97 protein-coding genes and 2 riboswitches (1 of these 99 cut by a window edge) are annotated in these 115,021 nt (G+C 60.7%); of the genes, 55 read left to right on the forward strand and 42 right to left on the reverse strand.

Going from position 1 to position 115,021, the window contains the following annotated elements; all coding sequences use genetic code 11:
- Positions 1 to 402 precede the first annotated feature (402 nt).
- Both moaB and moaA read right to left on the reverse strand, forming a co-directional pair.
- Positions 403 to 924 (reverse strand): molybdenum cofactor biosynthesis protein B, encoded by a 522-nt coding sequence (gene moaB / locus AAE484_RS06045; protein ID WP_341937456.1) that lies wholly within the window; start codon positions 922 to 924, stop codon positions 403 to 405.
- A 48-nt stretch (positions 925 to 972) separates the two neighbouring features.
- On the reverse strand, positions 973 to 1,950 hold the full coding sequence (gene moaA / locus AAE484_RS06050; RefSeq protein WP_341937457.1) for a GTP 3',8-cyclase MoaA: 978 nt from the start codon (positions 1,948 to 1,950) through the stop codon (positions 973 to 975).
- Positions 1,939 to 2,092: riboswitch (molybdenum cofactor riboswitch) on the reverse strand. It overlaps the preceding gene by 12 nt.
- Positions 2,093 to 2,284: 192 nt before the next feature.
- On the opposite strand from moaA, the gene trhP reads away from it, so the two are divergent.
- Positions 2,285 to 3,556 (forward strand): prephenate-dependent tRNA uridine(34) hydroxylase TrhP, encoded by a 1,272-nt coding sequence (gene trhP / locus AAE484_RS06055; protein WP_341937458.1) that lies wholly within the window; start codon positions 2,285 to 2,287, stop codon positions 3,554 to 3,556.
- Positions 3,557 to 3,755: 199 nt separating this feature from the next.
- On the opposite strand, the gene moeA is transcribed toward trhP, so the two are convergent.
- Both moeA and narL read right to left on the reverse strand, forming a co-directional pair.
- Positions 3,756 to 4,979, reverse strand: coding sequence for a molybdopterin molybdotransferase MoeA (gene moeA, locus AAE484_RS06060; RefSeq protein WP_341937459.1), 1,224 nt, complete (start codon positions 4,977 to 4,979; stop codon positions 3,756 to 3,758).
- Complete coding sequence (gene narL / locus AAE484_RS06065; RefSeq protein WP_341937460.1) at positions 4,979 to 5,629, reverse strand: two-component system response regulator NarL; 651 nt, start codon at positions 5,627 to 5,629, stop codon at positions 4,979 to 4,981. The genes moeA and narL overlap by 1 nt, the downstream gene beginning before the upstream one ends.
- A gap of 226 nt (positions 5,630 to 5,855) precedes the next feature.
- Here narL and AAE484_RS06070 point away from each other — a divergent pair, with 226 nt between their 5' ends.
- Both AAE484_RS06070 and AAE484_RS06075 read left to right on the forward strand, forming a co-directional pair.
- Complete coding sequence (locus AAE484_RS06070; RefSeq protein ID WP_341937461.1) at positions 5,856 to 7,397, forward strand: hypothetical protein; 1,542 nt, start codon at positions 5,856 to 5,858, stop codon at positions 7,395 to 7,397.
- A gap of 138 nt (positions 7,398 to 7,535) precedes the next feature.
- Entirely contained in the window at positions 7,536 to 10,196 is a 2,661-nt protein-coding gene (locus AAE484_RS06075) for a nitrate/nitrite transporter (protein WP_341937462.1), read from the forward strand.
- Between the two features lie 65 nt (positions 10,197 to 10,261).
- On the opposite strand, the gene AAE484_RS06080 is transcribed toward AAE484_RS06075, so the two are convergent.
- The 6 genes from AAE484_RS06080 to AAE484_RS06105 form a co-directional block, all read right to left on the reverse strand.
- Positions 10,262 to 12,463 carry a molybdopterin cofactor-binding domain-containing protein gene (locus tag AAE484_RS06080; RefSeq protein ID WP_341937463.1) on the reverse strand — a complete coding sequence of 734 codons (2,202 nt, stop codon included), beginning with the start codon at positions 12,461 to 12,463 and terminating at the stop codon, positions 10,262 to 10,264.
- Positions 12,450 to 12,938 carry a (2Fe-2S)-binding protein gene (locus tag AAE484_RS06085; protein WP_341937464.1) on the reverse strand — a complete coding sequence of 163 codons (489 nt, stop codon included), beginning with the start codon at positions 12,936 to 12,938 and terminating at the stop codon, positions 12,450 to 12,452. Before AAE484_RS06085 ends, AAE484_RS06080 begins: the two co-directional genes overlap by 14 nt.
- Positions 12,939 to 12,984: 46 nt before the next feature.
- Positions 12,985 to 13,509: a lactoylglutathione lyase gene (gloA, locus tag AAE484_RS06090; protein WP_341937465.1), complete on the reverse strand. Its 525-nt coding sequence runs from the start codon at positions 13,507 to 13,509 to the stop codon at positions 12,985 to 12,987.
- A gap of 77 nt (positions 13,510 to 13,586) precedes the next feature.
- Complete coding sequence (locus AAE484_RS06095) at positions 13,587 to 15,407, reverse strand: ATP-binding protein (RefSeq protein ID WP_341937466.1); 1,821 nt, start codon at positions 15,405 to 15,407, stop codon at positions 13,587 to 13,589.
- Between the two features lie 129 nt (positions 15,408 to 15,536).
- Positions 15,537 to 16,376, reverse strand: coding sequence for a sterol desaturase family protein (locus tag AAE484_RS06100; protein ID WP_341937467.1), 840 nt, complete (start codon positions 16,374 to 16,376; stop codon positions 15,537 to 15,539).
- 33 nt (positions 16,377 to 16,409) lie between these two features.
- Complete coding sequence (locus AAE484_RS06105; protein WP_341937468.1) at positions 16,410 to 17,687, reverse strand: O-acetylhomoserine aminocarboxypropyltransferase/cysteine synthase family protein; 1,278 nt, start codon at positions 17,685 to 17,687, stop codon at positions 16,410 to 16,412.
- Positions 17,688 to 18,049: 362 nt separating this feature from the next.
- On the opposite strand from AAE484_RS06105, the gene AAE484_RS06110 reads away from it, so the two are divergent.
- The 5 genes from AAE484_RS06110 (at position 18,050) to AAE484_RS06130 (ending at position 25,727) form a co-directional block, all read left to right on the forward strand.
- On the forward strand, positions 18,050 to 21,787 hold the full coding sequence (locus AAE484_RS06110; RefSeq protein WP_341937469.1) for a nitrate reductase subunit alpha: 3,738 nt from the start codon (positions 18,050 to 18,052) through the stop codon (positions 21,785 to 21,787).
- Positions 21,788 to 21,796: 9 nt separating this feature from the next.
- A complete protein-coding gene (gene narH / locus AAE484_RS06115; RefSeq protein ID WP_341937470.1) occupies positions 21,797 to 23,329 on the forward strand; it encodes a nitrate reductase subunit beta in 1,533 nt (510 codons plus the stop codon).
- A gap of 11 nt (positions 23,330 to 23,340) precedes the next feature.
- Entirely contained in the window at positions 23,341 to 24,069 is a 729-nt protein-coding gene (gene narJ, locus AAE484_RS06120; RefSeq protein WP_341937471.1) for a nitrate reductase molybdenum cofactor assembly chaperone, read from the forward strand.
- A gap of 8 nt (positions 24,070 to 24,077) precedes the next feature.
- Complete coding sequence (narI, locus tag AAE484_RS06125; RefSeq protein WP_341937472.1) at positions 24,078 to 24,773, forward strand: respiratory nitrate reductase subunit gamma; 696 nt, start codon at positions 24,078 to 24,080, stop codon at positions 24,771 to 24,773.
- 186 nt (positions 24,774 to 24,959) lie between these two features.
- The gene (locus tag AAE484_RS06130) at positions 24,960 to 25,727 is read left to right on the forward strand and encodes a peptidylprolyl isomerase (protein ID WP_341937473.1); all 768 of its coding nucleotides are present in this window, start codon (positions 24,960 to 24,962) and stop codon (positions 25,725 to 25,727) included.
- A gap of 136 nt (positions 25,728 to 25,863) precedes the next feature.
- On the opposite strand, the gene AAE484_RS06135 is transcribed toward AAE484_RS06130, so the two are convergent.
- Genes AAE484_RS06135 through senA form a run of 4 tightly spaced genes read right to left on the reverse strand, consistent with a single transcriptional unit; the run spans position 25,864 to position 30,250 of the window.
- Entirely contained in the window at positions 25,864 to 27,336 is a 1,473-nt protein-coding gene (locus tag AAE484_RS06135) for a PhnE/PtxC family ABC transporter permease (RefSeq protein ID WP_341937474.1), read from the reverse strand.
- A gap of 19 nt (positions 27,337 to 27,355) precedes the next feature.
- Positions 27,356 to 28,009: an ATP-binding cassette domain-containing protein gene (locus AAE484_RS06140; protein ID WP_341937475.1), complete on the reverse strand. Its 654-nt coding sequence runs from the start codon at positions 28,007 to 28,009 to the stop codon at positions 27,356 to 27,358.
- The gene (locus AAE484_RS06145; protein ID WP_341937476.1) at positions 28,009 to 28,863 is read right to left on the reverse strand and encodes a putative selenate ABC transporter substrate-binding protein; all 855 of its coding nucleotides are present in this window, start codon (positions 28,861 to 28,863) and stop codon (positions 28,009 to 28,011) included. Before AAE484_RS06145 ends, AAE484_RS06140 begins: the two co-directional genes overlap by 1 nt.
- Before the next feature lie 43 nt (positions 28,864 to 28,906).
- A complete protein-coding gene (senA, locus tag AAE484_RS06150) occupies positions 28,907 to 30,250 on the reverse strand; it encodes a selenoneine synthase SenA (protein ID WP_341937477.1) in 1,344 nt (447 codons plus the stop codon).
- A 42-nt stretch (positions 30,251 to 30,292) separates the two neighbouring features.
- On the opposite strand from senA, the gene senB reads away from it, so the two are divergent.
- On the forward strand, positions 30,293 to 31,282 hold the full coding sequence (gene senB, locus AAE484_RS06155) for a selenoneine biosynthesis selenosugar synthase SenB (RefSeq protein ID WP_341937478.1): 990 nt from the start codon (positions 30,293 to 30,295) through the stop codon (positions 31,280 to 31,282).
- 115 nt (positions 31,283 to 31,397) lie between these two features.
- Here senB and AAE484_RS06160 read toward each other — a convergent pair whose 3' ends face one another.
- Together AAE484_RS06160 and AAE484_RS06165 are read right to left on the reverse strand one after the other, a co-directional pair.
- Entirely contained in the window at positions 31,398 to 33,539 is a 2,142-nt protein-coding gene (locus AAE484_RS06160; protein ID WP_341937479.1) for a cellulase family glycosylhydrolase, read from the reverse strand.
- A 721-nt stretch (positions 33,540 to 34,260) separates the two neighbouring features.
- Entirely contained in the window at positions 34,261 to 34,584 is a 324-nt protein-coding gene (locus tag AAE484_RS06165) for a formate/nitrite transporter family protein (RefSeq protein ID WP_445928832.1), read from the reverse strand.
- Positions 34,585 to 35,055: 471 nt separating this feature from the next.
- Here AAE484_RS06165 and AAE484_RS06170 point away from each other — a divergent pair, with 471 nt between their 5' ends.
- From AAE484_RS06170 to AAE484_RS06185, 4 genes are read left to right on the forward strand one after another with little or no spacing between them, the layout of a single operon-like run.
- Entirely contained in the window at positions 35,056 to 36,030 is a 975-nt protein-coding gene (locus AAE484_RS06170) for a metal ABC transporter solute-binding protein, Zn/Mn family (RefSeq protein ID WP_341937480.1), read from the forward strand.
- Positions 36,027 to 36,830: a metal ABC transporter ATP-binding protein gene (locus AAE484_RS06175; protein ID WP_341937481.1), complete on the forward strand. Its 804-nt coding sequence runs from the start codon at positions 36,027 to 36,029 to the stop codon at positions 36,828 to 36,830. Before AAE484_RS06170 ends, AAE484_RS06175 begins: the two co-directional genes overlap by 4 nt.
- Positions 36,830 to 38,038: a metal ABC transporter permease gene (locus AAE484_RS06180; RefSeq protein ID WP_341937482.1), complete on the forward strand. Its 1,209-nt coding sequence runs from the start codon at positions 36,830 to 36,832 to the stop codon at positions 38,036 to 38,038. The genes AAE484_RS06175 and AAE484_RS06180 overlap by 1 nt, the downstream gene beginning before the upstream one ends.
- The gene (locus tag AAE484_RS06185) at positions 38,035 to 38,958 is read left to right on the forward strand and encodes a metal ABC transporter permease (RefSeq protein ID WP_341937483.1); all 924 of its coding nucleotides are present in this window, start codon (positions 38,035 to 38,037) and stop codon (positions 38,956 to 38,958) included. The genes AAE484_RS06180 and AAE484_RS06185 overlap by 4 nt, the downstream gene beginning before the upstream one ends.
- Positions 38,959 to 38,972: 14 nt before the next feature.
- Here AAE484_RS06185 and AAE484_RS06190 read toward each other — a convergent pair whose 3' ends face one another.
- Both AAE484_RS06190 and AAE484_RS06195 read right to left on the reverse strand, forming a co-directional pair.
- Positions 38,973 to 39,938, reverse strand: coding sequence for a pectinesterase family protein (locus tag AAE484_RS06190; RefSeq protein ID WP_341937484.1), 966 nt, complete (start codon positions 39,936 to 39,938; stop codon positions 38,973 to 38,975).
- 93 nt (positions 39,939 to 40,031) lie between these two features.
- Entirely contained in the window at positions 40,032 to 40,943 is a 912-nt protein-coding gene (locus AAE484_RS06195; RefSeq protein ID WP_341937485.1) for a histone deacetylase family protein, read from the reverse strand.
- A gap of 112 nt (positions 40,944 to 41,055) precedes the next feature.
- On the opposite strand from AAE484_RS06195, the gene AAE484_RS06200 reads away from it, so the two are divergent.
- The gene (locus AAE484_RS06200; RefSeq protein ID WP_341937486.1) at positions 41,056 to 42,024 is read left to right on the forward strand and encodes an XdhC family protein; all 969 of its coding nucleotides are present in this window, start codon (positions 41,056 to 41,058) and stop codon (positions 42,022 to 42,024) included.
- Complete coding sequence (locus AAE484_RS06205) at positions 42,014 to 42,595, forward strand: nucleotidyltransferase family protein (RefSeq protein WP_341937487.1); 582 nt, start codon at positions 42,014 to 42,016, stop codon at positions 42,593 to 42,595. Before AAE484_RS06200 ends, AAE484_RS06205 begins: the two co-directional genes overlap by 11 nt.
- A 240-nt stretch (positions 42,596 to 42,835) precedes the next feature.
- Here AAE484_RS06205 and AAE484_RS06210 read toward each other — a convergent pair whose 3' ends face one another.
- The 5 genes from AAE484_RS06210 to selD all read right to left on the reverse strand — a co-directional run bounded on the left by AAE484_RS06210 (position 42,836) and on the right by selD (position 50,317).
- Positions 42,836 to 45,142, reverse strand: coding sequence for a xanthine dehydrogenase family protein molybdopterin-binding subunit (locus AAE484_RS06210; RefSeq protein ID WP_341937488.1), 2,307 nt, complete (start codon positions 45,140 to 45,142; stop codon positions 42,836 to 42,838).
- Positions 45,135 to 45,629: a (2Fe-2S)-binding protein gene (locus tag AAE484_RS06215; RefSeq protein WP_341937489.1), complete on the reverse strand. Its 495-nt coding sequence runs from the start codon at positions 45,627 to 45,629 to the stop codon at positions 45,135 to 45,137. Before AAE484_RS06215 ends, AAE484_RS06210 begins: the two co-directional genes overlap by 8 nt.
- Positions 45,630 to 45,635: 6 nt before the next feature.
- Entirely contained in the window at positions 45,636 to 46,916 is a 1,281-nt protein-coding gene (locus AAE484_RS06220) for a cytochrome c (protein ID WP_341937490.1), read from the reverse strand.
- 200 nt (positions 46,917 to 47,116) lie between these two features.
- Positions 47,117 to 47,911 (reverse strand): 3-keto-disaccharide hydrolase, encoded by a 795-nt coding sequence (locus tag AAE484_RS06225; protein ID WP_341937491.1) that lies wholly within the window; start codon positions 47,909 to 47,911, stop codon positions 47,117 to 47,119.
- 126 nt (positions 47,912 to 48,037) lie between these two features.
- On the reverse strand, positions 48,038 to 50,317 hold the full coding sequence (gene selD / locus AAE484_RS06230) for a selenide, water dikinase SelD (protein WP_341937492.1): 2,280 nt from the start codon (positions 50,315 to 50,317) through the stop codon (positions 48,038 to 48,040).
- An 83-nt stretch (positions 50,318 to 50,400) separates the two neighbouring features.
- Here selD and egtD point away from each other — a divergent pair, with 83 nt between their 5' ends.
- Complete coding sequence (egtD, locus tag AAE484_RS06235) at positions 50,401 to 51,363, forward strand: L-histidine N(alpha)-methyltransferase (protein ID WP_341937493.1); 963 nt, start codon at positions 50,401 to 50,403, stop codon at positions 51,361 to 51,363.
- Between the two features lie 101 nt (positions 51,364 to 51,464).
- Entirely contained in the window at positions 51,465 to 52,865 is a 1,401-nt protein-coding gene (hemN, locus tag AAE484_RS06240; RefSeq protein ID WP_341937494.1) for an oxygen-independent coproporphyrinogen III oxidase, read from the forward strand.
- Here the strand turns inward: hemN and AAE484_RS06245 are convergent.
- Entirely contained in the window at positions 52,858 to 53,934 is a 1,077-nt protein-coding gene (locus AAE484_RS06245) for a mechanosensitive ion channel family protein (RefSeq protein ID WP_341937495.1), read from the reverse strand. The two genes, hemN and AAE484_RS06245, sit on opposite strands and share 8 nt — an antisense overlap.
- Positions 53,935 to 54,072: 138 nt before the next feature.
- Between AAE484_RS06245 and AAE484_RS06250 the strand changes: the two genes are divergently transcribed.
- The 6 genes from AAE484_RS06250 to AAE484_RS06275 all read left to right on the forward strand — a co-directional run bounded on the left by AAE484_RS06250 (position 54,073) and on the right by AAE484_RS06275 (position 62,087).
- On the forward strand, positions 54,073 to 54,900 hold the full coding sequence (locus AAE484_RS06250) for a M90 family metallopeptidase (protein ID WP_341937496.1): 828 nt from the start codon (positions 54,073 to 54,075) through the stop codon (positions 54,898 to 54,900).
- 140 nt (positions 54,901 to 55,040) lie between these two features.
- Positions 55,041 to 56,726 carry a putative bifunctional diguanylate cyclase/phosphodiesterase gene (locus AAE484_RS06255; RefSeq protein WP_341937497.1) on the forward strand — a complete coding sequence of 562 codons (1,686 nt, stop codon included), beginning with the start codon at positions 55,041 to 55,043 and terminating at the stop codon, positions 56,724 to 56,726.
- A gap of 219 nt (positions 56,727 to 56,945) precedes the next feature.
- Positions 56,946 to 57,200: a helix-turn-helix domain-containing protein gene (locus AAE484_RS06260; protein ID WP_341937498.1), complete on the forward strand. Its 255-nt coding sequence runs from the start codon at positions 56,946 to 56,948 to the stop codon at positions 57,198 to 57,200.
- Between the two features lie 157 nt (positions 57,201 to 57,357).
- Positions 57,358 to 59,019 (forward strand): putative bifunctional diguanylate cyclase/phosphodiesterase, encoded by a 1,662-nt coding sequence (locus tag AAE484_RS06265; RefSeq protein ID WP_341937499.1) that lies wholly within the window; start codon positions 57,358 to 57,360, stop codon positions 59,017 to 59,019.
- Positions 59,020 to 59,088: 69 nt separating this feature from the next.
- On the forward strand, positions 59,089 to 60,426 hold the full coding sequence (locus AAE484_RS06270; RefSeq protein ID WP_341937500.1) for an MFS transporter: 1,338 nt from the start codon (positions 59,089 to 59,091) through the stop codon (positions 60,424 to 60,426).
- A gap of 71 nt (positions 60,427 to 60,497) precedes the next feature.
- Positions 60,498 to 62,087, forward strand: coding sequence for a carbon-nitrogen hydrolase family protein (locus AAE484_RS06275; RefSeq protein ID WP_341937501.1), 1,590 nt, complete (start codon positions 60,498 to 60,500; stop codon positions 62,085 to 62,087).
- 36 nt (positions 62,088 to 62,123) lie between these two features.
- On the opposite strand, the gene AAE484_RS06280 is transcribed toward AAE484_RS06275, so the two are convergent.
- The gene (locus AAE484_RS06280; RefSeq protein WP_341937502.1) at positions 62,124 to 63,746 is read right to left on the reverse strand and encodes an L-lactate permease; all 1,623 of its coding nucleotides are present in this window, start codon (positions 63,744 to 63,746) and stop codon (positions 62,124 to 62,126) included.
- A 176-nt stretch (positions 63,747 to 63,922) separates the two neighbouring features.
- Between AAE484_RS06280 and AAE484_RS06285 the strand changes: the two genes are divergently transcribed.
- Positions 63,923 to 64,312 carry a DUF3859 domain-containing protein gene (locus tag AAE484_RS06285; RefSeq protein ID WP_341937503.1) on the forward strand — a complete coding sequence of 130 codons (390 nt, stop codon included), beginning with the start codon at positions 63,923 to 63,925 and terminating at the stop codon, positions 64,310 to 64,312.
- 12 nt (positions 64,313 to 64,324) lie between these two features.
- Here the strand turns inward: AAE484_RS06285 and AAE484_RS06290 are convergent, their stop codons facing one another.
- A complete protein-coding gene (locus AAE484_RS06290; protein WP_341937504.1) occupies positions 64,325 to 64,828 on the reverse strand; it encodes an MgtC/SapB family protein in 504 nt (167 codons plus the stop codon).
- A gap of 106 nt (positions 64,829 to 64,934) precedes the next feature.
- Positions 64,935 to 65,099 carry a DUF1328 domain-containing protein gene (locus AAE484_RS06295; protein WP_341937505.1) on the reverse strand — a complete coding sequence of 55 codons (165 nt, stop codon included), beginning with the start codon at positions 65,097 to 65,099 and terminating at the stop codon, positions 64,935 to 64,937.
- Positions 65,100 to 65,441: 342 nt separating this feature from the next.
- Between AAE484_RS06295 and AAE484_RS06300 the strand changes: the two genes are divergently transcribed.
- The 7 genes from AAE484_RS06300 to uca all read left to right on the forward strand — a co-directional run bounded on the left by AAE484_RS06300 (position 65,442) and on the right by uca (position 74,121).
- Positions 65,442 to 65,645 (forward strand): hypothetical protein, encoded by a 204-nt coding sequence (locus AAE484_RS06300; RefSeq protein WP_341937506.1) that lies wholly within the window; start codon positions 65,442 to 65,444, stop codon positions 65,643 to 65,645.
- A 325-nt stretch (positions 65,646 to 65,970) separates the two neighbouring features.
- A riboswitch (guanidine-I (ykkC/yxkD leader) is annotated at positions 65,971 to 66,101 on the forward strand.
- A 63-nt stretch (positions 66,102 to 66,164) separates the two neighbouring features.
- Positions 66,165 to 67,271, forward strand: a complete 1,107-nt coding sequence (locus tag AAE484_RS06305; protein ID WP_341937507.1) for a putative urea ABC transporter substrate-binding protein — start codon at positions 66,165 to 66,167, stop codon at positions 67,269 to 67,271.
- A gap of 35 nt (positions 67,272 to 67,306) precedes the next feature.
- A complete protein-coding gene (locus tag AAE484_RS06310) occupies positions 67,307 to 68,125 on the forward strand; it encodes an ABC transporter permease (RefSeq protein ID WP_341937508.1) in 819 nt (272 codons plus the stop codon).
- A 6-nt stretch (positions 68,126 to 68,131) separates the two neighbouring features.
- On the forward strand, positions 68,132 to 68,929 hold the full coding sequence (locus AAE484_RS06315; RefSeq protein ID WP_341937509.1) for an ABC transporter ATP-binding protein: 798 nt from the start codon (positions 68,132 to 68,134) through the stop codon (positions 68,927 to 68,929).
- 1 nt (position 68,930) lies between these two features.
- Positions 68,931 to 69,665: an urea amidolyase associated protein UAAP1 gene (locus AAE484_RS06320; protein ID WP_445928837.1), complete on the forward strand. Its 735-nt coding sequence runs from the start codon at positions 68,931 to 68,933 to the stop codon at positions 69,663 to 69,665.
- A 14-nt stretch (positions 69,666 to 69,679) separates the two neighbouring features.
- Positions 69,680 to 70,318 (forward strand): urea amidolyase associated protein UAAP2, encoded by a 639-nt coding sequence (locus tag AAE484_RS06325; protein ID WP_341937511.1) that lies wholly within the window; start codon positions 69,680 to 69,682, stop codon positions 70,316 to 70,318.
- Positions 70,319 to 70,506: 188 nt separating this feature from the next.
- A complete protein-coding gene (gene uca / locus AAE484_RS06330) occupies positions 70,507 to 74,121 on the forward strand; it encodes an urea carboxylase (RefSeq protein WP_341937512.1) in 3,615 nt (1,204 codons plus the stop codon).
- A 64-nt stretch (positions 74,122 to 74,185) separates the two neighbouring features.
- Here the strand turns inward: uca and AAE484_RS06335 are convergent, their stop codons facing one another.
- From AAE484_RS06335 to rsgA, 7 genes are all read right to left on the reverse strand, one after another.
- On the reverse strand, positions 74,186 to 74,872 hold the full coding sequence (locus AAE484_RS06335) for a DUF799 domain-containing protein (RefSeq protein WP_341937513.1): 687 nt from the start codon (positions 74,870 to 74,872) through the stop codon (positions 74,186 to 74,188).
- Positions 74,869 to 75,228, reverse strand: coding sequence for a DUF4810 domain-containing protein (locus AAE484_RS06340; protein ID WP_341937514.1), 360 nt, complete (start codon positions 75,226 to 75,228; stop codon positions 74,869 to 74,871). The genes AAE484_RS06335 and AAE484_RS06340 overlap by 4 nt, the downstream gene beginning before the upstream one ends.
- 1 nt (position 75,229) lies before the next feature.
- Positions 75,230 to 75,556: a hypothetical protein gene (locus tag AAE484_RS06345; protein WP_341937515.1), complete on the reverse strand. Its 327-nt coding sequence runs from the start codon at positions 75,554 to 75,556 to the stop codon at positions 75,230 to 75,232.
- Positions 75,553 to 76,518, reverse strand: a complete 966-nt coding sequence (locus tag AAE484_RS06350; protein ID WP_341937516.1) for a CsgG/HfaB family protein — start codon at positions 76,516 to 76,518, stop codon at positions 75,553 to 75,555. The genes AAE484_RS06345 and AAE484_RS06350 overlap by 4 nt, the downstream gene beginning before the upstream one ends.
- A 62-nt stretch (positions 76,519 to 76,580) precedes the next feature.
- Positions 76,581 to 78,065 (reverse strand): RimK family protein, encoded by a 1,485-nt coding sequence (locus AAE484_RS06355; protein ID WP_341937517.1) that lies wholly within the window; start codon positions 78,063 to 78,065, stop codon positions 76,581 to 76,583.
- Between the two features lie 3 nt (positions 78,066 to 78,068).
- On the reverse strand, positions 78,069 to 78,893 hold the full coding sequence (locus AAE484_RS06360) for a sulfurtransferase (protein WP_341937518.1): 825 nt from the start codon (positions 78,891 to 78,893) through the stop codon (positions 78,069 to 78,071).
- A gap of 81 nt (positions 78,894 to 78,974) precedes the next feature.
- Positions 78,975 to 79,982: a small ribosomal subunit biogenesis GTPase RsgA gene (gene rsgA / locus AAE484_RS06365; RefSeq protein WP_341937519.1), complete on the reverse strand. Its 1,008-nt coding sequence runs from the start codon at positions 79,980 to 79,982 to the stop codon at positions 78,975 to 78,977.
- A 112-nt stretch (positions 79,983 to 80,094) separates the two neighbouring features.
- On the opposite strand from rsgA, the gene orn reads away from it, so the two are divergent.
- Positions 80,095 to 80,640, forward strand: a complete 546-nt coding sequence (orn, locus tag AAE484_RS06370; protein ID WP_341937520.1) for an oligoribonuclease — start codon at positions 80,095 to 80,097, stop codon at positions 80,638 to 80,640.
- A 188-nt stretch (positions 80,641 to 80,828) separates the two neighbouring features.
- On the opposite strand, the gene gnd is transcribed toward orn, so the two are convergent.
- Together gnd and queG are read right to left on the reverse strand one after the other, a co-directional pair.
- Positions 80,829 to 82,280, reverse strand: coding sequence for a decarboxylating NADP(+)-dependent phosphogluconate dehydrogenase (gene gnd / locus AAE484_RS06375; RefSeq protein ID WP_341937521.1), 1,452 nt, complete (start codon positions 82,278 to 82,280; stop codon positions 80,829 to 80,831).
- A gap of 178 nt (positions 82,281 to 82,458) precedes the next feature.
- Complete coding sequence (gene queG / locus AAE484_RS06380; protein WP_341937522.1) at positions 82,459 to 83,568, reverse strand: tRNA epoxyqueuosine(34) reductase QueG; 1,110 nt, start codon at positions 83,566 to 83,568, stop codon at positions 82,459 to 82,461.
- Between the two features lie 103 nt (positions 83,569 to 83,671).
- Between queG and AAE484_RS06385 the strand changes: the two genes are divergently transcribed.
- From AAE484_RS06385 to AAE484_RS06440, 12 genes are all read left to right on the forward strand, one after another.
- A complete protein-coding gene (locus tag AAE484_RS06385; RefSeq protein WP_341937523.1) occupies positions 83,672 to 85,198 on the forward strand; it encodes an NAD(P)H-hydrate dehydratase in 1,527 nt (508 codons plus the stop codon).
- Positions 85,195 to 85,689 carry a tRNA (adenosine(37)-N6)-threonylcarbamoyltransferase complex ATPase subunit type 1 TsaE gene (gene tsaE, locus AAE484_RS06390; protein WP_341937524.1) on the forward strand — a complete coding sequence of 165 codons (495 nt, stop codon included), beginning with the start codon at positions 85,195 to 85,197 and terminating at the stop codon, positions 85,687 to 85,689. Before AAE484_RS06385 ends, tsaE begins: the two co-directional genes overlap by 4 nt.
- 25 nt (positions 85,690 to 85,714) lie before the next feature.
- Positions 85,715 to 87,079 carry an N-acetylmuramoyl-L-alanine amidase gene (locus tag AAE484_RS06395; protein WP_445928833.1) on the forward strand — a complete coding sequence of 455 codons (1,365 nt, stop codon included), beginning with the start codon at positions 85,715 to 85,717 and terminating at the stop codon, positions 87,077 to 87,079.
- A gap of 49 nt (positions 87,080 to 87,128) precedes the next feature.
- A complete protein-coding gene (mutL, locus tag AAE484_RS06400) occupies positions 87,129 to 89,018 on the forward strand; it encodes a DNA mismatch repair endonuclease MutL (protein ID WP_341937526.1) in 1,890 nt (629 codons plus the stop codon).
- Between the two features lie 4 nt (positions 89,019 to 89,022).
- Positions 89,023 to 90,015 (forward strand): tRNA (adenosine(37)-N6)-dimethylallyltransferase MiaA, encoded by a 993-nt coding sequence (miaA, locus tag AAE484_RS06405; RefSeq protein ID WP_341937527.1) that lies wholly within the window; start codon positions 89,023 to 89,025, stop codon positions 90,013 to 90,015.
- A 114-nt stretch (positions 90,016 to 90,129) separates the two neighbouring features.
- A complete protein-coding gene (gene hfq, locus AAE484_RS06410; RefSeq protein ID WP_341937528.1) occupies positions 90,130 to 90,393 on the forward strand; it encodes an RNA chaperone Hfq in 264 nt (87 codons plus the stop codon).
- Positions 90,394 to 90,413: 20 nt separating this feature from the next.
- A complete protein-coding gene (gene hflX, locus AAE484_RS06415; protein WP_341937529.1) occupies positions 90,414 to 91,730 on the forward strand; it encodes a ribosome rescue GTPase HflX in 1,317 nt (438 codons plus the stop codon).
- A 108-nt stretch (positions 91,731 to 91,838) separates the two neighbouring features.
- Positions 91,839 to 93,011: an FtsH protease activity modulator HflK gene (hflK, locus tag AAE484_RS06420; protein ID WP_341937530.1), complete on the forward strand. Its 1,173-nt coding sequence runs from the start codon at positions 91,839 to 91,841 to the stop codon at positions 93,009 to 93,011.
- Entirely contained in the window at positions 93,011 to 93,895 is an 885-nt protein-coding gene (gene hflC, locus AAE484_RS06425) for a protease modulator HflC (protein WP_341937531.1), read from the forward strand. Before hflK ends, hflC begins: the two co-directional genes overlap by 1 nt.
- Positions 93,896 to 94,062: 167 nt before the next feature.
- Entirely contained in the window at positions 94,063 to 94,248 is a 186-nt protein-coding gene (locus AAE484_RS06430) for a DUF2065 domain-containing protein (protein ID WP_341937532.1), read from the forward strand.
- Between the two features lie 41 nt (positions 94,249 to 94,289).
- Positions 94,290 to 95,468, forward strand: coding sequence for an ATP phosphoribosyltransferase regulatory subunit (locus AAE484_RS06435; RefSeq protein WP_341937533.1), 1,179 nt, complete (start codon positions 94,290 to 94,292; stop codon positions 95,466 to 95,468).
- Between the two features lie 47 nt (positions 95,469 to 95,515).
- Complete coding sequence (locus tag AAE484_RS06440; protein ID WP_341937680.1) at positions 95,516 to 96,811, forward strand: adenylosuccinate synthase; 1,296 nt, start codon at positions 95,516 to 95,518, stop codon at positions 96,809 to 96,811.
- Between the two features lie 428 nt (positions 96,812 to 97,239).
- Here AAE484_RS06440 and smpB read toward each other — a convergent pair whose 3' ends face one another.
- Positions 97,240 to 97,722, reverse strand: coding sequence for an SsrA-binding protein SmpB (gene smpB, locus AAE484_RS06445; protein WP_341937534.1), 483 nt, complete (start codon positions 97,720 to 97,722; stop codon positions 97,240 to 97,242).
- A gap of 176 nt (positions 97,723 to 97,898) precedes the next feature.
- On the opposite strand from smpB, the gene AAE484_RS06450 reads away from it, so the two are divergent.
- The 3 genes from AAE484_RS06450 to AAE484_RS06460 are packed head-to-tail and all read left to right on the forward strand — an operon-like array spanning position 97,899 to position 100,120.
- Complete coding sequence (locus tag AAE484_RS06450; protein WP_341937535.1) at positions 97,899 to 99,269, forward strand: sodium-dependent transporter; 1,371 nt, start codon at positions 97,899 to 97,901, stop codon at positions 99,267 to 99,269.
- 19 nt (positions 99,270 to 99,288) lie between these two features.
- Positions 99,289 to 99,726, forward strand: a complete 438-nt coding sequence (locus tag AAE484_RS06455) for a type II toxin-antitoxin system RatA family toxin (RefSeq protein ID WP_341937536.1) — start codon at positions 99,289 to 99,291, stop codon at positions 99,724 to 99,726.
- 55 nt (positions 99,727 to 99,781) lie between these two features.
- The gene (locus AAE484_RS06460; protein ID WP_341937538.1) at positions 99,782 to 100,120 is read left to right on the forward strand and encodes an RnfH family protein; all 339 of its coding nucleotides are present in this window, start codon (positions 99,782 to 99,784) and stop codon (positions 100,118 to 100,120) included.
- A 45-nt stretch (positions 100,121 to 100,165) separates the two neighbouring features.
- On the opposite strand, the gene AAE484_RS06465 is transcribed toward AAE484_RS06460, so the two are convergent.
- Positions 100,166 to 100,690, reverse strand: a complete 525-nt coding sequence (locus tag AAE484_RS06465) for an outer membrane protein assembly factor BamE (protein ID WP_341937539.1) — start codon at positions 100,688 to 100,690, stop codon at positions 100,166 to 100,168.
- Positions 100,691 to 100,767: 77 nt separating this feature from the next.
- Here AAE484_RS06465 and fur point away from each other — a divergent pair, with 77 nt between their 5' ends.
- Positions 100,768 to 101,178, forward strand: a complete 411-nt coding sequence (fur, locus tag AAE484_RS06470; RefSeq protein WP_341937540.1) for a ferric iron uptake transcriptional regulator — start codon at positions 100,768 to 100,770, stop codon at positions 101,176 to 101,178.
- Between the two features lie 50 nt (positions 101,179 to 101,228).
- On the opposite strand, the gene recN is transcribed toward fur, so the two are convergent.
- Positions 101,229 to 102,905 carry a DNA repair protein RecN gene (recN, locus tag AAE484_RS06475; RefSeq protein ID WP_341937541.1) on the reverse strand — a complete coding sequence of 559 codons (1,677 nt, stop codon included), beginning with the start codon at positions 102,903 to 102,905 and terminating at the stop codon, positions 101,229 to 101,231.
- 198 nt (positions 102,906 to 103,103) lie between these two features.
- Here recN and grpE point away from each other — a divergent pair, with 198 nt between their 5' ends.
- From grpE to AAE484_RS06505, 6 genes are all read left to right on the forward strand, one after another.
- Positions 103,104 to 103,721 carry a nucleotide exchange factor GrpE gene (gene grpE / locus AAE484_RS06480; protein ID WP_341937542.1) on the forward strand — a complete coding sequence of 206 codons (618 nt, stop codon included), beginning with the start codon at positions 103,104 to 103,106 and terminating at the stop codon, positions 103,719 to 103,721.
- Between the two features lie 157 nt (positions 103,722 to 103,878).
- Complete coding sequence (gene dnaK / locus AAE484_RS06485; protein ID WP_341937543.1) at positions 103,879 to 105,801, forward strand: molecular chaperone DnaK; 1,923 nt, start codon at positions 103,879 to 103,881, stop codon at positions 105,799 to 105,801.
- A gap of 100 nt (positions 105,802 to 105,901) precedes the next feature.
- Positions 105,902 to 107,035, forward strand: coding sequence for a molecular chaperone DnaJ (gene dnaJ / locus AAE484_RS06490; protein ID WP_341937544.1), 1,134 nt, complete (start codon positions 105,902 to 105,904; stop codon positions 107,033 to 107,035).
- A 418-nt stretch (positions 107,036 to 107,453) separates the two neighbouring features.
- Positions 107,454 to 108,515, forward strand: a complete 1,062-nt coding sequence (locus tag AAE484_RS06495) for a sugar phosphate isomerase/epimerase family protein (RefSeq protein ID WP_341937545.1) — start codon at positions 107,454 to 107,456, stop codon at positions 108,513 to 108,515.
- Positions 108,512 to 109,666: a Gfo/Idh/MocA family protein gene (locus tag AAE484_RS06500; RefSeq protein ID WP_341937546.1), complete on the forward strand. Its 1,155-nt coding sequence runs from the start codon at positions 108,512 to 108,514 to the stop codon at positions 109,664 to 109,666. Before AAE484_RS06495 ends, AAE484_RS06500 begins: the two co-directional genes overlap by 4 nt.
- Before the next feature lie 96 nt (positions 109,667 to 109,762).
- A complete protein-coding gene (locus AAE484_RS06505; protein ID WP_341937547.1) occupies positions 109,763 to 111,352 on the forward strand; it encodes an MFS transporter in 1,590 nt (529 codons plus the stop codon).
- Between the two features lie 148 nt (positions 111,353 to 111,500).
- Here AAE484_RS06505 and dxs read toward each other — a convergent pair whose 3' ends face one another.
- The 3 genes from dxs to AAE484_RS06520 form a co-directional block, all read right to left on the reverse strand.
- Positions 111,501 to 113,375, reverse strand: a complete 1,875-nt coding sequence (gene dxs / locus AAE484_RS06510; protein ID WP_341937548.1) for a 1-deoxy-D-xylulose-5-phosphate synthase — start codon at positions 113,373 to 113,375, stop codon at positions 111,501 to 111,503.
- A 74-nt stretch (positions 113,376 to 113,449) separates the two neighbouring features.
- Positions 113,450 to 114,340, reverse strand: coding sequence for a (2E,6E)-farnesyl diphosphate synthase (gene ispA / locus AAE484_RS06515; protein WP_341937549.1), 891 nt, complete (start codon positions 114,338 to 114,340; stop codon positions 113,450 to 113,452).
- A complete protein-coding gene (locus AAE484_RS06520) occupies positions 114,337 to 114,585 on the reverse strand; it encodes an exodeoxyribonuclease VII small subunit (protein ID WP_341937550.1) in 249 nt (82 codons plus the stop codon). The genes ispA and AAE484_RS06520 overlap by 4 nt, the downstream gene beginning before the upstream one ends.
- Positions 114,586 to 114,796: 211 nt before the next feature.
- Here AAE484_RS06520 and pomA point away from each other — a divergent pair, with 211 nt between their 5' ends.
- Positions 114,797 to 115,021, forward strand: the start of a protein-coding gene (gene pomA / locus AAE484_RS06525; protein WP_341937551.1) for a flagellar motor protein PomA. Its footprint extends 543 nt past the window's final position; the window shows 225 of its 768 coding nt (coding positions 1-225); the start codon lies at positions 114,797 to 114,799; the stop codon falls past the right edge of the window.

Here is a 115,021-nt window from a genome sequence, read left to right on the forward strand (position 1 = left end):
CGTCAGCCAACCTGTCCCTGACATCGACACTGAGACCTTGCAAACGGGGAGGAGACCATATACTGGTAAGCGACAGCGCACCTGCCACAGAGGTTGTCAATTCCCAACGGTATTTCTGGAGAGATTGTATCTACAGAGCTCGGAGGGCCGATTTGGGGTGGACTGTTCCAAGACCGTCAACCGCGGGACTAGTGTTGACGAGTTACAGGGATGTAGTTCACTCGCCACATCCATGTGGCTCGCCCTTCGGGCAGCCTTCGGCTGTGCTAATCGGCTATCCTGCCGATTAGTGCCACGTGTCTTGGAACAGTCCACCCCGAAGCGGACCGGGCGTGAAGCCAGTTCCCAAGTCTTCTACTTAAGCTATAACCCGTATCCGCCGTAACCTAACGTCGAATGATCTTAATTCTGACGCCTCAAATGCCCCACAAAATTACACGGCCCCTGCCGTGCATCCAACTGCGGCTGCAACAACTTCGTCCACCCCGTCCGGCAGGCGCCGGTCGATCCCGGCAGACAGGCGATCAGGGTATTGTTCGCCAAACCGGCCAGCGCGCGGGACTGAATGGTGGAGGTCCCGATCTCATCCCAGGAAATCTGCCGGAACATCTCCCCAAACCCTTCCACCTCCTTGTCGAACAGCGGCTTAACCGCCTCCGGTGTGGAATCCCGGTCGGTAAACCCGGTGCCGCCGGTGATCAGTATGACCTGGATATCCTCGTCCGCAATCCACTCCGATATTTGAGCACGAAGCTGATAAATATCATCTTTCAACAATGCCCGGGCCCAGAGCTGGTGGCCCTCCTCCTGAAGGGAATCCACCAGGTACTGACCCGAGGTGTCATTCTCGTAGGTGCGGGTATCCGAGACGGTCAATACGGCGATGTTCAGCGGTTCTTTTTCCGTGGGGAGTGCGTGAGCCATTCAAGTCTGCTCCGAGATCGATAAGCGTCAAAATCAAAAGGCGGCGGTTCAGCCGCCAATCATGGCCAGGTGCTTGGTGGCACCGGCGTTCTGTTCGTGAAGGTGGTGGCTGTAATCCTTGCCTTTGATGGCCTCCTGCAGAAACGCCATTACGGGTTCGGGGTCATCGGACTGAAGCAGATGGCGCAGGCTCTGGTGTTCGTCGACAAACAGACACAGAAACAATTGCCCCTGGCTCGAGACCCGAAGGCGGTTGCAGGTGGCGCAGAAGTCTTTGCTGTAGGGCATGATCATGCCGATGCCGCCGGCGTAGTCCGGGTGCCAGAACTCCCGGGCCGGGCCGGAATCCCGGCCGCGCAACCGCTCCTGCCAGCCCTGGGTGCGCATGCGCTCGATCACCTTGTCGCCGCTCAAATGATGGCGGTCAAAAAACTCGGCATTGTCGCCAGTCTGCATCAGCTCGATCATGCGCAGGGTGATGGGCCGTTTTTTCACAAAGTCCAGAAAGTCATCGAGCGCATCGTCGTTGTAGTGCTTCATCAACACACTGTTGACCTTGATGCTGGGCAGCCCCAGCTCGGCGGCCCGGTCCAGACCCTGCAGGATTTTCTGCAGCTTGTTGTGGCCGGTGATCATCTCGAATTTGGCGTGGTTCAGGCTGTCGATGCTGACGTTCACCGCATCCAGGCCGGCGGCCATCCAGTCGTCGATGTCCTTGGCCATGCGATAACCGTTTGTGGTCAGCGCCACTGTTTCGATGCCCGGGGTCTGCTTGCACACGGCAATGATGTCGGTCAGGTCCTTGCGCAGGGAGGGTTCGCCGCCGGTAATGCGCACCTTGCGCATCCCCAGACGGGCGAACGCTGTCACGAGGCGGCGAATTTCGTCGAGGGTCAGATCCTGCGCACGGGCCTCGGGGCCGCAATCGGTCCCCTCGGGCAGGCAGTAGTCGCACCGGAAGTTACACACTTCGGTGACAGACAGGCGCAAGTAACTGAAGCGCCGATCAAAAGAGTCAGTCAGCATAGAAACACCTTTCCAAGCACGGGAGGCGGCCCGGTTTCCCGAACAACCCTGGTTACCACCACCCGGCCGGGTGGACGAGGGGGTAACGGCCCGGTGACCCTAGCAATGCCTTAGGTCAACGGGCTCGGTGTGAGTTTTTGAGTTCCCAGCAAGTGTAGCGCAATTTGACCCGGTTGTTTATGGCCCCGAGGTATAACCCGTCTACCCAAACCTGGGTAGTTTGAGCGCTGATTGCACGGGTTTTGAGCCAAATCAAGCACTTGGCCGAACCCCGGGGTTAGTATGCCGCGTTTTTGACCCGGCCTTGCGCCCGCTACCGGAGGATCCTCACTCAATGCCTCAGCCTGTTGCCGCCCCTGAACTCCTGTCCCCCGCCGGCAGCCTGCGCGCCATGCGCCTGGCCTTTGCCTATGGCGCCGATGCCGTCTACGCGGGCCTGCCGCGGATGAGCCTGCGGGTGCGCAACAACAGCTTTGACCCGGAGGCCATGGAACAGGGCATTCGGGAGGCTCACGCCCTGGGCAAGCGATTTTATGCGGTGACCAATGTGGCGCCTCACAACAACAAGGTGCGCACCCTGATTAAACACCTGGCGCCACTGGTGGAGATGGGACCGGATGCGCTGATCGTGTCCGACCCCGGGGTCATCTGGCTGGTACGGCAGAATTTCCCCGACATACCCATGCATCTTTCGGTGCAGGCCAATACCGTGAACTGGGCAGCGGTCAAGTTCTGGCAGGAGCAGGGCATAGAGCGGATCATCCTGTCCCGGGAACTGGGTATTGAAGAGATCGGAGAGATTCGCGCACAGGTGCCGGACATGGAGTTGGAAGTCTTCGTTCACGGCGCTCTGTGCATGGCCTATTCCGGGCGCTGCATGCTCTCGGGCTACTTCAATCACCGCGACCCGAATCAGGGCGCCTGCACCAACGCCTGCCGCTGGAAGTACGAGGCCAAACCGGCCCGGGAAAACGAAGTAGGGCAGTGGGAGCCGGTGGTGATCGAGGACAAAACCCGCCCGGGCGAGCTGATGCCCCTGGATGAAGACGAGCATGGCAGCTACATTCTTAACTCCAAAGACCTGCGCGCGGTGGAATACGTCGAGCAGCTCACCCGCCTGGGCGTGCACTCGCTCAAAATCGAGGGCCGCACCAAGTCGCCATACTATGTAGCGCGCACCGCTCAGGTTTACCGTCGGGCAATCGATGATTCCGTAGCGGGCCGTTCATTTGATCCCAGTCTGCTCTTCGAGCTCGAAGGCCTGGCCAATCGGGGCTATACGGCCGGTCTGCTGGACCGCCACGCCCGGCCGGAAACCCTGCAGAACCTGGAGCGCGCGCACCACAGCGGCGCCCAGCAGTGGGTCGGCGAGCCCAAGACGAGGGTGGGGGACTGGTATGAAGTTGAAGCCAAAAATGGCTTCCATGTGGGCGAACGTCTTTATTTGTTAACCCCGGATGGCAACCATCCGTTTGAGTTAACAGCATTGCAGGACAAAACCGGAGCCTTGATAGATCGCGCCCCGGGTTCAGGGCATCTAGTCCGCCTTCAACTGCCAGTCGACTGCGACCCCACAACGGCCCTCTTGGTTAAAAACCTCGTGTAGGGCGGATAAGCCTAAGGCGCATCCGCCGTAACCAAACGTCACGCTCTATCCGCGCTTCACGTCTGGAAACGGCGGATGCGCCTTAGGCTTATCCGCCCTACGCGTGATTTGGTAGTGGCTTAGCGGACGAGGGAGCAGGCACATTGAAGCGAGTTATTCACCAATTTCCGTGTTTCCCGTGGGCACCAGTGTGGCACCGTCAGGTAATAAACCGATCAAACGGAATCACGGTCACCTCATCACCCACTTCAACCCGTCCCCGTTCGGCTTCCAGCACCGCGTAAGCATTCGCCCCGAGGAACGAAGTCAACACGCCCGAGCCCTGGGCGCCGTTACTGCCAACCTGATTCTCGCCATCAATGCAGCGCAGGGTCGCGCGCTGAAAATCCTGTCGGCCGGGGCGCTTTTTGTAGCCGCTGGTGGCTTTGGCGGTCAGCTGTAGTGTCGGTTCCGGTGCCTCCCCGGCCATAGCGCGCAGGATGGGTAGTGCGAGTTGATGCAGGGTGACCATGGAGGAAACCGGGTTGCCGGGCAGGCCGAAAAAGACCGCTTGACCCAGGTGCCCGAAGGCGAAAGGCTTGCCGGGTTTGATCGCCACTTTCCAGAAACCGATCTCCCCCAGCTCGCCCAGGATGTCTTTCACATAGTCCGCATCGCCCACTGAGACACCGCCGCTGGAAACAATCGCGTCCGCTTCGGAGCCGGCGCGTTCGAGCGCCGCCCGGATAGCGTCGGGCTGATCGGGAATCAGGCCCAGGTCGAGTACCTCGACGTCCAGTCGCTGCAGGATTGCGATCAGGCCGTAGCGGTTGCTGTCGTAAATATGGCCGTCTTTCAGTGGCTGACCCGGTGGCGTGAGTTCATCGCCGGTGGACAGCACTGCGACTTTGATCCGGCGTCTGACGCTTGCTTCCACCAGGCCCAGCGAGGCCAGCAAGGCGAGGTCGATCGGACCGAAGCGGTAGCCGGAGGGGAACACTTCCTGGCCCCGGCTGATGTCTTCCCCGGCGCGGCGGATGTTTTCTCCGGAAGACGGTGTTTTCAGAATCTTGACGGTGTCGCCACTCACTTCGGTATTTTCCTGCATCACCACCGCATCGGCGCCTGCAGGAATGGTGGCGCCGGTCATAATGCGCACGCACTGGCCCGGTTGCAGCTCGCCCTCGAACCGGTGTCCGGCCAGGGACTGCCCGATCAATGCCAGCGGCTGCCCGGCATCTTCCGCGCGCAGGGCGTAGCCGTCCATCGCGGAGTTGTCGTAGCCGGGCACATTGAAGCCGGCGTGCACCGGCTCGGCCGTGACCCGGTCGAGCAGGTCGGGGAGGGGGACGGTCTCGGTTTCGGACACGGATTGTACCGCCACCTGCATGCGGGCGATGGCATCCTGTACCGGAATCAGCTGGGGTTCATCGCAACAGGCCATCAGTCACTCTTTTCCTGGTTGATCATCCAGACAGCGGCTTCCACACGCGAGCGCAGGCCGAGTTTCTTCAGCAGGTGTTTGACGTGCACTTTGACCGTGCCGTCGGAGATGTCCAGCTCCCGGGCGATGAGTTTGTTGCTCAGTCCCTTGGCGATCAGCTTGAGAATTTCCAGCTCGCGCCCGGTCAGGCTGTCGAGCTTGGCTTCGTTGTTGGGTTGCGGCCGGCGGATGGCGGTGGCCAGGGCCTGGGTGACCGCTTCGCTCATCACCATCCGGCCTTCCAGTGCCCGGCCGATCTGATTGAGCAGCTCCTCCGGCTCGGTGTCCTTGAGCAGGTAGCCGTCAGCGCCGCGCGAGATGGCAGCAATCACGTCGTCGTCGGCGTCGGAGACGGTGAGCATCACGATCCGGGAGGTCACGCCTTCGGCGCGCAGTTTCTCGAGCGTTTCCAGCCCATCCATGCCCTGCATGTTCAGGTCGAGCAGGATCAGGTCCGGGTCCAGTTCAACCCCCAGCTTCAACGCCTCGGCACCACTGCCGGCCTGGGCGACCAGCTCCAGGTCGTCGGTCAGCTCTATCAGTTGTTGCAACCCCTTGCGCAACAGGGGGTGATCGTCCACCAGCATGATGCTGGCCGCGTCGTGACTCATTGCGGTGTCTCCCTAAATGTTGTCTCCGGAGCATTGTCGGTGGCGAGCGCGGCTTTGGCAAGCATCGCCAGGCGGCTAGCGCAGGCAGGGCCAGTACACAAGCTGTCCGTTGGGGGTACCCACAAAGAGGGGCGGGTGGCTGGGCTTCTATCGCCAAAGGAGCATTGAGCGCTGCGGCGGTGAACCGCATAGTAAAGGCAGTCACGTTTGTCAGCCTCGGTGCTCTATGCCCAACCCACTATCGCAGACTCAGGCAAACTCCGCTTCGCCGGGTACCGCCTCCGCTCTGGAGTCGCCGCGTCTGCCCTTTGGTTGGCTGACGGGGGCACTGCTGTGCGCATTCGGCATCTGGATGCTGCCCTCGGTGCTGATGGTGTTTCTTGCCCAGACCCGCCCGGACCTCAGTGTGGCGGACCTGTTGACGTTGTTGGCGCTGACCGGTGTGTCGGCCACGGTATTGCGGCTCACCATCGGATTCTGGCTGCAGACGGGGTTCGGCCGGGCATTGGTGTTCTGGGCGCTGCTGGTGTTGTTGATGGTGAGCCTGGCGGTCGCCGGTCTTATGGCGTTCGGAGGTGCCTCCGGGTGGAACCTGGCCGGGTTGAGCGTACTGGCGGGGCTGGGCGGTGGTGGCCTGGCGGCGCTGAGTGGCCCGAGTGCACTGCCTGACGAAGAAACCCAGTACGAGCTGGAAGCCGCTTCGCTGGTGGGACACCTGGGTATGGTGCTGACGCTGCTGCTGGTGCCCTATGCCTTGCTCTGGCCGCTTCCCGCCTTGTCCGGGGCGCCGCTGATCTCCGGCGCGAGTCATTTCCTGGGGCGGGTTCCTGCGGGAGCGCCGGTATGGCTCGGCTGGTCTGGTGTGCTCTGGGCGCTTGCCTGTGCCGGGCTGCTGGGCGTCTGGTATTTTCTCGGGCGCAACGGTGTCCCGCTTTGGGTGCCACAGTGGCGCCGTGCGCTGTTGGCTGTCGTGCTGGGCCTTCTGGCATCGGCGCTGGTAGCCCGGGTGATATTGCCGGTCTCGCTCGGAGGCTTGGCGCTGGCCGCGCCCGCCGAACTGGTGCTGTCGGTACTGTTGGCCCTGTGTATTCTGATCATTCTGGTCCTGACGCCGGCTGCGCCACGTCGGCGAACCACCCAGTTGTTGGCACACCGGCATCTGTGGGTGATGAGCGCGCTCTGGGTGGCCAGCCTGGGTACCTTCCTCGGGTTAACGCTGGTATTCCCTCTGCTGACCTCGGTATTGTTTCGCCTCCCGGGCGATGGTGGGGCAGGCTACCCCGGAGTATTCCTGTATGCCTGGATGCTGCCCATGGCGGCGATCCTGATGCGTCCACTGGGCAGTTGGGCCGCACGTCGCTGGGGCGGTATGCGGGTGGTAGTGACCAGTCTGTTGTCGTCGATGCTTGGAGCCGGTTGGCTGTTTGGGGTGCTGGTACGCATTGGTCGGTCGGATTATCCACCGGATGAATTGACGGGCTATCTGCTGGGCATGGGCGGGTTGTTCATGGCGTCGGGGTTGGGGCATGCAGCACTGGTGCAGACCCTGCCCAGGGTGTTTCCCCCGTCGTTGCGTCCCGGCGCCAGTGTCTGGCTGATGTCGGTGGCGACCCTGGGCATGGCCTATATTCCGCTGGCGTTGGTGCGCGCTCTGAATCAGGAGGCCGTTCATCAGGCGTTTCTGGGCTTTGCCGTGTACTTTTTTCTCTGCGCATTGCTGGCATGCATTGTCTACCTGCGACGGCATGCCTCTGTCTATAACCCCTGAGTCTACCCCTTCATGGGTAAAGGGTGGTGCCTAAACGGCTCAATAGGCAAGGGCGCCAATCATTTCTAGTATGAGCCAGTACCCCCATACATTGTCGGGTTTTTGATTCCCGGGTCAATCATTCTCTGGAGACGCCTCATGCTAGATGCCAGCGCCATTGCCCCCCGCGATCAGCGGCGCGCGCTTTTTCTTTCCACCTTTGCGTTCACGCTGTGTTTTGCCGTCTGGACCATTTTTTCCATTCTGGGCATTCAGATCAAACAGGAACTCGGGCTGAGCGATACCCAACTCGGCCTGCTGATGGCCACGCCGATTTTATCCGGCTCCATCAGTCGCCTGTTTCTGGGTGTGCTCACCGACCGGTTCGACGGGCGCTGGGTGTTTGGTCTGCTGATGATCGCCACGGGTGTGGCGGTGCTGCTGGTCAGCATGGCGCAAAGTTATTATCTGCTGTTGCTGGCCGCTCTGGGCGTGGGCCTGGCCGGTGGCTCCTTCATTGTGGGGGTGGCCTATACCTCGACCTGGTATCCGCCCGGAAAGCAGGGTACCGCGCTGGGTATTTTCGGTGCCGGTAATGTCGGCTCGGCCATCACCAACTTTGGCGCCCCCTTTTTGCTCCTGGCACTCGGGTGGCAGGTGACCGCCCAGGTGTACGCCGTGGTGATCGCCCTGATGGGGGTTGGCTTCATTCTGTTTGCCAAACCTGATCCGGCGCTGGCGGAACGCCGGGCCAAAATCACCACCCTGGGTGAGCAGCTGGCGCCTCTGGGAGACCTTCGGGTCTGGCGGTTCGCGCTCTATTACTTTTTTGTTTTCGGGGCCTTCGTTGCTCTCGCTTTGTGGCTGCCTCATTATCTGATGGAGGTCTACGGTGTGGGCATTGCCGCGGCGGGCATGCTCACCGCGCTCTATACCATTCCGGCCTCACTGTTCCGGGTGCTCGGCGGCTGGATGTCCGACCGCTACGGCGCGCGCCGGGTCATGTACTGGACCCTGATTGCGTCCGTGATCAGTTGTTTTCTGCTCAGCTATCCGCCCACCGAGTACCGTGTGCTCGGGGTGGATCGCACGCTGGAATTCAGCTTTGAGCTGACTCTGCCCGCTTTTGTGATGCTGACTTTTATTCTCGGGTTTTTCATGTCTCTCGGGAAAGCGGCGGTGTTCAAGCACATCCCCGTCTACTACCCCACGCACGTCGGCGTGGTCGGTGGTATCGTCGGTATGATCGGTGGCCTGGGCGGCTTTTTCCTGCCTCTGACTTTCGGCATGCTCAACGATGTGATTGGCATCTGGCAAAGCGCCTTCATGTTGTTGTTTGTCATTGCCGGGGCGGCGCTGGTCTGGATGCACTACGCCATTCGTCTGGCGGAGCGACACGAGTGGCGTTCCGGTAAGGATGTGACCGATCTGCCGGAGTTCTCCACCCCCGATGCGTTTGTACTGGAGGACTGGCGTCCGGAAGATGAAACCTTCTGGGAAGAGAAGGGCAAAAAAATTGCGCGGCGCAATCTGTGGATTTCCATTCCCAACCTGTTTCTCGCGTTTGCGGTCTGGTCCATCTGGTCCATTCTGGTGGTGAAAATGCCGCAGCTCGGCTTTCCCTACACCTCGAACCAGTTGTTCTGGTTGGCGGCCCTGCCGGCATTGTCCGGCGCCACACTGCGAATCTTTTACAGCTTCATGGTGCCGATTTTTGGCGGCCGCCGCTGGACGGCAATTTCCACTGCCTCGCTGTTGTTGCCCTGTCTGTGGCTGGGCTTTGCCCTGCAAAATACGGATACGTCTTACCTGGTGATGTTGATTCTGGCTCTGCTGTGTGGCTTTGGTGGCGGTAACTTTGCCTCCAGTATGGCCAATATCAGTTTTTTCTTCCCGAAGGCCGAGAAGGGTGGGGCCCTGGGTCTCAACGCCGGGTTGGGTAACCTGGGTGTATCCGGGATGCAGTTGATCGCACCACTGGCCATTGCGGCCAGCGTGCTTGGACCTTTGGGGGGAGATCCGCTCGTAGTGCAGGAGGGTGCGAAGGCCGGTCAACAACTGTGGATTCAGAACGCGGCCCTGATCTGGGTACCGTTCATCATCATTGGAGCGGTGGCGGCCTGGTTCGGAATGAACGATATTGCCTCGGCGAAATCCTCCTTCCGCGACCAGGCGATCATTTTCAAGCGCAAACACACCTGGCTGATGTGCTGGTTGTATCTGGGCGCGTTCGGCAGTTTCATCGGTTTCGCCGCCGGCTTCCCGCTGCTGTCGGGCATGCTGTTCAAAGATGTGGATCCCACCCAGTACGCGTTCATTGGACCCTTGCTGGGCGCCTTGGCGCGCCCGGCCGGTGGCGTCATCGCCGATAAGCTGGGTGGTGCGCGCGTGACCCTGTGGATGTTCGGGGTGATGATTGCCGGTGTGTTTGGTGTGCTGCACTTCCTGCCCAGCGAAGAGAGTGCCGGCAGTTTCTGGGGCTTCTTTGGCATGTTCCTGGTGCTGTTCATCGCCTCCGGTGTGCTCAACGGCTCCACCTTCCGCATGGTGCCGGTCATGTTCCTCACTCTGCGCCAGCGCGCTTTGGGTGATACCGATCAAGCAGAGGTGGAAGGTAATCGCGAAGCGGCCGCGGTGGTGGGCTTCATTTCGGCCATTGCCGCTTATGGCGGCTTCTTCATTCCCAAATCCTACGGCACCTCCTTTGATATGACCGGAGGCGTCGGCGCGGCGCTGATCGGGTTTGTGGTGTTCTACGTCAGTTGCCTGTTGGTCACCTGGTGGTACTACGCCCGCCGCAATGCCGAGGTGCCTTGCTGATGGTATGAGTGAATCGAAAGAGACCAAAAAATGCCTCCCCTTGCGGACCAGGGGGAGGCGATTTTTCAGCTGACCGTCAGGTCCGTGTTTTTGAGGGGAATGTTGCGGATACGCTTTCCGGTTGCGGCGAAAATGGCGTTGAGCACCGCCGGTGCGGCCACCGCGATGGTGGGCTCTCCCACCCCGCCCCAGAAGCCGCCGGAGGGCATGGTGATCACTTCCACCTTGGGCATGTCCTTGAGCGTCATCACCTTGTAGGTGTTGAAGTTCTCTTGCTCAATGCGCCCGTCTTTCACGGTCGCTTCGCTGTAAAGCATGGGCGACAAGCCGTACACAAAAGACCCGGCAACTTGCGCTTCCACCTGCTGCGGGTTGATGACATGGCCCGGATCGGTGGCGGCGACGATGCGATGCATTTTTACCTTGCCGTCGGTGACCGACACCTCCGCAGCGGCGGCCACGTAGCTGCCAAAGCCCTTCACCTGGGCGATGCCCCGATAGATGCCTTCCGGCGGTTTGCTATCCCAACCGATCCCCTCGGCGGCGGCTTCGAGCACCGCCAGGTGTTTGGGGTGCTTGGCCATCAGCTTGCGCCGAAACGCCAGTGGGTCCTGCCCGGCGGCGTGAGCCAGCTCGTCGATAAAGCTCTCCAGATACAGGGTGTTCTGGTTCAGGTTGACGCCTCGCCAGAAGCCCGGACGAATGTGCGGGTTGTGCATGGCGTGGTCCACCAGCAGGTTGGGCACCGAATACCCCAGGGCCATGTCGCCCTCGGGCTCCAGGCCCTGATACGCCACCGGATCACCATTGTCGCCCATGGCCTGGGGCATGGCGTAGGCCATGATCGACTGGCCGGAAAGGCGCATATGCAGGGCCTGGACATGGCCCTCATCGTCCATGGCCGCGCGCAGACGACACTGGGTCACCGGGTGGAAACGGCCCTGCCGCATGTCCTCTTCCCGTGTCCACATCAGTTTTATTGGCGTGTCGGGAATCTGCCTGGCGATCAGGGTGGCCTGTCGTATGTAGTCTGTGGCCGCGCGGCGCCCGAAGCTGCCGCCAATGCGCATGGTGTGGATTTCGCACACTTCCTGGGGCAGCTCGGCCGCTTCGGCCAGGGCTGCCAGGGCCGCTCCCGGCACCTGGGTCGGCCCCCACATCTCGCAGCCGTTCTTACGCCAGCGCACGGTGGCGGCGAGCGTCTCCATCTGGGCGTGGTTCTGGTAGGGGTAACTGTAATCGGCTTCGATGACCCGCTCGGCCTTGGCCAGCGCGTCTTTGGCATCCCCCGCCTGATTGCCGACAAACGATGTGTCCGCAGTCAGCCCCTCGCGCAGCTTTTCGGCGATGCTGTCGCTGGAGACCTTGGCGTTCTCGCCTTCATCCCACTCGATCGGCAGGGCCTTCAGGGCTTTCTGGGCGCGCCAGAAGGTATCGGCTACCACCGCCACGGTTTCATCGTCGACGCGCAGTACCTGCTTGACGCCGGGCATGTCCTTGACGGCTTTGGCATCAAAACTTTTCAGTTTGCCGCCGTGCACCGGGCAGGCCTTGGGCACGGCCACCAGCATACCGGGCATGGAATAGTCGGCGCCGTACACCAGGGAGCCGTCGAGTTTGTCCAGGGTGTCCAGGCGGGCCTTGTCCTTACCGGCAATGCGCCAGTCTTTGGGGTCCTTGAGCGTGATGGATTCGGTCTTGGGCGGCTCGATGTCACTGGCCGCCCCGACGACGGCGCCATAGGTGGTGGTGCGTCCGCTGGGCTCGTGGGTGATCACGCCTTCGGAGACGTTGCACTCACCGGCCGGAACCTGCCACTGCCGGGCGGCGGCCTCGGTCAGCATCATACGTGCGGCGGCGCCACCCTGGCGCAGGTACTCGTGGGAGCCACGAATCGCCGTCGAGCCGGCCGTGAATTGACTCCCCCAGACATTGTCGCGCTCGCGGTTCTGGCCCGGTTTGACCAGGTCGAAGTCGACGTTTTCCCAGTCACACTCCAGCTCCTCGGCCACCAGCTGCGCCAGGCCGGTCAGGGAGCCCTGGCCCATCTCCTGGCGGGCGATACGGATCAGCACCGTCTCATCGGGCTGAACCACCACCCAGGCATTCACTTCCGGTGAGTCGGACTGTGCCAGTGCGGACTGGCTGAAGGGCACCGAAAAACCGAACACGAAGGCACCGGCGGCCGCGCCGCTGCCTTTGAGAAACCCCCGGCGGGACAGATTGACGCCGCCGTTAGCGTGGGTTTGAGCTTCAGGCTTGTTCATTGGAACCTCCCGCCTTCTCGTTGGACGCCATGCGCTGGGCGGCGAGCTTCACGCCCTCCAGCACTCTCGGGTAAGTCCCGCAGCGGCAGATGTTGGTGATTTCACTCTGGATTTCTTCATCCGTCGGGTCCGGATTCTCCGCGAGCAGCGACGAGACCGCCATGATCATACCGGGCTGGCAGAAACCGCACTGGGCCACATCAATCTCGGCCCAGGCCTCCTGGACCGGGTGAAACTGCTGCACCCCAAGGCCCTCGATGGTGGTGATTTTCTGGCTCTCGTTTACGGCGTTGATTGGCAGCACACAGGAGCGCTGCGCCACGCCGTCAATGTGCACGGTGCATGCCCCGCACAGGGCAATACCGCAGCCGTATTTGGTGCCGGTCAGGCCGAGCTGCTCGCGCAGTACCCACAGCAGGGGGGTGTCGTCCTCGACGTCGACCTCGGTGACCTGGCCGTTGATGGTGAGTTTCATGGGCGGCTCCTGGTTGTCTGTTTAAGTGGTTAACGCTGGATGGCGCTCAGGACATCCGGTTGGCCTGAACAATCTCGATCCAGTAGCCATCCGGGTCCTTGATGAAGGCGATGTGCTTCATTTTGCCATCTTCCGGGCGCTTCACATAGGCCACGTCATTGGCATCGAACCAGGCGATGGCGCTGGTCAGGTCAGGCACAGAAAAGCAGATATGGCCAAAGCCCTGGGGTTCGGCGTTGCCGTCGTGGTATTCAAAGTCCGGATCTTTCTCGGTGCCCCAGTTGTGGGTCAGCTCCAGAATGCCCCGCTGGCTGAACGTCCATTGAGTGCGGTCGGAGACTTCTTCGGGGATGCTTTCATCCTCATCCGGCCTGGCCAGAAAGTAGAGCGAGAACGCCATCTCTTCAAAGTCCAGGCGCCGCAGCACCCGCATGCCCAGCACGTGGGAGTAAAACCGGAGAGAGCGCTCGGGATCTTTTACCCGCAGCATGGTGTGGTTGAGGCGAAAGCCCTGGGTTTCTTTCGGGACCTGTTCTTCTACACCGGGGTAGTTTTCGGTATTAAAGCTCATGGACGGCGCCTCCTGTCTGAGGTTCGATAAAAAATTAGAACGCAGCGGTTGTACGTTGCCACTTGCTCAATGGTTGATTACGCTTCGCGCGCAAACACGCTGGCCTGGCGCAGGCAATCCGGTGCGAAGGAAAACTCCACCCGGGTGCCGCCCTCGGGGCGGTTGGTGATGCTCAGCCGGCCGCCGAGGTTTTTGCTGCGCTCCTGCATGATCGCCATACCGTAGTGGTTCAACTTTTCCGGGCTTTCGGGAATGCCCACCCCGTCATCGTCAATAGTGACGGACACTTTATTGTCTCGACGCTCGATGTGAACGTCGACGCGCTGCCCCTGGCTATGATGCAGAGCGTTCTGGGTGGCTTCGCGCACAATCTGCAAGAGGTGGATCTCTTCATTGGGTGTAAGGGGGAGGCTCTCCAACTGGTAGTCCAGATGGATGCTCATGTCGGTCTGGGCGCTGAGCTGTTTTACGCTCATCTGCAGTGCGCCGAGTAGTCCCGGGCCATCGACTTTGAGCCGGAAGGTTGTCAGCAGTTCGCGCAATTGACGGTAGGCCGCGCTGAGGCCCTCCTGCAGCTCGTGGGACACGTCTTCCAGGGTTTTCTTGTCGTCTTTGGCCAGTGCCCGGTTCAGGCGGGTGACCTGAATTTTCAGATACGACAGTGCCTGCGCCAGGGAGTCGTGCAGCTCACGGGCAATGACGGTGCGCTCGTGGGCCAGTGACAGGCGCCGGGCGTTGTCCTCGTCCGCCTGCAGGCTGAGCGCCATGGCAATCTGATCGGCAACGGACTGCAGCAGTTGTTGTTGCCAGGCGGTCAGGGTACCGCTTTCCCCCATCCGGCAGACCAGGACACCGTAGTGGTTCTGCTCCCGGTTCATGGGGAAGCTGTAGCGATAGACCGGATCGGGTAGCCCCGTGCCCTGCGCATTGGCCAGCAGTTCACCACTCAGACAGTCTCCACAAGCGCGGGTCATGCACAGGCCGTAGTCGCTGTCTTCCGGTTTGATCTGCCGGTAGGGATGGTCGCCCGTATCGGTAATCAGGCACAACTCCAGGTCATCCACCTGCGCAACCTGGACGGCGCGATTGATAATGGGCTGAAAATCAATACCCTGCGGTTCCTGCTCAATGATCGCCTGGGCGGTTTCGTACAGAAATTCCAGGGTGGTATTGCTGCGCTGCAGTTCCCGGGTCTGCTGCTCAATCCGGGACTCCATCTGCCCGTGGGCGTGTGCGATGGCCCGGCTCATCTGGTTGAAGGATTCGGCCACCGCGCCCAGCTCATCCATGAACCGCGGTTGCAGGCGGTACTCATAGTCGCCCTGGCTGATGCGCCGGGTGACCTGTTGCAGTTCGTTCAGTGGGTGCTCGAGCCGGCGGTGGAGCCAGTAGGCCACGATGGCCGCCAGCGCCAGAATGGCGAACAGGGCGAGCACCTGCACCAGACGCAACAAGGCGGCGTTGTGCTCGGCGTGTTGCTGCAGCTGGTCGACAAAGGCGTAGAGTTGCTCGACCAGGCGATCGGTGGCGGCGATGCGTTCGGCGGGAGGCATATTGGCGAATTCCCGCTCCAGTGCGCGCCACTGTGCCTCGGCGCTGTCGAGCTCGGTTGCCAGCTCGTCGCTGCGGTGGCGCAGCGACTCGAACAGGGGGTGAGACCAGGTCTGTTGCAGCTGTGTTCGGGCCCGCTCGCGCTGCTGCTCAGTGGCCGCCGGGTTGTCCTCCAGTGCCAGTACCCGGTAGGTGTGCATCCGCAGGGAGCCGGCAAGGTTGATCGCGTGGGCATCACTGTCCGCCCGGTCGGACAGCCAATAGGAGGCGGCCATGGTCATGGCGGCCAGGGCGACAATGCCCGCGAGGGCGAGCTTGATGCTGAGAACCAGGGATGTGGAGCGCATAGGTGGTGCCGATTGAGCGTCGTGTCCGACGACCGAAATGAACGGTACAGAGTGGGGATTCATCCCGCCCCGAGAGAGCCCCATGATAGCACCAATCGGGTTGATGCCAATGGCTCGCCCGGCGCCGGCTCAACTCTCCTGCTGTGAGCCTGAATGCCGCTCGTTCCGGGGAGTGAGAAAAGGCTGAATCAGCATCCGATCCAGCCGCAGGTCCCGTTCGGTGCGGAAGTCTTCGATGCCAATGGTCATGCCCAGATGCCCTTTTTCCGGCTGGTCCCGGTAGGTGCGAAACAGCCGGTCCCACCAGGGCAGGTTGAAACCAAAGTTGCTGTCGGTTTCCCGGCGGATGATGGAGTGGTGCACCCGATGCATTTCGGGCGTCACCACAAAAAGCCGCAGCTTGCGGTCGAGCCAGCGGGGGAGGCGAACATTGCCGTGGTTGAACAGGGAGGTGGCGTTGAGCAACACCTCGAAGATCACCACCGCGAGCGCCGGGGCCCCCAAAGCGAACACCACCGACACCTTGATCGCCATGGACAGCACAATTTCCAGTGGATGAAAGCGCAGCCCGGTGGTGACGTCGAACTCCAGGTCCGCATGATGCATCCGGTGAAGGCGCCAAAACCAGGGCACCTTGTGAAAGAGCCGATGCTGGAAATAGATGGCCATATCCAGCACCAGGACCGCCAGGAGTATCGAAAGCCAGGCGGGCAGGGTGATCAGGTTCAGCAGCCCCCAGCCCTGTTCTGAGGCGATCAGCGCGGCGCCCACAGCGGCGAAGGGGAACACCAACCGAACCGCCAGTGTGTCCAGCACCACGATCATCAGGTTGCTCGGCCAGCGCCCCAGGCGGTGAATCCGCTGGGGCCGCCGGGCGGCCAGAATCTCCCAGAGGGCCATGGCCATCAGCACGGTGAGAAAAACCCCCAGGCGGATGATCGGCTCATTGGGCAGCAGCGAATCGTTCATTCTTACCTCGCATTGCCAGTGAGCCGGAGGGAATCAGGCGGTGACTTTTTCCAGCGCCTGATCGATGTCCGCAATGATATCGTCGATATGTTCAATACCGATGGACAGACGCACCAGGTCCGCCGATACACCCGCGGATTTCAGTTCGTCTTCGTTCAGCTGACGGTGGGTGGTTGTGGCCGGATGACAGGCGAGTGATTTGGCATCGCCGATGTTGACCAGGCGCAGGATCATCTGCAGCGCGTCGATAAACTGCGCGCCCGAGTCCTTTCCGCCCTTGATGCCAAAACTCAGAATGCCGGACGCTTTGCCGCCGCTGATTTTCTGGCACAGGGCGTTGTAAGGGCTGTCCGGCAGCGCGGCGTAGTTCACCCAGTTGATCTTCGGGTGCTGCTTCAGGTGTTGCGCTACTTTCAGGGCGTTCTCGCAGTGGCGCTCCATACGAAGCCCCAGTGTTTCCAGCCCCTGCATGATCAGGAAGGCACTGTGCGGCGCGAGCGCTGAGCCGGTGTTGCGCAGCGGCACCACCCGGCAGCGTCCAATGTAGGCCGCTTCGCCCAGCGCTTCGGTGTAAATCACATTATGGTAGGAGGGGTCCGGCTCATTGAGCATGGGGAAGCGCTTCCTGTTGGCCACCCAGTCAAACTTGCCCGAGTCCACAATAACGCCCCCCACGGTGGTGCCGTGGCCACCGATGTATTTGGTGAGGGAGTGGACCACGATGTCTGCCCCGAACTCAAAGGGCTTGCACAGAAAAGGCGTCGCCACCGTGTTGTCCACAATCAACGGAATACCGTGGCGGTGGGCGATATCCGCCAGCGCCTGAATATCCACAATATTACCGGCGGGGTTGCCGATGGACTCACAGAACATCGCCTTGGTCTTGTCGTCAATCAGGCTTTCCATCTTTTCCAGATCGTCGAAGGAGGCCATGCGCACGTCGATCCCCTGGCGAGGAAAGCTGTGGGCGAACAGGTTGTAGCTGCCGCCATACAATTGACTGGTGCTGACGATGTTATCGCCGGCATCGGTGATGCACTGGATGGCGTAGGTGATCGCCGCCATGCCCGAGGCCAGCGCCAGGGCTCCGATACCGCCTTCCATCGCGGCCATGCGCTCTTCCAGTACCGCATTGGTCGGATTCATGATCCGAGTGTAAATATTGCCTTTGACCTTCAGGTCGAACAGATCGGCCCCGTGTTGAGTGTCATCAAAGGTGTATGAGGTGGTCTGGTAAATCGGCGTCGTCGCCGCGTGGGTCGTGGGCTCGGCCTCATAGCCACAGTGCAATGCCAGTGATTCCAGTTTCATCGGTTGTACTCCTGATCAGCGGTGCCTGGGCACCGGATATTTTGAAGTCTTGGGAGCAGTGACTGTACCACATCTGTGAATGAAAATGACTCGCAAAAACCCCACATCTATTACGGGATACCACCGATGAATCGGGTGGCCTGAAAGTGTATTCGCGGTAAAAGGATAAAACTATAGAGAACAATAAAATCAGAGGGTTACGTGAATATTGATGTACCACAAAGGGAGTAGAAGGAGGCATTTTCAGGGCTCGGCGTCCGGTGGCGGACCCGCGGATTTTTACGCACTATGAGCGGGTGAAATGATTACCGAGCAATGACCCGATCCGGGCATTGCCCCAGCCTTTGTTCAGGAGTCCGCGAATGAGTCACCTTCTCGACAAGTTGCGCTATTTTCAGGCGCAGCGAGAACCTTTTGCCGAAGGCCACGGCGTTACCACCGATGAAGATCGCCAATGGGAGCGCGGTTACCGCCAGCGCTGGCAGCACGACAAAGTGGTGCGTTCCACCCACGGCGTGAACTGCACCGGCTCCTGCAGCTGGAAAATCTATGTGAAGAACGGCCTGGTCACCTGGGAAACCCAGCAGACCGACTACCCGCGCACGCGCCCCGACCTGCCCAATCACGAGCCCCGGGGCTGTCCACGCGGCGCCAGCTACTCCTGGTATATCTACAGCGCCAACCGTCTGAAATACCCCAAGGTGCGGCAGTCGTTGATGAAGCTTTGGCGTCAGGCGCGGCAGGAATACACCGACCCGGTGGCTGCCTGGGCCTCCATTGTGGAAGATCCGGCCAAGGCGAAGAGCTATAAATCGCGGCGCGGCCTGGGCGGATTCATCCGCGCTCACTGGGATGAAGTGAATGAAATCATTGCCGCCTCCAATGTTTACACCGCCAAGACCTATGGTCCGGACCGCATCACCGGATTCTCACCCATTCCGGCGATGTCCATGGTGTCCTATGCGGCGGGCGCCCGCTATCTGTCCCTGATCGGCGGCAATTGTCTGAGTTTTTATGACTGGTACTGTGACCTGCCTCCCGCGTCGCCACAGGTGTGGGGCGAGCAGACCGATGTGCCCGAGTCGGCGGACTGGTACAACTCCTCCTACATCATCTGCTGGGGCTCCAACGTGCCCCAGACCCGCACGCCGGACGCCCACTTTCTGACGGAAGTCCGCTACAAGGGCACCAAGGTGATCAGCATCACCCCGGACTATTCCGAAGTGGCCAAGCTTACCGACCAGTGGTTGGCCCCCCGCCAGGGCACCGATGCCGCTCTGGCCATGGCCTTCGGTCACGTTATCCTCAAGGAGTTCTATGTCGACTCCCAGAGCGAGTACTTCACGAATTACGTGAAGCGCTACACCGATATGCCCAACCTGGTCATCCTTGATGACGAAGGCGGCCGCCTGCAGCAGGGCCGTTTTCTGCGCGCCGCCGACCTGGTGGATAACCTGGGCGAGGAGACCAACCCGGATTGGAAAACCATTGCCATTCACAGTGACGATCAGCGCCTGGTCAGCCCCAATGGCTCTATCGGCTATCGCTGGGGTCGTCCGGAGGGGCAAGCCGGGCGGTGGAACCTGGAGAATCGCGACGGGAAGACCGGCGAAGAAGTCGATCTGCAGTTGTCCCTGAAAGGCAACAGTGATGACATCGCCGATGTGGCCTTCCCTTATTTTGGTTGCAAAGAACACGATTACGGTTACTTCCAGCACACCGAGCACACCGAAGTGCAGATGCGCAAAGTGCCCGCCAAGCGGGTCACTCTCGCCGATGGCCGGGAAGTGCTGGTGGCCACCGTATTTGATCTCACGCTGGCCAACTACGGTGTCGACAATGGTCTGGATGATCCCAACTGCGCCCAGAGCTTTGATGATGACAAGCCCTACACGCCCAAGTGGCAGGAGCGCATTACCGGCGTCAAGCCCGAGCATGTAACGACTGTTGCCCGGGAGTTTGCCCGCACCGCTGACAAAACCCATGGCCGCTCCATGATCATTGTCGGCGCCGGTATGAACCACTGGTTCAACATGGACATGAACTACCGCGGGCTGATCAACATGCTGATGATGTGTGGCTGCGTCGGCCAGAGCGGCGGCGGTTGGGCCCATTATGTGGGTCAGGAAAAACTGCGGCCGCAGACCGGCTGGCAGCCGCTGGCCTTTGGTCTGGATTGGCAGCGCCCGCCACGGCAGATGAACGGCACTTCCTTCTTCTACGCTCACTCTGACCAGTGGCGTTACGAAAAACTGAACATGAGCGACCTGGTCTCCCCCCTGGCAAACAAGGACAAGTGGCAGTCCAGCATTCTGGATTACAACACCCGCGCCGAGCGTATGGGCTGGTTGCCCTCCGCACCGCAGCTGGCCACCAATCCGCTCAAACTGGCCGAGGCCGCCAGGGCGGCAGGCAAGGATGTCAAAGACTATGTGCGCGATCAGTTGGTGGGCGGCGAGCTGAAGTTTGCCTGCGAAGATCCGGACAGCCCGGAGAACTACCCGCGCAATATGTTCATCTGGCGCTCGAACCTGCTGGGTTCCAGCGGCAAGGGCCACGAGTACATGTTGCGTCACCTGCTGGGTACCAAGCACGGTCTGATGAACAAGGACCTGGGGGAAACCGGTGAAGTCAAACCCGAAGACGTCACCTGGCGCGATGAGGCGCCCGAGGGAAAAGTGGATCTGTGGGTGACCCTGGACTTCCGTATGTCCACCACCTGTCTCTACTCCGATATCGTTCTGCCGACCGCCACCTGGTACGAAAAGGACGATATGAACACTTCGGACATGCACCCCTTTATTCACCCACTGACCGAAGCGATTGACCCGGTGTGGGAGTCGCGCAGCGACTGGGATATTTTCAAAGGTATTGCCAAGAAGTTTTCGGAGCTCACCAACGGGCACCTCGGCGTCGAGCAGGATGTGGTGACCACACCCATCATGCACGACTCCCCGGGAGAAATGGCCCAGCCTTACGGCGTGAAAGCCTGGTGGAAAGGCGAATGTGAGGCCGTGCCCGGTGTGACCATGCCCAACATCAATGTGGTGGAGCGGGATTACCCCAACACCTACCATCGCTTCACCTCTCTCGGACCCTTGATGGACAAGCTGGGCAACGGCGGTAAGGGCATCAACTGGGATACCAAAGAAGAGGTGGCATTCCTCGGTAAGCTCAATCGCGTACATCATGAAGAAGGGGTGAACAAAGGTCGTCCACGGATTGAGTCTGCCATTGATGCCTGTGAAGTGATCCTGTCGCTCGCGCCGGAAACCAACGGTCATGTCGCGGTAAAAGCCTGGGACGCTCTGGGCAAAATTACCGGTCGGGATCACAAGCACCTGGCACTACCCAAAGAAGAGGAGAAAATCCGCTTCCGCGATATCGTCGCCCAGCCGAGGAAGATCATCTCTTCACCCACCTGGTCGGGGCTGGAAGACGAGCATGTGTCCTACAACGCGGGTTATACCAACGTGCATGAACTGATTCCCTGGCGCACTATTACCGGACGTCAGCAGTTCTATCAGGATCACGAGTGGATGCTGGATTTCGGTGAGCAACACTGCCTGTACAAGCCGCCGGTGAACCTGAAAACCGTTGAGCCGATTCTCAACCAGAGAAGCAACGGCAACAAAGAGTTGGTGCTCAACTTCATTACCCCGCATCAGAAGTGGGGCATTCACAGCACCTACTCGGACAACCTGCTGATGCAGACCCTCTCACGCGGCGGCCCGATTGTGTGGTTAAGCGAAAAAGACGCGAAGGAAGCGGGCATTGAGGACAATGACTGGATCGACGTGTTCAATGTCAACGGCGCCATCGCCTGTCGAGCGGTCGTGTCCCAACGGGTGCCTGAGGGGATGAGCATGATGTATCACGCCCAGGAGCGGATCATGAACACGCCCGGATCAAACCTGACCAAAACCCGCGGCGGAATTCACAACTCCGTGACCCGCGCGGTAATGAAACCCACCCATATGATCGGTGGCTACGCCCAACAGGCTTACGGCTTCAACTATTACGGCACCGTAGGCTGTAACCGCGACGAGTTCGTCATTGTCCGCAAGATGGACAAGGTCGACTGGCTGGACACTGAGTGAGGTAGTGTAATGAAAGTAAGAGCGCAAATCGGCATGGTGCTGAATCTGGACAAGTGCATTGGTTGCCACACCTGTTCCGTCACCTGCAAAAACGTCTGGACCTCGCGCGAAGGTGTCGAGTACGCCTGGTTTAACAACGTGGAGACCAAGCCCGGGGTCGGCTACCCGCAAGAGTGGGAAAACCAGAACAAGTGGAACGGCGGCTGGAAGCGCGACAAGAAGGGCAAGATCAAGCCGCGCATCGGTGGCAAGCTGCGAGTGCTGGCCAACCTGTTCGCCAACCCGGATCTTCCGGAAATCGACGACTACTACGAGCCGTTCGATTTCGACTACCAGAACCTGCACAAGGCCGGAGACACAAAGCATCAGCCCACGGCGCGGCCCTACTCGCTCATTTCCGGTCAGCGCATGGAGAAGATCCACTGGGGGCCGAACTGGGAGGAGCTGCTTGGCACCGAGTTTGAAAAGCGTCGCAAGGACGTCAACTTCGAACAGGTGCAGGCTGACATCTACGGGCAGTTTGAAAACACCTTCATGATGTACCTGCCCCGGTTGTGCGAGCACTGCCTGAACCCGGCCTGCGTCTCCTCCTGTCCGTCGGGCGCGATCTACAAGCGCGAGGAAGACGGCATTGTCCTGATCGATCAGGACAAGTGTCGTGGCTGGCGCATGTGCGTGTCCGCCTGTCCGTACAAGAAGATCTACTACAACTGGAAGAGCGGTAAATCCGAGAAGTGTACTTTCTGTTATCCGCGCATCGAAGTGGGTCAGCCCACTGTCTGCTCGGAAACCTGTGTGGGCCGCATCCGCTACCTGGGCGTGCTGTTGTACGACGCCGACCGCATTGAAGAGGCCGCCAGCGTCGCCAACGAGGCGGACCTGTATCAGGCGCAGCTCGACATATTCCTGGACCCGAACGACCCGGCGGTGATTGCCGCGGCTCAGGCCGAGGGTATCCCCCAGGGCTGGATCGACGCGGCCCAGAATTCGCCCACTTACAAAATGGCGGTTGAGTGGAAGGTGGCGCTGCCGCTGCACCCGGAATACCGCACGCTGCCCATGGTCTGGTATGTGCCGCCGCTGTCACCGATCCAGAGCGCGGCCGAGGCCGGCCATGTAGGCATGAACGGCGAAATTCCCGACCTGAAATCCCTGCGGATTCCGATTCGCTACCTGGCCAACCTTCTGACCGCGGGTGAAGAGCAACCGGTAGTGGAGGCACTGGAGCGGATGATCGCCATGCGCGCCTACAAACGCTCCCAGCATGTGGACGGTGTGGAAGATCTGGAGGTGCTCAAGCAGGTCGGTCTGAGTGTGGCGCAGGTGGAAGATATGTACCGCTACATGGCCATCGCCAACTATGAAGACCGCTTTGTGATTCCCGCCAGCCACCGGGCCTACGCCGAGGACGCCTACGACATGAAAGGTGACTGCGGCTTCAGCTTCGGTAACGGCTGTGCTGACGGCACAAGTGAGACCAGCCTGTTCGGCGGCAATCGCGCCGGCGTCCGCCAGATCATTCCCGCCGTGTTGCAGGATTAGGAGAAAGACTGATGAAAAGTTTACGTGTTATTTCGTTGCTGATGGAATACCCCACAGCGGAGTTGATGGACGCTCAAGACGAGCTGAAAGCGCTGGTGGCCAGCATGAACCTCAAGGGCAAACAGCGCGATGCGCTGCTGGCTTTTGTCGCCCAGCGCACCGGCGGTGATCTGATGGACTGGCAATCCGAATACGACGCCTTGTTCGAGCGCGGTCGCTCCCTGTCATTGCTGTTGTTTGAGCATGTGCACGGCGAGTCCCGCGACCGCGGCCAGGCGATGGTGGATCTGATGAATCAGTACCAGCAGGCGGGGCTGGCCATCGACGCCAATGAGCTGCCGGATTATCTACCGCTGTATCTCGAGTTCCTCTCCACCCAGGGGCCGGACAATGCCCGCGCGGGTCTGCAGGAAGTGGAGCATATTCTCGGGCTGCTCGCCGCTCGCCTGAAAGAGCGTGAGTCCAACTACGCGGCCCTGTTCGAAGCGCTGCTGCACTGGTGCGGCGATCGCGTCAACATCGAGCAGATGCGCGAACAGGTCGCCGGTGAAGCCCGCGATGATACCCCCGAAGCTCTGGACAAGGTCTGGGAAGAAGAGGCGGTCACCTTTGGCCCGGACGCCCAGGCCGACGGTTGCAACGTTCAATACCGGCCGGAATCCGGCCAGCGTCGGGATCAGGAGCAGATACTGAACCTGATGGAACCCCAAGGCGCTCAACAGCGCGTACAACAGCACTAGGAGGCACGATGTCCAGTTTTCACTTATTCGCCTTTGGCATCTACCCCTATATCGCCCTGGCGATCATGTTTATCGGAACCTGGGTCCGGTACGACCGTGAGCAGTACACCTGGAAGGCCAGCTCGAGTCAGCTGCTGGAAAAGAAATGGCTGCGCATCGGCAGTATCCCGTTTCATATCGGCATTCTCGGTATCTTCTTCGGCCACCTGATCGGCCTGCTGACGCCGGCACAGGTGTGGTACTTCCTGGGAGTCAGCGCCAGCGCCAAACAGATCCTGGCCGTGGTCGCCGGCGGCCTCTTTGGTGTGCTCTGCCTGTTCGGCCTGGTGGTGCTCATCTTGCGGCGACTGCTGCATCCGCGCATTCGGCCCAACAGTCAGCCGATGGATATCGTCGTGTTGCTTTTACTGCTGGCGCAACTGCTGCTCGGTCTGGCGTCCATCTTCATTTCAGTCAGTCACCTGGATGGAGCGGTGATGATACAGCTGATGAACTGGGCCCAGGGTATTTTCCTGCTGCGCGGCTTTAGCGCGGCCGAGTACATTGTGGATGTGCACTGGATCTTCAAGGCGCATCTGGTGTTGGGGCTGACTATCTTCCTGTTGTTCCCCTTTACCCGCCTGGTGCATCTGTTGAGTGTGCCGGTGAAGTATCTTGGGCGCAATTATCAGGTAGTCCGCCGCCGCGCCCGAGCGTCGATGTAGTTCACTATGGGTTGTGGCGGATGCGCTTACAGCTCCGAAGCGTCGGACCGATCCGCCCTACGCGTACCTCGTGCCATCCGTAGGGAGGATCGGTCCGACGTTTCGGAGCCTAAGGCGCATCCGCCATAACCAAGCCCCGATGACGCATCCGCCATTCCCAGAAACAACCACCAAACGGCCCTTACCATGATCACCGTCAACCAAACCGAAATCCCCGAAGACAAAATCCTCGCGGAGATGCAATACCACCCGGCCGACTCCCGGCGGGAGGCCATGTTCAGCGCGGCCGAAGCCCTGATCATTGGTGAGCTGTTTCGCCAGCGCGCCAAGAGCCTGGGCATTCCGGTGAGCGACGACACCGTGGAAAGCTCCGATGAGGATTTTATCGAAGCGCTGATCGAGCAGGAGGTCGCCATCCCGGAGGCGACGGATCAGGACTGCCGACAGTACTACGAAGCCAACCCTTCGAAGTTTGAAACCTCGCCTCTGCTGGAGCTGAAACATATCCTGTTAACCGTGCCCAAAGAAGACGATGCCGGCCGGGCCGAGGCGAAAGTTCGCGCCGATGCTCTTCTGGACATCCTCAAAGGCGGCGCCGATTTCTCCAAGCTCGCGCGGCGCGAGTCCAACTGCCCATCAAAAGAAACCGGCGGCAGCCTGGGCCAGATCAGCAAGGGGCAGACGGTTGCGGAGTTCGAGCGCCAGGTATTCGCCGCCGAGCCGGGCCTGATGCCCCGCCCGGTGGAAAGCCGCTATGGTTTTCATCTGGTCTTTATCGAACGCAAGATTCCCGGGCGCAGCTTACCCTACGAGGAAGTCTCCGGTCAGATTGCCGACTACCTGAATGATAAAGTCCGACGCAAAGCCATCGCCCAGTATATCCAGGTGCTGATCTCAGAGGCCGAGATTGAAGGGTACGATTTTCAGGTGGATGGGTCGCCGTTGATGCAGTAAAGCGTCAGCGGAATGCCGTTTCGGATTGCGTGGCGTACAGTAACGGCGGATGCGCTTACAGCTTATCCGCCCTACACAAACCTTGATGCCATCCGTAGGGCGGATAAGCGTCAAGCGCATCCGCCTTTTTCATCGTTCATGGCTCGCTTTTCGCCGTGTGCCTAAGGTGCAACCGGCGGCGCAGATAACGGGCCAGAATATCCACCCCGATATTGAGCAGGGCGGTGATCAATATCAACACCATTGCCCGGTCGAAGCGGATCTCCTGAATCGCGCTGTCCACATAGAAACCCAGTGTCGCGATACCGAGAATCCCCAGAATCGCCGTCTCGCGCATGATGATTTCCCAGCGGTAGAACAGAAACGCCAGAAACGGGCCGTACAGCCGGGGGGTGAGTTCGTAGGCGTAGCGTTCGATCCCGTTGGGTGCATCCGGGCGCAGGGTGATTTCGTTACTGCGCCGACCGATCAGGTGGCCGATGATACCGCTGTTGTGCACGGCCAGTGCGACCACGGCCGGCAACATGGACGGCCCCCAGAGTTGCAGCAGAATGAAGGCGAGCAGGTACTCGGGCGTGGAGCGCAGCACCACCAGCACAATATGCCCCAGGGGGCCGGTGAGCCGGTTGGTGAAGTGACGGGAGCCGAGTGGGTAGAGCAGCAGCGTCAGCACCCCGGTGATCACCAGGGCGATCTGGGTCAACACCAGCGTATTCCATATGCCCGGCAGCGCCTCGGTGCTGAGCAGTTCCAGGAGCCACACCCACAACTCACCCAGCCCTTCGCCATTGCGCAGGGGAGCGGGCACAATGTCTTCGGTAAAAAAGCGGGTGACGTTATCCCAGCGGATGGGCAGGCCGCTGCCCAACAAAAAGGGCGCGGCCAACAGGTACAGGGGCACCAGTCGGGGCCGCACCCAGAAACGGAGGGTGGTGATCATGCCATAAAACAACAGCAGCAATGCTCCCACTTCCCCGTAGTGTCCCTGGGAAAAGGATGACTCCAGATAGAACCCCAGAGTGGGCATGCCCACAAACCCGAGTACCGCACTGGAGCGCAGGCCGCATTCCAGTCGGTAATAGGTGTAGCTGGTCAGGTGAGGCCAGGCCTGGCTGATGCGGGTATAGATCAATGCGGTCACTGTGCCGACGCCGAAGGGCAGGATCTGCGCGGGCTGAGGGTCGGACTCATCCAGAATCTCGGCGTAGACTTTGCCGAACACTCCGGCGTAGGGAATGGCAATGGCGAGCACGCCGGTCAGGGGGTGCAGCCCAAAAAACTGCAGGAAAATCAGGGCCCAGAACAGCTCGTGAATGGCCCGGATAAACGCGCAGAAGGTGCGGACGATGCGCGAGCCGAACATCAGCGCCAGCAGCAGACCCGCGCCCGCCCCCAGACCCACACCCACGAAAGCGAAGGCCAGTGTTCTCACCAGCGCTTCGCCCAGATAATCCAGGTTGGCGAAGCTCGGCTGGATGAGGCCGAAGAACAGACGGTTCAACTCGCCCCAGGGATCGTGGCCACTGATGTCGAGATCGGCAAAAAACACACAGGCAGCGGCCACCAGGACAAAGCCCAGGCTGGTTCTTACCGTTGCCGATTGCCACATAAACAGCCCGCTACCCGTGTCAGTAAAGCGCCAGCAAGTCTTGGGTTTTCACCCGCTCGCTGGGCTGGTCGAGAGCGATCTGACCGTCGGCGATGCCCACCACCCGGTCGGCAAAGCGCAGGGCCAGTTCCACATCGTGCAGGGCCAATACGGCGGTGGGATGCGCCTCGGTGAGTGCGGCCATGACCTTGACGGCCATGGGGCCGTCGAGCGCCGAGGCGGGCTCGTCGGCCAGCAGTAGATCGCTCTGCTGATGAATGGCGCGGGCCGCCGCGACCCGCTGCCTCTGTCCACCGGATAATTCACCGGCGGCGGTCCAGCATTTCTCGGCGATGTCGAGCTGCTCGAGCAGCGGCAGGATGCTGTCGATGTCGCGTCTGAACGGGCGCATCAGACTGACCAGGTTATACCAGGTGGCGCGGCGGGCGAGCCCGCCCATGAATACATTGTGAAAGACGCTCAGTGAGGGCACCAGTCCCAGCTCCTGGGGCATCAGCGCCGCGCCAGTGTGGCGCCAGCGCTGGTGCATCAGGTTCAGGAGCGTGGATTTCCCGGCCCCGCTTTTGCCCACCAGGGCGATCTTCTGACCAGGCTCGATCGCCAGGTCCAGAGGGCCTAATACACGCTGCTCGCCGTAATCGGCGACCAGGTTGGTGAGCGTCAGTGTCTGCATCAATCGATCAGGCCGATTTCTTGGGCAACATCGCGGATCACGGCGTAGTCGTCATTGCTGGCCGGTATGAATTTCGAGCGGGGAAAGCTCTCCAGCATCGCGGAATCATCCATATTGAGCAGCGCCTGGCGTACTTTGTCAGTAAATCCTTCGCCGAAGCGCTCGTCGACATCGCCGCGAATGCTCCACTGATAGTTGGGGTAGCGCGGCGTTTTATAGACCACATAGGCATCGTCGGGATCGATGTTGCCCGTCTCCAGTTCAGTCTCCCAGACGGTATAGTTCAGGGCGCCGAGCTGGTAGGCACCCGAAGCGACCAGTGACGCGGTGCGGCTGTGGTTGCCGCTGTAACCCACCCGGGAAAACACCTCGTCCGGCGCTTCACCGAACTGTTCGCGCAGGTAGTATTCGGGCACCAGGCGGCCGGAGGTGGAACCTTTGGAGCCGAAGGTGAAGGTCATATCGCGCATGGCGTCGGTGAGCCCGGAGTCGGGTTCCAGGCCGGTGCTTTTGTGGGCAATGATGTAAGTGAAGAACTCCTCGTCTTCCGCCCCCTGCGCGAGGGCCTGTGAACCCTCTACCCGCTCGCGCGCCTGAACGCCGGACAGGGCACCAAACCAGGCCAGCTGTACCTGGTCATTGCGAAAGGCGCTCACCGCCGCCGCGTAAGACTTGACCGGCACAAAGCGTACGTCCACTTCGAGCTCTTCGGCCAGATAATCGGCCACCGCCTGAAAGCGTTTCTGCAGCCGGGTTTCATCTTCATCGGGAATGGCAGTGAAGACAAAGGTCTCGGCGCTGGCGACCGAGGCGATCAGCCAGAAAGTTAACAATAGTGAAAGGCGTCCCAACATTTGGTGTACTCCTGATGAGGTAGAGAATCTTATGGTACCGGAATTATCGGGCGCAGGTGCGAAAGCCGGCGATAATGTCCCGGCGCTCCGGGGTGAAAAAATTGCGGTAGCCGTTGTGAATCAGACGGGTTCGAGTGGCCCAGGCGCCGCCCCGCAGGACGTGCCGGCCCTCGGCGAACCAGGGCTCGGAGTAATCCCGGTACAGATCCGCCGCAAAGCCCGGAAAGGGACCGAATACGCTCGAGGTCCACTCCCAGACGTTGCCGAGCATCTGCCGGCAACCAAAGGCGCTGTCACCATCGGGCAGGGCGGCGACATCCACCCGACTCAATTGCCAACCATCCAGGTTGGCGTGGCGGTGGTCCGGTGAGGTATCCCCCCAGGGGTAGCGGCGCTTGCCCGGCGCCAGGGCCTGGCCGTCGCTTGTCGGCGCCCGGCTGGCGGCCAGCTCCCACTCGGCCTCGGTGGGCAGGCGTCGTCCGGCCCACTGGCACCAGGCCTCGGCTTCGTAGAGATTGACATGGACCACCGGCTGGTAAGGCGCCAACGGCTGCCAGCGATCGAAAATACGCTCCTCCCACTGGCCGGAGGCGCCGCGGCGCCAGTAGACAGGGTGTTCGGCCTGTGCCTGTTGGCACCAGCGCCAGCCTGCCTCACTCCAGAGTTCGCGCCGGTCGTAGCCGTTGTCGTTGACGAACTCGGCAAATTCAGTATTGGTCACCGGCGCCCGGGCCATGGCAAAGGGCGGCACTTCCACTTCCATTGGTGGCTTTTCATTATCAAACCGGAAGGGAACAGACTCGTCTGAACCCAGTGTGTGGCGGCCGCCCGGAATGTTCACATCGCCCTCCAGCGTACCCATGTCCGATACCGGCGGGCGGGTGCTGTGGGTCAGGGGCAATCCCAGTGCCGGTGGCGGATCGCCGAGCGTCTGGCGGGTATAGGTGAAGGCCTCGCCGTGCATGTCTTCGTGGAAGCCGGTGAGCTGGTACACGTAGCTTTGGGCCTCACTGGCCAGGCCGCTGTCGGGCAGGCGGCTCAGCATGGCGTGCTGCACCCGCTCCAGGTAGTCGTACACGTCGGCCCGCTCGGGCAGCGGCAGTTCCCAGCGGTCGTCGTGAGCGATGGTGCTGGAATCGTACAGCTGCGCGGCACCGGGAATCTGGTAGTCGGGCAGGTCATAGAGCTGACGCAGCGCAAAGTAGTCATGAAAAAAGCCCACATGCCCCAGCTCCCAGAGCGGTGGATTGACGATGGTGAGCGACGGCCCGAGCGGGCGCTCTTCCAGTAAATCCTCGAGCAACGCGAGGCTTCTCTGGCGCGCATCGCGCAGCTGTTCGGCCAGCCTGTCGGCCTCGATTCGGTGTGTCGACGGTGGCGTGATCATGCTAACCTCATCGTTGTGAAAGCTTCATTAGGGGTAGACCTGGTGGCCAACTCTCCACTCATTACTCTGATAACACCCGCCGTGCCCGGCTCCCGCGCAGGCAATCGGGCGACGGCGACCCGCTGGGCTGGATTGCTTCGCGCCAGTGGCTATCGAGTCTCCATCCGCCTGTCGGACGAGTCGCCCTCCGGGCCGAGGCCCGATCTTCTGGTGGCGCTGCATGCCTGGCGCAGTCACGGTGCCATCAACGCCTGGAAACAGCGCTACCCCCGGTGTCCGTTGATTCTTGTACTGACCGGGACCGATGTCTACCGCTTTCAGTATAGCGACCCGGCAATGGTATACGAAAGTATGGACGCCGCCGATGCCTTGGTCGGTCTGCACGACTGTCTGCCCGAGAATCTGCCCGAACGCTATCTTGATCGCCTCCATGTGGTGCATCAGTCGGCCGAGCCGCTGCCGGACAAAGCCCCGGGCCCCTCCGCCCGGACCTTTGATGTCCTGGTGGCCGGCCATCTGCGCGAGGAAAAGGACTCCCTCAGGGCCGCCTATGCCGTGCGTGACCTGCCCCGGGATTCCAGGCTGCGTGTGATTCAGCTCGGCGGCGCCCATACCGAAGACTGGGCCGAGGCGGCCCGGGAGGAGATGACCCACAACAGGCGTTACCGCTGGCTGGGCGATCAGCCCCGCTGGCGTGTGCGTCAGTGGATGGCCCGGGCCCGGGTCATGGTGATCAGCTCCCGAATGGAAGGCGGGGCCAATGTGGTGAGTGAGGCCTGCGTGGCCGGTCTGCCGGTGATCGCCTCGGATATTGCCGGTAACCGGGGACTGCTGGGAGAAGACTACGTCGGCTATTACCCGGTCACCCACACCACGGCGCTGAGGGAATGTCTGCTGCGTGCCGAGCGGGATTCAGTCTGGTTGGAGCGACTCAGAGAACAGGTCAGTCGGCGTGCGCCGATGTTCCGGCCGGAAGCGGAGCGGCAGGCTCTGGCTCAGGTTGTCGGTCAGGTATTGGATCAATCGAGGTAGGATGTTGCATTCTGGTGGGGATGAGCGTCCCTGCTCATGTTTTCGCTGTTTGTGATCAGCCCCGAGGCTGAGGGGTTGCCAGCCTCGGGGCTTCTCACCGGGTCAATGAGTCAACTCAGTTGTCCCACAGTTCAAACAGAAGGTTCCACTTCTCCTCTTCGAAGCCTTCCCAGGTGCCCCAGGCATCGGTATTGCTGACCGGGTCATAGGCGTGCTTATACAGACCACCGGTGTCCTCGGACTCGGGGTTGGTGGACCAGTAGCAGCCTTCGATGTTTTTCTCGACCATGTAGTCGACCAGAGCGTTCTGCCACTCCATATCGATACCGGCGTCGATGTGATCCCAAAGGGTACGATGACGTGGGGGCGCATCGGCGGGCCAGTTAACGTGGCCACCGAACTCACCGATGATCATGGCGTAGCCCTGGTCGGCCAGATAGCCGAAGTGCTCATCCCAGCCGGCGCGAATGCGCTCGGGGTCGATCACGATATTACAGTCGGCTTCGCCGGCGGCATCGCCTTCCAGGCCCTCACACTCGGGCTGTGCCGGGTCCATGAACTGCTTCTGAACGAACACAGAGGGACCATAGGTGTGCGGTGACAGGATCAGACGCTCTTTGGGAATATCCAGCGGCGCGTCGGCAAACGGATAGAGGTTCTCGCCCCAGTTGGGGTTGGTCTCTTCCGAACCGTGAGGCACTTCTTCACCGGCGGAAGTGCCGCCAGCAATACCTTCCACCATGATCAGGACATCCGAGTTGACTTCGTCGATTGCCTGATAGGCTGTCTCGGAGAGTTCCTTCCACTCGGCCCAGGTGTAATCCCAGGGTTCGTTGAAGATGTCGATGGCCATGATGTTGTCAACGCCCAGCTGCTCGGACAGACCGGCGATTTCACGCAGGTCGTCCAGCCACAGCTCTTCGTTGTACAGGTCAACCTGAACATCGGGATCGTCTACCGCACCACAGGAATAACCTTCGCGCTTGAAGTCATAGTTCTCGCGCTCGGCATCCGCGTAGGGAGGAGTGGCATCCAGACGACCGGCACGCCAGCCCACGTAGTTGGAGCAGGAGTGGATGTCGATGATCACGTTGATGCCGTTCTCATCAGCCTGGACGATGAAGTCTTCCATGGCCTGACGGGCATTGTCCTGCTGAACCGATTCGTGGTTCTTCAGCACACCGCCTTCACGGACATCGCCAGTACCCTGGGGGTCGTTCGGGTCCAGCGTCTGTGGCGCAATGGGCAGACGGATGGTGTTGATACCCTGAGCGGTAATTTCATCCATGGTCTGCTGAATGGTGCGACCGGAATCGACCCACCACATATTGCCGACATACAACTCCATGGGCGCGCCATCGGGGTTGTTCTCGGCGTCCACGGGTTCATGCTGACCTTCCAGACCGAACCAGGCGGAACACTGGACCGGATACTCTTCCCCGTTCTGGGTGATGTTGCCGCTGTCGTCAACGCGGAAGGTGCCGTCGGTGCTCGGCGCGCTGGACGAGCTGGAAGACGGTACGCTGCTGGAAGATTCGCTGCTGCTTGAACTCACCGCCACTGAAGAAGAACTGCTGGCGGGAACCGAAGAGCTTGAAGAAGACTCCGGGGCGGAGCTGCTGGAACTGGCGGGCGCACTGGATGTGCTGCCACCGATAATGCCGTAGGGGTCGGGCTGATCGCTACAGGTGGTGGCACCAATACAGCTCTGACCATCTTCCCAGCCCCAGCCGCTGTTCTGACTGTCGCACAGCTCGTAGGTGGTGCCGTACCAGTCACACATCTGACCATCGGTGGCCGGTTCGCTGCTGGTGGCTGCGCTTGAGGAAGAGCTGGCGGGAGCGGAACTGCTGGTGTCACCGCCGTCACCCTCACAGGCGGCGCCGTTCAGCTGAGGTGTTTCAACGCTGCCGCCATTGGCGTCGATCTGCATGCCGATTTCCACAGATTCGCCGGGTTGAATGGTGCCGTTCCAGCCCAGGTCGGTGGCGGTGTAGGGATTGTCGCCACTGACGTCGGCATTCCAGCTGTTGGTGACAACATTGTTGTCGTACGCCCAGCTGACATCCCAGCCATTGATGGCCGTGGAACCATTGTTGTTGATCCGGATCGCTGCAGTCGCTCCGCTGCCCCATTCGTTGGTAATGACATATTCGCAATTATCCGCCTGGGCGGCAGCGCCCTGACTGACCGCTGCCAGGCCCAAGCTCAGCATTGCGACTGCCAAGCCATTGCCTTTGTACTTTGTGGTTATCATTTGTCTTTATCTCCTGGTTGGTCATTTCACTCAAGAAGGCGCTCACCATTGTTTATTCACAATGTTGGGTGGTGAGCGCTCTGTTCGCCCTTCGGTTGTGCGAGCCAAAAGCTGTCGCAGAGTCGGCGACGGCCAAGCCAGGCGATGCGTCAATGACCGATTGACGACCTGACTTTCATGACCCTACTTCACCCGAAAAATGGCTCGATTCGTTCGAGACCTTTCTGGTTCACAGCCGATAAGGGCGATCGACATGGTAACTGAAATCGGTTACTTGCAAAGGGCGATATTCCCATACTATGACGTACTTCTTTTTTTAATTATCAATCGAGATTAGTTGGGTGTTTATTTATTAAGAAAGATAAAAAGAGGGTGAAAAAAAGGACTAAAAGAAAATTAAAACGACAGTGCTCGTCGAATGGTCGGCGCCGTGATGCCGTGTAATTTTAAAGTTTGTCGTCGAAATAATGTTTGCGAGATGAATGACGTGAAGTGTTGTCGTTTTTTATTGTTTTATTTCGCTAATAATGCGTTATCAGAAGCGCCACGATCATCAGGCACAGGATCAGCGAGAGGTTTTTCCAGAACAGTATCGGGTCGCGCTCAATCGATGAACTCGGTGACCGTATAGAGGTAGTGACGCTTGCGATCCTGCAGACAGGGTTTGACCACGTGGGGGCTGTCAACGCGCCGGGCGATCCACTCTTCCATCAAAAACCGTTCAATCTGAACCGGGTCCTGCTGCAGATCGTCCCCATGCTCCCGGGCGTTTGTCGGCCCAGGCCAATGGGGTCAGAACAAACACGCCGGTCAGAAGGTCAAAGCCCATCAGGTACAGGATACAGAAGCCCACGGGGAACAGGATGGCGCCGATGATCGGGTAGCCCGTCTGCACGGAGACGGTCACTGCGAATACGGCGGCAATGGCCAGAATGGCGCCCGCCATGCACGCCCTGATCAGGGCATCCCGGGTGGCCATATAGATTTTTGATTCACCGGCGTCCACCATCTTGGTGGCAAATTCTGAAGGCAGTAAGTAAGACATAGAGCTCTCTGACTGTGTGGGTGGATGCGAGGCCCCCGACGGGAGCGCTGTGCCCCTGGCTGGAGCAAAAACCACCCCAGCCCAGGTTGTTGTCTTCAAATGTCTGATTTTTAAGGATAAATTAAGCCAGTCGTAACCCGCTGAGCATTTATTGTTGGCGCCCTATTGGTGCGGTTGCGCGGAAAAATCCGGCTTGATGTTTCAAAATGGTGCTCGAGTGTGTGAAGAAAAACCCCTTAAAACGGGCACAACCGGATTGGCGTGGCCCAGAGTGAGGCGGGTTGGCGCCTCTCGCGCGGTTCTGGCGCTATTGCACGCATAAGACAAGAAAAGTTAACAAAGGGGGGCTGACAGGTTAATCTGTGCTTACAGCCTGATAACATGGCCCGCATTGGCGGCACGTACACTGCAAGCGCAGGGTCGGTGCCGATCGAAGCACTGTCGGGCGTATTTTTTCAGAGGAGTTTTTTTGTGGCGCTGATCAAGCGTATAGGTCTTCCGGCGATCTGGCTTTTGGCCGGTCTATTTGGGGCTTTGCCCGCCATGGCGGAGTCCCGCCTGCAGGTGGTGGCAACGACCGGCATGGTGGCCGATGTGGTGCGCGAAGTCGGGGGCGAGCCGGTGGAGGTCAAGGGACTGATGGGCCCCGGTGTGGACCCTCACCTGTACCGCCAGACGCGCAGCGATATTACCGCTCTGAGCCGTGCCGATGCCGTGTTCTGGAACGGTCTCTATCTGGAAGCCCAGCTGGAGGAGTTTCTGAACCGCCTGGCCGAGCGTCGCCCGGTCTACGCGGTGGCGGAAAACGTGCCCGAGCGTTTGCGGCTGGCCGATGAGCAGTACCAGAACCAGTCCGACCCGCACGTCTGGATGGATCCCGGTCGCTGGCGCTACGTGGTCGAGGCGGTACGCCAGGCGCTGGCCGAACTCAGTCCCGAGCATAAAGAGGGCTTCGACCAGCGGGCGGAGGCCTACCTGGCCGAGCTGGAGAAGCTGGATGCCTACGCGCAGAAAATATTGAACAGTGTGCCGGAGGAGAAGCGGGTTCTGGTGACCGCCCACGATGCGTTCGGCTATTTCGGGGATGCCTACGGCTTTGAAGTCCTGGGCATTCAGGGATTTTCCACCGAGAGTGAGGCCGGCCTGTCGAGGATCGAAACCTTGGTGGATCTGCTGGTGGAGCGACAGATCGGCGCCATTTTTATCGAATCATCGGTGTCGGACCGCAATATCCGGGCGTTGATCGAAGGCGCCGCCGCCCGCGACCATCGGGTCGAAATTGGCGGTGAGCTGTATTCCGATGCCATGGGCCCGGCCGGGCGCTATGAGGGGACCTGGCTGGGCATGATTGACCACAACGTGAGCGTGATCGCCCGCGCGCTGGGCGGAGAGGTTCCCGAGGGTGGCCGTCTGGGCCGCCTGCAACAGGCCGGGGCGAGTGAATGAACGTGACCGGCAAAATCAGCGATACGGTCGCCGCCAGCCCCCTGGCCATACAGGGCCTCACGGTCAGTTACGATCACCGGCCGGTGGTCTATTCCGTGGACTTTGTGGTCAGGCCCGGCAGCATGACCGCCATTGTCGGCCCCAACGGGGCGGGAAAGTCGAGCCTGCTCAAGGCCGCCCTCGGGGTCACCCGTCGCCTGACCGGCGATGTGCGGGTGTTCGGACGTCCTCTGGAGCAGATGACCGAACACATTGCCTATGTGCCGCAGCGCAACAGCGTGGACTGGGACTTTCCTGCCACCGTGATCGATGTCGTGACCATGGGACTGTTTCGCCAGTTGCGCTGGTGGCAACTGACCCGTCGCCGCCACACCGACCAGGCCATGGAGAGCCTGACACGGGTGGGGATGGAAGCCTTTGCCGAGCGGCAGATCGGAGAGCTCTCGGGCGGTCAACAGCAGCGGGTCTTTCTGGCCCGGGCGCTGGTTCAGCAGGCGGAGTTGACCATTCTCGATGAACCCTTCGCCGGCGTGGATGCCGCCACCGAAAAGGCGATTGTTGAAGTGTTAAAACAACTGCGCGCCGAGGGGCGGACGCTGCTCTGTGTCCACCACGACCTGTCCACGGTGCGCGACTACTTCGATGAAGTCTTGTTGCTCAACGTCAGGCGGGTGGCCGCCGGGCCGGTGGACCGGGTATTCAGCGCCGAAAACCTGCAGGCCACTTACGGCGGCCGCCTCAACCCGGTCCAACTGGAACGGCTGGTGCCCGCCGCCCTGGCGACCCCGGGAGCCACGTGATGGAAGCCTGGTGGCGGGCATTGGCTTTTTCCTCGGGCTACAACACCACGCTGGTGACGGTGGGGGCCATGTTGTTGGGTGCCAGTGCGGGCATGATTGGTGCCTTTGTATTGTTGCGCAAGCGCTCCCTGGTGAGCGATGCCATCACTCACGCCACCCTGCCGGGGCTGGCGCTGGCATTCATTCTCATCGGGTTGATTCAGGGGGATGGACGCTGGCTGCCCGGGTTGTTACTGGGAGCGGCGCTCAGCTCCGCCCTGGGGCTCTGGCTGGTGCAGTTGGTCAGCGCCCGCACGCGCCTGGGCGAAGATGCGGCCATCGGCGCGGTCCTGTCCACCTTCTTTGCCTTTGGTGTGGTCCTGATCACGGTGATTCAGTCCATGAACGTCACCGGCCAGTCGGGGCTGACCGGATATCTGGTCGGCTCCACGGCGGGGATGCTGGCGGCGGAAGCGATGCTGATAGCGGTCTGTGCGCTGGGCCTGCTGGCGGCCATCTTTGTCCTGCGCCGGGAGTTTCTGCTGGTCTGCTTTGATGCGGACTTTGCCCAGACCCAGGGCGTCAACACCTGGCGCGCCGATCTGTTGCTGCTGATGTTGCTGATGGCGGTCGTGGTGATCGGCCTGAAAGTCACGGGCCTGATTCTGATCGTTGCGCTCACCATCACCCCACCGGTCAGTGCCCGCTTCTGGACCAACCGCCCCCCGAGAATGGTGGCGCTCGCCGCCGTATTGGGCGCCCTTTCGGCCTACCTGGGAGTGACTCTGTCAAGCGCCCGTGAGAGCCTTCCCACCGGCTCTCTGATTGTCCTGTCCGCCTTTGGGATTTTTCTGGTGTCGTTTCTGGCTGCCCCCCGGCGCGGGGTTTTTGCCAGTTTGATGGCCCATCAACGGTTTCGTCGGCGGGTGCACCTGCGCCAGGGGCTGCTGTCCATGTCGCGCAGCGAGCCGATTTTTGATGGACTGACCCTGCGGTTGCTGCGCCGGGCAGGGCACATCCGGCGTGACGGTGTAGCCACGGCCCAGGGGCAGGCCGCCGCCCGCGATGCCGAGCACGAGGAGCGGCTCTGGGCACTGTACCGGCAGCTCTTTCCGGGCGATGCCCTGCATCACGAACACGCGGGCCTGGAGCCGATATCCCAGGTCTTGCCGCCCGATGCCATCAATGCCCTCGAGCAACGGCTGCCGCCACAGGGGGAGTCGGCATGAGCGACTTCATGATGTTCAGCCTGGTGCCGATGACCGTGGCCATTATCATCAGCATGACCTGTGCGCTGCTGGGTAACTTCCTGGTGCTGCGTCGCCAGAGTCTGATCAGTGATGCCATCAGTCATGTCGCGCTGCCGGGGATTGTGGCCAGCTTTCTGCTGACCGGCACCATCGCCTCCACGGCCATGATGTTGGGCGCGGGCGTTTCGGCGCTGGTGACCGTGGTCATGATTGAAGCCATCCGCCGCTTGGGGCGGGTGGAAATCAGCGCGGCCATGGGGGTGACCTTTACCAGCCTGTTTGCGCTGGGGGTGCTGTTGCTGGAAATGAGCCACGCCAGCGGTGTGCACATTGATGTGCAACACGCGCTCTACGGTAACCTGGAGAGCCTGATCTGGTTCGAGGGCGTCGGTCTCGCGTCCCTGTTCGACCCGGTCGCGCTGGCCGATCTGCCGCCGCAACTGGCGCGCGTCAGTTCGGTCGCGCTGGTGGTGCTGGTGTTTGTGCTGGTGTTCCGACGCCACCTGATTGTGGGCAGTTTTGATTCGGAGTTTGCGGCCAGCGTCCGTGCCCGTCCGGCCCTGGTGGATCTGTTACTGGTGTCCATGGTCGCGGTGGCGGCGATTGCGGCGTTTGAAGCGGTGGGCTCCATTATCGTGATCGCCATGTTCATCTGCCCGGCGGCCGCCGCGCGCCTGATGACCAATCATCTGGGGGCGCAGATCGCCTGGAGCCAGTTGTTTGCCCTGATCTCCGCCGTGCTGGGTTATCTGTTGGCGGGTCACGGGCTGATCTGGCTGGGACTGGAGATGTCGCTCAGCGCCGCCGGGATGATCGCCACGGTGGCCGGGCTGATCATGCTGCTGGCGTGCTTGTGGGGCCCTCACCGCCGCGGCGGTGGCGCCCCCGCTGAAGCCTGACCCCGTCCACTGGCTTAGCGGTCGCGGAACCAGCCATCCTCGCCCAGCACCGTCTCCAGCGTATAATCGTCGGCCTGTTTATCGCTCAGTGTGGTTTGCCACTCTACCCGCTTCTCCGGTGACGCACCCGGCCCGCGGCTGTTGTATTCGCCGTAGAAAACAGTGCTTTTCGCTTCCGGTTTGGACCAGTTGTGCCAGCCCTCCGGTTTGATGTGTGCGCCCATCTCGGTGTTGAGAAACACCGTCTGCGCAAAGTCTCGCCAGGGACGCCCGAGGTAGACCTCCGATACGTCTTCAGCGGCGGTCAGGGTTGTATCCAGAAACACAAAGCCGTGTTCGACATTCTCCGGTGTGGAGGCCGCAGTAATGTAGGAGTCACTCAGCGAGTGAATCCGGCACTGATCGAGCACCGCCGTGGCGCGACCAAAAATGAAATCGGTGGTGCCCTCGATATAACAGTTCCTGAAATACTGGCGCTTGCCCTCTCCGGTGAGGTAGACCGTATCCTGATGGCCCAGAAAGCGGCTGTCGTAAAAACTGACCCGATCTGCATTGACCGCCAGGGCGACCGCCTGGCCTACCGGGCCGGCGGTGTTTTCGATAGTGAGGTTTTCGCCGTGAAAATCGTCGCCATCCACCTGCAGGGTGGGAGTGTGAAAGGTGCTGTTGCGGCCCAGATCGATCTGTTTGAAATGATCGTCCCAGGTGATGATGGTTTTCTCGGCGTCCTCGCCAATCAGTGAGACCATCGGGTTCCACTCGTAAACGTGAACCTTTTCCCGGTAGACGCCGTTTTTGATGTGAATGGTAATGCGCTTGTCCGGAAAGGCCTTGGTGTTGTCAATTGCGGCCTGAATGGTTTTGTAATCGCCGCCGCCGTCTTGTGCGACGGTCATTTCGTACACAACATCGGCTCTCGCGGGCAATGTCGCCAGCAGTGAGAACAGCAAACATACAACAATACGGTATCCGATTTTCATGGTTGATGGCTCTCTCTCAGTTCATTGTTTTTTGCTTGAATGGATATTGTAAACCACAGGCGCTATGGCCCGTAGGGCACCCATGTGGAGCCGCTATCTCTTCAACTTCGCTGCCTCCTCCACCACAATGGCGTGGCGCCGGGCCAGGGTAGGGCGATCGTCATCGTAGCCGCCCCCAATCACCGTCGCTACCGGAATGCCCCGCTTGAGCAGCTCGCTCAACACCCGGCGGTCGCGCTCGCGAATGCCCGCCTCGGTGATGTTCAGGCGTCCGAGCGGGTCGCCCCTGTAGACGTCCACCCCCGCATCGTATAGGACGATCTCGGGCTGAAAATCCGCTATCACCTGATCCAGCGTTCGGCTCACCACTCGCAGATAGTCCTCATCGCCCATCCCGTCGGGCAGTGGTACATCCAGGTCGCTGCGCTGCTTGTCGAAGGGAAAGTTGTTATCGCAGTGCAGGGAGCAGGTGAAGGCGCGGGGCTCGTCCGCCAGAAGCGCGGCGGTGCCGTCTCCCTGGTGAACATCGCAATCGAAAATCAGTACCCGCGCGACGCCGCTTTGGCGAATCAGTACCCGGGCCGCGACCGCAAGATCATTGAGGATACAGAAACCGGAGGCGTAATCGTAATGGGCGTGATGAGTGCCGCCGGCCAGATGGCAGGCCAGGCCGGAGTGCAACGCCAGCTGCGCGGCCAGCACGGTACCCGAGGGCGCGATCAGGGTGCGCTTCACCAGAGCTTCACTCCAGGGCAGGTTCATCTGCCGCAGCTCCCGGGGCGATTGGCTCTGGTTGATAAAGCGCTGCAGGTAATCCGGACAGTGAGTCTGCTCCAGCCATAGCGGCTTGCAGGGCCCCGGGCGGAAGCTGTTCTCCGGGCGCAGAATGCCGGTCCCGCGCAAGTACTCGGTCAACAAGCCAAATTTCGCCATGGGAAAGCGGTGTCGCTCGGGAAAGGGAAAGCTGTACGCCGGGTGATAAACCAGAGGCAGTGATGTGGGCATAGAGTGAATCAATGTCGGCTCGGAATCGTTAGTGTACCCCGCCAGGGCGGGACAGTCGTCATCGACTCGGCTATGCTGTAGGGAAACCGATGACCTGAGGTAGTACGACCCTATGCAGCACCTGGACTTGCAAGTGATCGAACGGGCTCTGGAATGGCTGGATCAGGGCGAGCCCGTCTGGCTGTGCACCGTGCTCGCCACCTTCGGCTCCTCGCCCCGGGAGCCCGGCTCCATGATGGTGGCTCGCGCCGACGGCCAGCATGTGGGTTCACTCTCCGGTGGCTGCGTGGAGGAGGACTTTCTCACCCGGCTGCGCGAGGGAGCGTTTCACCAACCGCTCTCCCAGATCCGCTATGGTAACGATGAGGTCTCCGGGCCCAAAGTCACCTTGCCTTGCGGCGGGGTGCTGGATGTTCTGGTCGAGCGACTGACGGCGACGCCCGAGCATCGCGCGCATCTTCAGGCATTGGCTCAGGCCATGAAGGGCCAGCAGTCGTTGATCCGCTTGGTGACTCTGGACAATGGCGAACCCGCGTTCACCGAAGGTTCGGCGCTGGGACCCCGGGTTGAAAGGGACGAGCAGAGCGTGCGGATCCGGGTGGGACCCACCCTGCGCCTGATCATTGCCGGCATCAGCCCGGTCTCGGCCGCCTGCGCGGAGTTCGCCCAGGCTCTGGGGTTCGATGTCATTGTGTGCGACCCGCGCGACGATGAAGTGGCCAGCTTCAACGTGCCCGGCGTGCGCGTCGAGGCCGTGCTGCCCTCACTCTATGTCGAACAGCAGGCGCACGCCGCCACGGCGGTAGTGGCCCTGACCCACGACCCGAGAATCGACGACCTGGCGGTGATGGAAGCGGTGCGCACCGAAGCGTTCTACATCGGCGTCATGGGGTCGCGCAAAACCTCCGCCAATCGCGCCGAACGCTTGCGCCGCTCCGGGGGGCTGAGCGAGGCGGACATCGAGCGATTGCACATGCCCATCGGTCTGGCCATCGGCAGTAAAACCCCGGCCGAAATTGCCCTGGCGGTAATGGCCGATATCATCCGCGTACACCGGGGCCAACCGCGCGATGCGCTCTGATGACATCGTCGGCCTGATCATGGCCGCCGGGTACTCCACCCGGTTCGGCTCGGACAAGCGCAGTGCCACCCTGGCAGACGGGCAGACCCTGCTCCAGGCCACCACCGCCATGGCACAACCCCTTTTCCATGAGACCTATGTGGTTATCCGGGCAGGCGACAACGCGGCGGCACTCGAATTGAATTCCGAAGCCATCATCCGCGCCCCGGAAACCCCCATCGGTCTGGGTACCAGCATCGGCGTGGCCTTTCAGCATCTGCTGACACACTCCCACCGCGCTACAGCCGCCGCCGTGCTACTGGGCGATATGCCCTGGATCAAACCCGATGCCTTCGCCACACTCCTGCCCAAGGCCACCGAAAACACCATCGTTCGCCCGATATACGACGGCAACGCCGGCCACCCGGTCATCTTCGGCCGCCAGTTCTGGCCCGAGCTGGCCGGACTCCAGGGCGATATGGGCGCACGCACGATCATCCAAAAGCACCACAACGCCTGCCGCTTGATTACAGTAGCGGACGTTGGAGTATTGCGGGATGTGGACAGGCCGGATGATCTGGTGATGTCGTAACGTCCCCTCCTCCAACCTCCGAGGTAAACGTCATGCCATTTCGCTTAATCACCTAGTGCTTTTTCGGTACAACGAAGCGTACTCCACAAAACTCTTTCCGAAGCACTGAGGCACAGGGTGGGGGACGTTGTTTCCAGACCGTAAGCGGCGGGACTCCGCGACGCGAGCCTACAGGGATGTATTTACGGCGTGTCTGGAAACAACGTCCCCCATCCTGAGCCGGACATTACGCTCCCTCCATTAGGTCTTCAACGCTGCTAACACCGCTTCGCGTCGAATCGGAAGCTCCGTCATGCGAACGCCGACCGCTGCAAAAATCGCATTGCCAATCGCCGGACCGACCACCGTGGTCGCCGGTTCACCCAGGCCCACTGCCATCTCCGTACTGTCGACAAACTCCTGCTCAATCTCCGGCACATCCCGAATCCGCATCGGTGAATAAGTATTCAGATTCCGATCCTTCACCTCCCCGTTCTCGAACATTGTCCCCTCGTGCAGCGCCATACTGGCCCCCCACAAAGCCGCCCCCTCCACCTGAGCGCGGGCGCCATCCGGATGCACCACCGTGCCGGCATCGGTCACCAGAGTGAGCTTTTGCAAAGTGACCTCCCCGGTGCTGCGGTCCACATGCACCTTCGCCACACAGGCGGTCCAGGTCGGCATATTGCGCTCCTGACCATAGCTGGTGGAAACCCCCAGCCCGGTATCGGTCGGCATCTCCTGGCCCCACTCGGAAAGCTCCCGCACCCGGCGCAGCACATTCGCCTGACGGCTGGCACCGCCCACCGAATTGGGCGCCTCCCCGGCGTTTTTACCTTCGGCCTTGAGCAGCGCCAGGCGGAAATCAATCGGGTCCTTCCCGGCTTTGTGCGCAGCCTGATCCATAAAAGACTCCAGGGCCCAGTTCACCCAGCCAGAGCCCACCGAGCGCAGCCAGCCGGGGCGGAAAGTCTTGTTGGCCAGATCATTGGAGATCGCCCGCAGCCGGTGCGCGCCCACCGAGTACCAGTGGGCCGCGCCCTGAATCGCAAAGGGGTCGAACTTCTCACCGTTGGTGGCCTCGGGCATGAAGCCCGGCACCATCACCTGGGTGGGCCAACCGGCGGCGGCGTGGTGTTCCATGCCGATGGGGTTGCCTTCGGCGTCGAACGCCATGCGCATCCGCTGGTAGGCTGGGGAACGCACCGAATCAAAACGGGCGTCGTCCTCGCGGGTGAACACCAGTTTGACCGGGCGGTCCAGGGCCTTTGCTGCCAGAGCGGCGGGCACAGCGTAGTCGCCGTTGAGGCGGCGACCAAAACCGCCGCCGAGCATATAGGTGCGCATGATGACTTTGTCTTCCGCAACATCCAGTGCGTTGGCGAGTGTCGGCAGAATAAGTGATTGCCATTGATTACCGGTGTGAATTTCCCAGATGCCCTCTTTCTGGTAGGCCAGTGCATTGACCGGCTCGAGCTGAAAGTGCAACACCGTGTGGGCAATGTAATCCTGTTCAAGCACCGAATCGGCATTGTTGAAGGCATCGTCGACGCCCTCTTCATCCACGACGAGAGCACCGCTGTCGCTGCCCTCAATCAGCTCGCGACCACGATCGAGAATGTCCTGCTCACCGACCTTGGCGGTCTCACCGGCCGTCCAGTCCACTTTGATTTTACTGGCCGCTTTACTCGCGGCATAAAACGAGGTGGCAATCACCACGGCCCAACCGGGCACGGTATCGGTCGGGTCGTTGAGTTGAATGGTCTGCAGATAACCCTCGACGTTTTTCGCCTCGCTGTCGTCGATGCTGTTGATGGTCGCACCATAGCGGGTGGGCGGAATCAGAGGGCGGCCGTACACCATGTTATCGACCGTCGCATCAATGCCGTACAGGCTGCTGCCATCGGTTTTATCGGGGATATCCAGTGCCCGGGTTTCATGACCGATCAGGCGACGGTCCGAGGCTTTTTTGACTTCGATGTTTTCCAGTTCCTCTTCACTGAAAGTGCGCGAGAGATTACCGCGCTGCACGATCTCGGCGTAAGTGATCGACTGGTTGCCTGCGATCACCTCGCTGTTGCGTGCGCGGCACTGACCGGGGTCGACGCCCATCAGACGCGCGCCCTCTTCGATCAGCACCTGCCGCCCGGCGGCGCCGGCGCGACTGAGCGGCATGAAGTTCTGCCATACCGACCAGCTGCCTCCGGTCACCATCATGCCCCACTTGGGGTCGCTGTCGACATGGTGCAGTTCGACTTTGGACCAGTCGGCTTCCAGTTCGTCCGCGACAATCCGGGCCAGGGCGGTGCCCACATGCTGACCCATTTCAGCCTCGGCAATATTGACGATGATGCGCCCGTCGTTTTCGATCTGATACCAGATGGTCGGTTCAAACATCTGGTTTTCGATCACCTCTTCGGGCTGGGCAAAGCTCAGCCCGGGACGGTAGAAAGCGAGGGTGATGCCCGCGCCGGCCGCGCCGATCAGAAAGCCGCGGCGACTCAGGCTGGGGCCGTGATTGACGGCACCCACATCGGGGTTGAGCAGGGAGCGGAATAACTTATTCATTAGTGGCACCCTCCTGGATCTGAACGCCGCCGCGCATTTCGGCGGCGGCGATCTTGATCGCTTCGCGAATGCGCACATAGGCCATGCACCGGCACAGGTTGCCGCTCATCACCTGGTTGATCTGTTCATCGGTCGGGTTGGGGAAGTCCTTGAGCATGGCGGCAGCCTGCATGATCTGTCCGGACTGGCAGTAGCCGCACTGCGGGGTCTGGGTTTCCACCCAGGCTTTCTGCAGCGGGTGTTGGCCGTCCTCGTCCAGGCCTTCGATGGTGGTAATCTCGGCGCCAGCCACCTGGCTCACCGGCGTGATGCAGGAGCGCGTCGCCCGGCCGTTTACCAGTACGGTGCAGGCGCCGCACAGGCCGATGCCACAGCCGAATTTGGTGCCGGTCATGCCCGCGTCATCGCGAATGCCCCAGAGCAGCGGGGTGTCGTCGGTCACATCCAGCGTGACCTTTTGCCCATTGAGTGTGAATGTGGTGCTCATGGTCTGTTACTCCTTCCCGTTGCCGGCGTGTTCGCGCAGCGCTTGAATACGTTGTTCCAGATTGTCCCAGGCGGGACGGTCGGTGTGGGTTTCCCGCAGGAATTCAAACAGGGCCACCAGGTCAGCATTGCTCCAGTAGGCGTAGCCTGGCATCACCACACCCTGGATGCCTGCTTCATCGGAAATACCCTCGAGGGTGAAGCGAATCAGGTTGGTCGGGTCATCGGCGGTGACCGAGCTGTTGAGGCTCATTTCCGGGCGCATGATGTTCGGCTCGTCCGGGTTGTTGTAGTGGCAGCTGGCGCAGCCGTCGGTGAACAGCGCCTCACCCCGACTCAAGCTATTGGCGGTTCGCTCCTGGGCCGTGCGAATGGCCGTTGCCGACTGGCTGGCCGCCTGCGCGTCGCTACCCCCACCATTGATGTCGTGGAAATAGCGGGCCAGTGCCCGGATATCCTCGTCGCTGGCTTCGACCAACCCCTGATGGACCACATCAGCCATGGAGCCCGCCGCCACGCCGTGGTAAACCGATACACCGTTGCGTAAATACAGAAAGAGTTCATCCTCGGTCCAGGCCACCGGCGTACTTTGCTTGGCGCTCAGTGCCGGCGCAAACCAGTCATTGATCAGGGCGCCATCGTAGTCCTGGCCTTCCGCTTCAGCGCCCACCGAGTTGCGAGGCGTATGGCAGGCGGAGCAGTGGCCCAGGCCCTCGGCCAGATATTCGCCGCGGCTGGCATCTCCTGCCAGGGTGGGGCCGTCGAAGTACAGCAGCTTCCAGCCGGCCTGAAGCAGGCGGATACTGAAGGGAAAGCGCAGGGTGTTGTCCGGGGGCTCGGCGCTGATGGCCTCGCGGGTCATTGTGTAGGCGTAGAGGTCTTCCAGGTCCTGCTCGCTGACATTGGCAAAGTGGGGGTAGGGGAAAGCGGGGAAGAGGTGTGAACCGTCGCGGGAAACCCCTTCGCGCATGGCCCGGTTGAAGGCTTCCTGGGACCATTGGCCGATCCCGGTGTCGGGATCAGGCGTAATATTGGTGGAGTAGAGGGTGCCGAACCCGGTCTCGAACGCCAGCCCACCGGCATAGGGTTGGTCGGTGTCGGTGGTGTGACAGCTCTGGCAGTTGCCGATACCGGCGAGAACCCGTCCCCGATCAATCCGCTCCTGGGAAAAGGTCTCTGCCCCTGGCGGTGATTGCGGTGCAATATCGCTCTCCCAGGCCAGCAGTAACAGAACGATGAACACCACAATGACCAGGCCGACAATGCCGACCACAATGCGTTTAATCACCTTGCATCTCCTTCGTTGGTCTACCGCACGCACCGTGCGGGGGCACGGGAGAGAGGGTAGGGAAACCTCTGACGACGGGTTACCGCCTGGAAACCACGGTTTAACGGGTATTGCTTGTTATCGTTCCAGTGTAGACCATAAATCGGGGATTGGGCGCCCCGAAGGAGTAGGCGCCTCTGTGGGATCTTCGGTGGGGGAGTTCAATCCAGCGGTTTGATCTTTATGTCCCTGAACTCAATGCCCTGCCCCTCCGACTGCAGCGCGATATAGCCCTCGGTGAGCGGAGCACCATCACGCTTGATGTCGGGGTCATAACCGCCCACAACGCCACCGCCAATCTGGGGTTGGCTGTATTCCAGAACTGTCTCTCCATTGACCTTGTGGATGACCCGCGAGTCTCCATGGACAATCAGCTCGCCCTGGATCCATTCGCCGGTCTTGTAGGTGTCGGAGGATGAGTTGATGCAGTGACGCTCGTCCACTTCACCCTCATAGACCACGTCTGTGCCCGGAGAACACATGTTCCCGGTCGGACGTGGCTCGCCGTCGCCTCTCGATACCAGCATCTGATATTCCACCGAGATGGGCCAGTCCTGATCTTTGAGTATGGTGCCCGGGGCCTGGGAGTGGAACATGATGCCGCTGTTCCGGTAAGCGTAGCTGGGCGCATCCTCGAGCCACTGATCGGTGAACCGGTATTCAAACTTCAGGTGGTAGGACGAAAAAGGCTCTTTATAAAAAAGATGACCGAAGCGCTCGCCAAACTCATCGTATTGGTCGTAGTTGACCTGGATGACGTCATCCACGATCCGAAAGGTGTCCGCGTAATTATCGCCCAGTTCATGACGATGCAGCTTCACCACCCAGTCATCCAGGTCGCGGCCGTTGAACAGCGTTTGCCATTCGCCACCTTGATGGTTGCGGTCGGCAATGCCGCATGAAATGAGGAATGTCGAAGAGAAAATAAAAGCGAGGTTGATTGGCGGTTTTATCATGTTATGACCATCAGTTGAGTGTGGCAGTGAGTGACGCCCGGTTTTCTCCAGGCGTGTCCAGGCACCGGAAAGCATAAGTTTCCGGTCAATAATAGTCAATAGTGATCAGTTTCTATCTCTAGGTCGTCACTTCAGGCTGATGGGCTCAAGCGCATCCCCGGCCTCCAGAACCCGGCCGATCACGGCGGTGTGGGGGTAGCCCAGCGCCTGCAGGGCCCTGACGCACTCCTCGGCCTGCTCCAGTGGAACGCTGGCCAGCAGGCCCCCGGCGGTCTGGGGGTCAAACAACAGCGGGTAGCGTGGGTGATCAACCCACTTTTCCTGGTCCCGGATGGCCCGGCGCAATCGCACGTTGGCCGGTTGCAGCGAGCTCAACACGCCGGCAGCCACGGTCTGCTCGGCGCCCTCCAGCAGGGGTAGGGCGTTGAGGTCTAGCTCCGCATCCACGCCCGAGGGGCGGGTCATTTCCACCAGGTGGCCGAGAAGGCCGAAGCCCGTCAGGTCGGTGCATGCGGTAGCGCCATACTCGCGCAGGCAGCGGGCGGCGGCGAGGTTGGACTGGACCATGCTGTTCAAGGCCGCGTCGATCCAGCGCCCCTTGATCTTCAGTTGCGGCAGAGCCGCGAACAGGGTGCCGGTGCCGATGGGTTTGGTGAGCAGCAGCACCTGGCCGGCCTGCAGGCCGCCTTTGGTCAGGGCGTTGGCGCCCCCGGAATCAATCAGGCCGTTGACGGCAAAACCCAGGGCCAGTTCCCGGCCCTCGCCGGTGTGGCCACCGACCAGCGCGCAGTTGGCTTCGTTCAACACCTCCACGGCACCGCTCATCATCTGGAACACCGTATCCTCCACCTTGGACTCCAGCCCCTGGGGGACGGTGGCCACGGCTGTTGCGGTCTGGGCCTCGGCGCCCATGGCGAAGATATCGCCCAGGGCGTGGTTGGCGGCCACCTTGCCAAAAATATAGGGGTCGTCGATAAAGGCGCGGAAAAAGTCCACGGTATGGACCATGTCCTTGCCCGGTGGGACCCGCACCACGGCGGCGTCGTCTGGCGCGTGCAGGCCGACCAGCACCTCTTCCCGGTCGACGGGCGTCAGGCTCGAGAGCGCCCGGGACAGGGTGGTGGCCCCCACCTTGGCGCCGCAGCCGCCGCAGCGCATGGCAATGGCCGAGATCGCCTGGGCGCTCTCTTCCTCATCCAGGCTGACCCGGCTGGGCCGGGCGGGTTTCATGGTGGTCTCATCCATGGGCGGGAAGTCGCTGAATTTCGCCATGAAGCGCCGGTCGATCTGGTCTTTCCAGCGCCAGAGCCAGTCGCCCGCCAGATAGAGACCGCCGCGCGAGGCCACCGCATGCCGGTCGCCGGTGCTGATCAGGGCCAGCCAGCTTTTCTGTGGGTGATAGGGTTTGAGGGGGCGACCGAGGACGGCGGCGCGCAGGTTGTCGGCCAGCGGCCGGCCCTGGCGCACGGCGAACACACCCGCCTTCTCCCGGGGGTGGTTGACCTGGGTGGCGATATCGCCGGCAGCGAACACTCGCGGGTCCGAGAGTGATTGCAGCTGGTCGTTCACCTGAATGAACCCGGCCTCATCCAGCGTCAGCCGGGTATCGCGCAACCAGGCGGCGCCCCCGGCGTTGGTGACCCAGACGATCTCGTCGGCGGCAAAGTGCTCCCCGGCGCCGGTCTGCAATTGCCCCGCTTCTACCGCAACGACCTCGGAGTCGGTGCGCAACTCAACCCCCCGCGCCTGAAGCGTGCGCTCGAAGTGGCGGCGCACCCGCGGGTTGTGGGTGGGCAGAATCTGCGTGTCCCGGGTGAACAGGGTGAAGACGAGTTCGTCCGGGTCGCGCTCAAGCGCCGCCAACTCCCGGCGCAGCCGGTAGTGCATGGCGAGCAGAAGCTCCACGCCGCCGGCGCCGCCGCCCACCACCGCCACACGGGTGGTGCCGGGGTGGTGTGTGATCCGGTCCAGCAGTTGCTGCCAGCGGTCATTGAACTGGTGAATGGGTTTGACCGGCACCGCGTGCTCGGCCGCGCCCGCGACCTGGCCCACCTGGGGCGTCGAGCCGATGTTGATCGAGAGTTGGTCGTAGGGCACCGGTGGGCGCGAGCGGCACAGCACCGTCTGGCTGTCATGATCAATGCCTACCGCCTCGTCACTGAAAAACCGGGCGCCGGCGTATTCCGCCAGCCGACGCAGATCGATATGCACCTCATCGTAATCGTAGTGACCGGCAATATAGCCGGGCAGCATGCCGGAATAGGGCGTGTGAGTGTCCCGGCAGATGACCGTGAGACGCACGCCGGGCTCGGGTTTCATGGCAAAGCGCTTGAGTACACCCACATGGCTGTGGCCGCCGCCGACCAGCACAATATCGCGAAGGACCGGTGAATCCGGTTGCTGCATGGCAAGACTCTCTCTATATTGTTGAGGTTCCAGAGCGGATGAAATTCTGGCTCGAACAGATTCCGAAGCCGAGAGGATACACCATGACCGACGCCGTGCGCTTCCATGCGCAACACCGGGCCGAAGCTGAAACCTCACTCTTTGAAGAGGTGATGACAGGCCTGAGTCGCCAACCCAAGGCGCTGTCGCCCAAGTTTTTTTACGACCGGCGCGGCTCGGAACTGTTCGAGCAGATCTGCCAACAGCCGGAATACTACCCCACCCGTACTGAAGAACAGATACTCACCCACAGTGCCGATGAGATCACTCGTCTGGCGGGGCCCGAGTCGCTGCTGCTGGAGCTGGGCAGTGGCGCGAGCCGTAAAATCCGCCTTTTGCTCGATGCGCTCAACCCCAGTGGGTACCTCGGAGTGGATATCTCCCGGGACTTTCTGCTGGACAGTACCCGCCGGTTGGCAGCGGACTACCCCTGGCTGGAAGTGCATGCGGTCTGGGCCGATTTCTCCCGCCGGATGGAGATGCCCGAGGGTATCGGAGGGCGGCGCACGGTCGCGTTTTTTCCTGGTTCCAGCATCGGTAATTTCGAACCGCCGGAGGCGGAAACCTTTCTGGCGGGCCTGCGTCAGATGCTGCCCGCCGACAGTGGGCTGCTGATCGGGGTGGACCTGATCAAGGACAAAGCCGTGCTGGAAGCGGCTTACAACGATGCCGCCGGCTTCACGGCCGAGTTCAATCTCAATCTCCTGCGCCGGCTGCAGGTGGAGCTGGGAGCCGAGCTGGAGCTCGAGAACTTCCGGCACCTGGCCTTCTACAATGACGCGGCCGAACGCATTGAAATGCATCTGGTCAGTCAGTGCCAGCAGCGCATCGTGGTGGGCGATCGGGCCTTTGACTTCGCGCCCGGGGAGCGGCTGCACACCGAGAATTCCTGCAAGTACAGCATCGAGGGCTTTCAGGCGCTGGCGAGGCGCGCCGGCTATACCCCCAAGGCGGTATGGACCGACCCCCAGAACCGGTTTAGCGTACATTATCTGTCGACACCCTGAGCCTCCTGTCGCTGCCCCTTTGGGGGCAAGTTTGACCGACATCAAGGCAGTAGAGTGGGGTCGACGTTATTGTTAACCCTCGTTGCCTGTGAGTCTGCTCTATGTCCCTTTATCAAGAACCTCTCGCCTGGGATCAATCTGTCATTGATCGCTATGACCTCAGCGGTCCGCGCTACACCTCCTACCCAACCGCCCCGCAGTTCCGCGAGGACTTCTCCGGGAAGGAGTGGCGCGCGGCCGTGGCGCGCAGCAATGCGGAGGGGCAGCCGCTGTCGCTCTACTTTCATATCCCCTTTTGCGACACCCTCTGTTTTTACTGCGCCTGCAACAAAATCGTGACCCACAAGCGCAGCCGTGCCCAGCCCTATCTGGAGTGCATGGAGCGGGAGATGGCGATGCAGGCCGAGCTGTTTGAAAACCGGCCGGTGGCCCAGCTGCACTGGGGCGGTGGTACGCCCACCTATATCAGCGATGAAGAAATGAGCTGGCTGATGGCGGCCACCCGTCGGCACTTCCAGTTGCTGGACGACGATCAGGGGGAGTACTCCATTGAGGTGCACCCGGGCCGGGTGTCGGCGGCCACCATGGGGCATCTGCGTGGGCTCGGGTTCAATCGCGTCAGCATGGGGGTGCAGGACTTCAACCCCAGAGTCCAGGATGCGGTGAACCGCTACAACAGCGTCGAGCAGGTGCGCGACCTGGTGAATGCCGTGCGCGATCAGGGCTATCACTCCATCAGCATGGATCTGATCTACGGTCTGCCCATGCAGACCCGCGACTCGGTCGCCGAAACCCTGGAGCAGGTGATCGAGTTGTCACCCGATCGGCTCTCGTTGTTCAACTATGCCCATCTGCCGCACCTGTTCAAAAGCCAGCGTCTGATTGACGAGGCGAATCTGCCCGCGCCCCAGGAAAAACTGGCGATTCTGCACGCGGCGATTGAGCGTCTGCAATCGGCCGGTTATGTCTATGTCGGCATGGATCACTTTGCCAAGCCCGACGACTCTCTGGTGCTGGCGCAACAGCAGGGGAAATTGCAGCGCAACTTTCAGGGCTACTCCACCCATGGCGATTGCGAGCTGATCGCTTTCGGTGTCTCGGCCATCAGTCACTACGGTGGCACCTATATTCAGAATGCCAAGAAGGTGGAGGACTATCAGGCGCGTATCGACAACGACCAGCCGGCGTTTATCCGCGGCGTGGCACTGCACCCGGAAGATTACCTGCGCCGGGAGGTGATCAATCAGTTGATCTGCCATTTCCAGTTGAGCTTCTGTGACTTGCATGAGAAGTTCGGCATTGATCCGGCCTCTTACTTTGCCGACGAGCTGGCTGAGCTCAAACCCATGGAAGAGGACGGGCTTCTGGAGGTTACCCCGGCGGGTATCTTTGTCAAAAATTCGGGTCGGTTGCTGATCCGTCGGGTGTGCATGGTATTCGATCAGTACTTACATAACGGGATGCAGACCGGGAATCAGATTCGCTATTCGAAGGTTATTTAGCGTCTTCGAGGGCTGCTCCCTCAGATTCGGTACGCACCCGGGGCAGCGACTCCGGGTAATGGGTCTGAATGTAGTCGATCAGTTTTTCGCGGATTTCACAACGCAATTCAAAAGCCTGGGGTGCGCTGGCGGCACTCATCAGCGCCCGCAGTTCCACCGTGCGCTCGCTGGTATCGGTGGTGTGCAGACGCCACACCTTGCCATCCCAGAGCTCGGATTGCTCAAGCAGTTTTCCCAGGTGTTGGCGCACCTCGTCAATGGGCAGGGTGTAGTCCACATAGAGAAACACTGTGCCCAGAAGATCGGATGAGGAGCGGGTCCAGTTCTGGAAGGGTTTCTCCAGAAAATAGCTGATGGGAAGCACCAGTCGGCGTTTGTCCCAGATTACCACCACCACATAAGTGAGTGTGATTTCTTCAATGCGCCCCCACTCGTTTTCGACAATCACCACATCGTCGATGCGGATCGGCTGGGTCAGTGCAATCTGAAAACCGGCCAGCAGATTGGCGATGGTGCGCTGGGCGGCAAAACCGAGAATCAGACCCGCCAGGCCGGCCGAGGCGAGCAGCCCGGTGCCGATCTGCCGGAAGTTGTCAAAATTCATCAGTACCGCAGACAGCGCAAAGACCACAATAATAAAAACCATGATCTTGCGCACGATGTCCACCTGGGTGGCCACTTTTCGGGCGGTCAGGTTGTCGCTGGCGCTCATGTCGTAACGGGACAGAATCCAGGCTTCCATGACCCGACTCAGGCGGATCAACAACCAGGCGGCGGAGATAATGATCAGGGTGCTGAGCGCCGTGCCCAGGTAGTCGACCACTTCGGGCCTGAGGTTCAGGGAGTGAGCGGGCAGGCTGATGCGCACGGCCAGGGTTGGCACCAGCAGGCGCAGAGGTGCCCGAAGATGCCGGGGAACCGCCTGGCCGACCGCCGACTCACTGCGCCGGGCCAGGCGCTGCAGGGCGTGAAACAACAGCCAGTGCACGAACAGGCCCATCGCAGCGGCGACCAGGATGAACCCCAGGGACCAGAGATACACTTCCAGCTGTTGAATCGTGTTCGCCATCGAAGCCTCTCCCGGCAGTAGGTATCGCTTTTTACATTACCGTTGCCGGCCCAGAGCATCAAGGGCTTTTGCCGGTGTGCCTCTTGATTAACGACCATCGCGCCCAAAGGTACCAACATTTGAACCGGGAGCTATTATTTGGCTGTCTATCTGGTATTCGCGCTGGCGGCGGCAATCGTCATCGCGCTGATCTACTGGCCGCTCAGGCGGCTGCGCCGGCGGCGGGCCCTGGCGGAACGACCGCTGCCCGCCCGCTGGGAACAGTGGCTGCGGCGTCGCTGGTGGCTGTATCCCCATCTCCCCGGTGACGTCCGCGTGCGCCTGCATCGTCAGCTTCAGGTGATGATGGAGGCGACTGATTTTTACGGTTGCAACGGCCTGACGGTCACCGAACCGATGCGCGTTCTGATTCTGGCACAGGCCAGCCTGATGAACGCCGGTTCGGGCCATATGCAATGGTCCGGCTTCCCGGTGGTGCTGGTCTACCCCGAGGCGTTTGTGCGCGAGGGCGAAGTCATGGACGAGCTGGGCCTGGTGTCCTATGAACGCCATGAGCTGCTGGGAGAATCCTGGGAACAGGGCAAGGTGGTGCTCTCCTGGGCGGACATCGAGCAGGACCTGGCGCGCCCCGATGGCCACTGCCTGGTGGTGCACGAGTATGCCCACCAACTGGATGGTCGCGATGGCGTGATGGACGGCACCCCGCCGATGCCGGAGCCGAGTCAGGTTCAGCGCTGGGCCCGGGCAATGACCCCCGCCTTTGACGACCTCTGCGACCGGCTTGACCGGCATGAGCCCCCGCCCATTGACCCCTACGCCGCCACCAATCCCGGGGAGTTTTTTGCGGTTGTGAGTGAGCACTTCTTTACCTGCCCCGACCTTCTGAATGACGCCTACCCCGACGTTTACCGGGAGCTGGAACACTTCTACCGACTGCAGCCCCGGCGCTGGAACCACCCGGTTTGATTCCTGTGGCCCAGCGACTAGACTTGGGGTAGCGGGGCTTTCGGGTCGAGATCTTCCCCGCTTTTTGACTGAACCGGTTTTAGCGCTGTTCAGCCGGCGCTTTGCGGGCGGTGCTTTCCAACCATGGGAGGGTGCGGCGTATGGGTCTGCCATTAACGCTGAGCAAACAGGGCCACTGGCATTTTTACAACCGGCTCGACTGGCCAGTGTCGGCCAGAAGTCCCTGGTATCTGTCGGTGCTGATCGCCATGCTGGCGGCGGCCACCTTTGTAGTCTATCGCACGGGCGGAACCGCCTACGCCTACCCCTACCTGATCCTCGTCCCCGTGCTGTTCTCCGCCGCCTGGTACGGTCTGGTGGGAGGCCTTCTGTGCGCACTGGTCGCCGGACTTGCGATGGCCGCCATGCCGCTGGACGTCGCCCGGGGTGTGGATCAGGCCCCGTCCAACTGGCTGCTGCGCCTGTTGCTCTATCTGGTGCTGGGGGGAGTGGCCGGTTGGCTGTTCCAGTCACTGCGCCGGGCTTTTCGCGACCACGAGCGCGTGGTCCGCACCGATACCCGCTCCAACCTGCCCAATCAGGCGGCGCTGGAAGACGACCTTCACAGTTGGCTGAATTCCTACAAAAGCCGGACCTCCCATCTGGGTTTGATCGTGGTACGCATCACCGACATCGTCGAGGTGCTCGAAGCGATGGGAGCCGATGCTTCGGACGAGTTGGCCGCACGCGTCGGACGGCGCTTTGAGCATCTGCTCGCCGACCGGGGCCGCGTCTACCGGTTCAGTGTGTCCGAGCTGATGCTGCTGGCGTACGACGTCGACGACAAGGGGCTGGCCGACCTGGCCGACCGGATTCTTGAGGCCGGTGAGCAGAATGTGGTGCTTCAGGGGCTGCCCGTGCGGGTCCAGCCGGTGCTCGGGGCAAGTTTCAGTGGGGACCACGCCAGGGATGAGCTGACCGCGGATTCACTGATCAGTGAGGCCCGGATTGCATTGTTCACGGCCATGGACCGCAAGTTGAGCTATTGCCACTATGTGCCCGAATTCAAACAGAAGACCCGGGATAACATCCAGTTGATTGCCAGGGTCCGTCATGGGCTGGACCACCACGAGTTTGAAATACATTACCAGCCCAAAATCAATGTCCAGGATGGTTCCCTGGCGGGCTGTGAGTGCCTGATTCGTTGGCGCGACGGTCACGACCGGTTTATTCCACCGGGCCGCTTCATGCCCAAAGTGGAAAGCACGACACTGATCACGCCGGTCACCGAGTTTGTCAGCCGGGAAGGCTGTGATTTTATCAAGCAGTTTCCCAAGACCACCAGTATCAACTTCTCGGCCCACAACCTGGCTGACGAACGCCTGCTCAAGTATCTGGAAAAGCTGGTTAATCGCTGCGGAATCGATCCGGAACTGGTCGAGATCGAACTGACCGAAAGTGCTCTGATCCAGAACCTGGATACGGCCCGTGAAGCCATTCAGCGCATGCGTAATATTGGCTTTGGTGTCAGTATCGATGACTTCGGCACCGGCTTTGCATCGTTTGATTATCTGCGACGCTTGCCGATTACCGGCATCAAGATTGACCGGGCGTTTGTCTGTGATCTTGAAACCGATGAGCGTTCACGCAAGTTGATGGGATGCATGGTGGATCTCGGCCACGCTCTGGATCTGGTTGTGACGGCAGAGGGCGTAGAAACGGCCGGGCAGTACCGAATTCTCAAAACGCTGGGCTGCGATCAGGCTCAGGGCTTTTATTTTGCGCCGGGGCTTCCTGCCAAACAGTTTCTGGCCTGGTCCCGCTACTACAGAGCGGTGGATGCCTGACGACTTTCACACCGCTGAACATAAGATCTACAACCGGGCAGGAAGGCGCCGGGCTTTTGGTTTTTTGGGCGAGCTATCACCCGATTTTGACTGGGTGTGAAGCAAGCCTTTGGATGACGTTGCCGACGTATCCATAAATCAGATAATCGTGTGTAGGCGCTAGATTTGGCCCACTACTCACGAGTCTGGTATGGAGTTATGCCGAAGTCGCTATACAGAATGGAAACACGAGTGCTATTGGATGTATTGAAAGAGCTCAGATCAGAAGCCGGGCTCACCCAGGCTCAGTGCTCTAAAGAACTGGGACGACCTCAGTCATTCATGAGTGATGTCGAGCGGGGGGTTCGTCGGGTGGATCTGGTTCAGATGCGGGATCTGTGCAATGTGTTTGGTGTCGGACTGCGAACGCTGGTCCGCCGTTTCGAAGCCGAGCTTGAGCGTCTCCGCGCCGATGGGACCGATGAAGAGGAGTGACCGGTCTGCAAAGTTTGAATATCTGAAAATCAGATACTACACTATTTCCCAACAGGCCCGACGACCCAGCTGAACCTGGTGTCCCGGGCGTAACCTGCCAAGCGCCAATCAACCCTACCCATGAAACCGGCGCAGCGCATACGAGGGGAGAGTGTGGATGGATGAGTCCCTGAGGGCGAGTGAGCTGGGACAGTGGCGGGTGAGCCAGTTGTTTTTGTGGCCCAGCCGTACTCAGCGAGCGATCAGCCTGCTGGTCATTTGCCTGTTGCTACTGCTTGGTGCGGCCACTGTCTATAGCACTGGCGGCACCGCCTACGCCTACCCTTACCTGATGCTGATCCCGGTGCTGTTCGCCTCCGCCTGGTACGGTGTTGCCGGAGGGCTCATTGCAGGCTTGGCGGCGGGCATTCTGATGGCGTTTATGCCGCTGAACGTCGAGTCCGGCCAGATGCAAAGCACGTTCAACTGGGCGCTAAGGCTGTCTCTGTATCTGGGGCTGGGAGCTGTGGCCGGCGGTCTGTTTCAGGCATTGCGCTCGTCTTTTCAAAAGCATGACCGGCTGGTCCGCACCGATCGCCGCTCGAAGCTGCCCAACCAGGCCTCTTTGAATGGTGACCTGGCGTATTGGGTCTCGTCATCTCACACGTTCACAAGAACCGTTGGATTGATTTTTGTGCGTATCTCCGACATCGCTGATGTTCTGGAGGCGATGGGCGCGGATGCGTCTGATGAGCTGGCCGCGTTGGTGGGGCAGCGGCTGAATACGGTGGTGAGCGAGAGTGGCTCGGTATACCGCTTCAGCGAGTCCGAGCTGGTGGTACTGTTGCCCGCGACCGACACCGATCGGTTGAGCCAGGTTATTGAGGATATTATCGAGGCCGGGGAGCAGAACCTTGTTCTGCGAGGCGTGCCGGTCCGTGTCCAGTTGATATTGGGCAGCAGTTGGAAAACCGGCGGCTCGGTGTCCGGCGATGATCTGGTGCGCGAAGCCCGTCTTGCCCTGTTCGCCGCTCTCAAGAGCCGACTCAGTCACTGCGAATATACACCGGCGCTGACTCAGAAAACCCTCTCGACCATTAAACTGATCTCCAGTGTCAGTCTTGGCCTTGAGCGGAACGAGTTTGAGCTGCATTATCAGCCCAAAATATCCCTGGACAGTGGAGCCGTCTCAGGCGGTGAGGCATTGATCCGCTGGCGTGATGCCGAGGGCGGGGTCATCATGCCCGGTAAGTTTATGCCGAAAGTCGAAAACACCACTCTGATCGGACCGGTGACCCGGTTTGTGATCAGCGAGTGCTGTGACTTTCTGGCAGACTATCCCCAGCAGGTGAGTTTCAACTTCTCCTCACGCAATCTTCTCGATCCGACCATGCCCGATTTTCTGGAGGCGATGGCGCTGGAGCATGGTATCGCGCCGGAGCGCCTCGAAGTTGAAATCACCGAGAGCGCACTGATTCATAATCTGGAGGCGGCCCGCCAGGCGATTGAACGTATCCGCGCCGTCGGCTTCGGGGTCAGTATCGACGATTTTGGCACCGGCTTTGCGTCTTTCGATTATCTGCGCCGTCTTCCGATTACCGGCATCAAAATTGATCGCGCCTTTGTTCGCGACCTGGAAGCCGATGAGCGAGCGCGGAAACTGATGGCATGCATGATCGATGTCGGCCATGCGTTGCGACTGACCGTGACCGCCGAGGGCGTGGAGACGGAGGGCCAGTATGGCATTCTGCAGGCGCTGGGTTGCGACCAGATCCAGGGTTTCTATATTACGCCAGCGCTGCCTCCGGCGCAGTTTCTGACTTGGCGGCAGCATCACTAGCGGTTTACAACAAAATGGCGAGCACGGATACTGTGGGTCTGTTTTTGACCGCGAGATACCCCAGCCACAATGAATACGCCCCGCTCCCACGCGACCTCCTACCCCGACTACCCCCGCCTGGGGCGGGTCTATCAGCAGCTCAACGAAGAAGAGGATGCCCGGGTCTGCAAGGACATCCCGGACTCGGCCTGCCGGCATCAGCCGAGAAATTTCTTCGCCTATCTACTGGCCAACGCCCTCAGTAAAATCGCCGATGAGCTGTCCAGCGCACGTCTGATTCTGCCCTGGCTATTGGGTGCGGCCGGTGCCTCCAGCGGCTTTGCCGGTTTCCTCGTGCCCATCCGGGAGGCCGGTGTGTTGGTGCCCCAGCTGCTGGTGGCCGCCTATGTGCGCCGTATCGCCCAGCGCAAATGGGTCTGGCTACTGGGGGCGTTCCTGTCGTTGTTGGCCCTGCTGGCCATGGCGCTGGCGGCGGGCACGCTGGAGGCGAACCAGGTGGGCTGGGCGGTGATCGGTGCGCTGGTTGTCTACAGCCTGGCCCGGGGACTGTGCTCGGTGGCCGCCAAAGATGTGCTCGGAAAAACCGTCTCCAAGACCCGTCGGGGCACGCTGATGGGGTATAGTGCCAGCGTTGCCGGTGTTGTTACACTGGCCATCGGTCTCTGGACCGAGTTTGGGGCCGGGGAGGGTGAACTGAATCTGGCGCTGTTTCTGGCCGCAGCGGCTCTGTTGTGGTTTGTGTCCCTGTTTGCGTTTGCCCAGATTCGCGAGGAGCCCGGGGCCACGGAGGGAGGCGGCAATGCGCTGGCCGTGGCGTTGAAAAGCCTCGGTATTTTATTCACGGATATGGATTTTCGGCGCTTTGTACTGGCGCGCGGGCTATTGTTGAGCGTCGCCCTGGTACCCCCGTTTTTTGTCCTGCTGGCGCAGCAGCACGCGGGCCAGGGGATGACCGGTCTGGGCCTGATGATCATTGCCAGCGGGCTGGCGGCCAGCCTGAGTTCCCCGGTCTGGGGCCGATTGAGCGATCGCTCCAGTCGGCAGACCCTGTTTATCGCGGCGCTGTTGGCGGGGCTGCTGTGCCTGGCCACAGCGGCCATGGCCTGGCTGGAGTGGACGCTTCTGGCTTCACCCTGGACCCATGCGGTGCTGTTCCTGGGTATCAGCATCTGCCACGGAGGCGCGCGCATGGCGCGCAAAGTCTATCTCGTCGATATGGCCAATAGCGAGACGCGGGCGCAGTATGTGGCGGTCAGCAATACCGTCATCGGGCTCGCCATGCTGGTGGCCGGCGGTGTCGGGCTACTGACCGGCTGGCTGGGGCTTGCCGGTGTGATCGCGCTGCTCGGTGCGATCTCACTGGTAGCGGCCTTTTATGGTCTGCACCTGAAAGAAATCAGTGGCTGAGGACCCTTTAGTGGGCTCTGCAGGATCCGCTTGTCAACGAATTCGTTTTACATTGAGGCAACAGAATTTTTATGGCCGATCAAGAGGAAAACAAACTCCAGCAACGCGGCGCCCACCTGACGGTGCGCAATGCGACCCTGGCCGATGTGCCGGCGATCATCGCCCTGGCCAATCGGGTTTACGACCCCCTGGGTATGGAGACCTATCCCCACGCCGCCATCGTGGGTCAGATCAACAATTTCCGTCAGGGCCAGATCGTGGTCATGGTGGGCGACGAGCTGGTTGGCTACTGTGCGACCTTCCGGATTTCCGGCGATATCGCGCTCAAACCACACAACTGGAATGAAATCACCGGCAATGGCTTTGCTTCGCGTCACGACATTCACGGCGAATGGCTGTACGGGATGGAAGTGTGCATCGACAACGCCTACCGGGGCTACCGCATCGGCCAGCGGCTGTACAATGAACGCAAAAAACTCTGCCAGTCACTAGGCCTGAAAGGCGTGGTGTTCGCCGGCCGCATGCCCAACCTGCACAAGCGGATCAAGCGCACCGGCACAGTCGAGAACTATATTGACCAGGTGATTCACAAGAAGATCAAGGATCCGGTGCTGACCTTCCAGTTGCGCAACGGCTTTGAAATTGTCGGTGTGATCCCGAACTATCTGGATGATGACCGCGAGTCGCTGAACTACGCCGCGCACATGGTCTGGTACAACCCCAAGGTGCCCCAGGAAGACGAGAAACCGGTCAAAAAGTACGGTGTACGCATGCCCGATGTGGTGCGCATTGCCACCGTGCAATACATGCAGCGGCGGGTGACGTCCTTTGGCGAGTTCCTCAAATACATCGAGTACTTTGTCGATGTGGTGGCGGACTACAAAAGTGATTTTGTGGTGTTCCCCGAGCTGGTGACCCTGCAGCTATTGTCCATTGAGGACCAGGAGCTGTCGCCGTTCGAATCCATCGAAGCGCTGACCAAATACACGCCGCGCCTCAAGGATGCGTTCCGCGATATGGCGCTGAGTTACAACGTCAACATAATTGCCGGTTCGCACCCGACGCGGGTCGAGAATGGCCGCATTGAGAACATCTCCTACATTTTTCTGCGCGACGGCCGGATTTTCGAGCAGCCCAAAATTCACCCGACCCCCAATGAGCGCTACTGGTGGGATATCGAGGGCGGCAGCGAAGTGACCGCCATCGATACCGACTGTGGCCCCATCGGGGTGTTGATCTGCTATGACTCCGAGTTCCCCGAGCTTGGCCGACACCTGGCCGACCAGGGCGTACAGATGCTGTTCGTCCCTTTCTGTACCGATGAGCGGCAGAGCTACCTGCGGGTGCGCTACTGCTGTCAGGCCCGGGCGGTGGAAAATCAGATGTACGTGATCATGTCGGGTAACGTGGGCAATCTGCCCAATGTGTCCAACATGGACATCCAGTACGCCCAGAGCTGCATTCTCACACCCTGTGACTTCCCCTTCGCCCGCGATGGCATTGCGGCGGACACCACGCCCAACGTGGAGACGGTGGCGTTTGCGGATCTGCGCCCCGAGTCGCTGATCATGGCCCGCAACAGCGGCACGGTGCAGAACCTCAAAGACCGTCGGCACGACCTGTATCGCATGCAGTGGCGAGGCGACAAAAAGCTGACCTGATCTTCGGCCCGCACGACGACTCCAGGGAGGGAGCGCCTACACTATTTGGACCAGTAGCATCCCCACCAGCCCCGCGCCCACACAGTAGTAGAGCATGGGGCCGAGGGTGAAGCGGATGATCTGACCTTCCTGGCCGTTGAGCTTGACCACGGCGGCGGCCGCCACCACGTTCATCACGCAGATCATGTTGCCGGCGTTGGCCCCGATCATCTGCAGCGCGAGAATGACCCGCGGTGAGAGATCGGCCGACAGGGCCGCCTCCTGCTGCAGCCCGGCAAACATCATGTTGGAAAAGGTCCCGGAGCCGGCGATAAAACTCCCCAGTGCCCCCACAAACGGCGCCACCAGTGGCCAGAAGCCGGCAATGGCGCCCGCGGCCATCTGGGCCAGCTCCGAGGGCATGGCGGCCAGGCCGCTGGTGTTGACGCCGGAGTTGAGAAAAATCCGCACCATGGGCACAGAGGTGGCCAGCGCAATCACCGCGGGCAGCAGGCTGAGGGCCGAGCTGCGCCAGGCCTCAAGCGCGGCGCGGGCGGGCAGGCGGTGCAGAGCAATGGTGATCAGCGCCACCAGCGCAAACAGGCTGCCGGGTAAATAGAAGGGTGTCAGACTGGCATTGATGTCGGTGCCCGCCAGAGCCTTCCACTGCAGGGTAAAGTCCTGTAACCAGGCCTTGAAGGGCAGGGCGTTGAGCCGGGACAGAATCAGCAACAGGGCGGCCAGCCCGTAGGGCAGCCAGGCCTGCCAGAGTGGCATGCCGGGCGCAGGCGCCTGCGCGGCTTCGGGCGGTTGTTCATCTCCGGCGAGGGGCTCGCGGTCCTGCGCAAAACGCCAGGGGAGCGTCGGCTGGAGGAATCCCCGCCGGGTCGTGCTTACCACCACCCCAAGACCAATCAACGCTCCCAGCACCGAGGGGAATTCGGGTCCGAGATAGTAGGCCACCAGCCAGGCGGGCAGGGTGAACGCCAGCCCCGCAAAGAGGGCGAACGGCCAGAGGGCCAGCCCCTCGCGCCAGCTTTGGTTGGCCCCGAAAAAGCGGGTGAGCAGCGCGGACATGATCAGCGGCAGAAAACTGGCCACGAAGATATCGATACTGATCGTGGTGACGGCAATATTGCGTAGCTCGGCGGCATGGACCCCGGGCAGGCCCTGAGCCATGCCCACCAGCACGGGGGTGCCCACGGCACCAAAGGAGACGGCCGCGCTGTCGGCAATCAATGCCAGGCTGACCGCCGCCATGGCCGGAAATCCCAGAGCCACCAGCAGGGGCGCGCAAATGGCGGCCGGCGTGCCAAACCCACTGACCCCTTCGAGAAAAGAGCCGAACAACCAGGCGATGATGATCATCTGGACCCGACGGTCGGGGGAGATGGCGAAAAAGCCGGCGCGAATGCGGTTCATCGCTTCGCCGGCCTTGAGCGTGTTGAGCAGAACAATGGCGCCAAAGATGATAATGACAATGGCACTGGCAATCACCCACCCCTCCAGCACCGAGCCGATCATCTGCCGCAGGGGCACCTCCCAGACCAGCCAGGCCAGTCCGCCGGAGGCCAGCAGACTCAACGGCATGGCCCGGCTCGCGGGCAGACGCAGCACAACCAGGAGCAGGAAAACTGAAAGAACGGGCATGGAAGCGGTGAGCAGTTGCAGAAGCGTCATGAGTCCTCTCTCCGTCGCAGGGCTCGGTAACAGCGTGCCGTGAGCGGGTGTCAAAGCCCGGTTTAGTGGTTATAACCGATTTTGACGCGAAAGTGGTGGCCTTTGAGCGGGAGTCGATCGCGGTTGGAGCGCCATGGTATATTGGGCGGCTCTCATTAACTGAAACCACTGGTGATATGGCGAAGAAAAAAGCGGAAGTCAAACTGAAGAGCTGGGGCATTTATACCCCCTGGGACAGCGAATCCAGGGCGTTGCCCCGGCTACTCAAGGTGACCCGGGAGATCCCCTGTGAGCTAGAGGTGGAATTCGGGTACATCGTGAACATCAAAAAGGCGAAAAACAGGAAGTTGCAGTACTGCATCAATCATCCCAATATCCCCGATGCGGAGGGCGAACCCATGGCGCCGTTTGCCGGAGAGGTCTACATAAAACAGAATGACTGGGACTTCTTTATCGGAGACACCGTCTGGGAGCCGCTGGAGAACAAACAGGGCCCCTGGCGGATCACTCTGGCGATCGACGGCACTCTGGTGGCCGATGAGACGTTCAACCTGGTGTTGCCGTAAGTGGTGCGCCCGCTATTCCTCAGGAGGGATTCGTTTTTTGCGCAGTAGACGTGAAAAATTGGGAACCACAAACAGCACAATCCAGGCAAGAATGGCGCATAAGACCGCGGTCTGCTCTCGCCCCAGGCCCACAGAGACACCGATGGCCGCCGTAAACCAGATGCCGGCGGCGGTCGTCAGCCCCGTCAGGTGTTGTTCGCTATCCCCCTTGATGATCGCCCCCGCGCAGAGAAAGCCGATGCCAGCGATCACACCCTGAATCACCCGGCTCATCTCCTCATCGGAAATGCCCGCCTGTTGCGGAATCAGAATGAACAGCGCCGCGCCCATACACACCAACATGTGGGTGCGCAGGCCCGCGGGCTTTCCTCTCTGTTCCCGCTCGAGCCCCAGCAAACCGCCCAAGACGGCGGCGAGCAGCATTCTGATGAGCACGACGGTCACCTCGGCGAGGTTGTCGAACTCGGAAAACTCGGAAACAATCGTATTGCCGATCAATGCCAGGGTCTCACTCATGGGTGTATCGCGCCCCTACAGGGGACTTCTGTTGGTGAAATGAGACTTGTTCAGGAGCGGAGCCCCAGTGGTAGCGGGGCTCCGAGCTGAAACGACCAATGAGCCGTCACATGGGGGGGCGACGGCCCGTGATGAAGAAAACAATCGCAAGGATGATACCGACGACAAACAGTATCCAGGCAATATTGGTTGCCGTGCCCGCAATACCGCTGAGTCCCAAAGCACCGGCAATGAGTGCGATGATCAGAAATGTAATGGCCCATGAAAACATAGTGCACCTCCTGGTTGATGTTTTTTAACCCGCCGTTGAATCTCGTTGTCCGTTACTCTCATTAGCATAGTCTGTTAATGCTTCACTAGCCTGGTCTAGGGCTTCTGAAAGTGGAGATAGTTCGTTATTTTCGGAATTAAATGAAGCAACAGAGGTGAAATCCGCCAATTGGGGCGGCAGTAGCGCGAATCATGTTGATTCAGAAGCCATTTATTGGCCCGGTGGCACCAGTTGAGGCGAAAAGCATTACAAGTGGCTGTTTATGTGTTTTAGTATGGTGCGTGGTCCAGGCTTTTAGCCGCCACGCTGCCTGGTTTCTTTTTCAACTGATGGAGAAAAGTGATGACTGATAACAATGTGGTACTGAAAACATTGAAAGTTTGGGCGCTGGCCTTTTGCATGATTTTTGCCGGTGGCGCCGTATTGACCGGCTGCGAAGACAAGGGCCCGGCCGAAGAGGCGGGCGAATCCATTGATGAGTCGGTTGAAGAAGCCGGTGATGCAATGGAAGAGGCCGGTGATGAAGTAGAAGACAGCGTCGACTGATAGGCGCCGCTCACATTCTGAGATCAAAACGGCGGGTTTTCCCGCCGTTTTTGTATCTGTCGATCCGCCAGATCCGCTGAGAGTCGCGGTTAAGACCAGTTTTTTGCACCAATATGAGGCGGTTTCAGGGCGCCAATGTGCTTTTCTGGTGCTCGCCAGACCGGCTGAAAGGCGCACTTTTCCGCCAACACCTTGATTTTCCACGGATATACGGGCTTGGCACCCATATTGCTCCTTTATCGGGTACAGAGGATTCAATGGCGTCGTTCATTGAGATGACTCGGCAATCACAATTTGATTAAGGTTGCCGGCCCAGGCCGGTAACTGAATAGGCCGCTAGGGTTCCGGTCGACGTACTGTCAACAGACAGGCCGTCGATGGCTGGTCCGAGAGCAGCCGACCTTGAACGGGAGCTTTCTGTTTGAGGTTACACGGCGGGACAAAAGCCCGGGAGGTTCACAATGGCGCCGATGCCATTGAATCCTCTTTTCATAACCGTGTAACCCCAGGAGGTTCACCATGTTGACACCCAAAGCATCGTCCCTTTTCTTTCCGACCCACTCTTATGGCAAGTTGAAAACCCTCGGGTTTTTACTTGCCACCTTTTTTCTGCTCGCCTCTACCCCCGCCACCGCTGCAGAGCGTGACAAGTTCAGCATCTGCTGGTCCATCTATGTGGGCTGGATGCCCTGGGGCTATGGCGACAATCAGGGCATTGTCGACAAATGGGCGGACAAGTACGACATCGAGATTGATGTGGTGCAGATCAACGACTACATCGAGTCCATCAATCAGTATACGGCGGGCCAGTACGACGCCTGCTCCATGACCAATATGGACGCGCTCACCATTCCCGCCGCGGGCGGCGTCGACTCCACCGCTCTGATTGTGGGCGATTTCTCTGACGGCAACGATGGCGTCGTGCTCAAGGGCGAAGATGAGCTCAAGGCGATCAAGGGGCAGCAGGTCAATCTGGTTGAACTGAGTGTCTCTCATTACCTCCTGGCGCGGGCGCTGGAGTCGGTCGACATGACCGAGCGGGACGTTAAGGTGGTCAACACCTCCGATGCCGACCTGGTTTCCGCCTACACCACAGACGATGTCACCTCGGTTGTCACCTGGAACCCTCTGCTCAACGAGATCACGGCCATGCCCGAGAGCAACCTGGTGTTTGACTCTTCTAAGATTCCCGGTGAAATCATCGACCTGTTGATCGTGAACACCCAGGTTCTGGAAGATAACCCCAAACTGGGCAAGGCGCTGGTCGGCGCCTGGTATGAAATCATGGCAACCATGAGCGATGAAGGCCAGGCTGGTAAAAACGCCCGCACCGCCATGGGCCAGAACTCCGGCACCGACCTGGCAGGCTATGAAGCCCAACTGGCCTCTACCCGCATGTTCTACCAGCCCGAAGATGCCGTCGAGTTCACACAAAGCGACGATCTGAAAACCACCATGCAGTATGTGGCCGAGTTCTCGTTTCGCCATGGTCTCTTGGGCGCGGGCGCTCCAGATGCGGAATTCATCGGTGTGGAAACTCCCTCCGGCGTTTATGGCAACAGCGCCAATGTGAAGCTGCGGTTTGATCCGACCTTCATGCAGATGGCCGCTGACGGCGAGCTGTAATCGCACGACCGACATTCACCAATAAAGAGGTCAGAATGAAGCGACTGATCAACCAGAAACCCACGCGTGTGACTCAGTGGTTATTGGGGTTGCTGCCCTTCTTCCTGTTGCTCGCGCTCTATGTGGGCGCGTCCAACGCCAGGCTGGCAGAAAACCCCAATGACAAACTGCTGCCCTCGATGGAGAGCTTTGGCCAGGCCATCGAGCGGGTGGCATTCGAACCCAGCAAGCGCACGGGCGAGTATGTTCTCTGGCAGGATACCGCCAGCAGCCTGCAGCGCCTGGGGATCGGCGTCGCCATCAGTGCGGCGATCGCGCTGGTGTTCGGGGTGCTGAACGGGTCCATTCCCTATGTTCGCGCCAATCTGTCGCCGGTGTTGACGGCCATCTCATTGATTCCGCCCATGGCGATACTGCCCATTCTGTTCATCGTGTTTGGTCTCGGGGAACTGGCGAAAGTGATGTTGATCATCATCGGCATCGCTCCCTTTCTCACCCGCGACATGCAACAGCGGGTGACGGAGATTCCGGATGAGCAGATCATCAAGGCGCAGACCCTGGGCGCCAGTAGCTGGCAGATCATCCAGCGGGTGATTCTGCCGCAGGTGCTGCCCCGATTGATTGCCAGTGTCCGGCTCTCCCTCGGTTCCGCCTGGCTGTTTCTCATCGCCGCCGAAGCGATTGCGGCAACGGATGGTCTGGGGTATCGAATATTCCTTGTGCGTCGCTATCTGTCCATGGATGTCATTCTCCCTTACGTGGTGTGGATTACCCTGCTGGCGTTCTTTATTGATCTGCTGCTGCGGTTATTGTCGCGCCGGTGCTATCCCTGGTTTCACGCCCAAACGCATTGAGGTCTCATGAGTTATATCGAAATCAAAAACCTCTGGAAGCGCTACGAAGACGTGGTGGTGTTGGAGAACCTCAATCAGAACATCGAGCGGGGTGAATTCATCACGGTGGTGGGTGCCTCCGGCTGCGGTAAAACCACCTTTCTGAAGATGTTGCTCGGTACCGAGTCGCCCAGTCAGGGACAGATCCTCCTGGATGGCAAACCGCTGGTGGCCGAGCCCGGCGAAGATCGGGGCATCGTTTTCCAGCGCTACTCGGTCTTCCCCCATATGAGCGCGCTTGAAAATGTCATGCTCTCAATGGAGTTCGAGCGCAGCCCGATCATGGCCCGACTGTTTGGCGGTGCGCGCAGAAAAGCGCGGCAAGAAGCTGAAAAAATGCTGGAAGCGGTGGGGTTGAGTCATGCCCTGCATAAATACCCCCATGAGCTGTCCGGGGGCATGCAGCAGCGTCTGGCCATTGCCCAGTCGCTGATCAAGCAGCCGCGCATTCTTCTACTGGATGAGCCGTTTGGTGCGCTCGATCCGGGTATTCGAAAAGACATGCACGCCCTGGTCCTGAAGCTGTGGAAAGAGTTGAACCTCACGGTGTTCATGATCACCCACGACATTCAGGAAGGCTTTTACCTGGGGACCCGCCTCTGGGTCTTTGATAAAGATCGTATTGACCCGCACAACCCCGAAGCCTATGGCGCCCGGATCACTTACGACCTGCCCGTGGGCGAAGTGGATCCGGACACCCTGCATAAAATTGACGATTCGCTGAACAAAACCGAAGTGGAAAAGGAGAAACTGCATGACTCCTGACATGACCTCTGGCACGACCTCTGAAAAGTCTCTGTACGAATACACCCTGCCGCCGGCCAGTCACTGGTCCCTGCGTCTGCGCCGCGGTACCGCACTGGAGCTGACCGATATCGAGGGCGGTGCCAATCTGGGAATGCTGTTCTACAACCCGGAGAACCTGCTCGAGCGCTACAACGCGCCCGATTCGCTCAAGTGTCAGCACACCTTCAAACTCACCAGGGGCCACTGTCTGTACTCCGACATGGGCCGCATTTTTGCGTCAATTGTGGACGATTCGCTCGGCTGGCACGAAACCGTCTGCGGCACCAGTAACGCCGAGCAGGTGGCGCAGCGCTGGGGCCAGCGGGATTATCAGCATGATCACAACGACTGGCACCAGGACGGCACCAGCAGCTTTCTGGTGGAACTGGAAAAGTACGGGCTGGGCACCCGGGACATGGCGGCCAATCTCAACTGGTTCAGCAAGGTGGCTCCCGACGAGGAGGGCAACCTGAGCCTGGAGGAAAATCATTCCAAGCCGGGCAGTTCGGTCACCCTGCGCTTTGAAATGGATACCCTGGTGGTGATGCACAGCTGCCCCCACCCGATGAGCCGCGCCGCCGAGTACCCGAAAAATCCCGTGCGCTGCCGGATCCTGCAGGCAGAGCCGGTCGCCGATGACGACTACTGCAAAAATTCCCGTCCGGAAAATCAGCGCGGTTTTGAAAACAATCGCCTTTACTACCTGGGCGCCTGAGCGCGGAGGACATCATGATCAAAGAGAGCAACCTGAAGCCTGACGCCGCCCAATTTCGTGAAACCGTGGCAGCCGGCGATTATTTTCTGAAAGTGGTCAAGGCTGGCCAGACCTTCCGCATCCTCGACCTGGAAGGCAACCAGGCCGCCGACACCCTGTTCTACAGCGCCGAGGACCCGAGCGAGCGCTACAGCGCAATGGACACCATCCGCGAGCAGGGCAATGCCTACCTGAGCGCGGGCACCCGGCTGCGCTCCAACCACAATCGGGTCATGCTCGACATCGTGGCCGACACCTGCGGCCGCCACGACACCCTGGGCGGCGCCTGCGCCACCGAGAGCAACACCGTGCGCTACGACCTGGAAAAGCGCCACATGCACGCCTGCCGCGACAGCTGGATGCTGGCCATTGCCGAAAACGAAGAACTGGGCCTGAGCAAACGGGACATTACCCACAACATCAACTTCTTCATGAACGTACCCATCACCCCGGATGGCGGCCTGACCTTTGAAGACGGCATCTCGGCCCCGGGGAAGTATGTGGAAATGAAGGCGCAGATGGACACCATCGTGTTGATCTCCAACTGCCCGCAGTTGAACAACCCGTGCAATGGTTACAACCCCACACCGGTCGAAATTTTAGTTTGGAATTAGTTGGCTGGGTTGATGGCGGATGCGCTTACAGCTTATCCGCCCTACAATTGCTCCGTGCCACGGTCTCCCGTAGGGCGGATAAGCTGTAAGCGCATCCGCCGTTCCCAACCTGAATGCCTCCTCCAGGACGACCTGGAAGGACAAACGAACAAAGCGGGACGTCCCGCCCCGAGCAAAGAGTCAAAGCGATGTTCAACAAAGTCCTGATCGCCAACCGCGGCGCCATCGCCGTGCGCATCATCCGCACCCTCAAAGCCCTCGGCGTGCAATCGGTCGCCGTCTACGCCGACGCGGACGCCGACTCCCTGCACGTCACCCAGGCCGATGAAGCCTACTCCCTGGGCGAGGGCGCCGCCACCGACACCTATCTGAACCAGGAAAAACTCTTCGCCATCATTGAACGGAGTGGCGCCCAAGCCGTGCATCCCGGCTACGGTTTTCTGAGCGAAAACCCGGACTTCGTCAAAGCCTGTGAAGCGCGCGGCGTCGCCTTTGTCGGGCCCACGCCCGAACAGATGAATGCCTTTGGCCTCAAGCATACCGCCCGCTCACTGGCCGAAGAAAACCAGGTGCCTCTGTTGCCCGGTACCGATCTGCTCAAGGACCTGGAAGAGGCGGTGCAATCGGCCGAGCGCATCGGCTACCCCATCATCCTCAAAAGCACCGCCGGTGGTGGCGGCATCGGCATGCAGACCTGTTACAGCACCGATGAGCTGCGCAAAGCCTACGACAGCGTCAAGCGACTCAGTGCCAACAACTTCTCGAATGACGGTCTGTTTGTGGAGAAGTACATCGAGCGGGCGCGCCATATCGAAGTGCAGGTCTTTGGTGATGGCCAGGGCAAGGCAGTAGCGCTGGGCGAGCGCGATTGCTCCTCCCAGCGACGCAACCAGAAGGTGGTCGAGGAGTGCCCCGCGCCCAATATTCCTGAGGAGGTACGTAGCGAACTGCACGCAACCGCCGTGCGTCTGGCCGAAGCGGTGCAGTACCGCAATGCCGGCACTGTTGAGTTTATTTTCGATGCCGATGAAAACCGCTTTTATTTTCTGGAAGTGAACACCCGCCTTCAGGTCGAGCACGGTGTGACCGAGCAGGTGTATGGCGTGGATCTGGTGGCCTGGATGATCAGACTGGCCGCCGGCGAACTGGAAGACCTCGATACCCTGCGCCAGGGTCTGAAACCCAAAGGTCACGCCCTGCAGGCGCGACTCTATGCCGAAGACGCCAACAAGAATTTTCAGCCCTGCGCTGGTTTGTTGAGCGCCGTGGAGTTTCCCGAGCAGGATGGCAAGGCGCTGCGCATCGACACCTGGGTGGAGGCGGGGCTGACTGTCTCCCCTTATTTTGATCCCATGCTTGCCAAAGTGATCCTCTGGCGCGACACCCGCGATGAGGCCATTGCCGCCTTGGATGAGACCCTGACGCATAGCGTTCTTGAGGGGATTGAAACCAACGCCGATTACGTTCGCCGTATTCTGGAGACACCAGAATTTAAAGAAGGGCGCGTCCACACCCGTTTTCTCAATGACCTGAGCTATACGCCTGCCACACTGGATGTACTGGTGCCGGGCACCATGACCACCGTGCAGGACTACCCGGGGCGTGTCGGCTACTGGGATATCGGCGTGCCGCCCTCCGGTCCCTTCGATGCCTACTCGTTGCGTCTGGGCAACCGGTTGCTGGGTAACCCCGAAGGCACCGCCGGGCTCGAAGTCACGCTCAATGGACCCTGCCTCAAGTTTAATCGCGCCACCGATTTTGTACTGACCGGTGCCGACCTGCCGGCGACGCTGGATGATCAGCCGCTCCCCTTCTGGGAAGTGGTCCACGCCGAGCCGGGTCAGGTTCTGAAAGTCGGCAAAGTTCAGAAAGCCGGCGCCCGCGCTTATATTCTTTTCTCGGGGGGTCTTCAGTGCGCGGATTATCTCGGTTCCAAATCCACTTTCACGCTGGGTCAGTTCGGCGGCTTTGCCGGCCGCGCCCTGCGCACCGGCGATGTGCTGCACCTGAATGACAATCTCGAGCAGAGCGCGGCGCAATCGGCACCGGAGAGTCTGCGTCCGGTGGTGGACGGCGACTGGAAGCTGCGGGTGATCTACGGTCCCCACGGTGCGCCGGATTTCTTCACCGAAGACGACATGCGCACCTTCTTCGGCCACCGTTGGGAAGTGCACTACAACTCCAGCCGCACCGGTATCCGTCTAATCGGCCCCAAACCCGAGTGGGCGCGTTCCGACGGCGGGGAAGCGGGTCTGCATCCGTCCAATATTCACGACAATGCCTACGCCGTGGGCACTGTGGATTTCACCGGTGACATGCCAGTGATTCTGGGCCCCGACGGCCCCTCGCTGGGCGGCTTCGTCTGCCCGGTGACCGTGATCGCCGCCGATCTGTGGAAGCTGGGTCAGCTCAAAGCCGGCGATCGGATACAATTCACGCCGGTGAGCCTGGAGTCGGCCAATCAACTGGAGCGCGAGCAGAATCAGCGCTTGCAGAAACTGGATGGCAGTGCCAGTGACGTCGAGGCGCTGGATGTGGAAACCATCATCCAGAACACACCGGTGCTGAAAAAGCTTTCGGGCGACGACACCGGCGTACCGGTGGTGTATCGGCCCTCGGGCGACAAGTACCTGCTGGTGGAATACGGCCCGCTACAACTGGACATCCGCCTGCGTTTTCGCGCCCATGCACTGATGCTGTTTTTGCAGGAGCAGGCCATTGACGGCATCCTTGAAATCACACCTGGCATCCGCTCCCTGCAGATTCACTACGACAGTCTGACCCTGTCCACCGATGCTTTGCTGGACCTGCTCGAGTCGGCCGAACTGAAGCTGCAGAATATCGATGAGCTGGAGGTACCCTCGCGCATTGTGCATCTGCCGTTGAGCTGGGACGATCCCGCCTGCCGCGAGGCGGCGGAAAAATACATGCAGTCGGTGCGCAAGGACGCCCCCTGGTGCCCGGACAATATCGAGTTCATCCGGCGCATCAATGGCCTGGAGTCCATCGACGCGGTCAAAAAGATCCTGTTCGAGGCCAGCTACGTGGTCATGGGGCTGGGCGATGTCTACCTGGGTGCACCGGTCGCCACGCCGCTGGATCCGCGTCACCGCCTGGTCACCACCAAGTACAACCCGGCGCGCACCTGGACGGCGGAAAACTCCGTGGGCATTGGCGGCTCCTATCTCTGCGTCTACGGCATGGAAGGGCCGGGCGGCTACCAGTTCGTCGGGCGCACCCTGCAGATGTGGAACCGTTACCGCAAAACCCGGGAGTTCACCCAGCCCTGGCTGTTGCGGTTCTTTGATCAGATTCGTTTCTACGAAGTCAGCCACGAGGAACTGCAACAGATTCGGCGGGATTTCCCCAAAGGCCAGTATCCGATCAAAATTGAAGAGTCCACCTTCAAGCTCTCGGATTACGAAGCCTTTGTGGACGAGCACCAAAAGGAAATCGACGAGTTTGTCGAGCACCGCAACAAGGCGTTCAACGAAGAGCTACAGCGCTGGATCGATAACGGCCAGATGAACTTCGACTCCACCAGCCAGGAAGCCGCCCCCGAGGAAGAGGATGCCATGCCCGAGGACGGCGTGGCGGTCGAAAGCCACGTGGCGGGCAATATCTGGAAGTTCATGGTGGCGCCGGGCGATAAAGTCAAAGCCGGCGATGTGGTGTGCATTCTCGAGTCCATGAAAATGGAAATCGAAGTCACCGCCCCCGAGTCCGGCACCATCCACGCCCTCTCCCGCGCCGAAGGCCTGTCTGTCAACGCCGGCGAACGCCTCCTCATCCTCACCACCTGAAAAAGGGGACGGAGGGATTTAATTTTGATCAGTTTGGTCAAAAAATAATCCCTCCGTCCCCTTTCTAGTCAGCCGTTTCCTCTTGGTTCTCCAGAGCCAGGTAGTACTCCTTATAGTTGGGAGAGTATGGGCCGGGGGGAATGGCGGTGGCACCCTGGTAGAAGACCTGCTGGTTGGCCTGCCGGGTCAGGGGCAAATAATTGGGGTCAGCCCGCTCCAGTGCCGCCGTAATGGCCGAGGCGATCAGATCGGCCAAGGGGTTGCCGGAGCTGTGATTTTGCGGAGTGTAGCTCAGCTGTTTGCGTGCCGACCACAGTTCGGCGCCGTCGTGGTTGACAATGCGGTACTCGAAGTCAACCACGGTGGTGGTCTGCAGAACCACGTATTGGGCGGTCCACTCGTGGATGGTGACATACAGAATGGCGTCTGCACCGAAAAGACTGGCCAGTTGTTCGGGTGGGGTGTTGTGAATCACCGCCGGTTCATACAGGCCTTCGTATTCGAGCAGGGTTTTGACCGTGTTGACCGGGAAAATGTAGTAGCCCTTCTCCCCCAGTGTTTTGGGTAGGGTGGTCAGAACCGACAGCGGTGCCTGTACGTCGACTGACTCATTGACGACCGGTACGACCAGAATGGACTTGGGCTGTGCGTCATGGAAAGCGGTGAAGTCCGCACTTTCCTGATTGACCGCGCAACCGGCCACAAGAACCATGAGCGCCAGGGTTCCGCTACGAAGAAGTAATCGAATCATGATTGCTCGTCCTTCAGGTTGTTGATCAGAACGCTCATCATGGGCCGACTTTCAGGCCAGGCATCATGCTCTTTTTGATAGAACTCAATGGCTCCCTTCCGGTCGCCCTCCAGAAGCAGAAAGGTTCCCGCCTCGGCAAAGAGCCCGGGTGCAGGCCGTTTGCCGCTGTTTTCCAGTTCCCGAAGAAACTCGATCTGACTGGCGACGATCGCTTCCTGCAGTTCCGGCCTGTCGTAGTAGTTGAACAGGTTGTTTTCGTAGTTGCCCCAGTTGTGCAGGTTATTGTTGGTGGCGCAGCCGGTGGTCAGGATGCCGAGCAGAAAAATTGCACTTATTCTTTTAACGCTTCTAATCATGCTAGTCATGTTCCTGTACTTTGATAATCCGGGTGTTGTTGGCTCCAAGGTATACATTCTGACTGAAGACAGTTTCATTGCCGCGCTTTACCTCGATGAGGTGGCGGCCATCGGTGACCCGAAGGGTATTTTCATTCAACAGGTACTCGTTCAGGGCGCCGTGGCGCAACTGGTCGATATACACATCGTACTGGTCGGGGGACTCGCTCAGGTGTATCACCTCGAAGGCGAGTCGAGGTCGATCATCGACCACCTCGGTGCGCTCGGTGGGCGTCTGGACACAGGCGGTGAGCAGTGCAAATGTCAGGATGGCCAGTAAGTATTTCATTGGTCAATCTCCTCTACCTGGAGTTCATCGGCGTCGTAGCCTTCAATAGAGCCGTTGACGATTTGTCCGAACGACCCCTCTTCTAACTCGCTCTCGCCAAAGGTGCCCTGGATTTCCAGAGTGGCGAGGTTCTTGCCCGGCAGGGTGATCATGGAGCCGGTGGTTTTGGACTTTACCTCTCGGCCCCGGGTTTTGATCTGAAAGGTCATGCCCTCCGAGATACCCTGGCTTTTGCCGCCACTGATATAAACGCGATCGCTTTCAACCGTGAGGACATCGGCAGACCAGCGTCGCTCCAGCATCAGTTGGCTGAGCTTCTCCACGGCTGCATTGACCGCCGCGCCGATGGCCTGATCGTTAAGACTACCGTCGTAGCTGGCAACCGACCCGAAGCCCATAGTGCGGGCCGTCTCTGTGGAGGATGATCCGGTGCCCGTGACTGAGGCAAACACCTGTCCGGTACCGGTGTTGACCAGACGGAGATCGACCGTCGCGGTAGCCTCCTGCTTTTTGGAGGACGACAGAAAACCGGACTCGCCAGTGGTCGAACGGCCGAACTCGGTGAGCGATCCCACCACCAGTGTGTCCACGCCCACCAGGTTGACATCGTTGCCGCTGATGTCGGCCTCTCGCTGCAACAATTGCAGGTCCGGGCGTTCAAAAATCAGGTAGTTGCCGCTGTTACTCAGTGATTGCATGAACATGTCGGTGACCTTGCGGCCCAGTTCATCGACAGCGCCGGCCCGGAGCAGGCTTTTACCATAGTTGGTTTCATTCGACAGGCGACCCACGGCGATCTTGCGCTTGAGCGCAAGACGGGTGGGTTCGGCGGCGAGTTGTGCCTCTTGCGCCCGACGTTGTTCCTCCGCACTGACGGGGGACTCGTTGTCGCTCATCGTCGGCGTCTGGGTGGCGCACGCAAGAAGAAACAGCGGGAGGGTTAAAAAAAGCAGTGTTCTCATGGTTCAGGTCCTTGTTGTCAAAATAACGCCATTGGTTGGTGTATTCTGGATTTTAATGACGGTTAAAGCGCTTCGCGCAGGCGCCGGATGGTCTGCACGCGGTTGATGAACTCCTGCATGATCAGGGTATAGAGTTCATCACCGATAAACTCATCCTCCACGCCCGCGTCGATGCTGGGGTTGTCGTTGACCTCGATGACTACCACCCGATCGCTGCTCTGTTTCAGGTCCACGCCGTACAGGCCTTTGCCCACCAGGCCGGCGGCCTTGACCGCGGTTTCGATGACCTTTTTAGGCGCCTCGTAGGTCGGCATGGTCTGATATCCGCCTGAGGGGTCGCCGGTGTTGCTGTGGTCGTAAATCTGCCAGTGATCGCCGGCCATGAAGTACTTACAGGCATAGAGCGGCTTGCCGTTGAGTACGCCCACCCGCCAGTCGTATTGGGTGTACATGAACTCCTGGGCGAGCAGCAGGGCTGAATGCTTGAGCAGGTCGGCCACGGCGCCATCGAGCTCCGCGCGCGTTTCCACTTTGACCATGCCCCGGGAGAAAGAGCCATCCGGGATTTTCAGAATGATGGGGAAGCCCAACTCCTCGGACAGACGATCCAGGGCGTCGGTGGAGCGGGTGGAAATCAGGCGGGTTTTGGGCGTGGGGATGTTGCGCGCATTGAACAGATCCGCCAGATAGACCTTGTTGGTGCACCGGATGATCGATTGCGGATCGTCCATGACCGCCAGGCCCTCGGCCTCGGCGCGGCAGGCAAACTGGAAAGTGTGGTGGTCGATGTTGGTGGTTTCCCGGATGAACAGCATGTCGTATTCGGGCAGTTTGCGGATATCTTTTCGGCCGATCAGGTCCACATTGATGCCCAGACGGTTGCCGGCTTTGACAAACTTTTTCAGGGCCTTGTCGTCGCTCGGGGGCAGCTTCTCGTCCGGATTCACCAGTATCGCCATCTCGTAGCGGCTGATTTTCTGGGTTTTCTGCTTGCGCCAGAGCTGCGCGCTGAAGCGATCCAGAGCGTTGGCGAAACCTTCCTGCTCCGCTTCTTTCAGGCTATGCAGGGGCGCGACTTTGAGGTTGCTGACGCGCCAACCGCCGCGCCAGCTGAGTTCGGCGCGCAGAATGGGGCAGGGTTGTTGCTCGAACAGTTCGCGCGCGAGCTTTTTCAGCTCCGGAACGCTGCTCTCACCGAAAAAAATCCAGAACTGAAACTGCTTTTCATCCCGGGCGGCCAGCTGTTGCAGGAACTTTTCCGACTGGCTGTGCAGGTGCTCTTCAATCACCGAGAAGCTGCTGCGATCGCGCAGATCGTTCAGGGTTTTGACCGAGGGGATCACCGAGTGGCCCCGCGCTTCGGCCAGCAGTGAGCCGTAGTAGCCCTTGCTCAGGTAGCCGAATTTGCGGCAGAGGTTGATGACCCGGGTGCGGTTGCTCTTGCCCAGCGGCAGCTGCAGGTAATCGTCAAAAGTGATGACCTGCTCGCTGGGAAAATAGGGGGCCCAATCCTGCTCGGATTCGACCACGATAAGTAATCTCGACATGGACTACGGTTCCACCGGTGTATCGGGGTCATTGCCCCATTCGGCCCAGGAGCCATGGTAACCCTTGATGTCAAAGCCCAGGGCCTTGCCCACCAGGTAAGTAAAGCCGGAGCGGTGATGGCTCTGGCAGTGAGTGACAATGCGTTTGTCTCTGGTCAGCCCCAGTTCAGCGAGAAAGGCTTCGGCGTCCGGGCGAATGCGCAGACCGTTGTCGTGATCCATCAGTCGGGTCCACTCGCAGTTGACGGCGCCGGGAATATGACCGGCTTTTTGCGCCGTCACCTTCTCCCCCCGGTACTCGGCCGGGTTGCGGGCGTCCCAGACCACAAAGTTCGGGTCTTCCAGCGATTCCAGGATGTCCGGTATTTCCACGACCACGCTCGGGTCGAGGCTCACCCTGGGGTCGGTGAAGGGCACCTGGGGCACCTCCTTGCTCAGCGGTCGGTGCTCATTCTTCCAGGCCTGGAGTCCGCCGTTGAGGTAGGAGTAATTTGAGTGGCCGATGGCATCCAGCGTCCAGATGAATCGACCGGCCCAGCCTCCGCCTTCGTCGTCGTAAACCACAAAATGGGTATCCGGTGTCAGCCCCAGGAAGGAAAACAGCCGGTTGAGCTGCTCCACGCTGGCAATCCGTCCGGGGGCCGGGGGGATGTTGCAGACCAGCATTTGCGGCGGAGCGTGGAGGGCGCCTTCAATGTGCCCCTGCTGATAGCTTTGCTCGCTGCACAGATCCACTACCCGGAGGTTCTCGGGCGGGTTCTCAAGCTGTTCAGCCAGTTCGGCGGGCTCGATGATGAGGGGCAAATCGCGCAAAGAAAGTTTAGCCATAACAACGGGTTCCTTTTCATTGATTCAACACCCGCTAGCATAACGCTGAAACGGGTAAATTTGTGCTCCGTCTGGAACGCGTTACCGGGGTGAGTTCAAACTTTGCAAAATCTGTTCGTAGCTGTTCATTCTCTGCTGACTGATCTTGCCCTCTTCAAGGGCCCGGCGCAGGGCGCAGCCGGGTTCGCTTTGATGAGCACAGTCCCGGAATTTGCAGTGCCCGAGAAAGGGACGGATTTCGATAAAATTCTCCAGCACCTGTTCGGGGCTCATGTGCCAGAGGCCGAACTCCCGCACTCCGGGCGAGTCGATCAGGCGGCCGCCACCAGGGAAGTGGAACAGCTCGGCGTTGGTGGTGGTGTGGCTTCCGGTCTGGCGCTCGGACAGCTCGCCCACGCGCAGCTCGGCATCGGGCAGCAGGTAGTTGGTCAGTGAGGACTTACCCACACCAGACTGGCCCACAAACACGCTGGTGAAATGGGCCAGATAGTCGCTCAGCTCGGTCATGCCCTCGCCAGTCTCGGCCGACACCCGCTGCACCCAGTAACCCAGGCTGCGATACAGTTGCTCCATGCGCTCGATCTTGTCGGCAATGCGCGCGTCGATGGCGTCGCACTTGTTGATCAGTAGCGCGGGGGTAATATCGCTGGCTTCGGCGGCGACCAGGTAGCGATCGATCAGGCTGAAATGCGGCTCGGGGTAGGGCGCAACCACGATCAGGGCCCGGTCGATATTGGCGGCCACGGTCTTCAGGTCGCCGTAGGGGTCGGGGCGGGAGAGGGCGGAGTAGCGGGGCAATACCGCCTCGACCACCCCATAAGGATCGCCATCGCGCCAGACCACCTGGTCGCCGGTCACCAGTGAGCCCAGGTTGCTGCGAAAGTGGCAGCGCTTGCGCTCGCCCTCTGACTCGACCACCACCAACATCCCGAAGTGAGTCACCACAAACCCCTCGCGCTCCGGCCCCAGGGTGTTTTCCTCAATCGGTGCCTGCGGGAGGTCCTGTTTGCGGGAGGCGCGGGCCCCGCGCTCTTCCTGGATTTTCTGGATACGCCAGGCCTGGCGTCGGGTCAGTTTGCGCTTACTCATGAACCGCGTCGCGTTCTCCGCACTGAGCCGGTTGTCCCCGAGGGGCCGGCGGGTTAGTCTTAGCAACCATTAATTGCGACCATTGTGCCCTATTCGATAGGAAAATACTGCTATGCCAAGTGAGAATAATTTGATCTGGATCGACCTGGAAATGACCGGGCTGGATCCGGACCGGGATGTCATCATCGAGATCGCCACAATCGTCACGGACGCCGATTTGAACATTCTGGCGGAAGGACCGGTACACGCCATTCATCAGCCGGATGAGGTCATGGCCGGCATGGACGAGTGGAACACCAGACAGCATGGCGGCTCGGGCCTGACCAAGCGGGTGCGGGACAGCAAGGTGAGCCTGAATGGAGCGGAAGCCGAGACCATCGCCTTTCTGGAAGACTGGGTCACCCCGGGCAAATCCCCCATGTGCGGCAACTCCATCTGTCAGGACCGGCGCTTTATGGTGCGGGGCATGCCGCGACTGGAGCGCTACTTTCACTACCGGAACCTGGATGTGTCCACCATCAAGGAGCTGGCACGGCGCTGGCGGCCGGACGTGGCCGAGGGGGTAAAGAAAACCGGTGCCCACCTCGCGCTCGATGATATCAAGGATTCCATCAACGAGTTGAAGCATTACCGGGAGACGTTTTTTCGGATGGAGTGAGGGGGAGGAGCATCGCGCTGGGTAACGGCGGATGCGCCTTAGGCTCCGAAATGTCAGATCGATCCGCCCTACGAAATCTTGGCTGGGCAATGGCGGATGCGCTTACAGCTTATCCGCCCTACGAGTACCACGGCAGGTAATGTAGGGCGGATAAGCTGTAAGCGCATCCGCCGTTACCAAACCGGGTTTTACACGTTGTAGGTCGAAGAAGCGGTATCCCCGCCGCGTCCGGTCCAGTTGGTGTGGAAGTGCTCACCCCGGGGCTTGTCAACACGCTCATAGGTGTGCGCACCGAAGTAGTCCCGCTGGGCCTGCAAGAGGTTGGCGGGCAGGCGGGCACAGCGATAGCCGTCGAAGTAGTTCAGCGCCGTGGTGATCGCCGGGGTGGGAATCCCGCTGCTGATGGCCGTGGCCGCAATCCGGCGCCAGCCGTCCTGTGCCGCGTCGATCTTACCGTGGAAGTAATCATCCAGCAGCAGGTTCTTCAGGTCGCCGTTTTTGTCGAAGGCGTGCTTGATGTTGTCCAGGAAGCCGGAGCGGATAATGCAGCCACCGCGCCACATCAGAGCGATGCCACCGTAGTTCAGGTGCCAGTCAAACTCTCGCGCCGCTTCGCGCATCAGGGCATAACCCTGGGCGTAGGAAATCATCTTGGAGGCCAACAGGGCCTGGCGCAGGTCGTCGATAAAGGCCTTCTTGTCGCCCTCAAATTTCACTTTGGGGCCACTGAGTACCTTGGAAGCTTCCACCCGCTCGTCTTTCTGGGCCGACAGGCAGCGGGCAAACACCGCCTCGCCAATCAGGGTCAGGGGAATGCCCATGTCCAGAGCGATGATGCCGGTCCACTTGCCGGTGCCTTTCTGGCCGGCCTTGTCCAGAATCTTGTCCACCAGCGGCTCGTCGCCCTCTTTATAGGCGAGGATGTCGCGGGTAATTTCGATCAGGTAGCTGTTCAGCTCACCCTCATTCCACTCGGCGAAAACCTCGTGCATCTCATCGTGGCTCATGCCCAGCAGGTCTTTCATCAGCTGGTAGGCTTCGCAGATCAGCTGCATGTCGCCGTACTCGATGCCATTGTGGACCATTTTCACGAAGTGGCCGGCGCCTTCTTCGCCCACCCAGTCACAACAGGGAGTGCCGCCGTCAACCTTGGCCGAGATGTCCTGGAAGATCGGCTTGACGTGCTCCCAGGCCGCGGGTGAGCCGCCGGGCATGATGGACGGGCCGGTCAGGGCGCCCTCTTCACCGCCGGACACGCCAGTGCCGATGTACAGCAGGCCCTTGCTCTCGAGGTACTGCGTGCGACGGTTGGTGTCGGGGTAATGGGTGTTGCCGCCGTCAATGATGATGTCGCCCTTCTCCAGGTGCGGAATCAGCTGCTCGATAAAATCATCCACCGCCTCGCCGGCCTTGACCATCAGCATGATCTTGCGTGGCTTGGCCAGCGATTGCACCAGCTCTTCGATCGAGCGGGCACCGCGAATGCTCTTGCCTTCCGCGCGGCCGGCCAGAAAGTTGTCCACCTTTTCCGAGGAGCGGTTGTAGGCGGTGACCGTGTAGCCTTTACTGGCCATGTTCAGGATCAGGTTTTCGCCCATGACGGCGAGCCCTACCAGGGCGATATCGGATTTGTCTTTCATAAAAGCTGTTACCTGTCTCTCGAGTTGATATGAATGGTCATCATTATTGGCGCGGCCTTTGGCGGCGCACTTTATCGTCCGAAATTGTTTCAGGGTTGCGTATTATTCACGGTTACGGCCCAAATTAACAGGGTAATCAATCGCATAAAGCTGATTGAAAATAACTAAAATTCAATTTTTAACGGTCTTTGCGCCGGATTTTGCGCTTGCGTCGCCGGTTGGGGCGGGCCTGTTGTGCCAGCGCCCAATCGATATGTTCGCGCACCAGGGGCGAGGCCTGCTCCCGTTTTTGCTTCAGGGCGAGAATGATCTCGGGGTCTGTGGGCGCGTTGCCCAGCCCCACGGCCAGATTGCGCTGCCAGCCCTCGTACCCGGTGCGGCGAATGGCCGACCCCTCGGTGTTGCGCAGGAACTCTTCTTCGGTCCATAAAAAGAGGCTGAGCAGGTCCCGGTCGTCCATGCCGTGGCGGGGCAGAAAATCGACCTCCTGGGTGGGGCGGGCGTACTTGTTCCAGGGGCAGATGCTCTGGCAGTCGTCGCAGCCGAACACCCGGTTGCCCATGGGTTCGCGGAATTCCTCGGGAATGGGGCCCTTGTTCTCAATGGTCAGGTAGGAGATGCAGCGACGGGCGTCCAGTGTATAGGGTTCGGGAAAGGCGTCCGTGGGGCAGACCTGCAGGCAGGCGCTGCAGTCGCCACAGCGATCCGGCTGCTCGGATTGATCGACCGGCAGGGGCAGGTAGGTAAACAGCTCGCCCAGAAAAAACCAGCTGCCCGCCTCGCTGTTGAGGATCAGGGTGTGCTTGCCGGTCCAGCCCAGGCCCGCCTTGGCGGCCAGGGGTTTCTCCATCACCGGGGCGCTGTCCACAAAAGGACGGTGCTGGCCCTGCTTGAGGTCCTCCGGCAGGGCGGCTTCAATGCGCTCGGCCAGCTTGGCCAGGCGCTTGCGGATCAGCTTGTGGTAGTCCCGCCCGAGCGCATAGCGGGAGACATAGGCCCGGGTCGGGTCCTTGAGCACCCGCACCTGGTCCGTGTCGCCGGGCAGGTAATCCATCCGCACCGAGATCACCCGCGCCGTGCCGGGCAGCAGTTCGTCCGGGCGGGAGCGCTTGTGGCCATGAGCGGCCAGCCAGTCCATCGAGCCCTGGTAGTCCTGCTCGAGCCAATTGTGCAGGCGCTGCTCGTCCTGATGCAGGTCGGTATCGGTAATGCCCACCTGCTGGAAGCCGAGCTCCCGCCCCCATTGCTTGATGTCGGCGGCGAGTGTTTGATAGTCAAAAGACGACATAGAGAATTACGAGTTGGGCGCGAAGTCGCGTATAATTCTGTCAAAATAGTATGTTACAGCACACCAGCGCCAATATCTGTGCTGGCGCAAAAACGAGGATGTTATGAAGTTGACCCTGGCCGACCGGACCGCCACACCCAGTGCATTGTATACCGCCCAGCAGACCGGTGAGCTGGATAAGCTCGCGATCGACAGCGGAATTGCCGGCATCCGCCTGATGAAGCGGGCCGGCCGCGCCGCGTTTGATCAACTGCTGGCCCGCCATCCGAATGTGGAGCAGGTGACCGTTTATTGCGGTGCGGGCAACAACGCCGGCGACGGCTATGTGGTGGCCGCGCTGGCGGCCCAACAGCGCATCCCGGTGCGCCTGATTGCGGTGGGTGACCCGGAGAAGCTCTCTGGCGAGGCCGCCGAGGCCCGCGACTACGCCCGTCAGGAAGGAGTGATCTTCGAATCTCCGGGCGAAGCCCCGCCGACGGGCGTGATTGTCGATGCGCTGCTCGGCACCGGGATCAAGGGTGAAGTTCGTCCCGCCTATGCCGAGGCCATTGAGCAGATCAATGCCAGCGGTCGGCCGGTGATGGCGATCGACATTCCCACCGGACTGAATGCCGATACCGGGGCGGTGATGGGCACGGCGGTCCGGGCCGGATTCACCGTGACCTTCATCGGGGTCAAACGCGGATTGCTGACCGCGCGCGGGCCGGCCCTGTGTGGCGAGCTGGTTTTTGCCGACCTGGGGGTGCCCGAGTCGATCTACGCTCAGGTTTCCGCCGAGGTGATGCCGCTGACGTTGGCTCAGCTGCTGGCGACCTTGCCCCGGCGCGCCACGGACGCCCACAAGGGCGATTTCGGTCATGTGATGGTCATCGGGGGCGACACTGGCTTCGGCGGAGCGTCGATCATGGCGGCCGAATCGGCCGCGCGCGCCGGTGCCGGGCTGGTCAGCCTTGCCACCCGGCCCGAGCACGTGGCCCCGGCCCTGACGCGCCGGCCCGAGATCATGGTGTGCGGCGTCACCTCCGGCCAGGAACTCGAGCCCTGGCTGGCGCGCCCCACCGTGCTGGTCGTCGGGCCCGGTCTCGGGCAGTCGCCCTGGTCCGAACAGATGCTGCAGCAGGCCCTGCAGTCCGGCCTGCCGCTGGTGCTGGACGCCGATGCCCTGAATCTGCTGGCCGCCAATCGCCCGGCGGCGGCCGAAAAACGGGACGACTGGATTCTCACCCCCCATCCGGGCGAGGCCGCGCGCCTGCTCGATACCACCACGGTCGAGATCCAGGCCGATCGCTTCGGTGCGATCACCGAGCTGCAAAAGCGTTACGGCGGCGCGATCATCCTCAAGGGTGCCGGGTCGCTGGTCAAAGGCCCCGGTTCCGACATCGGCCTGGTCACTGCCGGCAACCCCGGCATGGCTTCGGGCGGCATGGGCGATGTGCTCAGTGGGATTCTGGGAGGGCTGCTGGCCCAGGGCGAGACCGTTACCGATGTCGCCCGCCTGGGCGCCTGCCTGCACACCGAGGCGGCCGATCTGGCGGTGGGCGACTGGGGTGAGCGCAGCCTGCTGGCCACCGATCTGGTGCCGGCGCTGTGTCAATTGCTGCAGGCCGAGCCGGGTGTGGCGACATCATGACCGAGCGCGACTGCTATCTGTCGGATGAAAAAGCGACCCTGGCGTTGGGCGAGACTCTGGGCCAGCAGCTGCAGTCCGATCGACAGGGGTTGACCCTGTTTCTTGAGGGGGATCTGGGAGCCGGCAAAACCACTTTCTGTCGCGGGCTGTTGCGCGCCTTCGGGCATTCAGGCCCGGTCAAGAGTCCGACCTATACACTGGTGGAAGAGTATGAATTCGCGGGCCGGAGTGTGAACCACTTTGACCTTTATCGCCTGGGGGATCCGGAAGAACTGGAATATATGGGCATTCGGGATTATTTTAGAACAGAGAGTGTCTGTCTTCTGGAGTGGCCCGAGCGCGGAGCCGGCGTTTTGCCGGAGCCGGATCTGCGGGTTACAGTAGCTGTGGAAGGTCGTGGCCGCCGTGCGCGGATCGAGGCCAGCGGCGAGCGCGGCGAGGGATTATTGAACCACTGGCCCACTGGGGACTCAATGGAAATGTCGTTTTGACTCAACGGTTTGAGATCATCATTTGATGCACAGTCTACTCAAAAACGGTTTCTCGGGCGGGAGCGGAAAAGTGTTCGCCTCGACACTGTTCAGTCTGCTTTTGCTGTTGGCCCTGCCCGTGAGTGCGGTGGATGTGGACAGTGTGCGGCTTTGGCGCGCGCCGGATCACACGCGTCTGGTGTTCGACCTGAGTGATCCGGTAGAGCACAAACTTTTCTCGCTGTCCTCCCCGGCCCGGGTCGTGGTGGATATCGCCGATACCCGGCTCAAGGGGACGCTGGACGATCTGGAGCTGGAAGATACCCCCATCAGGCGCGTGCGCAGCGCCCATCGCAGCGACGGCACCCTGCGCGTGGTGTTTGACCTGAAGGAGTCAGTGCGCCCCAAAAGCTTCATGCTTGAGCGCCACGAAGATACCAACGACCGCTTGGTCATCGACCTGCATGACCAAGGCAAGAGCCGGGCCGAATCACTGGAGGACAAGACACCCAAACGGGCCGAGGGTGAACGCGATGTGATCATCGCGGTGGATGCCGGCCACGGCGGCGAGGACCCCGGGGCGATCGGTCCGGGTAACCTGCTTGAAAAAAATGTGGTGTTCGACATCAGCAAGCGCCTGGTCAATCGCCTCAACAATACCCCCGGGTACGAAGCCAAGCTGGTGCGCACCGGTGATTACTACGTGCCTCTGCGCGAGCGGCGCAACATTGCCCGCAAAATGCGCGCCGACCTGTTTGTCTCGATTCACGCCGATGCCTTTACCCACCCCTCGGCCAACGGCAGCTCCGTGTTTGCGCTCTCGCGCCGCGGGGCTACCAGTGAAACCGCACGTTTTCTGGCCGAACGGGAAAACGAAGCCGACGTGATCGGTGGTGTGGGCGATATCAGCCTCGAGGATAAGGATGAAATGCTCGCGGGGGTCCTGGTGGATCTGTCCATGACCGCGACATTGAACTCCAGCCTGACCGTGGGCAACGATGTGCTCAAAGCGTTAGGCGGGGTCTCCCGCCTGCACAAGCCCCAGGTCGAGCAGGCCGGGTTTGCGGTGCTCAAGTCGCCCGATGTCCCCTCCATCCTGGTGGAGACCGGCTTCATCTCCAATCCGGGGGAGGCACGCAAGCTCTCCACCGCGCAATACCGGGAGCAGCTGGCGAGCACCCTGACCCAGGGAATCCAGAGTTATTTCAATCGCCAGCCGCCGCCGGGGACACGTCTGGCCAGCGGCCGCGCGGGAGGCGGCGACGCCCGGGAGTACACCATCAATCGCGGGGATACCCTGAGCGCCATCGCCCGGCGCCACAACACCAGCGTGCGCGAGCTCCTGCAGGAAAACGATCTGAACGATTACACCATTCGCGTGGGGCAGGTACTGAAAATCCCCTCGTCCTGATATCCTTTCCGTCTTCAGGTCCAATTCGCTTCGACACCACAGAGATTGCATGTCCAGAATCCAGTTGCTCAATCCCCGTCTCGCCAACCAGATCGCCGCCGGTGAGGTGGTCGAGCGCCCCTCGTCGGTGATCAAGGAACTGCTGGAAAACAGCCTGGACGCCGGCGCCACCCGGGTGGAGGTGGATATCGAGGCGGGCGGCATCAAGCTCATGCGGGTGCGCGATGACGGCTGTGGCATTGGCGAAGATGACCTTCCGCTGGCGCTGAGCCGACACGCCACCAGTAAAATCACTGATCTGGACGATCTGGAGGCGGTGGCCACCCTGGGTTTTCGGGGTGAGGCGCTGGCCAGTATCAGCTCGGTGGCACGCCTGACCCTGACCAGCAACACCGACGACCAGAGTGCTGGCTGGCAGGTCAGCGCCGAGGGGCGCGACATGCAGGCAGAGCTGGCGCCGGCGCCGCACCCGCGCGGCACCACGGTGGAAGTGCGCGACCTGTTTTTTAACACGCCTGCCCGGCGCAAGTTTCTGCGCACGGAAAAAACCGAATACAACCGCCTGGATGAGGTGGTCAAACGCCAGGCCCTGTCCCGTTTTGATGTGGGTTTTACTCTGCGCCACAACAACCGCGCCGTCTACAGCTGGCGCCCGGCGGACTCGCAGATGGAGCGCGAGCGCCGGGTGGCCCAGGTCTGTGGCCCGGCATTTATGGAGCAGGCGCTGAGCATCGACATCGAGCGCTCCGGGTTGCGGCTCTGGGGGTGGGTGGCCCAGCCCAGCTTCTCGCGCAGCCAGGCGGATCTGCAGCATTTTTACGTCAATGGCCGGGCCATTCGCGACAAGCTGGTGGGCCATGCCGTGCGCCAGGCCTACCAGGACGTGCTCTACCACGGCCGCCACCCGGCGTTCGTCCTCTATCTCGAGGTGGACCCGGCCAGTGTCGATGTCAACGTACACCCGACCAAGCACGAGGTGCGCTTCCGGGACAACCGCCGGGTCCACGACTTCATTTTCAGCAGTCTGCACCACGCCCTGGCCCAGGTGCGCCCGGGCGATCAGAGTGACAGTGGGCTTCAGCCATCCCCCGAACCGGCGCTGAGTGGCGCGGCGGCGGGGGAGTTCCATCAGGCCCCCATGGGCCTGGCCGCCGCCTCGGCGCCCGCGCCCGGCGGGGGTTCGTCATTTTCTTCCCCGTTCGGCGCTTCCTACCCGTCGGCATCGTTCGCGAATCGGGGTGGCTACGGCGGAGCGACAGGCAATGTCGCCGAGCAGATGCGCCAGTACGGTACGCTGCATCAGCCCGGGGCCGAAGCCGGAGCGCCGTCGTTGCCGGAGAGCGAAGGCGGCGAAGTGCCGCCACTGGGGTATGCCATCGCCCAGCTAAAGGGCATTTTCATCCTGGCGGAAAATGCCCAGGGCCTGATCATTGTCGACATGCACGCGGCCCACGAGCGTATTACCTACGAGCGGATGAAGCGCGCCTTCGCCGAGGGCGGCATTCAGACACAGCCGCTGCTGGTGCCGGAGAATATCCCGGTCAGCCAGAAAGAGGCCGACTGCGCAGAGCAGCACACCGAGACCTTCACCCGGCTGGGTTTTGAGTTGCAGCGCGCCGGGCCGGAGAGCCTGCTGGTGCGCCAGGTGCCGGCGCTACTGAACCGCGCCCCGGTGGCCCAACTGGTACGCGATGTGCTCTCGGACCTGATCGAACACGGCAGCAGTGAGCGCATCCAGCAGCGTATCAACGAGCTGCTCTCCACCATGGCCTGCCACGGCTCGGTTCGCGCCAACCGGCGCCTGACCCTGCCCGAGATGAATGCCCTGTTGCGGGACATGGAGGCCACCGAGCGCAGCGGCCAGTGCAACCACGGCCGCCCCACCTGGACGCTTCAGTCCCTGGATCAGCTCGACAAGCTGTTTATGCGGGGTCAGTAGCCCGATGGCCGAGCGTCCCGTCGTCCTCTTTCTGATGGGCCCCACCGCCTCGGGTAAAACCGGCCTGGCCATGGCGCTGCGCGAGCAATGGCCGGTGGAGCTGGTGAGTGTGGACTCCACCCTGGTGTACCGGGGTCTGGATATCGGCACGGCCAAACCCAGCGCAGAAGAGCTGGCCCGGGCGCCGCATCGGTTGATCGATATTCGCGATCCGGCCGAGCCCTACTCGGCGGCGGACTTTGTCGCCGATGCCGAGCGGGAAGTGGCCGACATCCATGCGGCCGGGCGCATCCCCCTGCTGGTGGGTGGCACCATGCTGTACTTCAAGGCCCTCCTCGAGGGGTTGGCTCCCATGCCTCCGGCCGACCCTGAAGTGCGCGCGCAGATCGAGCTCGAGGCGCAGAGTCACGGCTGGCCGCATATTCACACCCAGTTGGCCGCCGTGGATCCGGACACGGCCGCCCAGATCCATCCCAACCACTCCCAGCGCCTCTCCCGGGCTCTGGAGGTCTATCGGGTGAGCGGTAAAACCATGACCGAGCTGCGCCGGGCGCAGCGCCAGGAGTCCGGCCCGGGGTTTGCCGAGCGCTACCGGGTGACCCAGCTGGCAATGGCGCCGCGTGATCGCGGGGTCCTGCATGAGCGTATCAGTCTGAGATTCGACCAGATGCTGGAACAAGGGCTGGTGGAGGAGGTCAGAGTCCTGCGGGAGCGCGCCGATTTACACCCGGGTCTGCCCGCGATACGGGCGGTGGGCTACCGGCAGGTCTGGGACTATCTGGATGGCGGGGAGTCTGAAGTCGAGGCTATCTCCTGGAACGAGCTGCGCGAGCGGGGCAAGGCCGCCACCCGACAGCTCGCCAAGCGCCAGGTGACCTGGCTGCGCGGCTGGCCGGACCTGGAGTGGCTCTATACCCAGGATGAAGAGGGTAAAAACCGCCCAATCGAAGAAATTGTGAAGAATACCTTGAATTATATAGGTACTAAGACCATATAATAGCAGTGTGAGAATCCTAGTCAGTTTTTCATGCTTGTGGCCGTCCCCTTCTCCTGACTTTCTTTGGGGGGAGACTTAGGCGGGTAAATTTCTATTCCGATAAGGAGAATAACCATGTCAAAAGGGCATAGTTTACAAGACCCTTACCTGAACGTACTGCGTAAAGAGCGGGTGCCGGTGTCCATTTACTTGGTCAATGGTATCAAGCTGCAGGGTCAGGTTGAATCTTTCGACCAATTCGTGGTTCTGCTCAAGAACACCGTCAGTCAAATGGTGTACAAGCACGCGATTTCTACGGTCGTACCCTCTCGCGCCGTGCGCGTCCCTCTGCTCAACCCGGCGGAAGCCGAAGAGGGCGAGGAAACGCCGAGCGAGTAATTTTGCTCTGAGGTACATCTTTGTTTTTTGATCGTCCCGAATCCGGTGAGCTGGCGGTGCTGGTTCACCTGGAAATCGCACACGGCCAAGCGCCGGAAGACCCCCGAGAATTTGAAGAGTTGGCGCTTTCCGCCGGTGCCGATCCCGTCGCCTTGATTGGCGGTCAGCGGGCGGCGCCTCATGCCAAGTACTTTGTTGGTACCGGTAAACTGGAAGAGCTCCAGGCCGTTGTCAAAGAGCACGCGGCGGAGCTGGTGATCTTCAACCATACTCTCTCCCCCAGTCAGGAGCGCAACCTGGAGCGTGCTCTGGAATGCCGTGTGCTCGATCGCACCGGTCTGATTCTGGATATCTTTGCCCAGCGGGCGCGCACCTTTGAGGGCAAGCTGCAGGTGGAGCTGGCGCAGTTGCGCCACATGTCCACGCGCCTGGTGCGCGGCTGGACCCACCTGGAGCGGCAGAAGGGCGGTATCGGCCTGCGCGGCCCGGGTGAAACTCAGCTCGAAACCGACCGCCGGCTGTTGCGTACCCGGATCACCGCCATCGAGAAACGTCTGGCCAAGGTTCGCACCCAGCGCGACCAGGGGCGCCGCTCACGTCAGCGCGCCAATATCCCCACCGTCTCGCTGGTCGGTTATACCAACGCGGGAAAGTCCACCCTGTTCAATCACCTGACCAATGCCGAGGTGTATGTCAAAGACCAGCTGTTCGCCACGCTGGACCCGACCATGCGCCGGCTGGAAGTACCCGATGTGGGGGCCGTGATTTTCGCCGACACGGTGGGTTTTATCAGCCACTTGCCCCACAAGCTGGTACAGGCCTTCCGGGCAACGCTGGAAGAGGCGAGCAACTCCAGCCTGCTGCTGCACGTCATCGACGCGGCCGCCGATGAGCGCCTGCACAATATCGAACAGGTGGATGAGGTGCTGGCCGAGATCGGCGCCGGTGAGTTGCCCGAATTGCGCATCTTCAACAAGATTGATCTTCTGGGTATGGAGCCGCGTATTGATCGGGACGACAATGGTAAACCCATCGCCGTCTGGCTCTCGGCGCAAACCGGCGAAGGGCTGGAGCTGCTTCTGGAAGCGATATCCGACAGCCTGGGCCGGGAAATGGTCGCCGGACGTCTGCTGCTCGACCCCAGTCAGGGGCGGCTGCGGGCGAAACTCTATCAGCAGCAGGCGGTGGCCGATGAAAGCAGTCGAGATGATGGCTGTACCGAGCTGCAGCTGCGCCTCCCCAAAAGCGACCTGTTTCGCCTTTTGAGCGCCGAGGGCCTGCGATATGACCAACTCAATTGGGTGCCGGAAGGCAAATCGGGGCGAATTGCCTGTTAGTCGAGGGCGTGGCTTTGATAGAATCCCGCTTCTGGTATCAATGCGCCGGGCCAAGTTGCCCGGCGTGCACACCTGACCTATTTTTAGTCTGACCAACGGAGAACACGTATGGCCTGGAATGAACCGGGAGGCGGGGGCAAAGACCCCTGGGGTGGCGGCAGTGGCGGCCCACCCGATCTGGATGAAGCCTGGAAGAAGTTCCGCGACCGTCTCAATGGCCTGTTTGGCGGGTCCGGCGGCAGCAACAATGGCGGTAACGGTGGCTCGGCCAGCGTGTGGCCCTTCGTCGGCATCATTTTCGCGATTATCCTGGCGATCTACTTCGTTCTCGGCTTCTACGTGGTTGATGCCAAAGAGCGGGCAGTGGTCCTGCAGTTCGGTGCCTTCAAGAGTATCAAGGACGCCGGCCTGCGCTGGGATCCGCCCCTGATCACCAAGGTGTTCGTCGAGAACGTGACCGAGGAGCGGCAGTATCCCTCCCAGGGTCTGATGTTGACCCAGGACGAGAGCATCGTTGAGCTGCCCATCACCGTTCAGTACAACGTCAATGACGTTCGGGACTTTGTTCTGAATGTCCGCAATCCAGAAGCCAGCCTGCGCCAGGCCGCCGACAGTGCTCTGCGCCACGTGGTGGGCTCGAGCGAGCTGGATCAGGTGCTCTCCGGCGGTCGCCAGGCCATTGCTTCCGAAGTGAAGTCCCGCCTGCAGCAGTACCTGGACAGCTATGGCACCGGTATTCTGGTGCGTGAGATCAACATTCAGGAAGCCCGCCCACCCGAAGCGGTGCGCGATGCTTTCGATGATGTGATCAAGGCGCGCGAGAATCAGGAGCGTCTGAAGAACGAAGCCCAGGCCTACGCCAACTCGGTGATTCCGGAAGCCCGGGGTAATGCCCAGCGGATGATCGAAGAGGCGGAGGCCTATCGCGCGCGGGTCGTGGCGGAAGCCGAAGGTGAATCGCGTCGCTTCGAGCTGCTGATGGCCGAGTACAACAAAGCGCCCGAAGTGACCCGTCGGCGTCTGTATATCGATGCGGTCGAAGAGGTCATGACCAAAGCCAGCAAGGTGATGGTGGATGTCGAGGGCGGCAACAATATGATGTATCTGCCGCTGGACCGCCTGCAGCACTCCGGCAACGCGAGCGGTAGCACCAGCGGTGGTTCGCAAGGGGCCGGCTCGGGCGCGAACATGTCGCCGGAAATGCTCAGAGAAGTGACCGAGCGGGTGGGGCGTGAATTGAATCGCCGCGACGCCGGCACAAGACGGGGGGAGTTGCGCTAATGTCTTCCAACAAAAGCATGTTGGCTCTTGTCATCGTCGGCGTGGTACTGCTGCTCGGTGCGAATACGGTCTATATCGTCAATCAGTATGAGCGCGCGGTCGTGCTGCGTTTCGGTGCGCTGGTCAACGTCGATGTCGAGCCCGGCGTCCACTTCAAGTGGCCGTTCGCCGACAAGGTGCGCAAGTTCGATGGCCGGATCATGACCGCCGATGCGCGCCCGGAGAGTTTTTATACCGTGGAGAACAAGCGGTTGATTGTCGACTCTTACGCCAAGTGGCGTATCGAGGATGTTGAAGCCTACTACAAGGCCACCGGCGGTCAGGAGGAAGTCGCAGACGCCCGTCTGGCCTCTCGAATCGCCGATGGCCTGCGTAACCAGGTGGGCCGGCGCACCCTGCACGAAGTCGTTTCGGGCGAGCGGGACGCGCTGATGGAGGAACTCAGTAAGAGCCTCGACACGGCGGCGCGGGAATCTCTGGGGATTGAGGTGCTCGATATCCGGGTGATGCGCATCGACCTGCCCGAGGATGTCAGCCAGTCGGTGTTTGACCGCATGGCCGCCGACCGGGAGAAAGAGGCGCGCGAATACCGCGCCACCGGTCGCGAGCAGGCCGAAGTGATCCGGGCCGATGCGGACCGCCAGCGCACCGTGCTGATTGCCAGCGCCTATCGCGACTCAGAGTTGCTGCGTGGTGATGGCGACGCCCGGGCGGCGGCAATCTACGCCGAAGCCTTCGACCAGAACCCGGACTTCTATGCCTTCGTCCGCAGCCTTGAGGCGTATCGCAACTCCTTCTCCGGCAGCGAGGACCTGATGGTGGTTGACCCCTCCAGCGAATTCTTCCAGTACCTGAAGGATTCCGAGGGCTCGGATTCGGAATAGGCCCGATAGCTCACTGGGCGATGCAAAGAAATTGCCCGGTGAGCGACTTTGGGGCACCATTCCCCGGCAAAAAGTGCTAGAATTTCGCAGCCGGGCTACAGCGCCCGGTTTTTTGTGTCCGGTAAGGTCTGTAAGAGTCGCCATTTTGCCATCATAAAAGGTTCGCCATGTGGGAAGATCTGGCACGCGCCTTCTGCCTGATGCTGGTGATTGAAGGCATTATTCCTTTTCTGTACCCGAGCCGTTGGCGCCAGTTGGTGGCCAGCCTGGCGCTGGTGGATGACCGTCGGCTGCGTATCATGGGCCTGGCGAGTATGCTGATTGGCGTTGCTTTGCTGTATTTGCTGAAATAGACCGCCCGGAGCACTGAATCAAACAACTGTCCGAGTCCGTTATGACCTATGCTGACCGCTGGCTACTGCCCGACGGAGTAGAGGAAATCCTGCCCGCCGAGGCCGGAGCCATTGAACAAACGCGCCGCCGTTTGGTGGATATGTATACCACCTGGGGCTACGATCTGGTGATTCCGCCGCTGCTGGAGTACACCGACTCGCTGCTGATTGGCCTGGGGCGTGACGTGGATCTGCTCACCTTCAAGGTGACCGATCAGCTGACCGGCCGGACCCTCGGCATCCGTGCCGATATCACCCCGCAGACCGCACGCATGGACGCTCACAGCTTTACCCACCAGGGCGCCAACCGGTTGTGCTATGCCGGCCATGTGGTGCACGCCCGGCCCAAGAACCCCCTGGCGACCCGCACACCGATTCAGGCCGGCGTGGAGTTTTACGGTGAGCCGGGCAGCCGCGCGGATATCGAAGTGGTCTCGCTGCTGCTCGAATCGCTCAAACTGGCCGGCCTCCCGCAGCTGCATATCGACCTGGGTCATGTGGGCATCTACCGGGCACTGGCCGAGGCGGCCGAGCTGTCCCAGGAGCAGGAAGACAGCTTCTTCGAGCTGCTTCAGCGCAAAGCCGTGACCGAGATCCGGGCCTGGGTGGCCGCCAACCTCAAAGGCTCTGCTCTGGCGGACGTCTTTCTGGCGCTGCCCGGTCTGGCGGGTGACCGCCAGGTGCTGGAGCGCGCGCGCGAGTGCTTTACCCACTGCCCGGCGGCCGTGCTCGATGCGGTCGACCAGCTGGAGCGGGTGGCCGACACCGTCGCCCAGCGCTACCCGGAGGCCGAGCTCTATTTTGATCTGAGTGAGCTGCGCGGCTATCACTACCTGACCGGGCTGGTGTTCGCCGCCTTCGCGCCAGGCTACGGCAACCCCATTGCCAGCGGCGGGCGCTACGATCGTATTGGCGAAGTCTTCGGTCGCTCCCGTCCGGCCACCGGCTTTGCGGTGGATATCACCGCGCTGAGCAAACTGGGACTGCTGTCGCCGCCTTCCCAGCCCGGAATCTGGGTGACCGAATCCGGCGAACCGGAACAATGGCAAGCAATCCAGGCGCTGCGGGCCGAGGGCCACCGGGTCATCTGCGGGGCTTCCGGGACGCCTCCAAGCGAAGCCGGTTGCGACCGGCAGCTGGTGCGCGAGGCCGACCGCTATCAGGTTATTCCCCTGGCCTGAGTGCCGGGTGGACACATTCAATGCTTACCGACATGAGTTACAAGAACATGGGCAAGAACGTCGTGATATTGGGCACCCAGTGGGGTGACGAGGGCAAGGGCAAGATCGTCGATCTGCTGACTGACCAGGTGTCCCTGGTGGCCCGCTTTCAGGGCGGCCACAATGCGGGCCACACACTGGTGATTGATGGTGAAAAGACTGTCCTGCATCTGATTCCCTCGGGTGTGTTACGCGAGGGTGTCACCTGCCTGATCGGCAACGGGGTGGTGCTTTCGCCCGAGGCGCTGTTCAAAGAGATCGCCGAGCTGGAAGCCAAAGATGTGCCAGTGCGCAAGCGCCTGCGCCTCTCGCCCTCCTGTCCGTTGATTCTGCCCTACCATATTTCGCTGGACCAGGCGCGCGAAGCCGCCCGCGGCAATGCCAAAATCGGCACCACCGGGCGCGGCATTGGCCCGGCCTATGAAGACAAGGTGGCCCGTCGCGGTCTGCGCCTGGGCGATCTGCTGCACATGGACCGCTTTGCCCGCAAGCTCAAAGAGGTGATGGAGTACCATAACTTCATGCTCACCGAGTACTACGGTTTTGAGCCGGTGGATTATCAACAGGTGCTCGACACCTGTGTTGCCTGGGCCGAAGAGCTCAAGCCGATGATCGGCGATGTCACTACCGCGCTGCACGAGGCCCGGGAGCGGGGCGAGGGCATTCTGTTCGAGGGCGCCCAGGGCTCGCTGCTGGATATCGATCACGGCACCTATCCGTTTGTCACTTCATCGAACACCACCGCTGGTGGGGCGGCAACCGGCTCCGGTTTCGGCCCCATGTATCTGGACTATGTGCTGGGTATTACCAAGGCGTACACCACGCGCGTGGGCTCCGGTCCGTTCCCCACGGAGCTCGATTGCGCTGTGGGCGAGCATCTGGGTGTGAAGGGCAATGAGTTTGGTGCGACTACGGGTCGCAAGCGTCGCTGCGGCTGGTTCGACAGTGTGGCGATGCGCCATGTGAACCGCATCAACAGTGTGACCGGAATCTGCCTGACCAAGCTGGATGTTCTGGATGGTCTGGAGACGGTGAAAATCTGCGTGGGCTATAACGATGCCGACGGTAATCCGATGGGCATTCCGTGCGATGCGGAGGGCTGGGAGTCGGTTCAGCCGGTGTACGAAGAGCTGCCGGGCTGGCAGGAGTCGACGTTCGGAGCCAAGTCTCTGGATGAGCTGCCGGAGAATGCCCGCGCCTATATCCGTCGCCTTGAAGAGTTGCTGGATACGCCGGTGGATATCATCTCAACCGGCCCGGACCGCATCGAAACCATCGTTCTGCGGCATCCTTTCTCCGCTTAACTTACTAAGTTGCTGGACCATTGTAGCTTTGTAGATGGTCCGGCTTCGTAGCTTGGTCCGGCCTCGCTATCAGGTAGGCTTTTTCGGAAACGCGGTGAATACATCCATGTAGCTCCTGCTCTTCATCCCTGAAGAGAAGGTTCCGAAAAAGCCTACCTGACATCAAGCCCTCCGAGGTAGATTTACGGTTTTTGCTACGTAGCACTTCAGTTCTCGATTGCCTCGGAGGACTCGGTGCTGGGGAACCTTTTCTCAAACCTTCTCTTCAGGGATGAAGAGCAGGAGCTCCAGGGATGGATTTATCGCGTTTTGAGAAAAGGTTACCCAGTGGCGAGGCCGGACGCTCTACCTCGCTGCAACAAGAAATCACGCACCAACCAACCTGATAGCGAGCTCGGGCTATCTACAGGGCTCCAGCAAAAAGAGTCCTACTTGTTCTGATCCTGCAAAATCCGCTGCTTCTGGCGATTCCAATCCCGAGCTTTCTCGGTTTCGCGCTTATCGTGTAACTGCTTACCCTTGCCCAGTGCGATCTTGCACTTGACCATATGCTTCTTCCAATAGAGTCCGGTTGCCACCACCGTGTAGCCCTTCTGCTCCGCGGCCGCCTGTAGCTTGGCAATCTCCTTGCGCTTCAGTAGCAGCTTGCGCGTGCGCGTCGGGTCCGTCACAAAATGCGTCGAAGCGGTCGGCAAAGGCGTAATGTGCGAGCCCAACAGAAAAGCCTCGCCGTTTTTGAAGATCACATAAGTATCCGTCAGCTGCACCTTGCCCTCGCGCAGACTCTTGACCTCCCAGCCCAGCAATACCAGGCCGGCCTCCATATGATCCTGAAGAGCAAAATCAAATTTTGCTTTCTTGTTCAGGGCAATAGTGTTGCCGCTGGGCTTGGTGCCCTTCTTCTTACCCATGAATGCCTTTCCGTTCCAGAACGTGAATGCGTGAATGTGCGGTCGGCATTATATCGGCTCAAGCGCCGCTCTGTCTGCAACCGTGCGGCCCACTCGGAGGGTACTACCCTGCACTTTGGCCGCATTTGCCGTTACAATGCCGCCTTTGTGCCAAAAAAACCTCGTGGAGTGAAAAGGTGGAACGCATAAAACAACACGCCATCTGGGGCCACAGAGGCACCTTTGTGCTCGCGGCGACCGGTTCGGCCGTCGGGCTGGGCAATATCTGGAAGTTTCCCTACATCGCCGGCGAAAATGGCGGCGGCGCCTTCGTGCTCATGTACCTGGTGTTCATCGCCCTGATCGGGGTGCCGGTCATGATTGCCGAGGTATTGCTGGGGCGTCACGGGCGGGCCAACCCCATTCACGCCGTGGGCAAAATGGTCCGCCAGAGCGGCGCCTCCCGCTTCTGGAGTGCCATCGGCTGGAGTGGGGTGCTGGCCGCCTTTCTGATCCTGTCGTTTTACAGTGTGGTGGCCGGCTGGGCGCTGGATTACGTCAGCACCGCCGCCCGGGGTGGTTTCGGCGGCTGGGACGGGGCCTCGGCCGGCGCCGCCTTTGACGCACTGCTGGCGGACCCCTGGCGGTTGATGTTCTGGCAGACCCTGTTTATCGGCCTGACCGTGGTGGTGGTGGCATTCGGGGTGACCAAAGGCCTGGAAACCGCTGTGCGCCTGCTGATGCCGCTGTTGTTTGTGTTGCTGCTGCTCCTATTGGCCTATGCTGCGGTGGCGGGGGAGTTTGTCCGGGGGCTGGCGTTCATGTTCAGCTTCAATCCGGCCGACCTGTCCTGGAAGGCCGCCTCGGTGGCCATGGGGCATGCGTTTTTTACCCTGAGTCTGGCCATGGGCGCCATCATGGCGTACGGCTCTTACATGCCGGGCAAGGCGTCCATCGGCAAGATGGTGCTGACAGTGGCGGTGCTGGATACGCTGGTGGCGCTGGTGGCAGGGCTGGCCATGTTTCCCATCGTGTTTGCCACGCCCGGCATCACGGCGGGCGAGGGGCCGGGGCTGATGTTTGTCAGCCTGCCGGTGGCCTTTGGTAATATGCCCGCCGGTGCGTTGTTCGGGGTCGCATTTTTTGTGTTGGTGACCCTGGCGGCCTGGAGCTCGACCATTTCGTTGCTGGAGCCCTGCGTGGCCTATGTGACTGAGCGGTTCGGGATCAAACGCCTGACCGCCAATGGATTGATCGCCGGCAGCGCCTGGTTGCTGGGTCTGGGGTCAGTCCTGTCGTTCAATGCCTGGGCGGACGTTTCCTGGTTGCTGGGCATGAACATTTTCGACTTTCTGGACTTCTTTACCCAGCGGGTCATGTTGCCCCTCGGTGGCCTGCTCATGGCGCTGTTTGTGGGCTGGGTCGCGCGTCGCGACCTACTGCAGCACGAGCTGAAAGTCGAGGGCGGAGTGCTGTTCGGCAGCTGGCTCTGGCTGCTTCGAATCGTTTGTCCGGTCGCTCTGCTGGCGATTCTGCTGGCCGGTGTCTGGGCCCAATTTGCTTCTTGATGTCTTTGGAGAATCGTTTTTGACTCATCGTGTGGAACGCTCGGCGCTGGTCGATTATTCGGACCGGCAAATGTTTGATCTGGTCAATGATATTGAGGCCTATCCGGAGTACATGAGCGACTGTGTCGGCGCTCAGGTGCTCCGGCGGGGCGATGACTGGCTCGAGGCGCGCCTGGAGCTGCAGAAGGCGGGGGTCAGCCAGAGCTTCGTGACCTACAACAGGCTGGAGCCTCCGCACCGGATGACCATGAGTCTGGTGGATGGGCCCTTTTCCCACCTGGAGGGCTGCTGGTCGTTCGAGCCGATCAACGACAACGCCTGCCGGGTGAGCCTGGAGCTTGAGTTCGAGATGCGCAACCGGCTCCTGGGCATGGCCGTGGGCAAGTTTTTTGAGTCGGCGGCCAGTCACCAGGTGGACGCGCTCTGTGCGCGTGCGCGCCAGATGTACGGGGTTTAGAACAATCGACGCTGTCAATTGACAGTGTGAGCAGGTACAGGAACCGAGGTAAGGTATGGCGGATGGCGATCTGATTACCGTGGAAGTGGCGTTTGCGCTTCCGGACAAGCAAAGAATCATCGAACTATTGGTGGAGCCGGGTACGACGGCTTATCAGGCCGCCGAGCGCTCCGGTATTGTCAAAGTTTTCCCGGAAATCGATCTGGACAATGCGAAGATGGGGATTTTTGGTCAGGCGCTGGGCACCAAGGGGCTCAAACCACCGAAGGAGCACGAGTTGCAGCCGGGCGATCGGGTGGAAATCTACCGCCCACTGACGGCCGATCCGAAAGAGGTGAGGCGCAAGCGCGCCCAGAAAAAGAAAGACAGCGAGGCGGCGGGCAAGGCTGAGTGACCATCGTCCCGGAGGAAACTGTCCGGGGCGGGTAGCTCTTGAGGGTTAAATCGGGTCGTTGGGCCCTGAGCCGGGCACATCGGCGCCCGGGGTGCCCGCGCCGGGCGACGGATTCCGGTTGGGGGCGGGGTCGGACGAGGAGTCCGGCTCGGCTCCCGAATCGGGCAGCGGGTCGATCCCTTCGATATTCGAGGGCACCAGGGGCGCGTCCTCACCGTCTGACTCGCCATCATCATCCGAGCGTACCGCACTGCCCTCGTAGCGGGTCATGGCATCGCCGTCGAAGTAGACCGTCAGGTGGCGCTTGCGCAGGGAGTTATCGCCGCGACGCAGGCCATAGTAGTAGTCCCAGCGGTCCTGCTTGAACCCATCCTCAAGCAGCGGAGTCCCCAGAACATAGCGCACCTGACGCTTGGTCATGCCCGGCTCGAGTTGGTCGATCATCTCCTGGGTGATAATGTGCCCCTGCTGAACATAGATTTTATGCACGCCGGGGAACTGGAAATAGGAGCAACCCATCAGGCTGGCGAAAACGATGGCGACCAGTGAGAGTTTGCTGGCTATTTTCATACTAGGGCTTCCACTTGGCAAAATGAACGGGGATAATACCCGATTGACGCGAACACTGAGAAGGGTTTGGGGGATAAATGGCCGAAGAAAACCAGGAATTGCGCAAGGCAGGGCTGAAGGTGACGCTGCCGCGCGTGAAAATCTTGCAGATGCTCGAATCGTCCGAGCAGCACCATATGAGCGCTGAGGATGTGTACAAAGCGCTGATGGAGGCCGGGGACGATGTCGGTCTGGCGACCGTGTACCGTGTTCTGACGCAATTTGAAAGTGCCGGTCTGGTGGAGCGCCACAATTTTGATGGTGGTCACTCGGTGTTTGAGGTCGCTCGTGGCGAACACCACGATCATATGGTGTGTATGGACTCGGGTGAGGTCATCGAGTTCCACAATGAAGAGATTGAGAAGCTCCAGAAGCAGATCGCCGAGCAGCATGGGTATGAGCTGCTGGACCACAGCCTGGTGCTCTACGTTAAGCCCAAGAAAAACTGATTTCAGGCAGTGACCTCGCCACTGGCCCGGGGCAGGGCTCGGCTCCCGGGCTAGTCGGTGGCGGCGGTCACCATTTCCCGCGCGTGCGCCAGTGACTGCTCGGTCACGCTCATTCCGCCCAGCATCCGGGCAATTTCCTCGACTTTTTCCTCTCCGCTCAATGCCACCAGCGTGGATTCGGCGCTCTGCTTTTTGGCCGTTTTGGTCACCTGCAGGTGCTGATGTCCCTTGCTGGCCACCTGTGCCAGGTGGGTGACACAGATGACCTGACCGCCGCTACCCAGTTGGCGCAGCAGCCGCCCGACCACATCGCCGGTGGCGCCACCGATGCCCACATCCACTTCATCGAACACCAGCGTCGGGATGGCTGAGGTACGGGCGGTGACCACCTGGATGGCCAGGCTTACGCGGGAGAGTTCACCCCCCGAGGCGACTTTACTCAGGGCGCGTGCCGGCTGGCCCGGGTTGGTGCTGATGATGAACTCCACTTCCTCCTGCCCGTGGGGGCCGGGGCGGTCTTTCAGGCTGGCCAGGCTGACTTCCAGGTTGGCGTTGGGCATGGACAGCTCGTGTAGTTGCCGGTTGACAGCTTTGGCCAGCTTGGTGCCAGCGCTCTTGCGCGCCTTCGACAGCGCCTCGGCCTCTTTCCGGTAGTCGGCTTCGGCGGCCTGCGCCTGCTGTTCCAGCGCTTCCAGCCGCTCGTCGCCGCCCTGGAGTTGCGCCAGCTCCTCGCTCAGCGTGCGGAACAGTTCCGGCAGCTGCTCGGGGCCGATGCGATGTTTGCGCGCCACCTCATAGACGGCGCTCAGGCGCTCCTCCACTTCCCGCAGGCGTTCCGGGTCCAGATTGAAGCCGTCAATGTGGTGGTCTACCTCCCGCTGGGCTTCCTCCACCTGGATCTGGGCACTGGTGAGCAGCTGCTCGGCCTCCTCCAGGGCGCCGGTTTTCTCCGGCAGGTCGCGCAGCAGGTGCAGGGCCCGGTGGAGCATCACGCTCAGTCCCTGGTCATCGTCACCGCACAGGGCGGCCAGCTCGTGGCTGGAGCGCAGGATCTCCTCGGCGTTGGCCAGGCGGCGCTGCTCGGATTCCAGCTCATCCAGCTCCCCCTCGCCCAGATTCAGCTGTTCCAGCTCCTGCACCTGATAGCTCAGCAGCTGATAGCGGGCGGTGATTTCCTCGGCATTGTCCCGGTGCCGGACAAACTCCTCGTGGCATTGCTGCCAGTGCCGGAAGTGCTGGCGCACCTTGGCGGCCAGCTCGATCTGGCCGGCGAACTCATCGAGCAGGCGTCGGTGGGTGTCGCGCCGCAGCAGTGACTGGTGCTCATGCTGACTGTGGATATCGATCAGCATTTCGCCCAGGGCGCGCAGTTGCTGCAGGGTGACCGGTCGACCATTGATGAAGGCTTTGGAGCGCCCCTCGGCGGTGATCACCCGGCGCAGCAGGCACTCCTCGGGCTCTTCCTCCTGCAACAGCTCCTGCTGTTCCAGCCACTGCCGGGCCGCGGCGATCCGCTGGATATCGAAGCTGGCGTGTATATCGGCGCGCTTGGCGCCGGCCCGCACCCGCTGACCGTCCGCCCGGTCTCCCAGGGTCTGCCCGAGCGCATCCAGAACAATGGATTTACCCGCGCCGGTTTCGCCGGTAATGGCGGTCATGCCGGGCCTGAGGTCCAGGTCCAGGTGGTCCACCAGAGTGAAGTTACTGATACTGAGGTGCGTGAGCATAGTGGCCCTCACAAAGCGAGAGAGTGATTAGATCTGTGTTTTTATACAGTAAAATCGGGGTTTCGGCTACCCCGCCACGCGGAATTTTTGACCCGGGCGCCGGGTCGCCCTTGAATCCCCGTTGGCGAGCCCCATATAGGAGGCACTAACGTATTCTGCAGCGGTTCGCTGCCAAGGTAAACGACAACGGAGATCAGTGTGGCTAACGAAGATAAACGCGACTCTCAGGAGCAAACCGAACAGGCGGAGCAACAGGCTGAAGCCCAGACCGCCGAACAGGTCGAGGCTGAAACCGCGAACGGGAACGCCCAGGAGGGCGAGCAGCCCCGCGACGGTGAGGATACGGTCGAATCGCTGCGTGCCCGGTTGGACAGTCTGAACGCGGCGATGGAGGCGGCCAAAGAGCAGGTGCTGCGTTCCCAGGCCGAAGCTCAGAACGCCCGTCGCCGGGCGGATCAGGATATCGAGAAGGCCCACAAGTTTGGCCAGGAAAAGCTGGTGGTGGACCTGCTGCCGGTGGTGGACAATCTGGAGCGCGCGCTGGATTCACTGAATCTGGACGACCCGAGCTTCAAGGCGATCATCGAGGGCATTGAGCTGACGCACAAGTCCTTCATTGATGTGCTGGCCAAACACAAGATTGAGGCAATCAACCCCGAGGGCGAGCCCTTTGATCCGGAGCTGCACCAGGCGATGACCATGGTGGCGAATCCGGATGTGGAACCGAACACTGTTATTGACGTGTTCCAGAAAGGCTACACCCTGCACGGCCGGCTGGTTCGTCCGGCCATGGTGGTGGTGTCCAAGCCCGAGTAGGCATTTCTGCCCGCTGCCCCTTGAAAACGCGGCAAGCGGGCCAATATACAGAGTTAACTGATTCGAGGCGCGGCCGGCAGCGGCGGCGCCAAACACACGAAATCTGACGGGTGCACAGCGTTGCCCGGAGCAGAACGCACAACTTAGGAGATTTTTCATGGGTAAGACAATAGGCATTGACCTGGGTACAACCAACTCTTGCGTAGCAGTCATGGAGGGCGGCAAGCCCAAAGTCATCGAAAACGCCGAAGGCGATCGCACCACTCCGTCGATTGTGGCCTTTACCAACGACGGTGAAATTCTGGTAGGCCAGAGCGCCAAGCGCCAGGCGGTCACCAATCCGCACAACACCCTGTACGCGGTGAAGCGTCTGATCGGTCGCAAATTCAAAGACGAGGTGGTCCAGAAAGACATCTCCATGGTGCCGTACAAGATTGTATCGGCCGACAATGGTGATGCCTGGGTCGAAGTGAAAGGCGACAAGAAAGCACCGCCCCAGATCTCAGCCGAAGTGCTGAAGAAGATGAAAAAGACCGCCGAGGAATACCTGGGCGAAGAAGTGACCGAAGCGGTGATTACCGTACCGGCCTACTTCAATGACTCCCAGCGTCAGGCGACCAAAGACGCCGGCAAAATTGCCGGAATGGAAGTCAAGCGCATCATCAACGAGCCCACCGCGGCGGCACTGGCCTATGGTATGGACCAGAAGAAAGGCGACCGCACCATTGCGGTTTACGACCTGGGCGGCGGTACCTTTGATATTTCCATCATCGAGATTGCCGATGTGGACGGCGAGCATCAGTTTGAAGTGCTCTCCACCAACGGCGACACCTTCCTCGGTGGTGAGGACTTCGACCTGCGCCTGATCGACTACCTGGCGGCCGAGTTCAAGAAAGAGCAGGGCATTGACCTGCACAATGATCCGCTGGCACTGCAGCGTCTGAAAGAAGCGGCCGAGAAAGCCAAGATCGAGCTGTCTTCCAGCCAGCAGACCGAAGTGAATCTGCCCTACATCACCGCCGACAACACCGGTCCCAAGCACCTGGTGGTCAAGCTGACTCGCGCCAAGCTCGAGTCGCTGGTGGAAGAGCTGGTCGAGCGCTCCATCGAGCCGGTGAAAATGGCCATTAAAGACGCGGGCGTCTCGGTCAACGATATCTCCGATGTGATCCTGGTGGGCGGTCAGACCCGCATGCCGATGGTACAGAAGGCCGTTGCCGACTTCTTCGGCAAGGATCCGCGCAAAGACGTGAACCCGGACGAAGCCGTGGCCGTCGGTGCTGCCATTCAGGGCGCGGTTCTGGCCGGCGATGTGAAAGACGTGCTGCTGCTGGACGTGACTCCGCTCACTCTGGGCATCGAAACTATGGGCGGCGTCGCTACGCCTCTGATCGAGAAGAACACGACGATTCCGACCAAGAAGTCGCAGACCTTCTCGACCGCCGAGGACAACCAGACCGCCGTGACCATTCACGTGGTTCAGGGCGAGCGCAAGCAGGCCGCCCAGAACAAATCGCTGGGCCGGTTTGATCTGGCGGATATTCCGCCCGCTACCCGCGGCGTGCCCCAGATTGAAGTGACCTTCGACCTGGATGCCAACGGCATTCTGCACGTGGGCGCCAAAGACAAGGCTACCGGTAAAGAGCAGTCCATCGTGATCAAGGCCTCTTCCGGTCTGTCGGATGACGAAATCGAGCAGATGGTCAAAGATGCCGAGGCCAACGCCGAAGCCGACCGCAAGTTCGAGGAAGTGGTTACGGCGCGCAACTCGCTCGAAGGCCTGATCCACGCCACCCAGAAAACCGTGAAAGAGGCCGGCGATAAAGCCACCGACGAAGAGAAGTCCGCGATCGAAGAGGCGATCAAGGAAGCTGAGGAAGTGGTCAAGGGCGAAGACAAAGACGCCATTGAAGCCGCGACCAACAAGCTGACCGAAGCCTCCAGCTCGCTGGCACAGAAACTGTATGCCGAGCAGCAGGGCGCTGGCGCCGAGGGCGGAGCCCAGGAAGAGCAGCCCAAAGAAGACGATAGCGCGGTGGATGCCGAGTTTGAAGAAGTGAAGGATGACGAAAAAAAGTAACACCGTAGCCTCTGGTTTGACCTGAAAGGAACGGTTGCAACAAATGCGGGCTTGCCCGCATTTGTTGCGTTGTAGACATTGACAAATAAGCGACTGAAGCATGGCAAAACGCGACTATTATGAAGTCCTGGGTGTGTCCAAAGACGTCTCTGAAAAGGACCTGAAAAAGGCCTACCGGCGAGTGGCCATGAAACACCACCCTGACCGCAATCCCGATGACAAAGCGTCCGAAGAGAAGTTCAAGGATGCCAGCGAAGCCTACGAAGTCCTGTCCGACCCGCAAAAGCGTGCCGCCTATGACCAGTTTGGGCACGCGGGCGTGGACCAGAGTGGGGGCATGGGCGGTGCCGGAGCCGGCGGCGCTGGCTTTGGCAGCTTCAGCGATATCTTCGGCGATGTCTTCGGCGATATTTTTGGTGGTGGAGGGCGTGGTCGCGGCGGTCCCAGTCGTGGCTCGGACCTGCGCTATAACCTTGAGTTGAGCCTGGAGGATGCCGTTCGCGGTACCAGTACCACCATCAAAATACCCACGCTGGTCGCCTGTGACACCTGTGATGGCAGCGGTGCCAAAAAAGGCACATCTCCCAAAACCTGTACCACCTGTGGTGGCATGGGGCAGGTACGCATGCAGCAGGGCTTTTTCTCGGTCCAGCAGCCGTGCCCGACCTGTCGCGGCAAAGGCTCCATCATCACTGACCCCTGTGGCAGCTGCCACGGTCAGGGCCGGGTGGAAGAGACCAAGACCCTGTCGGTCAAGGTGCCTGCGGGCGTGGATACCGGCGATCGCATTCGCCTGTCAGGCGAGGGCGAAGCCGGCGCCGAGGGTGGCCCCGCTGGGGATCTGTACGTCGAAGTGCACGTCAAGCCCCACGAGATCTTCCAGCGCGACGGCAGCGATCTGTACTGCGAGGTCCCGGTAGATTTTGTCGATGCGGTGCTGGGCGGCGAGCTGGAAGTGCCCACCCTGGATGGCCGGGTCAAGCTGAAGGTCCCCGCCGAGACCCAGACCGGCAAACTGTTCCGGCTGCGTGGCAAGGGCGTGACGCCCGTACGCGGCGGCCCCCGCGGCGATCTGATGTGCCGGGTCGTGGTGGAAACACCGGTGAACCTGAGCAACAAGCAGAAAGATCTGCTGCGTGAGTTTCAGTCCACAATGAAGGGCAGCAAGAACTCGCCGCGCCAGAGCAGCTGGTTCGATGGCATGAAGAACTTCTTTGGCGACATGAAGATTTAAGGGTACCTCCAACCGTTCAGTGTCGTCTCTGCGCGAGTCCACTGGCACCCAGTGCGGTGCCAGTGGACTCGCCTGCCTATCCCCCCATGCATGACCCTCCGCAGTACATTTCGGTGTCGACCTGTTTGCTATATAAAAAACTTTTCCCTATTGAAAATTTGGGCTGATAGTGGTCGAATCGACATTAATCCGTTTATTATCGTATCTTTACGGCGCTGACACTCCTCGCACGGTAGAGATATGCCGCCGGTGATGCCATAATCGGCCAGCTGCGATTACTGACAGCGCTGTCGGTTGCACTTATGCGCCGCAAAAATAAACACGGCAAGATTTGTGGATGCTGGCTCGGTCTCGCTCCATCAGGAGTGGTTTTCCGGCATCCGGTTGATAACCCACCAAACATATGGGGGAGCCAATAATGAAGACGATGAAAGGGCCCGCACTATTCCTGGCCCAGTTCGCCGGCGACGAAGCGCCGTTCAATACCCTCGAAAACGTCGGCCAATGGGCCGGCAGCCTCGGTTTCAAGGGCGTTCAGATCCCCTCCTGGGACAAGCGCCTCTTTGACCTGGAAAAAGCTGCCGAGAGCCTGGATTACTGCCAGGAGGTGAAAGACACTCTGGCCAAGTACGGGGTGGAAGTGACCGACCTGTCAACGCACCTGCAGGGCCAGCTGGTGGCCGTACACCCGGTGTACGATGAAATGTTTGACGGCTTTGCGCCCCCCGAGCTGCACGGCAAGCCGGACGAGCGCCAGAAGTGGGCGGTCAACCAGCTGATGCTGGCGGCCAAGGCCAGCAAGAACATGGGTTTCAAGACCCACGGCACCTTCTCCGGCGCACTCCTGTGGCCGTTCATGTACCCCTGGCCCCAGCGTCCGGCCGGCCTGGTGGAAACCGGCTTTGCCGAGCTCGCCAAACGCTGGCGCCCGATTCTGGACGCCTTTGACGAGGCGGGCGTGGATCTGTGTTACGAAATCCACCCGGGTGAAGACCTGCACGATGGCGCCACCTTTGAGCGCTTCCTGGAGGCGGTGGACTACCACCCCCGCGCCAATATTCTGTACGACCCCAGCCACCTGGTCCTGCAACACCTCGACTACATCGGCTTCCTCGAGCGCTATATCGATCGCATCAAGATGTTCCACGTCAAGGATGCCGAGTTTAACCCCAGCGCCCGCCAGGGCGTTTACGGCGGCTACGAGGGCTGGGTCGAGCGCGCCGGTCGCTTCCGCTCGCTGGGCGATGGCCAGACCGACTTCAAACGTATCTTCTCCATCCTGACCGCCAACGACTTTGACGGCTGGGCCGTGATCGAGTGGGAATGCGCCCTGAAACATCCCGAAGCGGGGGCGGAAGAAGGCGTGAAGTTCGTCAATGACCATATCATCCGTGTCACCGAAAAGGCGTTTGATGATTTCGCCGGCGGTGACGCCGATGAGCAGAGCAACCGCCGCATTCTGGGCTTGGGAGGTAAATGATGGCCGACGCACGTATTCGTTTAGGCATGGTCGGCGGCGGTCGCGGCGCCTTCATTGGCGGTGTCCACCGTATCGCGGCGCGCATCGACGACCGCTACGAACTGGTGGCCGGGGCCCTGTCCTCCAAGCCGGACGTCGCCAAAGAGTCGGCCGATGATCTGCACATTGCCCCGGATCGCTCTTACGGCTCCTACGAGGAGATGTTCGAAGCTGAGGCCAAACGCGACGATGGCATAGAGGCGGTGGCGATCGTCACGCCCAACCACATGCACTTTCCGGTCGCCAAGGCGGCCCTGGAAGCCGGAATCAACGTCATCTGCGACAAGCCTGTGACCCGCACGCTGGAAGAGGCGCTGGAGCTTCAGCAGATTGCCGCCAAGAGTGATGCCTTCTTCGCCCTGACCCACAACTACAGCGCCTATCCGCTGGTGCGCTACGCGCGCGAGCTGGTGGAGCGCGGCGAGCTGGGTAATATCCGTCTGGTTCAGGTGGAGTATCCCCAGGAGTGGCTGACCGAGGCGCCCGATGCCGACAATAAGCAGGCGGCCTGGCGCACCGATCCCAAGCGCTCCGGCAAGGCCGGCTGTCTGGGCGATATCGGTACTCACGCCTTTCAACTGGCGACCTTCATCTCCCACCAGGAGCTGGATGCAATCAGCGCCGATCTGACGGCCTTTGTACCCGGTCGTGAAGTGGACGACAATGTTCACGCCATGATGCGCTTCAAGAGTGGCGCCAAGGGGATGCTGTGGACCAGTCAGGTCGCCCCGGGTTGTGAAAACGGGCTGCGGGTGCGCATCTACGGCGACAAGGCCGGGCTCGAGTGGGCCCAGGAAAAACCCAACGAAATGTGGCTCACGCCCCTGGCCGGTCGCCATCAACGTATCACCCGGCGCGACGACAACATCGACAGCGACGTGGCGGTGCGCGGTATCCGCACACCGTTCGGGCACCCCGAGGGCTACCTCGAAGCCTTCGCGACGCTGTACACTGACGTCGCCGATGTGCTGGTCGCCAAACGCAAGGGCGAGAGTCATCCAATGGCTCCCTGGATTCCGGGCATTGAAGCCGGGGTTCAGGGCATGCGCTTTATCCAGGCGGTCATCGACTCGTCTGAAGCGGATGGACGCTGGACACCTTTGTCTTCTTGATAGCAGTAACCACAGACGGGCGAGTTCGCCCGAAACGGTCACGCCCCGCTGGCAGCCGCTTGCGGGAGCGTTGATAACAATAATGAGGATGTGTTTATGAGTACAGCCACTGTCGATGCCAACGGCATCAATCGCAAGCGGTTATTTGTGGGGGCCTGCATCGCCCTGTTTCCCACTGCGTTTTCTTTCGCCCTGCTGGGCGGTATTCTCGGCCAGCTCAAAACCGAGTTCATTTTGACCAACGCCAGTATTGGCATGATCGGGGGTGCCGTACTGTGGGGCATGGCCCTGTCACTGATTTTCGTGGCTCCCTTTCTGGAGAAAGTTGGCCTGAAGGCGGCCGCAACCGGCGCCTTTTTCAGCCATTTGATTGGCGTGAGCGTGGTGTTGTCCGCCTACTTCGTCGCCGGCTCGCCCAGCGGCTACTGGGTCCTGTTTCTGGGCGCCATTGTCATGGGTGTCGGTAATGGCCTGATTGAGGCGGCCGGTAACCCCATGACCGCCGCGCTCTATCCCGAGCGCAAGACGGTCAAGCTCAACCACTTTCATGCCTTTTTTCCCGGTGGCATGGTGGTCGGCGCATTGCTCGGTTTTGCCATGTCGCAGATTGGTGATATCGGCTTCGTCAACCTGGGCCACTGGACCATTCACATCGCGGTCATGTACATCCCCATCATCATCTATGGCGTGATGCTGTTGCCCATGAAGTTCCCGAAAACAGAAACGGCCGAGGCGGGCGTGCCGGTGAAAGAGGTTCTGCTCTACACTCTCACCCACCCGATCGTACTGCTGTTGATTGTGATCAAGATGGTCACTCTGTCGCTGGAGCTGGGGCCCATGCGCTGGATTCCGGATGTGCTGGAAAATGCGGGCATGCACGGCATGTTGGTCTTCGCCTGGTTGACCGGGTTGATGGCGGTATTGCGGTTGTTTGCCGCACCTTTCGTCGAGCGACTGGCCCCCACTGGTCTGCTGTTCTGTGCGGCGGTTTTGACCGGCGTCGGCCTGATTCTGTTTTCGGTGTTTGAGTCCGGCATGGTCAAACTGCTGTTCGCCGCCACCGTCTTTGCCTTTGGTGTGGCCTTCTTTTTCCCCACCATGGTAGGCCTGATGAGCGAGCGTTTCCCCAAGGCCGGTTCCGTGGGCATCGTGCTGATGATCGGTGCTGGTATGGGCGTCTCCGGTACCATGCAAGGCCAAATGGGTGTAGTGGCCGACAGCTATATGCCCGATGCCCTTGATGAGCAACGCACGGTTGCCATACTTGAGCGGGTCGACGAACAGTTCCCAAGGTATCTGTCCCAGGCCGAGCAGGCTTCCGGGGATGTGGATGAACTGGCCGAGCTGGGCTATCTGCCCGCTGACGTGGAGACCGTGATCGAGCGCAACGAGATCGCTCTGAATCATTATCGTGAAGAGGGCGAACTCGATGGTCCCCTCACCGGTAATGCCCTGCGGGCGGTGCTTGATTCGAACATTCCCGAGGCGGCCGAGCTGCGGGAAGAAGCGGGCGCGGTTCTGCGGCCGGCCGACAACTACGGCGGTCGTATGGCTTTCCGCTGGGTGGCACCGATCGCTCTGATCGTGGCGGCCTTCTTTGCAGGCATGTTCATCTATGACCGCAAGCGCGGCGGTTATCGCGCCGTCAAGCTGGAACGAGGTGAAGCCGGTACCGGCGGTGCCTGATCATCGCTTCGCTCAGTGAGCTTGACGAAAAAGGGGCCTGTAAAGGCCCCTTTTTTGTTCTCGTGTCATCAGGTTTGAGCGGCGGAGTGTCGAGACTCTGAGCCAGCGCGGAGTCAGCGCGTCCCCGGGCTCCAACATTCCAAAAACATCACGACGAACCCTGGCGCTGGCGAATGGCGGTTTCTATGCCGTCGGCGTCCAGCCCGTGGCTGGCCAACTGGTTTTTCTGGCTGTCGTGTTCGACAAACTCGTCGCGAAAGCCCAGTGGCAGCCAGGGAATTTGAATGCCCTGGCTGGCCAGGTGCTCACCCACCGCACTACCGGCACCGCCGGCAATGGCATTTTCTTCCAGGGTGACCAGCAGTGAATGGAGCCCGGCCATGCGCTCGATCAATTCAGTATCCAGGGGTTTGACGAAGCGCATGTCGCACACGCTCGCATCCAGTCGCTCGGCGACGGTCAGGGCTGTGGCCAATGACGCCCCAAAGTTGAGAATGACCACTTCCTTTCCTTCACGCACTTCGCGGCCCCGGCCAATGGGGAGGACCTCCATGGTCGTCTGTATGTCCGCGCCCGGTCCGGTACCGCGGGGGTAGCGTACGGCGGCGGGGCCCTGGTGCTGCCAGGCGGTGTAGAGCAGCTGCCGGCATTCGTTCTCGTCGCTGGGCGCGGCCACCACCAGGTTGGGCAGGCAGCGCAGGTAAGTCAGATCAAAGCTGCCGGCGTGGGTCGGGCCGTCCTCGCCCACCATGCCCGCCCGGTCAATGGCAAAGGTCACATCCAGATTCTGGATGGCCACATCGTGAATCAACTGATCGTAGGCGCGCTGCAGGAAGGTGGAATAGATCGCCACCACCGGCTTCTGACCCTCGCAGGCGAAGCCTGCCGCCAGAGTGACCGCGTGCTGTTCGGCGATGGCCACATCGAAAAAACGCTCGGGAAAGCGCCGGGCAAAGTCCACCATGCCCGAGCCTTCACACATGGCCGGTGTAATGCCGATGAGCCGCGGGTCCCGCTCGGCCATGTCGCAGAGCCAGTCGCCAAATACTTTCTGATATTTGGGTCCGGAGGCCTTTTTCTTGACCTTGGCACCGGGCTCGAGTTTGTTCAGCGCGTGATAGCCCACCGGATCGTCTTCGGCGGGGCCAAAGCCTTTGCCTTTGCGGGTGATGATGTGCAGCAGTTTGGGGCCTTTGACCTCGCGCAGATTGCCCAGGTAGTCCACCAGGCTGGTCAGATCATGGCCATCGATCGGGCCCACATAGTTGAAGCCCATCTCCTCGAACAGCGTCCCGGGCGACATGAAACCCTTGAAGTGCTCCTCGGTCCGGCGGGCGAACTCCCAGGCGGAGGGGATCTTGGTGAGAATCTGCTTGCTGCCCTCGCGCAGGGAGTTGTAGAACTTGCTGCCCCAGACCTTGGACAGGTAGGTCGCCAGCCCGCCGACGTTGGGAGAGATCGACATATTGTTGTCGTTGAGAATCACCAGCATGTCGGTATCGGTGTGGGCGATATGGTTGAGCGCTTCAAAGGCCATACCGGCGGTCATGGCGCCGTCGCCGATGATGGCGGCGGTCTTGCGCTCGCTGCCGGTCATGGCGCTGCCCATGGCCATGCCCTGGGCCGCGCTGAGCGAGGTGCTCGAGTGCCCCACGCCGAAGGTGTCGTAGTCACTCTCACCGCGTTTGGGGAAACCCGCCAGTCCGCCGCCCTGGCGAATGCTGTGCATCTGTTCGCGCCGGCCGGTCAGGATTTTGTGCGGATAAGTCTGATGGCCCACGTCCCACACCAGCCGGTCTTCCGGCGTGTGATAAATGTAGTGCAGGGCGATGGTCAGCTCGACTACGCCCAGTCCCGCGCCGAAGTGCCCCCCACTTTGCCCCACGGTATACAACAGGTAGGCACGCAGCTCCTCGGCCAGCTGGGGGAGCTGTCGCTCCTTCAGGGCGCGTAGCTGGGCCGGGTCGTCGATGCTGTCCAGCAGCGGCGTCTCCGGGCGGCTTGTCGGGATTTCATCAAACATGGGTCGTATCATTATTGGAAAGGGGCCATTGTAGGGGGCTGAAGCGCGGTTGCCTAGTGACGGGGCGCACTCGTTCAGTGACCGCGATGGACTATATACCGGGCCAGCGCGCGCAATGGATCAGCGTCGGCGCCCAGGGGATCCAGGGCGGCCAGGCTTTTTGCCAGCAGCTCCTCAGCCTTGCTCCGGGCGCCTTCCAGTCCGAGCAGCGAGACGTAGGTGGGCTTGTGCCGGGCACTGTCGGCGCCCTGGCGCTTGCCCAGCGTGGCGGTATCGGCGGTGACATCCAGGATGTCATCCTGTACCTGAAAGGCGAGTCCCGTACAGAGCGCGAATTGATCCAGGCTCGCGTGCTGCTCCGGTCCGGCGGAGCAGGCGAGGGCCGCCATGCTGACACTGGCGCGGATCAGGGCGCCGGTTTTGTGTTGGTGCATGCGCTCCAGATTGGCGAGGTCGAGCTCCTGGGCCACAGCGCCCAGGTCAATGGCCTGCCCGAGCACCATGCCCTGGGCGCCGGCGGCGCGGGCCAGTGCCCGTACCAGCCCGATGCGCTGCTCGGCCGAGAGCTCCGGCGCGTCGGCCACCAGCTCGAAGGCCAGGGCCTGCAGGGCGTCGCCGGCGAGAATGGCCGTGGCCTCGTCAAAGGCAATATGGCAGCTGGGTTGCCCACGGCGCAGATCATCGTCGTCCATGGCGGGCAGGTCGTCGTGAATCAGGCTGTAGGCATGAATGCACTCCAGCGAAGCCGCCACGCTGTCCAGTGCCGGCCCCGGCGCCTGCCCCAGAGCGGCCGCACTGGCGTAGACCAGAGTCGGGCGGATGCGCTTGCCGCCGTTGCTCAGGCTGTAAGCCATGGCCTGCGCCAGGGCGGGCTGCTGTGGGTCGGGCTCGGGGAGGACATCCTTGAGGATGCGCTCGATACGCGCCTGCCAGTGCCCGGTGTCAGGGGGTGACGCCGGGCTCATTCGGTGTCGCTCTCGGGGGCATCAAACGGCTCGAGGCTGATCTGCCCCTGTTGTTCCATCAGGGTCTGCACCTGCTGCTCGGCGGCGCTGAGGCGTTCCTGACACTCTCGAGTCAGCTGTATGCCCTGCTCAAAGGCCTTGAGGGACTCTTCCAGAGAGAGCTCGCCCTGCTCCATCCGGGTCACCAGCGCCTCCAGGTCGGTCAGGGATTGTTCGAAGTCCACGGACTTCTTCTTCGTGGGCATGGGACACCTTGTCGATTGATTCTTGAGGTTAACCGGGCGAGAAGAGTGAAGAAATCCCGACGCCGGCCGATAGCCCGGGAAGACTATCGTTATTCGCAACGGGCGCAATTATAAACCGACTACTGCTAAGATGCAGTCCTATCGGTTGATTTGTCTGTGAATTGAGCATGGCGGGCCACTGGCCGTCAGTCCTTAGTGTGAGGAGTTACCTGTGGATTTAGCAACCCTCGTCGGGATCATCGGCGCTCTGGGCCTCATCATCGTCTCCATGGTGCTGTCGGGGGATCTCGGCATTTTCATCAACGCGCCCTCACTGGTGATTGTGGTGGGGGGCACGCTGTTTGCCGTGATGGCGAAATTCAGCCTCGGGCAGTTTTTCAGTGCATTGAAGGTTGGCGCCAAGAGCTTCTTTTACCGCTCCGATGATCCGGGCGAA

It is taken from the genome of Marinimicrobium sp. C2-29 (assembly GCF_038419845.1).
In the GTDB taxonomy this organism is placed as follows: Bacteria; Pseudomonadota; Gammaproteobacteria; order Pseudomonadales; family Cellvibrionaceae; genus Marinimicrobium.

What these genes read in the sequence shown, in the direction of transcription:
- moaB (WP_341937456.1), bottom strand. Translation starts at nt 924, where the DNA reads ATGGCTCACGCACTCCCCACGGAAAAAGAACCGCTGAACATCGCCGTA.
- moaA (WP_341937457.1), bottom strand. Translation starts at nt 1,950, where the DNA reads ATGCTGACTGACTCTTTTGATCGGCGCTTCAGTTACTTGCGCCTGTCT.
- trhP (WP_341937458.1), top strand. Translation starts at nt 2,285, where the DNA reads ATGCCTCAGCCTGTTGCCGCCCCTGAACTCCTGTCCCCCGCCGGCAGC.
- moeA (WP_341937459.1), bottom strand. Translation starts at nt 4,979, where the DNA reads ATGGCCTGTTGCGATGAACCCCAGCTGATTCCGGTACAGGATGCCATC.
- narL (WP_341937460.1), bottom strand. Translation starts at nt 5,629, where the DNA reads ATGAGTCACGACGCGGCCAGCATCATGCTGGTGGACGATCACCCCCTG.
- AAE484_RS06070 (WP_341937461.1), top strand. Translation starts at nt 5,856, where the DNA reads ATGCCCAACCCACTATCGCAGACTCAGGCAAACTCCGCTTCGCCGGGT.
- AAE484_RS06075 (WP_341937462.1), top strand. Translation starts at nt 7,536, where the DNA reads ATGCTAGATGCCAGCGCCATTGCCCCCCGCGATCAGCGGCGCGCGCTT.
- AAE484_RS06080 (WP_341937463.1), bottom strand. Translation starts at nt 12,463, where the DNA reads ATGAACAAGCCTGAAGCTCAAACCCACGCTAACGGCGGCGTCAATCTG.
- AAE484_RS06085 (WP_341937464.1), bottom strand. Translation starts at nt 12,938, where the DNA reads ATGAAACTCACCATCAACGGCCAGGTCACCGAGGTCGACGTCGAGGAC.
- gloA (WP_341937465.1), bottom strand. Translation starts at nt 13,509, where the DNA reads ATGAGCTTTAATACCGAAAACTACCCCGGTGTAGAAGAACAGGTCCCG.
- AAE484_RS06095 (WP_341937466.1), bottom strand. Translation starts at nt 15,407, where the DNA reads ATGCGCTCCACATCCCTGGTTCTCAGCATCAAGCTCGCCCTCGCGGGC.
- AAE484_RS06100 (WP_341937467.1), bottom strand. Translation starts at nt 16,376, where the DNA reads ATGAACGATTCGCTGCTGCCCAATGAGCCGATCATCCGCCTGGGGGTT.
- AAE484_RS06105 (WP_341937468.1), bottom strand. Translation starts at nt 17,687, where the DNA reads ATGAAACTGGAATCACTGGCATTGCACTGTGGCTATGAGGCCGAGCCC.
- AAE484_RS06110 (WP_341937469.1), top strand. Translation starts at nt 18,050, where the DNA reads ATGAGTCACCTTCTCGACAAGTTGCGCTATTTTCAGGCGCAGCGAGAA.
- narH (WP_341937470.1), top strand. Translation starts at nt 21,797, where the DNA reads ATGAAAGTAAGAGCGCAAATCGGCATGGTGCTGAATCTGGACAAGTGC.
- narJ (WP_341937471.1), top strand. Translation starts at nt 23,341, where the DNA reads ATGAAAAGTTTACGTGTTATTTCGTTGCTGATGGAATACCCCACAGCG.
- narI (WP_341937472.1), top strand. Translation starts at nt 24,078, where the DNA reads ATGTCCAGTTTTCACTTATTCGCCTTTGGCATCTACCCCTATATCGCC.
- AAE484_RS06130 (WP_341937473.1), top strand. Translation starts at nt 24,960, where the DNA reads ATGATCACCGTCAACCAAACCGAAATCCCCGAAGACAAAATCCTCGCG.
- AAE484_RS06135 (WP_341937474.1), bottom strand. Translation starts at nt 27,336, where the DNA reads ATGTGGCAATCGGCAACGGTAAGAACCAGCCTGGGCTTTGTCCTGGTG.
- AAE484_RS06140 (WP_341937475.1), bottom strand. Translation starts at nt 28,009, where the DNA reads ATGCAGACACTGACGCTCACCAACCTGGTCGCCGATTACGGCGAGCAG.
- AAE484_RS06145 (WP_341937476.1), bottom strand. Translation starts at nt 28,863, where the DNA reads ATGTTGGGACGCCTTTCACTATTGTTAACTTTCTGGCTGATCGCCTCG.
- senA (WP_341937477.1), bottom strand. Translation starts at nt 30,250, where the DNA reads ATGATCACGCCACCGTCGACACACCGAATCGAGGCCGACAGGCTGGCC.
- AAE484_RS06160 (WP_341937479.1), bottom strand. Translation starts at nt 33,539, where the DNA reads ATGATAACCACAAAGTACAAAGGCAATGGCTTGGCAGTCGCAATGCTG.
- AAE484_RS06165 (WP_445928832.1), bottom strand. Translation starts at nt 34,584, where the DNA reads ATGTCTTACTTACTGCCTTCAGAATTTGCCACCAAGATGGTGGACGCC.
- AAE484_RS06175 (WP_341937481.1), top strand. Translation starts at nt 36,027, where the DNA reads ATGAACGTGACCGGCAAAATCAGCGATACGGTCGCCGCCAGCCCCCTG.
- AAE484_RS06180 (WP_341937482.1), top strand. Translation starts at nt 36,830, where the DNA reads ATGGAAGCCTGGTGGCGGGCATTGGCTTTTTCCTCGGGCTACAACACC.
- AAE484_RS06185 (WP_341937483.1), top strand. Translation starts at nt 38,035, where the DNA reads ATGAGCGACTTCATGATGTTCAGCCTGGTGCCGATGACCGTGGCCATT.
- AAE484_RS06190 (WP_341937484.1), bottom strand. Translation starts at nt 39,938, where the DNA reads ATGAAAATCGGATACCGTATTGTTGTATGTTTGCTGTTCTCACTGCTG.
- AAE484_RS06195 (WP_341937485.1), bottom strand. Translation starts at nt 40,943, where the DNA reads ATGCCCACATCACTGCCTCTGGTTTATCACCCGGCGTACAGCTTTCCC.
- AAE484_RS06200 (WP_341937486.1), top strand. Translation starts at nt 41,056, where the DNA reads ATGCAGCACCTGGACTTGCAAGTGATCGAACGGGCTCTGGAATGGCTG.
- AAE484_RS06205 (WP_341937487.1), top strand. Translation starts at nt 42,014, where the DNA reads ATGCGCTCTGATGACATCGTCGGCCTGATCATGGCCGCCGGGTACTCC.
- AAE484_RS06210 (WP_341937488.1), bottom strand. Translation starts at nt 45,142, where the DNA reads ATGAATAAGTTATTCCGCTCCCTGCTCAACCCCGATGTGGGTGCCGTC.
- AAE484_RS06215 (WP_341937489.1), bottom strand. Translation starts at nt 45,629, where the DNA reads ATGAGCACCACATTCACACTCAATGGGCAAAAGGTCACGCTGGATGTG.
- AAE484_RS06225 (WP_341937491.1), bottom strand. Translation starts at nt 47,911, where the DNA reads ATGATAAAACCGCCAATCAACCTCGCTTTTATTTTCTCTTCGACATTC.
- selD (WP_341937492.1), bottom strand. Translation starts at nt 50,317, where the DNA reads ATGCAGCAACCGGATTCACCGGTCCTTCGCGATATTGTGCTGGTCGGC.
- egtD (WP_341937493.1), top strand. Translation starts at nt 50,401, where the DNA reads ATGACCGACGCCGTGCGCTTCCATGCGCAACACCGGGCCGAAGCTGAA.
- hemN (WP_341937494.1), top strand. Translation starts at nt 51,465, where the DNA reads ATGTCCCTTTATCAAGAACCTCTCGCCTGGGATCAATCTGTCATTGAT.
- AAE484_RS06245 (WP_341937495.1), bottom strand. Translation starts at nt 53,934, where the DNA reads ATGGCGAACACGATTCAACAGCTGGAAGTGTATCTCTGGTCCCTGGGG.
- AAE484_RS06255 (WP_341937497.1), top strand. Translation starts at nt 55,041, where the DNA reads ATGGGTCTGCCATTAACGCTGAGCAAACAGGGCCACTGGCATTTTTAC.
- AAE484_RS06260 (WP_341937498.1), top strand. Translation starts at nt 56,946, where the DNA reads ATGGAAACACGAGTGCTATTGGATGTATTGAAAGAGCTCAGATCAGAA.
- AAE484_RS06265 (WP_341937499.1), top strand. Translation starts at nt 57,358, where the DNA reads ATGGATGAGTCCCTGAGGGCGAGTGAGCTGGGACAGTGGCGGGTGAGC.
- AAE484_RS06270 (WP_341937500.1), top strand. Translation starts at nt 59,089, where the DNA reads ATGAATACGCCCCGCTCCCACGCGACCTCCTACCCCGACTACCCCCGC.
- AAE484_RS06275 (WP_341937501.1), top strand. Translation starts at nt 60,498, where the DNA reads ATGGCCGATCAAGAGGAAAACAAACTCCAGCAACGCGGCGCCCACCTG.
- AAE484_RS06280 (WP_341937502.1), bottom strand. Translation starts at nt 63,746, where the DNA reads ATGACGCTTCTGCAACTGCTCACCGCTTCCATGCCCGTTCTTTCAGTT.
- AAE484_RS06285 (WP_341937503.1), top strand. Translation starts at nt 63,923, where the DNA reads ATGGCGAAGAAAAAAGCGGAAGTCAAACTGAAGAGCTGGGGCATTTAT.
- AAE484_RS06290 (WP_341937504.1), bottom strand. Translation starts at nt 64,828, where the DNA reads ATGAGTGAGACCCTGGCATTGATCGGCAATACGATTGTTTCCGAGTTT.
- AAE484_RS06295 (WP_341937505.1), bottom strand. Translation starts at nt 65,099, where the DNA reads ATGTTTTCATGGGCCATTACATTTCTGATCATCGCACTCATTGCCGGT.
- AAE484_RS06300 (WP_341937506.1), top strand. Translation starts at nt 65,442, where the DNA reads ATGACTGATAACAATGTGGTACTGAAAACATTGAAAGTTTGGGCGCTG.
- AAE484_RS06305 (WP_341937507.1), top strand. Translation starts at nt 66,165, where the DNA reads ATGTTGACACCCAAAGCATCGTCCCTTTTCTTTCCGACCCACTCTTAT.
- AAE484_RS06310 (WP_341937508.1), top strand. Translation starts at nt 67,307, where the DNA reads ATGAAGCGACTGATCAACCAGAAACCCACGCGTGTGACTCAGTGGTTA.
- AAE484_RS06315 (WP_341937509.1), top strand. Translation starts at nt 68,132, where the DNA reads ATGAGTTATATCGAAATCAAAAACCTCTGGAAGCGCTACGAAGACGTG.
- AAE484_RS06320 (WP_445928837.1), top strand. Translation starts at nt 68,931, where the DNA reads ATGACCTCTGGCACGACCTCTGAAAAGTCTCTGTACGAATACACCCTG.
- AAE484_RS06325 (WP_341937511.1), top strand. Translation starts at nt 69,680, where the DNA reads ATGATCAAAGAGAGCAACCTGAAGCCTGACGCCGCCCAATTTCGTGAA.
- uca (WP_341937512.1), top strand. Translation starts at nt 70,507, where the DNA reads ATGTTCAACAAAGTCCTGATCGCCAACCGCGGCGCCATCGCCGTGCGC.
- AAE484_RS06335 (WP_341937513.1), bottom strand. Translation starts at nt 74,872, where the DNA reads ATGATTCGATTACTTCTTCGTAGCGGAACCCTGGCGCTCATGGTTCTT.
- AAE484_RS06340 (WP_341937514.1), bottom strand. Translation starts at nt 75,228, where the DNA reads ATGATTAGAAGCGTTAAAAGAATAAGTGCAATTTTTCTGCTCGGCATC.
- AAE484_RS06345 (WP_341937515.1), bottom strand. Translation starts at nt 75,556, where the DNA reads ATGAAATACTTACTGGCCATCCTGACATTTGCACTGCTCACCGCCTGT.
- AAE484_RS06350 (WP_341937516.1), bottom strand. Translation starts at nt 76,518, where the DNA reads ATGAGAACACTGCTTTTTTTAACCCTCCCGCTGTTTCTTCTTGCGTGC.
- AAE484_RS06355 (WP_341937517.1), bottom strand. Translation starts at nt 78,065, where the DNA reads ATGTCGAGATTACTTATCGTGGTCGAATCCGAGCAGGATTGGGCCCCC.
- AAE484_RS06360 (WP_341937518.1), bottom strand. Translation starts at nt 78,893, where the DNA reads ATGGCTAAACTTTCTTTGCGCGATTTGCCCCTCATCATCGAGCCCGCC.
- rsgA (WP_341937519.1), bottom strand. Translation starts at nt 79,982, where the DNA reads ATGAGTAAGCGCAAACTGACCCGACGCCAGGCCTGGCGTATCCAGAAA.
- orn (WP_341937520.1), top strand. Translation starts at nt 80,095, where the DNA reads ATGCCAAGTGAGAATAATTTGATCTGGATCGACCTGGAAATGACCGGG.
- gnd (WP_341937521.1), bottom strand. Translation starts at nt 82,280, where the DNA reads ATGAAAGACAAATCCGATATCGCCCTGGTAGGGCTCGCCGTCATGGGC.
- queG (WP_341937522.1), bottom strand. Translation starts at nt 83,568, where the DNA reads ATGTCGTCTTTTGACTATCAAACACTCGCCGCCGACATCAAGCAATGG.
- AAE484_RS06385 (WP_341937523.1), top strand. Translation starts at nt 83,672, where the DNA reads ATGAAGTTGACCCTGGCCGACCGGACCGCCACACCCAGTGCATTGTAT.
- tsaE (WP_341937524.1), top strand. Translation starts at nt 85,195, where the DNA reads ATGACCGAGCGCGACTGCTATCTGTCGGATGAAAAAGCGACCCTGGCG.
- AAE484_RS06395 (WP_445928833.1), top strand. Translation starts at nt 85,715, where the DNA reads ATGCACAGTCTACTCAAAAACGGTTTCTCGGGCGGGAGCGGAAAAGTG.
- mutL (WP_341937526.1), top strand. Translation starts at nt 87,129, where the DNA reads ATGTCCAGAATCCAGTTGCTCAATCCCCGTCTCGCCAACCAGATCGCC.
- miaA (WP_341937527.1), top strand. Translation starts at nt 89,023, where the DNA reads ATGGCCGAGCGTCCCGTCGTCCTCTTTCTGATGGGCCCCACCGCCTCG.
- hfq (WP_341937528.1), top strand. Translation starts at nt 90,130, where the DNA reads ATGTCAAAAGGGCATAGTTTACAAGACCCTTACCTGAACGTACTGCGT.
- hflK (WP_341937530.1), top strand. Translation starts at nt 91,839, where the DNA reads ATGGCCTGGAATGAACCGGGAGGCGGGGGCAAAGACCCCTGGGGTGGC.
- hflC (WP_341937531.1), top strand. Translation starts at nt 93,011, where the DNA reads ATGTCTTCCAACAAAAGCATGTTGGCTCTTGTCATCGTCGGCGTGGTA.
- AAE484_RS06430 (WP_341937532.1), top strand. Translation starts at nt 94,063, where the DNA reads ATGTGGGAAGATCTGGCACGCGCCTTCTGCCTGATGCTGGTGATTGAA.
- AAE484_RS06435 (WP_341937533.1), top strand. Translation starts at nt 94,290, where the DNA reads ATGACCTATGCTGACCGCTGGCTACTGCCCGACGGAGTAGAGGAAATC.
- AAE484_RS06440 (WP_341937680.1), top strand. Translation starts at nt 95,516, where the DNA reads ATGGGCAAGAACGTCGTGATATTGGGCACCCAGTGGGGTGACGAGGGC.
- smpB (WP_341937534.1), bottom strand. Translation starts at nt 97,722, where the DNA reads ATGGGTAAGAAGAAGGGCACCAAGCCCAGCGGCAACACTATTGCCCTG.
- AAE484_RS06460 (WP_341937538.1), top strand. Translation starts at nt 99,782, where the DNA reads ATGGCGGATGGCGATCTGATTACCGTGGAAGTGGCGTTTGCGCTTCCG.
- AAE484_RS06465 (WP_341937539.1), bottom strand. Translation starts at nt 100,690, where the DNA reads ATGAAAATAGCCAGCAAACTCTCACTGGTCGCCATCGTTTTCGCCAGC.
- fur (WP_341937540.1), top strand. Translation starts at nt 100,768, where the DNA reads ATGGCCGAAGAAAACCAGGAATTGCGCAAGGCAGGGCTGAAGGTGACG.
- recN (WP_341937541.1), bottom strand. Translation starts at nt 102,905, where the DNA reads ATGCTCACGCACCTCAGTATCAGTAACTTCACTCTGGTGGACCACCTG.
- dnaK (WP_341937543.1), top strand. Translation starts at nt 103,879, where the DNA reads ATGGGTAAGACAATAGGCATTGACCTGGGTACAACCAACTCTTGCGTA.
- dnaJ (WP_341937544.1), top strand. Translation starts at nt 105,902, where the DNA reads ATGGCAAAACGCGACTATTATGAAGTCCTGGGTGTGTCCAAAGACGTC.
- AAE484_RS06495 (WP_341937545.1), top strand. Translation starts at nt 107,454, where the DNA reads ATGAAGACGATGAAAGGGCCCGCACTATTCCTGGCCCAGTTCGCCGGC.
- AAE484_RS06500 (WP_341937546.1), top strand. Translation starts at nt 108,512, where the DNA reads ATGATGGCCGACGCACGTATTCGTTTAGGCATGGTCGGCGGCGGTCGC.
- AAE484_RS06505 (WP_341937547.1), top strand. Translation starts at nt 109,763, where the DNA reads ATGAGTACAGCCACTGTCGATGCCAACGGCATCAATCGCAAGCGGTTA.
- dxs (WP_341937548.1), bottom strand. Translation starts at nt 113,375, where the DNA reads ATGTTTGATGAAATCCCGACAAGCCGCCCGGAGACGCCGCTGCTGGAC.
- ispA (WP_341937549.1), bottom strand. Translation starts at nt 114,340, where the DNA reads ATGAGCCCGGCGTCACCCCCTGACACCGGGCACTGGCAGGCGCGTATC.
- AAE484_RS06520 (WP_341937550.1), bottom strand. Translation starts at nt 114,585, where the DNA reads ATGCCCACGAAGAAGAAGTCCGTGGACTTCGAACAATCCCTGACCGAC.